Raw genomic sequence first — 109,328 nt, forward strand, 5'->3', positions numbered from 1 at the left:
TGGCCTTCACCGGATCGGGGTGGGTGTCGATGGTGATGGCGTAATGGCCGGCATCGTACAGCCAGTCGGTCGCGTCGCGTCCGCGGTAGCGGCGCGGGCTGCGCGGCGCGGGGCCGACGGCCAGGTGCACATCGCGGCCCGCGCGGGTGAAATCCTCCATCAGCTGCACGCCGGACTGGCCGGTGCCGACGATCAGCACGCCGCCCTCGGGGAACTGGTCCACGTTGCGGTAATCGACCGAATGCATCTGCAGGATCGCCGGGTCGAGGGCCTTGGCATAGCCCGGCTCGATCGGGGTGTCGTAGCCGCCGGTCGCGATCACCACCTGATCGCAGGTCCACTCGCCGATGGAGGTCTCGACCCGGAAGCCGCCCTCGGGACGGGGGGTGACGCGGCGCACCTCGACATGTTCGCGCAGGTCGGGGGCGAAGGTTTCGGCGAAGGCATCAAGATAATTGGTGATCTCGTCCTTCAGCATGAAGCCGTCGGGATCGCTGCCGCCGTATTCCTTGTCGTAGTGGAAGCCCGGCAGGCGGCACTGCCAGTTCGGCGTCACCAGGCAGAAGCTGTCCCAGCGGTTCTTGCGCCAGGAATGAAACTTGCCGTGGCGCTCGAAGATGACCGAGGAAATGCCGGTTTCGGAAAGGCATTTCGCCACCGAGAAGCCGGCCTGTCCGCCGCCGACGATGATCACGGGGCTGTGGGGGGCTGCGTTGTCCTTCATGGCCATATCCTTAGTCAGAGATCCCGAGGAGGGTGACTTCGGCGCCCTCCTGTCCGTTGAAATCGGTGCTTCGCGCCTCGATCCGGTCGAGCTGGTCAAGCGCCGCCGAACAGGCCAGCCCGTACTTGGCCGCCACCCGGTTCGAGGCGCGCTCCAGCCCGATGCGGGCGCGGTGCAGAAAATCGGGCAGCGGGTAGCTGGTGCCGGGCTCGAACAGCTCCTTGATCACGGTGGAGGGGGAATAGAGGCGTTCCTCCTGGCCATCGGGCCAGCGGACAGTCCAGTAGGTCTCAGGCATGGGAACCTCCAAGGCCGAGATAGGGGGTGGTGGCATGGTCCCAGAACAGCGCCTGTTGCGGACCATGGCGGAAGGTGAGGGCACTTCCGGAGGTGACGCGGCCGATGGCGCGGGCCTCCAGGGAACGGGCGGCGAAGCGGGCGCAGACGGCGTTCGCGGCCTCGGGGGCGACCGAAAGCAGGAAGCCGTAGCTGGGGAAGCTGCGCATCCAGCGGGCCAGCGACACGCCCGGGGGCGGTGCGATCGCGGCCAGGTCGATGTCGATCCCGACGCCGGAACATTCCGCCAGCATCAGCGCGGTGCCCGCGATGCCGCCCTGGCTGATGTCCTTGCCGGCGCGCACCAGACCGGCTTCGGCCAGGGTGGGCAGGATCTCAAGGTCGGCGCGCAGGCGTTCGGGCGGGGCCTCCAGCGCAGCGCAGAAATTGTCGAAGTTGCGATAGGCACCGCGGGGATCGATGGCGGCGATCAGCAGCTCGCCCGGGCGGGCGTCGAAGCTGGTGATCAGTTTGCGCGCCTTTCCGAAGACCGAGGCCGCAAGCCCCCGGGCGGGGGCGGCAAAGTTGGTATGCCCGCCGACCAGCGGCACGCCGTAGGCGGCGCTGGCATCGGCCAGCCCCTTCAGCAGGGGCGCCGCGGCTTCCGCATCGGGGGCCCAGACCTGATCGACCAGGGCGCTGGCCCGTCCGCCCATGGCGGCAATGTCGGACAGGTTCACCATCACCGCGCACCAGCCGGCGAACCAGGGGTCGTCCTCGACGAAGGCGGGGATGAAACCCTCGCCCGCGATCAGGTCGTAGCCTTCGGCGGTGGGCAGGGCGGCGGCGTCATCCCCGGGGCGTCCCGCAGAGGCGGCGCTGAGGCCCAGCCCCCGGGTGGCCCCGGCGATCGCCAGCTTGGAGCGGATCGCGGGATGGCCGCGCATCTCGGCTGCAAGCTGTTCCGGAAGGCAGGCAAGGGCATGGGTCATGGCACTCATGACCGCGCCTTGCGCAAGGCCGGGCGATGGTACCAGCCGGTGACCGGATCGACGCAGGGGGGGTAGTGATCAAGGCTGGCCTGCATCTTCATGTGGGCGCTGCCGTGGATCGATACCTCTTTCAGCGGCTGCCAGCGCAGGCGGCGGAACAGCAGCACGTTCTGCATCTGCACATGGGCCAGGAAGCGGGTGCAGCCGCGCGCATTGGCGGTGCGCACGGCCAGGCGGATCAGCTCTCCGCCCAATCGTCCGACATGGCGAAAGTCACGGTCCACCGCCAGGCGGGATCCCCACCAGAGGCCCGGGGATTCCTCGTGGATACGCACGGTGCCCACCACCTGATCGGCCTCGTGCGCGCAGGTCGAGAGCGCGACAAGGTGGGTGGCGATCAGGTCGATCTCGTCGCGGTCATGTTCGGGGAAGATCCGCTGTTCCCCGACGAAGACGCGCTGGCGCAGGGCGGCGGCCCCGGCGGCCTCGAAGGGGCGGGAGGCGGCGCGGATGTAGTAGCCGGGGCAGTGAAAATGGCGGGGTTCAAGCGCGATCATGCCGGAACCCCCGTGCCCGGCAGCTTCAGCGTCTCGTAGGTCGAGAGCGCCGAGCAGGCGCCGCACTTGCCGCAGCCTGCCTTCATGTCGGCGGACCGGATACCGGCGCGGGCGATCATCTGGCCCAGCGGTTGCAGGATTGCGGCCATGAATTCGGCCGAAGGGGCCGGGTGGCTTTCCAGCGGCGTCCCCGAGATCGGCACGAAGGGCACGACGAAGGGATAGACCCCCATGGCGCACAGCTTTTCGCCCATCGCCAGGATCACCTCGGGGGTGTCGCCCAGCCCGGCGAGGATATAGGTCGAGACCTGCCCGCGTCCGAAGACCTTCACCGCCGCCTCGAAGCTGGAGAAGTATTTCTCCAGCGGGACCGAGGCCTTGCCCGGCATGATGCGCTGGCGCACCTCCGGCGTGACGGCCTCAAGGTGCATGCCGAGGGTGTCGATCCCGGCGTCGAACATGCGCTGGTGCCAGGCGTCGTCCTCGGGCGGTTCGCACTGGCCCTGAAGCGGCAGGTCCACGGCGGCCTTGATGGCGGCGGCGCTTTCGGCCAGCACCTTCGCGCCCCGGTCCTTGCCGGCGGGGGTGCCGGTGGTCAGGATCATGTGGGTCACGCCGTCCAGCTCCACGGCGGCCTTCGCCACCTCGGCAAGCTGCGCGGGGCTCTTGTGGGCGATGGTCCGCCCGGCGGCAAGGCTTTGCCCGATCGAGCAGAACTGGCAGGTTTTCTTGCGGCTTTCGTAGCGGATGCAGGTCTGAAGGACGGTGGTGGCCAGCACGTCCTTCGAATGCAGCGTGGCGATATGGCTGTAGGGAATGCCGTCGGCCGTCTTCAACTGGTAGAACCTGGCGCGGGTCGGGAAGCGGATCGTGCCGACCTCGGCTCCGTCACGGGTCAGTCGCGCGGCGCCGGTCGCATCGGGGGCCTCGGCCAGGAAGGGGCTGTCGAAGCTGGGTGCGGTGTGAACCGGGACCATGACCGTGGTGCCCTCGATGGTCACCGCCTTGTGGTCCGAGGGGCCGGCGCCGCCCCGGCGGCTTTCCTGTCCGGCGCGGGGATCGACAAGGCGCATGCCGTGGGTCTGGAGCGCGTTTATCAGGTCGGAATGGGACATCTCAGACATCTTGCGGGACCTCCGCCTGGGCAGGTTCGGACAGCGGCGCGGCCTCGAAGACGTGGCGTGTCACCGCCGGGCGCGTGTCATGCACGAGGCTGAGGAACTCGGGACGGGCGTAGTGGCCCACGCTGTCCATCATCCGCTTGCGCTTGGCGATCAGGCGCATGTCCAGATCGGCGATCAGGATGCCTTCGCGATCGGTCAGCGGCTCGGCCAGGTGACGGCCTTCGGGGCTGATGATGCAGGTCATGCAACCGTCGCGCAGTCCCTTTTGCAACTTCGGATCGGGATGGATCGAGGCGATCTGTTCCTCGCTCAGCCAGCCGGTCGCGTTGACCACGAAGCAGCCCGCCTCCAGCGCGTGATGGCGCATCGTGACCTCGATTTGCTCGCCGAAGATCGGGCCGACGAGGGAGCCGGGGAAATGCGCGGCATGGATTTCCTCGTGCTGGGTCATCAGCGCGTAGCGGGCGAGCGGGTTGTAATGTTCCCAGCAGGCCAGCGCGCCGACGCGTCCGACCCTGGTGTTCACCACCTTCAGCCCGGCGCCGTCGCCCTGACCCCAGACCATGCGTTCATGGTAGGTGGGCGTGATCTTGCGCCGCTTCAGCGCCAGCGTGCCGTCGGCATCGAAGATCAGCTGGGTGTTGTAGAGCGATCCGTGATCGCGCTCGTTGACCCCCAGCACCACGACCACGCCGCGCCTGGCCGCGGCATCGGCCACCGCCTGGGTTTCGGGCGAGGGGACGACCACGGCCTCCTTCATCAGCTCCAGGTGCGGCGCGCCCTGCTGCACGGGCGGCAGCACGAAGGAGAAATAGGGGTAGTAGGGCACGAAGGTCTCGGGGAAGACGATGAACTGCGCCCCCTTGTCGGCGGCCTCGGCGATGGCATTCAGCACGCGCTCGATGGTGCCGGCGCGGCCCGAAAGGTCGGGGGCGATCTGCACGGCGGCCGCGCGGATGATGTCCGTTCTCATGGGGATACCTGTGGCTGGGTTGGCGGAAGATGCGGGCCGACCGGGAGCTGGCCGGCCCGCCAGATGCCGGAAGGATCCGGCGGGGGATCACACCGTCCAGGTGTCGAGGATCACCGCATCGGCCTTCTTGTGCAGCAGGATGCAGTCCAGCACGTCCTGTGGCGCGATCGGCACGATGCCGGGCAGCAGCGAGGGTTCGCCATGACCGTAAAGCGCCTGCAACGCGAAGCGGCAGGCATAGACCTTGCCGCCCTCGGCCATGAACTTCTTCAGGTTCACGGCAAAGTTCTGGTGGCCGGGGAAGGCCTCGTCGCCCAGCGTCGGGAAGCCGCGCTGGATGCCCAGCGTCACGCCCGGGCCATAGAGCAGGATCGAGGTCTCGTATCCCTTGCGATTGAGGCGGATTGCATTGAGAATGTTGACCAGACCGATGGAGCCTTCGAAGGCCACCGTATGGAAAGTGACGAGCGCCTTCTCGCCCGCATCGGCCTTCACGTCCTCGAAGACCTTTTCCTCGTAATTGACGAAGAAATCCCCGTCCTTGTGCGCTTCCCGGGTTACCTCAGGCATCTTGGCCCTCCTTGTTCAGGTATGAGAGTCTGCGTGGAACCGGCATGGCACGGCCAAATTGTATGCATCAAATTGCAGTGCAATATGCATACAATAAAATCGGAAAACCTGTGCCGGAAACAGGGTATTTTGCGCAAAATTCGGGCATTCAGGGGTGAAATTCGGGGCTTTCTCGAAGGTCTGGGAACTGCGATGGCCCGACTCTGCCGTTGCGGAGAAATCCATACAATTTCGCTTCAATTTGGTCCGGCATTCCTCTACACCGCCGGGGACCGACCGGAGGATGACGGATGCAGGACTGGACCCCGCAGGAGCTCGACAGCGGCACGCCGCGCTACATTGCCATTGCCGATGCCATCGCCCGGGACATCCGGGCGGGCCGGCTGACCAGCGGCGTGCGGCTGCCGCCGCAACGCAAGCTGGCGGCCCGGCTGGGAATCGACTTTACCACCGTCTCGCGCGCCTATGGCGAGGCGCAGGCGCGCGGCCATGTCGAAAGCCATGTCGGGCGCGGCACGTTCGTGAAGGGCAGCGTGGTCAGCACCGCCCCCGATCCCGCCCGTGCCGGAGAGGGCGACCTGTCGATGAACATGCCCCCCGAGCCCACCGACCCGCAGTTGCTGGCACAGATGCAGGAGGGGCTGGGCTATGTCTCGGCCAATCTGGTGGGGCTGCTGCGCTACCAGTCCCCGATCGGCACGGAGCGCGACCGCATGGCGGCCTCCAGCTGGCTGTCGATGCGCGGCATGGTGCCCGCGCTGGACCGCGTGGCGGTGACCCCCGGCGCCCATGCGACCATGGCGGCGATCCTGTCGATCATCACCCGGCCCGGCGATGTCATGCTGTGCGAGGCGATCACCTATCCCGGGATCCGCAACATTGCCGCGCGGTTCGGCGTGACCCTGGTCGGGCTGGAGATGGATGCCGATGGCATCCTGCCCGGAGCGCTGTTGCGGGCCATTGCGGACCAGGGGCCGAAGGCGCTCTACCTGAACCCGACGCTGCAGAACCCGACGACGCTGACCATGCCGGAGGCCCGCCGACTCGAGGTGGCCGAGATCCTGCGCCGCCACGACCTGACGCTGATCGAGGATGACGCCTACGGGTTCATTCCCGCCCGCGCGCCGGCGCCCATCGCGCTGTCGGCGCCGGAGCAGACCTGGCATATCGGCGGGCTGGCGAAATGCATCGGCGCCGGGCTGCGGCTGGCCTACACGATTGCGCCCACGCCGCGCTGCGCCCATCACCTGGCGCAGGCGCTGCGGGCGCTGACGGTGATGCCCTCGCCGCTGGCCATGGCGCTGACCACCCAGTGGATCGAGGATGGCACCGCCGACAACATCCGCCGCTTCATCCGCGCCGAAAGCGCCGCGCGCCAGGGCATCGCGGCCGAGGTGCTGGGCGGCCATGCCTTCCGTGCGGCGGAGAATGCCTTCAATCTCTGGCTGACCCTGCCGCCGGGGGTGACGCGGGCCGACGTGCTGGCGCGCATGGCCCGCCAGCCCATCGGGGTGGTGCCCTCGGATGCCTTCACGGTGGCCGGCGCGCCGCCCGAAGCGCTGCGCATCGGCCTGGGCGGCGCAGTCAGCCGCGCGCGCCTGCGCGAAGGGTTGCAGCAGCTGGTCCATGCCACGATCCCCGACACCTACATGGGGTGAAACCGGGGCGGAACGAAAGGCGCCGAACCGGTCCCGGTCGGCATGAAAAGACCCCCGGCACGGGCTGTGCCGGGGGTCTTTTGCTGCGGGTCGGGCTCAGGCGGTCAGGGCCAGGGCGCCGCCGCCCAGCAGGGCCTGGATCAGCAGGGTCACGGCCCAGAAGGCGGGATATTCCCAGCCGCCATTCGGGTTGTTGAACCAGAAGCCGTTCTTGCCATGGGCCAGGGTGGCGGCGCCCAGCAGGGTCGGGATCAGCAGCAGCGCGACCAGGCTGGTCTGGAAGCCCAGGATCAGGGCGATGCCGCCCAGGGTCTCGGCGGCGATGGTGAGGTAGGCGAACCAGCCCGGCACGCCGAGCGAGGCAAAGAAGCCAGCCGCGCCCTTCGGCGTGAAGACGAAATATTTCAGGTAGGCATGGGCCAGGAAGAGCCCGCCAAGGCTCAGCCTCAGCAGCAGGGCGGCCAGGGCGATGGCGGTTGCGGAACCGGCGCCGGCGGCGCCGAGGAGGTTGGAAGAAAGGTCGATCATGGTCTTGTCCTCGTCAGGGCCGCGCGGGCGCGGCGTTGCGTTGAGGGCAGGGATAGACCTGTCTTATTGCGCTTCATACGTTGAAGGTATGGAATGACTTACCGCAATTCGTTCCGAATTGGCCGGGAGGGCCGCCGGGCAGGGGCGGGCCTCCGGGCCCCGGGCCGCCTTCAGGCCGGCACCAGCGCTTCGGCGAAGGCGACCAGCCGGGTCAGGGCGGTGGCCAGCTGATCGTCTGGCAGCGTCAGCGCGATGCGCAGGTGCCCCGCCGCGGCGGCGCCGAAGCTTTCGCCGGGCATCACCGCGATGCGCTCCTCCTCGATCAGGCGGCGCGCGAAATCCTCTCCGGACAGGCCGGTGGCACGGATGTCCAGCATCACGTACATCGCCCCCGCCGCCGGCGCGGTCGAGACGCTGCGGCTGCCGGCCACGACCTGCTGCACCAGGGCGCGGCGGCGACGGAACGGGGCGGCGATCTCCTCTTCGAAGGCGGCGCCCAGATCCAGCGCGGCCAGCGCACCCTTCTGGATGTAGGGCACCACGCCGTAGGTGGTGTTGGTGGCCAGGACGGTGGCGGCCTCGACCACCTCCTCCGGGGCCACCAGCCAGCCCAGCCGGGAGCCGGTCATGGCATGGCTTTTCGACATCGAGCCGATGACCACCGTGCGTTCGGCCATGCCGGGCAGGGCGCGGGGGCTCTGGTGATGCCCCTCCCAGACCTGGGTGTCGTAGACCTCGTCCGAGATCAGCCAAAGGTCGGCCTCTCGGCAGGCCCCGGCGATGCCGGCGACGGTTTCGGGGGCATAGACCACGCCGGTCGGGTTGTTGGGAGTGTTGATCAGCAGGCTGCGGGCCCCGGTCCGGGCCTGGGCGCGCAGGATCGCGGCGGCGGTGGGCTGGAAGCCGTCGGCGGCATGGGCGGCGACGGCTTCGGCCTGCGCCCCGGTGGCGAGGATCGTCGTCGGATAGGTCGGGTAGTGCGGGGTCACGTAAAGGCCGGTGTCGCCCTTGGACAGCAGCACCATATGGGCGGCGAACAGGGCGGCCTGGCCGCCGGGGGTGACGATGACGTTCTCGGGACGGGTGGCGACGCCGGTGCGGGCGGTGACGCGGGCGGCGATGGCGCGGCGCAGCTCGGGCAGGCCGGGGCCGAATGTATAGCCGGTCAGCCCGCCGAGGGCGGCCTGGTGCATGGCCTCCAGCACGCGCGGATCGGTGCTGCGGTCGGGTTCCCCGATGGTGAGGTTCAGCACCGTCTCTCCGGCAGCGACCAGGGCGCGGGCGCGATAGACGATCTCCCAGCCGTCAGTGCCGGCGGCGCGGATGCGGGGAATGCGGGAACCAATCTGCATGGGACCTCCGAAAGCAGGGCGGATGCCGGGCAGGCCGGCCTTGGGCCGGGTGTGGCACATTTTTCCGGGCAGGAGAACGGCCTTGGCGGGCATCGCGGGCCAGGGACCCGGCGGATGCCCGATTGCCGCGCGCCGCCGCCCCCGCCATAGTCGCCCGCGATGGCCCCGGAGCGGGCGCAGAACGGCAGGACCCGCCATGACCTCAGTCCCGCAGCCCAGCTTCTGGGATCTCGACGTGCCCGATTACCGGCCCCGCCCGGTGCCCGATCCGCGCCGCTGCGACGTGGCGGTGATCGGTGCGGGGTTCAGCGGGCTGGCAACGGCGCTGTTCCTGGCGCGCCTGGGGCGGCAGGTCACGGTGTTCGAGGCCGGGCGGATCGGCGGCGGCGCCTCCTCTCGCAATGGCGGCATGGTGGGGCCGAGCTTTCACAAGCTGGGGATGGCGGGGCTGACGCGGGCCTATGGCGCCGAGGCGGCGCAGGGGCTGATGGCAGCGGGGATGCAGGCGCTTGACGGGTTCGAGGCGCTGGTGCGCGAGGAAGGGCTGGAGTGCGACCTGCGCCTGACGGGCCGGGTGCGCGGTGCCCGCAGTGCCGGGGATCTGCGGGCGATGCTGGCGGAATGTGCCCGGCTGAAGGCGCAGGTCGGACTGCCGTTCGAGGCGCTGTCGCAGGCCGAGATCCGCGATCATGTCGGTTCGGATGCCTATGTGGGCGGGGTGCTCTATCCGCGTGACGGCGGGGTGCATCCGAAGAAGCTGGTGCGGGCGCTGGCCGAGCGGGCCGAGGCGGCGGGGGCGATGCTGCTGGATGGCTGCCCGGTGACGCGGTTGCGTCCCGCGCCGCAGGGCCACCGGCTCGAGACCCCGCGCGGCCCGGTCCTGGCGCGCGAGGTGGTTATTGCCAGCAATGGCTACAGCGATGCCCGGCTGCCGACGATGAACGCGCGGGTCGTGCCGATCCGGGTCACGGTGGCGGCGACCCGGGCGCTGCCGCCCGCGCAGATCCGGGCCATGTCGCCGGGGCTGCGGATGCACGGAGAGAGCGGACGGGTCTTCCTGTGGTCGCGCCCGACGCCGGACGGGCAGCGGTTCCTGTTCGGCGGACGGATGAGCAGCCCGGCGCGGTCTGCGGACAGGCAGCGCCGGGATGTCGCGGCCCGGGTGGGACGGCTGTTCCCGGCGCTGGGGCCGCAGGATTTCGAACATGTCTGGTACGGACAGATCGCCTATACCCGCGATCACGCGCCGCATCTGAACCGGATCGACGGGATCTGGCATGTCGGGGGCTACTGCGGCTCGGGCGTCACGCGCTCGATCCATTTCGCCGGCAAGCTGGCGCGCAAGATCGCAGGCGTGCCGGGGGGCGATCTGCCCTTCGACCGGCTGCCCTTCCCGAAAGTGCCGTTCCGGCCCCTGGCGCCGACCGTGGCGCGGCTGATGACCGGCTATTACGGCTGGCTGGATGAACGCGACCTGCGCCGCACCGGGCGCTGAGCGCCGGGCTCAGAACCGGTCGGGGCGATAGGGCGCGGGATCGACCAGCGGCGTCGCGCCCGTCACCAGGTCGGCGGCCAGCTGCCCGGCGGCGGGTGCGGTGCCAAAGCCGTGGCCGGAGAAGCCGGTGGCCAGCGTCAGCCCCGGCAGGCCCGGTGCCGCGCCGATCACCGGGTTGGAATCCGGGGTGATGTCCATGGTGCCCGCCCAGGCTTCGACGATGCGGGCCGCGCGGAAGGCGGGCCAGGCGCGCGAGAGGTTCTCAAGCGCCTCTGCGTTCAGCGCGGGCACGGTCGGCGGGTCCATCACCCGCACCGCCTCGAACGGAGAGCGCTTGCCGGGCCCCCAGCGGCGGGGCAGGCGCAGGTCGTTCAGGCTCTGGCGGTTCAGGGTGATGCGCAGCAGGCTGCGCTGGTCCTTCAGCAGATGCATGTAGCGGGTGCCGATCAGCAGGTGATCGAGGACCAGCGGGCAGGACAGCGCCCCCCGCTGGGTGATGATGAAACCGCCATCGACATGCCTGCGGAAGGAGAAATCCGGGCCGCCCACGGCGGTTTCGGTCGGGCCCTCCATCGGCGCGGTACGGAAGACCGAACAGGTCAGCGGCAGCGTCGGCAGAGCGATGCCGTGGTTGCCCAGGAAGCGGCGGGACCACAGGCCGCCGGCCAGCAGCACCTGGGAACAGGCGATCTCTCCGGCTTCGGTGATCACGCCGCTGACCCGCCCGGCGCTGGTTTGAAGGCCGCGCACCGCGCAGCCCTCAAGGATCGTGGCACCGGCGGCCAGCGCGGCCGTGGCGATGGCGCTCGAGGCCAGCGTGGGTTCCGCCCGGCCATCGGTTTCGGTCATCACCGCACCGGCCCACTGGCCCTGCCCGCCGGGGACGCGGGCGTCGATCTCGGCCGCGCTCAGCATCCGGGCACCCAGGTCCAGCCCCTGAACAGAAGTCAGCCAGGCCTCGTGCGCCGCAAGCTCTGCCGTGCTGCGCGACAGGAACATGATCCCGGCCTGCCGGTAGCCGACATCGCGGCCCGTGCGTTCCGGCATCCCCGCCCAGAGCCGGTCTGCCGCCTGCGCCAGCGGCACATCCGCCGCCGCACGCGAGGTCTTGCGCACCCAGCCGAGGTTGCGCGAACTCTGCTCTCCGGCCAGCCGGCCCTTTTCCAGCAGAACGACGGGCACGCCGCGTTCGGCCAGGGTCAGGGCGGCGGTCAGGCCGACGATGCCGCCGCCGATCACCACGATCTCGGTACGGTCGGGCATCCGGTCAGAGGTCTGGACGGGGGCGATGCGGGGGGCGGCCATGGCAGATCCTCCTGGGGTCAGACGGAAACGGTGCGGTAGGTGATGTCGGCCCGGGCCGCGCCACGATAGGCGGTCACCTCGATCTCGACCTTGTAGACGGTCGAGCCGAGCGGCGGGCAGGTGACGGTGGTGGTCGGGTCGATGCCGCGGAATTTCTCTCCGATGGTGGTCATCACCGTCTCGGTGTCGGCGGGATCCTGGATGAAGACCCGGCTGGCGACCACATCGGCAAGGCTGCTGTCGACGGCGGCCAGCGCGCGTTCGATATTGGCGAAGACCTGAAGCGTCTGCTCGGTCACGTCGGCGGGGATCTCCTTGGTTTCGGGGTTCCGCCCGGCGGTGTTGGAGACGAAGATCCAGTTGTCGACCGCGACGATGCGGGAATAGCTGGCGTGGTCCTCGAACTTGGAGCCGGTCTTGATCTTGGTGATGGTCGTCATGAATCTGTCCTGAAGAAAAGGGCCCCCGGCGCACCGGGGGCAGGTGGGGTGAACGGTTCAGCGCAGGACCGGTTCGTCCCAGAGGTTCAGCGCGGTGCCGATGCCCTCCTGAAGCGCGTTGCGGTACAGCACGGTGCCCCAGGCGACGTCCTCGACCGGCATGCCGCCGACGGACATCATGATGATCTCCTCGTCGTTGGTGCGCCCCGGGGTGGCGCCCGCGACGATGGCGCCCAGGTCTTCCAGCTCGGCCTTGTCCATGGTGCCGGCGGCGATCATGTCCATGAACTTCACGCCGATCAGCGGGATGAACTCATGCGCGGGGTGGGGCACTTCCTCGTACCAGGCTTCGTAGAGGCCGGTATTGTCGACGACCTTGCGGATCTCGGGGGCTTCCATGCCGGCGTCGAAATTGGTGGCGGCGGGCATCGCCAGGAAGGTGCCGGGGCTGACCCATTCCCGCTTGATCAGCGGATAGTCGTCGGGGTTGCCGACTTCGCCCGAGGCGCAGTAGGTCACCAGGTCGCTGCCGCGCACCACGGCCTCGATATCCTCAACGATCTTGATCGTGGTGATCTGCGGATAGGTGGCCTTCACCCAGTCGGTGAAGGCATCCAGGCTGCGCTGGCCGCGCCCCTTCACCTTCACGGTGTCGATGCCGGGGCAGGCGGCGATGAAGGCGGCCAGGGTGGTGCGGGCCATGACGCCTGGGCCGAAGATGCCGACCACCTTCGAGTCCTTGCGCGCCAGGTGGCGGGCGCCGACGCCCGGCACCGCGCCGGTGCGGTAGGCCGACAGCAGGTTTGCCGACATGTAGGCCAGCGGCGCGCCGGTATCGGCATCGTTGAGCGTGAACATCAGGATCGAGCGCGGCAGGCCCTTGTCCTTGTTGGCGATGTTGGAGCCGTACCATTTGACCCCGGCGGTGCAGAAGTTGCCGCCCAGGTAGGCGGGCATCGCCATGAAGCGACGGTCCGCCGTGGGTTTCGGCATGGTGGGGAAGGGCGAGTCCTCGGGGAAGGTCACCATGGCGCCGTGGCTGTCGCTGTTGGCACCGGCCATGCGGTAGTCGCCGTGGTGCAGCAGGGCGAACATCTCTTCCATGCAGTCGACGCAGGCGGGCATGTCGGTGACGCCGGCTTTGATCATGTCCTGCTCGGACAGGTAGAGGAAGTCGATCTTGGGCAGGTTGGGCAGGTTCGGGAGGTCTTTCATCGGAAGGTCCTTTCGGTAATGGGGGGAGATGCGGATCAGTCGAGGCTGCGGCCGAGGCCCGCGTAGAGCGCGGGGTTGCGGGCCTTCACGCCCAGGGCGATCAGCGCGCCGACCGCGCCCGTGGCGATGACCAGCACCGGGAAGGCCAGCACGATCAGGCTGTCGCTGCCCGTCAGCATCGAGATGTTGCTGCCGACCAGCAGGAAGGCGGCGGCCAGGCCCAGCGTGGCGAGGGCCGGGGCCACCAGCACCACCAGCGCGGAGCGGTTGTGGCTCTGCCTGCGGAAGAAGCGGATGACCGAGGCGGAGACGAGGATCTGCGTGGCGAGGATCGCCAGCACGGCCAGCCCGGCCATCCAGGAGAAGACCACGGTGTAGGGATCCGCCGCGCCCAGGGCGAAGGCGCCCAGGATCAGCGCCACCAGCACCGCCTGCACCGCGCCTGCCACATGCGGCGAGCCGTGTTCGGCATGCACATGGGCCATCTTGCGCCACAGCAGGCTTTCGCTGGCCAGGGTGTAGAAGTAGCGGTTCAGCGTGTTGTGGAAGGACAGCAGGCAGGCAAAGAGGCTGGTCAGCAGCAGCAGGTTCATCACCGTGACCGACCAGGGGCCCAGCAGGTCCGCCGCCGCGTCGAAGTAGAACCCTTCAAGCGAGGCCGTGGCGGCGTCGCGCACATGGCTCGGCCCGTAGTATTGCGAAATGGCCCAGGTCGAGAGCGCGTAGAAGATCGTGATCAGCAGCACCGCGACATAGGTGGCGCGGGGGATGGTGCGCTCGGGGCGGTGGGCCTCTTCGGCGAAGATCGCGGTGGCCTCGAAGCCGACATAGGCACCCAGCACGAAGACCATGGAGACGCCAAGACCGGGGGCGAAAACCTCGGAGGGGCGGAAGCCCGACAGGGTCAGCCCCTCGGGGCCGCCGCCATGCAGCAGGATCGCGCCGTCCAGCAGCAGCAGGATCACCATCTCGGCCACCATGCAGGCGCCCAGGATCCGGCCCGAAATCGCGATGTTGCGGCGTCCGAAGAAGACCACCACCGCAAGGACCGCGAGCGCCCAGACCCACCAGGGCAGGTCAAGGCCCAGCGGGGCCAGAGTCGAGGCCATGAAGACCGCGAAAAGCGCGTAGATGCCGATCTGGATCGCGAAATAGGCCAGCAGGGCCATCAGCGCGCCGCCGATGCCCGCCGCGCCGCCGAACCCCTTTGAGATGTAGCTGAAGAAGCCGCCGGCGCCCGAGATATAGGGGGTCATCGCCGTGTAGCCGACCGAGAAGAGCAGGTAGAGCACGCCCGCCAGCACGAAGGCGCCGGGCACCCCCGCACCGTTGCCGAAGGCGAAGGCCGGAGGCGTTGCCCCCACCACCGCGGTCATCGGCGCCGCGGCGGCCACCACGAAGAAAACGATATGGGCGAGACCTATGGAATTGCCCTGAAGTCGGCTTTCGCCTGTCAAGTCAGTCATGTTTTGCGTCCCTGTTGCACGTTTGTCGTGAATAGGACGCTGTTGCGCGCAGCCGGACCGGTGTCGCCATTGCAGGTTACGCCAGGAATCCGATAGTCTGCGCCAAATGGCGTTTCAGGAGGGAGATCCGTGCAGAATGTCGACCGGGACCGCACCCCTGCCGAATTTGCTGTCCGTCAGGGCCATAATTCTTAAGCCGATTTTCGACCTGTTTGCCAACGATTTAAGCGCTTTGAGAATTCTCCTGCACCGGCATGGCATTGATTCGCGGGTGCTGGAGGACAATTACGCCCCGGTTTCCCTGCGGGCCTATCTGGGCCTGTTCGAGGATGCCGCCCTGCATCTGGCGGAACCCGCGCTGGGCCTGCGGCTGGGGGCGCGGATGCGTCCGGGCGGCTTCGGCCCGATGGGCCTGCGCGCCACCCAGTGTGCCACCATCCGTCGCGGCCTCGACAGCATGGTGCGCTTTACCTCGGCGCTCCAGAGCGGCACCCAGGTCACGCTGGAGGAGGACGGGCCGCACCTGCTGCTGCGCTACATGATCACGGCGCCGCAGGTCGGACCGTTCCGCCAGGACCAGGAATTCACCCTGTCGGGGATCTGCAGCCTGATCCGCAAGGGCTATAATCCGCGCTGGCGCCCGGTCGAGGTGCATTTCGCCCATCCCGCCCCCGAAGCCCCCGAGGAGGTCGAGCGCTGGTTCGAGGCGCCGGTGCTGTTTTCTCAGCCCGCCAACCTGCTGGTGATCGGGCGTCAGGAGGCGGAGCGCATCCACCGCGAGGAGGATGCCGACATGCTGGAGCTGATCGACCGCCACCTGGCCGGGCTGGTCGAGGAGGCCAACCGCGACCATTCCATGAGCGACCAGGTGCGGGCGCTGATCGCGCTGAACCTCGGGGCACGGGCGATCACGCTGGACACGCTCTCGGCGCTTTTGCAAATGTCGCGACGGTCTTTGCAAAGGCGTCTGGCCCAGGAAGGCACGACGCTGAGCGCGCTGTTGCAGGGCTATCGCCAGGAACGGGCAGAGGCGCTGCTGCGCGAAGGGGGCACATCGATCGAGGGGATTGCGGCGGCGCTGGGCTATGCGGATGGCACCGCGTTCTGGCGGGCCTATCGCGGCTGGACCGGGCAGAGCCCCAGCCAGGGCCGCAGCCCCGAAGGCTCCAATCAGGAGGCGCGATGAAGCATCAGGTCCGCATAGAGCAGTCCGAGCAGCTTGTGCATTTCCGCCTCCGCCAGCTCGGGGGCCTCGGCGTGACGGCGCAGGATGGCGACTGCCAGGCAGTCCAGCAGAACCTCGTCGGCATTGGGCCCAAGCTGACGGCGCAGATAGGCTTTCAGGTCATCGGAGGTGGCGGGGATCGTCATTACGTTCTCCCATGGGTGCGGCATGGCGTGAGGCTGTGCGCTGCGGGCAGCTTGGTCAATGTGCCATGTGCCGGGACGGGCGGACTGGCCGCCGGGCGGTTGCGGTTTTGCACCAGCGCGGGGCCGGGGCGGAGGGGCCAGGCGCGCGGGCGGGTCACCGGCCAGGGCGGCCAGAAGCCGAAGCGCCTCCTGGTTGGCGGTTTCGGGGGCTGCGGCACGGCGGCGCTGGATGGCCTCGGCCAGGCAGTCGGCCAGGATCCTGGCGGCGGGCGGATCCAGGCGGCTGCGAAGATAGGTCCTGAGGTCCCCGGAGGGGCCGGGCAGCGTCATGCGGGCCTCGCGTTCTGGAAATGTCCGACAGAAATTGGGATGCTACGCTCCGGGGTCAAGGATATATCCTGAAACCGGAATGCGGCGAATGTCCTGTGACGATGGCCTGCGACGGAGCTGCGGGAAAGGCGCGCCGAAACGGGGCCAGCCATCGCCCTGCGATGTCATCCGAAATCGAATTTTGAAGGGGGGAAGTGGTGGGCGACCCTGGAATCGAACCAGGCATGGGTCTCCCCGGCGGAGTTACAGTCCGCTGCCGCACCTTGCAGCTCGTCGCCCTGATCTGCATCGTCCCGAGGGGCGCCGCTGACCGTGAGCGGGTATCTACTGGCGCCTCCGCAGAGCGTCAACAGGAAAATCCGGGAAAGCGGAGAGGAAATTTCGCGCCCTGACGTCAGTTGCTTCGGCGCGGCCCTTGCGCTGCGGGCGCGCCCCCGGCATAGCCGCAACTTCGGGGCGGCGCGGGCCCGAAAGCCGCGTTATGATGAGGCAAGATCTGCCGGGACAGGCCCGGGGGCACAGGACGGATGCGATGAAAAAACCGAAGTGGGTGATCGAGAAGGAACAGGCCAAGCGGGCCTCGGCGGCAGAGACGGTCTGGCTGTTCGGCCTGCATGCCGTCCGCGACGCGCTGGAGAACCCCGCGCGCGAGAAGCTGCGCCTGGTGGTGACCAAGAACGCGCTCGACAAGCTGGCCGATGCGGTCGCCGCCTCGGGCATCGAGCCCGAGATCAGCGACCCGCGAAAATTCGCGGCGCCCATCGACCCGCAGTCGGTGCACCAGGGCGCGGCGCTGGAGGTGAAGGCGCTGGACTGGGGCCGCATTCCCGACGTCTGCCTGGGCGATGGCACGCGCCCGCCCCGCGTGGTGCTGCTGGACCGGGTGACCGATCCGCATAACGTGGGGGCCATCCTGCGCTCGGCCGAGGTGTTCGGCGCCTGCGCGGTGATCGCCCCGCGCCACCATTCCGCCCCCGAGACCGGGGCGCTGGCCAAGACCGCCTCGGGCGCGCTGGAGCGTCAGCCCTATCTGCGGGTCAAGAACCTGTCGGATGCGATCCGGGAGCTGCAGGACATGGGTTATATCGTGCTGGGTCTGGCGGGCGAGGCCGAGCAGAGCATCGAGACCGCGCTGGAAGGACGGCGGGATCGTCCGGTGGCGCTGGTCCTGGGCGCCGAGGGGCCGGGGCTGCGCGAGAAGACGCGGGAATTCTGCGATGCGCTGGTGCGGATCGACTTTGCCGGTGCCTTCGGATCGCTGAACGTGTCGAACGCGGCGGCGGTGGCGCTTTACGCGTCGCGGGGCTGAGGGACGGTGAGCTGAAGGGGGCATTGCCCGTTTTCCGGGTAATGATTCGTTCACATTCTTATTACAGCCTCTTCAAGTCCGATACGCGTACCCTAGCTATCGTACAGAGGCACCGGCCTGGAACGCCGATGTTTCCTTTCACTGTCCCTCGTTCCGCACTGGCGCCCAAGGTTTCCTTGGGCGCTTTTTTATGGCTTCGGAGGGTGGTTTGGGGAAAATATCAGGGAGCAAGCCCATGGATGACGCGGGTCTGAGACGGATTTTCGAAGGCGTGAGCGGGATCGCGGTGGTGGGTTGGTCGCCCAAGCCCGAGCGGCCCAGTCACCGGGTGGCCGAGGTGCTGCGGAACTGGGGCTATCTGGTGGTGCCGGTCAATCCCGGCGCGGCGGGGCAGCCCTTTCACGACCAGGCGGTCTGCGGCTCTCTGGCGGAGGTCGGGGCACGCTACGGCGCGCGGGTGCAGATGCTGGATGTCTTCCGCCGTGGCGAGGCGGTGCCCGCGGAGGTCGCGGCGGCGCTGAGCGCGCTGCCGGGGCTGGCGGTGGTCTGGATGCAGCTTGGCGTGGTGAGCCCGCAGGCCGCCGCGCAGGCGGAGGCGGCGGGGCTGGAGGTGGTGATGGACCGCTGCCCGGCCATCGAGCTGCCACGGCTTTATCCGGAAGGGGTGGTGTCTTCGTCTTGAGGCGCGGTTCCTGAGGCGCAGTTCCAGAGGCCGGGGGTTGTGGCGGGCCGGGCAGGGGGCGCTGCCCCCGTCTCCTGCGGAGACTCCCCCGAGGTATTTGGAACAAGAAAATCGGGGATGGGGTCGCCGGGTGGTCGGGGCCGGGGCTTGCGGGCGGCCGGGGACGGGGCGGAAGGCCGGGGCGGGAGCTCTGATGGATTGACCTTCGGGATGCGGGTGATAAACCCGCCCGGAAGCCGTCAGGAAAGCGTCATGAACCTCTTTACCGATATCCGCAGCCTCGTTCTGGACAGCCTCTCCGCCCTTCAGGGGACCGGGGACCTGCCGGGCGACCTCTCCTTCGACAACGTTGCCGTGGAGCCGCCGCGCGATGCCGCCCATGGGGACATGGCGACCAATGCCGCGATGGTGCTGGCCAAGCCCGCGAAGCTGAAGCCGCGCGACATCGCCGACAAGCTGGCCGCGCTGCTGGTCGCCGATCCGCGCATCGCCAGCGCCGAAGTCGCCGGCCCGGGCTTCCTGAACCTGCGGCTGGAAACCGGGCTCTGGGGGTCGGTCGTGCTGGCGGCGCTGAACGAGGGCAGGGCCTACGGACGTTCGCAGCTGGGCGCGGGCATCAAGGTCAACGTGGAATATGTCTCGGCCAACCCGACGGGGCCGCTGCATGTCGGCCATACCCGGGGCGCGGTCTTCGGCGATGCCCTGGCCTCTCTGCTGGATTACGCGGGCTATGACGTCACCCGCGAATACTACATCAACGACGGCGGCGCCCAGGTCGACGTGCTGGCGCGTTCCGTCTACCTGCGCTACCTGGAGCAGTTCGGCCGCGAAGTGGCCTTCGAGAACGGCACCTACCCGGGCGATTACCTGATCGAGGTCGGCGCGGCGCTGAAGGAGAAGGTGGGCGAGGCCTATGTCGACCAGCCCGAGGAAACCTGGCTGGACGAGGTGCGCCTGTTCGCCACCGATGCCATGATGGCGCTGATCCGCGAGGACCTGGCGACGCTGGGTGTCGAGATGGATGTCTTCTTCTCGGAAAAGAGCCTTTACGGCACCGGCAAGATCGAGGCGGCGATCGACAGCCTGCGCGCCAAGGGCCTGATCTACCGCGGCACGCTGGAGCCGCCCAAGGGCAAGCTGCCCGAGGACTGGGAGCCGCGCGAGCAGACGCTGTTCAAGTCCACCGAACATGGCGATGACGTCGACCGCCCGATCATGAAGTCGGATGGGGCCTGGACCTATTTCGCCCCCGACATCGCCTATCACTACGACAAGGTGGAGCGCGGCTTTGACCAGCTGATCGACGTCTTCGGCGCCGATCACGGCGGCTACGTGAAGCGGATGAAGGCGGCGGTGTCGGCGCTGTCGGATGGCCGCGTGCCGGTCGACATCAAGCTGTGCCAGCTGGTGAAGCTGTTCAAGAACGGCGAGCCGTTCAAGATGTCCAAGCGCGCCGGCACCTTCATCACCCTGCGCGACGTGGTCGAGCAGGTCGGCCCCGACGTGACCCGTTTCGTCATGCTGACCCGCAAGAACGACGCGCCGCTCGACTTCGATTTCGACAAGGTGCTGGAGCAGTCCAAGGACAACCCGGTCTTCTACGTGCAATATGCCCATGCCCGTGTCTGCTCGGCGATCCGCCGCGCGACCGAGGCGGGGATTGCCTGCGATGACGCCGTGCTGGCGGCTGCGGACCTTTCGGAGATGACCCACGAGTCCGAGCTGAACGTCGCGCGGAAACTTGCCGAATGGCCGCGCCTGGTGGAAATCGCCGCGCGCACCAACGAACCGCACCGGATCGCCTTCTACCTCTATGAACTGGCCTCGGACCTGCATGCGCTTTACAATCGCGGCAACGAGGAGACCCAGCTGCGCTTCGTCCAGGAAGGCAATCCGGCGCTGAGTCAGGCCAAACTGGCACTGGCGCGCTCCGTGGCCGTTGTCATTTCCGCAGGTCTTGCTATCCTTGGGGTGAACCCGGCGGAAGAAATGCGCTGAAAGCCACGCCGCCGGGGTCGGGCAGTTCAGGTATTGTGACAGCGAGACCGGGCACCCAAGCCCCGGCGGTTGAGGCGTTATGGCAGATTATCACGCGGACGGGCAGTTCATGCCCGGCTATCACGAAGATCCGGAGCCGGCGGCAGCAGGCCCCGCGCGGACCATGCGCCTGGCCGGGACGGCCCTGTCGCTGGCCATCGTCGCCGGGATCGGCTTCTGGGGCTACCGCATGGTGATGCGCGATGTCTCGGGCGTGCCGGTCGTCAGGGCGATGACCGGAGAGACCCGGCGCGTGCCCGAGGATTCCGGCGGCACCGAGACCGAATTCCAGGGCCTGTCCGTCAACCATGTGGCCGAAGGGGGCACCGCCGCCGCGCCGGCCAACAAGGTCACCCTGGCCCCCGGGCCGGTGGATCTGGGCGACGATGCCCTGACGCCGGCACAGCTGGGCGCCGGGCAGACCGCCCAGGGCACCCCCACGCAGCTGCCGAAGGGCGAGACGCTGGAAGACATCGCCTCGCGGATCGCGACGCTGTCGGATGCGGCGGCGGCCCCGGTGCCCGACAACCAGGACGACCAGGATGACGATGGCGCGGCCCAGCTGATCAGCGGCAAGGGCGTCGGAGAGGCCGTGCGGCCCAAGCAGCGCCCGACCGCGCTGGCAACCCGGCCCGCATCGGATCCGGCGACGGCTGCGGCGCCCGCAGGGGGCGCAGCCCCGGCTGCCGGCCCGATCGACGTGGCGCCCGCGGATGTGCCGCCCGGCACCTTCCTGGCCCAGGTCGGCGCCTTCGCAAGCGAAGCCATCGCCAAGAAGGAATGGGACCGCCTGTCGCAGGACTTCTCGATCTACCTGCAGGACCGCAAGCGCGTCATCGAGGTGGCCGAGACCGGGGGGCGCACCTTCTACCGGCTGCGCGTCATGGGCTTCTCGGATCTCTCCGATGCCCGCCGCTTCTGCGCCACGCTGGTCGCCGGCCGTGTCGACTGCATTCCCGTCCTGACGAAGTAAGATCCAGACATGCCTTTCGGTGCCACGATCCTCGACCCCACGGGGCCGGTCCTGACGTCTGAGGAGCGCGCGCTCTTCCGCACGGCCGATCCCTTCGGCTTCATCCTGTTCGCCCGCCATATCGAGACCGCCGATCAGGTCCGCCGCCTTTGCGGCGACCTGCGCGAGGCGGTCGGGCGCGACGTGCCGATCCTGCTGGACCAGGAGGGCGGGCGCGTGCAGCGCCTGCGCCCGCCGCTGGGCCGGCAATGGGACGAGCCGCTCGATTTCGCGGCCCGCGCCGGCGATCACGCCGAGGAGGCGATGCGCCTGCGCTATGCGCTGATCGCGACGGAAATGCGCGCGCTTGGCATCGACGTCGATTGCGCGCCGCTGATCGACGTGGCCGAGGCGGACACCCATCCCTTCCTGAAAAGCCGCTGCTACGGCACCGATCCCGCCACCGTCGCGCGCCTTGGCCGTGCCGTGGCCGAGGGGCTGATGCAGGGCGGCGTGCTGCCGGTGGTCAAGCACATGCCGGGCCATGGCCGCGCCCGCGCCGACAGCCACAAGGAACTGCCGCGCGTCACCGCCGCGCTTGAAGAGCTTGACCGGATCGACTTTGCCCCCTTCAAGGTGCTGAACCACCTGGCCATGGGCATGACCGCCCATATCGTCTTCGAGGCGCTGGACCCGGAGCTGCCGGCCACGCTGTCTCCGGTGGTCATGCAGGCGATCCGCAACCGGATCGGCTTCGACAACCTGATCATGACCGACGACATCTCGATGAAGGCGCTGAGCGGCGGGCTGGAGCGGATCACCACCGATGCGCTGGCCGCCGGCTGCGACGTGATCCTGCTGTGCAACGCCAGCTTCGAGGACCGTGCGACGGTGGTCGAGGCCGCGGGCCTGATGTCTCCGGCCGCGCAGGAGCGTGCGGAACGGGTGATGGACCTGCGCCGCGCCGCCCCCGTGCTTGACATACCCGCCATGGAAGGCAGGCTGAACGCCATCCTGAACGGATAGCGGAGCCGGGATCCCATGTCCGAAGACGACCTGAATGCAGACCTCCCCGCGCCGGACGGTGACGGGGACCGGCCCATGTCCGTGGCCGAACGGCTGGCGGCCGAGGCGCTGATCGTCGACGTGGAAGGCTTCGAGGGGCCGCTCGACCTGCTGCTGACGCTGTCGCGGACCCAGAAGGTGGATCTGCGCAAGATTTCGGTCTTCCGGCTGGCCGAGCAGTACCTGGCCTTCGTCGAACGCGCCAAGACCCTGCGCATCGAGCTGGCGGCGGATTACCTGGTGATGGCGGCCTGGCTGGCCTTCCTGAAATCGCGCCTGCTGCTGCCCCCCGATCCCGAGGAGGAGGGCCCCTCGGGCGAGGAACTGGCGGCCCACCTGGCCTTCCAGCTGGAGCGTCTGCAGGCGATGCGCGATGCGGCTGCCCGGCTGATGGCCCGCGACCAGCGGGGGCGCGATTTCTTCGTGCGCGGCCATCCCGAAACCGTCACGCGGGTCCGACGCGTTGCCTATTCCGCGAACCTGCTGGACCTGATGCAGGCCTATGCGCGGCTGCGCACCCGGGACGAATTCCGCCCCTTCGTGATGGATCGCGACAATGTCTTCACCATGGAGCAGGCGCTGGACCACATGCGCGGCATGATCGGCTTTGCCGGGACCTGGACGGACCTCGCGTCCTACATGCCGCCGGGCTGGGCAGAGGATCCGATGCGCCGCCGCTCGGTCACCGCCGCCACTTTCGCCGCCTCGCTGGAACTGGCCAAGCAGGGCCAGGTCGAGATCCGGCAATCCGACACCTTCGCGCCGATCCAGTTGCGCCGCAGAGAGGGCCGCAAGAATGGCTGAAGAGATCCCCGCCACCGAGGAGACCGCCGCACGCGAGACGCTGTTCGAGGCGCCGCCCCTGGCCGAGCAGGAGCGCATGGCCGAGGCGATCCTGTTCGCCAGCCCCGAGCCCGTCTCCATCGCCGAGCTGAACGCCCGTATGCCCCATGGTTGCGATGGCGCCCAGGCGGTGGCCTCGCTTCAGAAGCGCTACGAGGGGCGCGGCGTGCGTGTCGTGCGCGTCGGAGAGGCCTGGGCGATCCGCACGGCGCCCGACCTGGGCTACCTGATGCAGAAGGAAACGGTGGAACAGCGCAAGCTGTCGCGCGCCGCCATCGAGACCCTGGCGATCATCGCCTATCACCAGCCCGTCACCCGCGCCGAGATCGAGGAGATCCGCGGCGTCACCGTATCGCGCGGCACGATCGACCAGCTGCTCGAGATGGAGTGGATCCGCTTCGGGCGCCGCCGCATGACCCCGGGCCGCCCGGTGACCTTCGTGGTGACGCCCTCGTTCCTGGATCACTTCGGACTGGAAAGCCCGCGTGACCTGCCGGGGCTGAAGGACCTGCGCGCGGCAGGTCTGCTGGACAACCGTCCCGTCCCGGGCCGCTCGGAAGAGCCGGAAGAGGACGAGGATGCGGACGAGACCACGGCGAACATGTTCGAGGACGATTAACGGTCCTTTAACCGCCCTGCGGTCTATCTGGGGCCGGGAGGGCCTTTGATGGAACGTCTGATCCGAATGCTGCTGAACCGGCTGCTGCGCCGGGGCCTCGATCGCGGCATCGACCACCTGGCCGGGGACAGCCCCGAAGGGCGCAGGCGTGCCCGGCAGGGCCGTCAGATGGCGCGCCGCGCCCGGCAGGCGCAGCGCCTCATGAAGAACCTGCGCCGGTTCTGACCTAGCTGCGGAAATGCTTGGCCAGTTTCAGCCCCTGGCCCTGGTAGTTCGATGCGATGCCGGCGCCATAAAGCGTCTCGGGGCGTTCGGCCATGTGTTCGTAGACCAGCCGGCCCACCACCTGCCCGTGCTCGAGCACGAAGGGCGCCTCGTGGCAGCGCACCTCCAGCACCCCGCGCGATCCCTGTCCACCGGCCTCGGCATGGCCGAAGCCCGGATCGAAGAAGCCGGCGTAATGGACGCGGAATTCCCCCACCATGGCCAGGTAGGGGGCCATTTCGGCGGCGTAATCGGGGGGGATGGTCACGGCCTCGCGGCTGACCAGGATGTAGAAAGCGCCGGGATCGAGGATGATGCTGCGGCGCTCGTCGGTGCGCACCGGCTCCCAGAATTCGCGCGCGTCATAGGCGCCGATCCGGTCCAGATCGATGACCCCGGTATGCGGCTTGGCGCGGTAGCCGACCAGCCCGTCCTTGCCGGGGTTCAGGTCCACCGAAAAGCCCAGGCCCTGCTCGATCACCGCCTCGCCGTCGACCAGCGGGCTTTGCGCGTGCAGCGCGCGCAGCGCCTCGTCCGTCAGCCGGGCCTCTCCGGCGCGGAAGCGGATCTGGTTCAGCCGCATGCCCGGACGCACCAGCACCGAGAAGCTGCGCGGGCAGATCTCGGCATAAAGCGGGCCGGTGTAGCCGGCGGGAATGCGGTCGAACTCGCTGCCGCCATCGGTGATCAGCCGGGTCAGCAAATCCAGCCGCCCGGTGGAGCTTTTGGCATTGGCCATCGCCGAGATGTCCTGGGGCAGGGCCAGGCTTTCCATCAGCGGCACGACGTAGACGCAGCCCTTCTCCAGCACCGCGCCATTGCTCAGGTCGACCTGGTGCATCTCGAATTCCTCGAGGCGCTCGGCGACGCTGCGGCCCTGGCCGGCCAGGAAGGAGGCGCGCACACGCCAGGCCCGGGTGCCCAGCCGCAGGTCGAGGCTGGCGGGCTGGATCTGTGCCTCGGTGACGGCGGGCGTGGCGGAAATCTCGCCGCGCGTGATCATCTGCGTCAGGGTCTGGCTCGGCAGGATACCCGTCATGTGGCCTCCGGAATTGCGGTGCGACAGCTTTAAAATACGAAAGGCCGCGGGGGAAGAACCCACGCGGCCTTTTGTGTCTTTCCATCCGATCAAGCCGGAGAGATTTGGTCGGGCTAGCAGGACTCGAACCTGCGACCTTCCGTCCCCCAGACGGACGCGCTACCAGGCTGCGCTATAGCCCGACTTGATGAAGCGGTTTCTACCTTATCTGGCCGCGCGTGCAAGGGCTTTTTTCATCTTTCTCATTCTCTTGCCGTTAGGGAATTTATTCAATGATGAGAAAGCCTTGGAAAACAGTGTTCAGGCGGACTCACTGAGCTTGCGCAGCAGGGTCATGGCCGCGATGGCCTCGTTGCGGGGCAGCGGTGTCTGGCGGGTCAGCAGCATCAGCAACAGACCCGAAGGCGCCGCAACGGCCGTGTTCTCGGGATCTGAGGGGATCGCCAGGAGGGCCTGGGCCAGCGGCATCCCGGCTGCGGCCTGCGGGCTGTCGGGGGCCGGCAGCTCCGAAGGCGCCGTCGTGGCGAGCATGGCAGAGCTCGAAGGCAGGGGGGCGGTGTCGGGCCGCGCCGTGGTTGTTGCGGGTCCGTCTTCCTCGTCGTCCTCCTCCAGCCCGGTGACCGGTCCGAAGGGGCTGCCCTCGTCCGAGGCCAGGCCCGGCAGGGTCGCATCGCCGGCGGTCGCGACCGGAGCGTCGAAAGAGACGGGATCGGGCAGGGGAGCGGCGGGGGCCTCGACCGGGCCCTCCGCCTCAAGCGGTACCGAAAGATCGCCCAGGGCGGGCGACATAGCGGCAACGTGACCAACACCCTTGTCGCGCAGAAGCTTCTGCACGCCCTTGATGGTCAGCCCTTCCTCATGCAGCAGGCGCTTGATCCCGCCCAGCAGTTCCATGTCGGCGGGGCGGTAGTACCGCCGGCCGCCGGCCCGTTTGACGGGGCGAATCTGGTTGAACTTGCTTTCCCAGAATCGCAGGACATGCGCGGGCGTATCGAGCCAGTCTGCAACTTCGCTGATGGTTCGGAAGGCGTCTGCGCTCTTGCTCATGAGGGGGCCTTAGGGCTCTTTGTTACCCGCTGCCACACGCTCTTTCATAAGGTGGGAGGGGCGGAAGGTCAGGACCCTCCGAGGGTTGATCGGCACCTCTTCCCCGGTCTTGGGATTGCGGCCGACACGCGCCGCCTTCTCCCGTACCGAGAAGGTACCGAAGGAAGAAATCTTTACCTGCTCGCCCCGGACCAGAGCGTCGGACATGTGATTCAGGACGGATTCGACCAATTGCGCCGAGTCATTCCTGGACAGTCCGACCTCGCGAAACACCGCTTCGCTGAGGTCCATCCGGGTCAAAGTCTTCTCACTCATGTGAAGTCCCCTTCTGGTTGTGTCCAGCTTAGGCGCGAGGAATTTTACAAGTCAATAACAACACCCTGCTGCATTTACGTAAACCAGCAAGAAGATGAATGACTGCGACAGTTTACCAGCGGATGACCACGGAACCCCAGGCCAGACCGCCCCCGATTGCCTCTGTTACGAGCAAATCGCCGGTCTTGATGCGGCCTTCGGACACACCGACCGACAGCGCGAGGGGAATCGAGGCGGCAGAGGTGTTGCCGTGGTCCTGGACGGTGACGATGACCTTGTCCATCGGCACGCCCATTTTCTTGGCGGTGCCCTGGATGATCCGGATATTGGCCTGGTGCGGCACGATCCAGTCGACGTCCTCGGGCTTCAGCCGGGCCTTCGCCAGAGAGGTCTCGGCGGTTTCGCTCAGCTTGGAGACAGCCTGACGGAACAGCGGGTTGCCCTGCATCCGCAGCTTGCCTGCCTGACCCGAGGTCGAGACGCCGCCGTCGACATAGAGCATGTCGCGGTAATGGCCGTCCGAGTTCAGGTCGCAGGCCAGGATGCCGCGATCCTGGGGATTGCCGGAGCCGGTGCGGGCCTCCAGCACCAGGGCGCCGGCACCGTCACCGAAGAGCACGCAGGTCGAACGGTCATTCCAGTCCATGATGCGCGAGAAGGTCTCGGCGCCGATGACCAGCACGCGGTTGGCCTGGCCGGACAGGATCAGGCCATTGGCATTGGTCAGGGCATAGATGAAGCCCGCGCAGACCGCCTGGACGTCGAAGGCGAAGCCCTTGGTCATCCCCAGCCCCTCCTGCACCATGGTGCCGACGGAGGGGAAGGTCAGGTCCGGGGTGGAGGTCGCCACGACGATCGCGTCGATGTCGTCCGCAGTGATCCCGGCATGGGCCAGGGCGCGCTCGGCGGCGATGACGGCCATCTGCGAGGTTGTCTCGCTCTCGGCGGCGAAGTGGCGCCGCTCGATCCCCGTACGGGTCCGGATCCATTCATCCGATGTGTCGAGCGTCTTCTCGAATTCGCTGTTCGGTACGATTCGTTCAGGCAGGTAATGCCCGATGCCGATGGCTACTGCGCGAAGTGTCATTCAGTTCCCGTCCCTCGTTCCGCGGCATCCTGTGCCAGCGAAACGGCGGTTGCAACCCGTGCGGCGATCTTGTCCTGGAAACCCGACTCTGCAAGCTGGTAGGCCAGCTTGATGGCGGCGGAAACCCCCGTCGCGTCGGCGGATCCATGCGACTTCACCACCGGGCCGTTTAGGCCCAGGAAGACGCCGCCATTGACCCGCCGCGGGTCGATGCGTTTCTTGAGCCGCCGCAGGGAGGTCAGCGCCAGCAGCGCGGCGACCCGCGACAGCGGCGAATACTGGAAGGCTTCCTTCAGCAGGTCGCCGATCAGGGAGGCGGTGCCCTCGCCGGTCTTGAGCGCGATATTGCCGGTGAAGCCGTCGGTGACGACGACATCGCAGACATCGCCGGGGATGTCCCCGCCCTCGACGAAGCCGACGAAATCGAAGCTTGCGGCTTCGGCGGCCTTGCCGATCAGCTCATGCGCCAGCTTCAGCTCGGCGCGGCCCTTGTGCTCCTCGGTGCCGACGTTCAGCAGCCCGACGCGGGGACGCGCCAGGTGCAGGCCGTTGCGGGCATAGGAGGCACCCATCAGGGCATATTGCAGCAGGTCCTTCTCGTCGGCGCGGATATCGGCGCCGACATCGAGCATGACGTTGAAGCCCTGCGGATTGCGCGACGGCCAGAGCACCGCGATGGCGGGGCGGTTGACGCCGGGCAGCTTCCTGAGCCGCAGCATCGACAGTGCCATCAGCGCGCCGGTGTTGCCGCAGGAGACGCAGATCTTCGCCTCGCCGCCCCGCACCGATTCGAGCGCCGACCACATGGAGGTCTGCTTGCCCTGACGGACCACCTGGCTGGGCTTGTCATGCATGGTCACGACATCGCTTGCGTCGCGGATCGTGACCCTTTCGGCCAGGTTCCGCCGACGCGCCACAAGGCGCTCAAGCTCGTCCTGCGGACCATGCAGGATGAAATCGATGTCGGGGTTCTTGCGCGCAGAGCGCGCAAGGCCGGCAACGACGGTTGCCGGCCCGCGGTCGCCGCCCATGGCGTCGACGGAAATCACGATACGGCCGCTGGGCGCGGTGGTCGTGTTCGGTTTCGCGGTCTCGTCAGATTGCGCTGACGGATGTTGCGTCACGCTCATCTCGTCCGACCGTCCTCCTGGCCTTCGGCTTATGCCGCGTCTTCGTCCAGATCGACCTCGTTGGCCACGGCAACGACTTCACGGTCGCCGTAATGGCCGCAGGAGGGGCAGACGTGGTGCGGACGCTTGAGTTCGCCGCAGTTGGAGCACTCGTTCGGGTTTGCAGCCGTCAGAGCGTCGTGTGCGCGGCGGTTGTTGCGGCGCGACTTGGAGACTTTGTTCTGTTGGACAGCCATGTCACAACCTATCATTTCGGGGGCGGGGGTGCTGATCTCTCAGACACCCGGGCCCGGTTTCTCGTGGATGCGAGGCTCTTAGTCGGACAGGCCTATCGCATTCAACCCCAAATTCGGATGAAGGCGCGAAAATACTGCGAAATTGTGGTTCCGCAAGCGATTCTTCGCGCGACGTCACTCCGTGCCGTCTTCCGGCGTATCCTTGCCGCCCTTCAGGGCCATCAGCTTGCCCAGGCCCGCGAAGGGTTTCGCGTCCTCGTCGGTCATCGCCTGCTGCCCGGGTTCGGTGAAATTCGCCTCGTCCAGGGCGGCGTCCTCGGCGCGCGGATAAAGCGGCAGCAGCAGCGCCAGCGCCTCGGCCATGACCGCGCCCGGGTCGATGTGACTGCCCAGCTTCTCCAGCGTCTCGTCCTCGGGCATCTCGACTTCCTCCTCCTCGGAGAGCTCGTCGGGCAGCACCGGGGTGAAACGGCGGGTCACCGGTTCATCGAGTCGGGTCGTCACGGGTTTCAGCGTCACCGAGCAGGGCTGCACCACGGTGGCGCCCAGCGTCGCCTCCAGCAGCCAGTCCTTCTTGCCCACCGCGCGCAGCGTGCCGGTGAACGACAGCTTGCGCAGGTCAAGCAGCTCCAGCTCGCCGGCCAGCGCTTCCAGTTCCGGCTTCGCGGGCCGGATCTCGAAGGGGGTCGGGCGGGTTCGTGCCAATTCCGCAACGGCAAGTCTTAGGTCGGAAAAGCCTGTCATGGCATCCTTTCTTGAACAGCCAGCGTTCCTTTTGTAAGCGAGGTAGAAGCCTGAGGCAGGAAACACAAGAGGGGCAGACATGGGTCGCAATCGGAACCGGGCGGGAACGCTCGTGGTGCTCGCCGCCGTGATGGGCCTTGGCGCCTGCACCCCGCAATACCGCAACCACGGTTTCGTGCCCGAGGAAGCGGCGCTGAGCCAGATCCAGGTGGGCGTGGATACCCGCGACACCGTGGCCAGCAGCATCGGCACGCCGACCACCGCGGGGGTGCTGAACGACAGCGCCTACTACTACGTGCGCTCGCGGGTGCGCACCTTCGGGGCCAGCCGGCCCAAGGTCGTCAGCCGCGAGATCGTCGCGATCAGCTTCGACAAGAACGGCGTGGTCTCCAACATCGAGACCTTCGGCCTGAAGGATGGCGAAGTGGTGACGCTGAACCGTCGCGTGACCAACGTGACCGGCACCGACAACACCTTCCTGCGGCAGCTGATCACCAACCTCGGCAACTTCAACGCCGCCAGCGTTCTAGGATCCGAGTAAGCGGATCCGGGGAAACGGGCGATGCGGGCCTTGCCCGCGTCACCTTCCGGTCACATCTGGGCTGTAGGGAAGGGCCGACCTTCCCGCAGCCCGGAGCCGCGCCATGATCCCGTCCCGCACGCCGCGCTACAACGCCCGCCTGGCTGAAACCGAAGCGGATCTGGCGGCAGCCCAGCGGCTGCGCGCCCGTGCCTTTCTGGGGCAGGCCGAGGGGCGCGATGCCGATGCCTTTGATGCGCTCTGCGCCCATGTCCTGGTCGAGGACCGCCGCGACGGGAGGCTGGTCTGCTGTTTCCGCATGTTGCCCCTTGCCGCCGGTCGGGAGATCGGGCGCAGCTATTCTGCCCAGTATTACGAGCTTTCGGGACTGGAAGCCTTCGAGGGCCCGATGGTCGAGATGGGGCGGTTCTGCATCGACCCGCAGGCCCGCGATCCCGACATCCTGCGGGTGGCCTGGGGGGCGATGACCGATTACGTCGACCGCAACGGGGTGGAATTGCTGTTCGGCTGCTCCTCCTTCAAGGGCACCGACGCCGAGCTTTACCTGGATGCCTTTGCCATGCTGCGGGCCCGCCATCTGGCGCCGCGGCGCTGGCTTCCCCGGGTCAAGGCGCCCAGGGTCTTCCGTTTCGCCCGCCTGCTGAGACGCCCGCCGGATGCGCAGCGTGCCCTGCGCGCCATGCCACCGCTGCTGCGCACCTATCTGGCGATGGGGGGCTGGGTCAGCGATCACGCGGTGGTCGATCCCCAGATGAACACGCTGCATGTCTTCACCGGCGTCGAAATCGCCGCCATCCCGCCGGCCCGCAAGCGGCTGCTGCGCGCCGCCCTGGGCTAGGGGAAGGGGGGCTCTGCCCCCTCTGGGGCCTCCGGCCCCATTCACCCCCGCCATATTTATGGAAAGATGAATTCAAGGGCCGGGCCTCCCTGTCATCTGGCCGAAAATATCCCGGGGGAGGCGCGGCGCAGCCGTGGCGGGGGCAGAGCCCCCAACCCCGCTTGACGCCGCCGCAACGCCTGATTAGCTGCGCGCCATGGCACAGACACCGCTTCTCCAGCTTTCCGACATTTCGCTCACCTATGGCGGGGATCCCGTCTTTGACGGGCTCTCACTGGCCGTGCAGCCCGGCGACCGCGTCGCCCTCGTGGGGCGCAACGGCTCGGGCAAATCGACCCTCATGAAGGTCATGGCCGGCCTCACGGAGGTCGACCGCGGCGATGTCGTCACCGCGCCCGGCACCACCGTGGGCTACATGGAGCAGGAGCCCGACATGACGGGCTTCGCGACGCTGGGCGATTTCGCCATGGCGCGGCTCGACCCGTCCGAGCAGTACAAGGTCGAGATCGCCGGCGAGGGGCTGAAGTTCGATCCCGCCCGTCCCGTCGAGACCGCCTCGGGCGGGGAGCGGCGGCGCGCGGCACTGGCCCGGCTGATGGCCGAGGCGCCCGAGCTCATGCTGCTCGACGAGCCGACCAACCACCTTGATATCGAGGCCATCGCCTGGCTGGAAGGCGAGCTGTCGCAGACCCGCGCCGCCTTCGTGCTGATCTCCCACGACCGCGCCTTCCTGCGCAACCTGACCCGCGCCACGCTCTGGATCGACCGCGGCCAGGTACGCCGTCAGGAGAAGGGCTTCGAGGATTTCGAAGCCTGGCGCGACAAGACCTGGGAAGAGGAGGACATCGCCCGCCACAAGCTGGATCGCAAGATCAAATCCGAGGCCCGCTGGGCCGTGGAAGGCATCAGCGCGCGGCGCAAGCGCAACCAGGGTCGGGTACGCAACCTTGCCGCCCTGCGCGAGGAACGCTCGGGCCAGATTCGCCGCAAGGGCACGGCGGCCATGGCGCTGGAAAGCGGTCCGACCTCGGGCAAGAAGGTGATCGAGATCACCGGGCTTGAGAAATCCTACGGTGGCAAGCGCATCGTGTCGGATTTCAATCTGCTGGTGAACCGGGGCGACCGGATCGCCTTCGTGGGGCCCAACGGCGTCGGCAAGACCACCCTGATCAAGATGATGATGGGCGAGGAACAGCCCGATGCCGGCGAGGTGAAGCTGGGCACCAACCTTCTGCCCGCTGTCTTCGACCAGTCGCGCGCCCAGCTCGACCCCGAGATGACGCTCTGGGAAAGCCTGACCGGCGACAAGGAGATGCGGGTGTCCGGTGCTGCCGACCAGGTGATGGTGCGCGGCACGCCCAAGCACGTCGTGGGCTATCTGAAGGAATTCCTGTTCGACGACGCGCAGGCGCGGGCGCAGGTCAAGTCGCTTTCGGGCGGAGAGAAGGCGCGGCTGCTGCTGGCCAAGATCATGGCACGGGAATCGAACCTGCTGGTCCTCGACGAACCGACCAACGACCTGGATGTCGAGACGCTGGACCTGCTCCAGGAGATCCTGGACGATTACGACGGCACCGTGCTGCTGGTCAGCCACGACCGGGACTTTCTGGACCGCGTCGCCTCGACCACCATCGCGATGGAAGGGGACGGCCGTGCCACGGTCTATGCCGGGGGCTGGTCGGACTACCAGGCGCAGCGGCTGGAAGAGCAACCGAAGGTCGCCCCCAAGGCCGCCCCCAAGGCCGCTGCCGCCCCGCAGGCCGCACCGAAGGCGAAGAAATCGGGCCTGTCCTTCACCGAGAAGCACCGCCTGGAAGAGCTGCCCTCGGTCATGGAACGGCTGGAGGCCGAGATCGCCAAGCTTCAGCAGCTGCTGGCGCAGCCGGACCTTTACCAGAAGGAGCCGGTGAAATTCGCCAAGGGCACCGAGATGCTGGCGCAGCGCCAGCAGGCGCTCTCGGAGGCCGAGGAGGAATGGCTGGAGCTGGAAGAGAAGGCGGGGGGCTGACGGCCCCCCTCAGTCGTGGCGCGGCGGGGCGTTGAACCAGCCGCGCTTGCGCACGAAGACCAGCGAACTGGTCGTCAGGAGGATCCGGTAGAGGTGGTGCAGCGTCACCACCGCCGGGTTGGCGTTCAGCGAGAGCGCGATCAGCGCCATCTCCGTCACGCCGCCCGGCGAGAAGGAGATCAGCAGCACGTCGACATGCTGCCCGTGCATCAGCGGCGCGAGGCCAAGCGCCATGGCGACGCCGATTGCCAGCATCATCACCGTCGAGAGCACCGCCAGCCCCGCCGCGCGCACCAGCATGGCGGGGCGGATGCCGGCGAAGCGGCAGCCAAGGCCCGCGCCCACCACCACCTGGCAAAGGTTGATCAGCCAGCCCGGGGCCTCGATCGTGACGATGCCGGTGAGGTTCAGCAGGCCCGCCAGCAACATAGGCCCGATCAGCTGCGAAGCCGGGATGTGCAGCCGCTGGAACAGTGCGATGCCGGCCAGCGCCACCACGAAGACCAGCGGCACGGCCAGCGGCCCGGGCGCCGAGGCGTTCAGCGTGACACCCGCCGCGGATCCCACCGGGTGGCCGTACCAGATCGACAGGCCCACCGGCAGCAGCGTCACCACCATGATCACCCGCAGGAACTGCTGGATCGCGAGGATCCGGATGTCGCCGCCGGCTTCCTCTCCCTGGATCAGGGAATCGATCATGCCGCCCGGGGCCCCGGCGAAATAGGCGGTGGGACGGTCGTAGCCGCCGACAATCCGGAACAGCTTGTAGTTCAGCAGCTGCACGAGGGGCACGAAGACGGTCAGCGCCAGCAGCGAATAGAGGTACTGTGGCATCTGGCCCAGCACCTCCAGGGTCAGCCGGGCGCCAATGGCGGCCCCGATCATGCCGATGAAGGGGCGGCGCAGTGTCTCGGGGAAGGCATAGGAGGCGGGCAGAAGCTGCGGCCGCAGGATCGTCACGATGGCCACCAGGAACAGCGAGCCCAGCATCCAGGGCAGGGGCGTGTGCAGGCGATGGGCGATGTAGCCGCCGATTCCGCCCAGCAGGCACAGACCGAGGGCGATGGGGAGGGCGCGGAGGAGGGCTTTCAAGTCAATCTCTTCGGTCATCACATGGCGCAGCGCCAGGAAGCAGAGACCGGGAGAAAGAAGAGGATCCTGCAAGCGGCAGCCCGTTGCCGGGCTGCGCCTTGAAATTTCCGGCAAGGTCGGAAAGTGGAGCGGGTAGCGGGAATCGAACCCGCGCGTTCAGCTTGGGAAGCTGACAGGCTACCATTACATCATACCCGCCGCGCTGATACCTCAGCTATTCGACGCCGCGCGGGCCGTCAAGATGAAACCTGTGCCGTCCGTAGGGGAAGGTGCAAGTCTTGCGGTGACCTCGCTTTTCGGGGGTCAGCCGCGGCGGCGCCGGCGTCCGCCTCTGCCACCGCCATCGCCGCCGCCGGTGTTGTAGCTGACCGCCGGAAGGGGCGCCACGGCGCGCAGGTTGGGGAAGGGATCGGTGGCGTGGGGGATCGCGTTGGCATTGACGAAATGCGTCTGGAAGGCGGGCGCAAGGGCGGTCTCGATCTTGGTGATCCGGCGCACGTTCTCCTCGATCTCGTGGCGGGCCTGGATGTTGCAAAGGGCAATCCGCGCGCCCGTGCCGGCGGCATTGCCCGCCGAAGTCACCTTGTCCAGCGGCACATCGGGGATCATCCCCAGCACCATCGCGTGCTTGGCCGAGATATGCGCCCCGAAGGCCCCGGCCAGCACCACGCGGTCGACATGATCGACACCCATTTCATCCATCAGCAGGCGCCCCCCGGCATAAAGCGCGGATTTCGCCAGCTGGATGGCGCGGATGTCGCCCTGGGTGACGCTGATCAGCGGGCCGCCGTCAGCGGTGCCGTCATGCAGCACGTAGGCATGGGTGCGCCCCTCGTCGATGCAGCGCGGCGTGCCCACCTGTTCGGCCGACCCGATCAGGCCCGAGGGATCAAGGATGCCGGCCATGCGCATCTCGGCCACCGCCTCGATGATGCCGGAGCCGCAGATGCCGGTGATGCTGCCCGCGCCGACGGCCTGGGCAAAGCCCGCGTCGCTCGACCACAGGTCGCAGCCGATCACCTTGAAGCTTGGCTCCTTCGTTTCAGGGTCGATCTCGACCCGTTCGATGGCGCCGGGGGCGGCGCGCTGGCCGGAACTGATCTGCGCGCCCTCGAAGGCGGGCCCGGTGGGCGAGGAACAGGCAAGGACGCGGCTGGTGTTGCCCAGCAGAATTTCGGCATTGGTGCCGACGTCGATCACCAGCACCAGGTCCTCGGATTTCTCGGGGGCTTCCGACAGCGCCACGGCGGCGGCATCGGCCCCCACATGGCCTGCGATGCAGGGCAGAATGTAGACCCGGGCGCGCGGGTTGATCCCGGTGAAATCCAGATCCGAGGCGGGCAGGGAGAGCGAGGAGGAGGTCGCCAGGGCGAAGGGGGCCTGGCCCAGTTCCACCGGGTCGATGCCCAGCATCAGGTGGTGCATCACCGGGTTGCAGACCAGCACGGCCTCGACGATCAGCTCGGGCGCGATCCCGGCCTCTTGCGCCAGCGCCTTCGCGAGGTCCGAGAGCGCCTCGCGCACCGCGCGGGTCATCTCCACGTCGCCGCCGGGGTTCATCATCACGTAGGAGACGCGGCTCATCAGGTCTTCGCCAAAGCGGATCTGCGGGTTCATCAGGCCGGAGGAGGCCGTCACCGCGCCGCTGCGCAGGTCCGTCAGGTGGGCGGCGATGGTGGTCGAGCCAAGGTCGATGGCAAGGCCGTAAAGGCCATCCTCGTGAAGGCCGGGCCAGATCTCGATCGCGCGGGGGGCGGCGGTGGTGTGATCCTTGTGGACGGCCAGGGTGACCTTCCATCCGCCCTTGCGCAGCGCGGGCTGCAGCTTTGACAGAAAGCTGAGGCCGGCGGTCAGCCCCTCGACGCCCCATTGCGCAGAAAGCGCCTTGGACAGGCGTTCGAAATCGCCCGAGGGTTCATGCATGTCGGGTTTCTCGACCTCCAGGAACAGCAGGCGCGTGGCCGGGTCCAGGGTGATGGCGCGCGTATCGGCCCGTTTGCGGATCACCTGCTTGTGGACCTGGCTTTCGGGCGGCACGTCGATCACCACGTCGCCCATCACCTGCGCCTGGCAGCCCAGACGGCGCCCCGGTTTCAGCCCGCGCTTGTCATCGTAGCGCTGTTCGACCGCGTTCCAGGCCGACAGCGCGCCCTCGGCCACGTGGACGCCGTGCTTGGGGAAATCGCCGTAGCTGGGCGTGATCTGGCATTTCGAGCAGATGCCGCGCCCGCCGCAGACGGAATCGAGATCGACGCCGAGGCTGCGCGCCGCCTGAAGCACCGGGGTGCCCTTCGCAAAACGACCGCGCTTGCCGGAGGGGGTGAAGATGACCAACGGGTCCTGTTCGCGCATGGCAGTCGTCTTTCCTGGCGGTCCGTGATGGCGGGCAGGGTAATGAACGCTCGGGAGAAGGGAAAGGGCGCAGCGCTTGGGGGCGGGGGCGGGAAAAATGACCCGGCGGTGAAACCTTTGATGCGGTGTTTTCGTGGGTTCGTTCAGGCGGGGACGGATCCCTGCCGCAACAGAGAGGAGACGACCATGAAGACCCTGACACTTGCCCTTGCGGGCCTGGCCCTGGCTGCGGGCGCGGCCCAGGCCGATGGCCACATGACCCCGATGGTGATGGCGATGGACCAGTCCGTGGCGAATGGGGTGGTCTCTGCCTCGGAGGTGATGGCCCCCGAGAACGGCTGGCTGGTCGTCCACCGCACCGATGCCGAGATGAAGCCGGGGCCGGTGGTGGGCTATGCGCCGCTGCGGGCCGGCAAGACCAGCGATGTCGCGGCCCTGCTGAGCGAACCCGTCGCCCCCGGCGACATGCTGATGCTGATGATCCATTCCGAAGCCGGCGGCATGAGCGCCGGTCAGTTCGAATACACGCTTGGCGCCACCGAGGACGGGCCGATCAAGCCCGGCGGCAAGCTGGTGATGGCGGTGGTCACCGCCCGCTAGGGGCAGGCCGCCGCCGGGCGTGCCGGCCGCCGCCTTTCCCGGCACGCCCCCCTTGGTCTTGACGCCTTCCCGATCCCTTGCGAGGGTCCCTTAAAGGGGTGGGGAGACCTTCATGACACTGGCCAGCCAGCGCGATCCGGCCGAGATCGAGGCGCTGATCGCCCGCGTGGCCCTGCGCGACAGGGCTGCCTTCGCGGCGCTTTACGATGCCACCAGCGGCAAGCTGTTTGCCGTTTGCCTGCGGGTGCTGCGCAATCGCGCCGAGGCCGAGGAGGCGTTGCAGGAGGTCTTCCTGCGGGTCTGGCACAAGGCGGATCTTTATGCGCCCACCGGCCATTCGCCGATGACCTGGCTGATCACCGTGGCGCGCAACCTGGCCATCGACCGGCTGCGGGCACGCCAGAGCGCGGGAGAGGTGCGCGACCTGGACGAGATGCCGGAGCTGTCCGACGCCCGCCCCGGACCCGAGGCCCAGGTGATCGCGCGTTCGGAGGCGGTGCGGATCACCGCCTGCATGGACGAGCTGGAGGCTGATCGCGCCCGGGCGGTGCGCGGCGCCTACCTGCAGGGGCTGAGCTACGCGCAGCTTGCGGCGCGCCACGAGGTGCCGCTGAACACGATGCGGACCTGGCTGCGGCGCAGCCTGCTGAAGCTGAAGGAGTGCATGAGCCGATGAGCACGCGCGACGAGATGGCGGACCTGCCGGAGGAGGACATCCTGCTGGCGGGGGAATACGCCCTGCACCTGCTGGCGCCCGAGGCCCGGGCGGGCTTTGAGGGGCGCCTGGCGCAGGAGCCCGCGCTGCGCCGTGCCGTCCATGCCTGGGAGGCGCGGCTGGTGCAGATCGAGGCCGAGGCCCCCGGCGAGCTGCCGCCGCCCGCCCACCTGCGGGCAGAGCTGCTGCGCCGGATCGGCGGGACCCGGGCAAGGCGCGGGCGGATGTGGCGCCTGGCCTGGCCATCGGGGGCGCTGCTGGCCGGGGTCGTGGCGCTGGGGCTGCTCTCTCCGGTGCTGAACCGGCCGGTCTTCGTGCCCGATCTTCATGCCGACCTGCGCGCCGCAGGCACGCTGGTCCTCCAGGCGGGCTACGACGAGGATATCCATCGGCTGCGCATCCTGCACGAGGCGCTGCGCATCCCGCCGGGCCGGGCGCGCGAGCTGTGGCTGCTGCCGGCGGATGGTTCTGCCCCGGTGTCGCTGGGGCTGGTGCCCGCGGCGCGGGACAGTTACGTCACGCTGCCTGCGGCGCTTGGCGCGCGGCTGGCCGGGGGCACGCTGGCGGTGTCCGACGAACCCGAGGGCGGATCGCCGACCGGGCAGCCGACGGGCGCGGTGCTGGCGAGCGGGCCGCTGTTCGGCGTGTAGGGCGCGAGGCGGATCAAGGCAGGGGGCGCTGCCCCCTCGCCGGGCCCGGGCCCGGCTCACCCCCGGGATATTTTCGGCCAGATGACAGGGAACAGGGCGCGCGCGGCAAGATCCCTGCGGCCAAACAGGGTGCTTATCCGACGGATCGGCGGAATGGTCCAGTGCCCGGATCGCACAGGAAGATGTGTGGGCCGGGGCGCCGCTTTTCGACTTCCCCCCTGTCGCGAGACATGCAATAGGGGGGCGCCAAGTGAACTTGCCCATGGAGTGACCAATGGAGATTCGCGAGGCTCTCACCTTCGATGATGTTCTGCTCGTACCCGCCGAGTCGTCGGTTCTGCCGTCGACCGCCGATACGCGCACGAGGGTCACCAAGGCGATTTCCCTGAACATCCCCCTGCTGAGTTCGGCAATGGACACGGTGACCGAGGCCCGCATGGCCATCACCATGGCCCAGGCCGGCGGTATCGGCGTGATCCACAAGAACCTCGACGTGCTGCGCCAGGCCGAGGAAGTCCGCCGCGTGAAGCGCTTTGAAAGCGGCATCGTCTACAACCCGGTGACGCTGACGCCCGACCAGACCCTGGCCGATGCCAAGGCGCTGACCGAGCGCTACGGGTTTTCCGGCTTCCCGGTGGTCGACGAGAGCAAGCGCGTCGTCGGCATCGTGACCAATCGCGACATGCGTTTCGCCCAGAAGGACGAGACGCCGGTGCGGGTCATGATGACCTCCGAGAACCTCGCGGTGCTGGTGGAACCTGCCGACCGCGCCCAGGCCATCGCGATGATGCGCGAACGGCGGATCGAGAAGCTGCTGGTGACCGATGGTGCGGGCAAGCTGACCGGGCTGCTGACCCTGAAGGACACCGAGAAGGCCGTGCTGAACCCCACCGCCTGCAAGGATGACCTGGGCCGCCTGCGGGTGGCCGCGGCGACTTCCGTGGGCGATGCGGGCTTTGAGCGTTCCGAGGCGTTGATCGACGCTGGTGTCGACATCCTGGTGGTCGATACCGCCCACGGCCATTCCCGTGGCGTGCTGGAGGCGGTGAGCCGCATCAAGGGCCTGTCGAACAACGTCCAGATCATTGCCGGCAACGTGGCCACCGCCGAGGCGACCCGGGCGCTGATCGCGGCCGGCGCCGATGCGGTCAAGGTCGGCATCGGCCCGGGCTCCATCTGCACCACGCGGATGGTGGCCGGTGTCGGCGTGCCGCAGCTGACCGCCATCATGGACTGCGCCAAGGCCGCCGGCGACGTGCCGGTGATCGCCGACGGCGGCATCAAGTTCTCGGGCGATTTCGCCAAGGCGATCGCGGCGGGTGCCTCCTGCGCCATGGTGGGCTCCATGATCGCGGGCACCGACGAGGCGCCGGGCGAGGTGATCCTGTACCAGGGCCGCTCCTACAAGTCCTATCGCGGCATGGGCAGCCTGGGCGCCATGGCGCGCGGCTCGGCGGACCGCTACTTCCAGAAGGATGCCGCCAGCGACAAGCTGGTGCCGGAAGGGATCGAGGGGCAGGTGGCCTACAAGGGCGCGGCCGGTGCGGTGATCCACCAGCTGGTCGGCGGTCTGCGTGCCGCCATGGGCTACACGGGCAACGCCACCGTCGAGGACATGCGCAAAAACTGCTCTTTCGTGAAGATCACCAATGCGGGTCTGTCGGAAAGCCATGTCCACGACGTGCAGATCACCCGCGAAAGCCCGAATTATCGTATCGGTTAAACGCCGGTAACGTACTAGACATTCCGGTTTTCAGCCGCAATCTTCGCAGCACTGGTCGGGCGCCCCTCGGGGCGCCCGTGCCATATGGGAGGGGCCTTCGGGCCGGAATGGAAGGGAGGGCCGTCATGGCCAATGCACTCGGGCTGGATCTGGGAACTTCGGGGCTGCGTGCCCTGCTGATGGCTGAAGATGGCAGTGTCATCGCCTCGGCCGCGCAGAGCGCACGGGCGACCAACCCGCACCCCGGCTGGTCGGAGCAGGATCCCGGCGAATGGGTGACGGCGCTGGAGGCCGCCATGGCGGCGCTGGCAGCCAGCCATCCCGAGGCCATGGCGCAGGTCGCGGGGATCGCCGTGTCGGGGCATATGCACGGGGCGACGCTGCTGGATGGTGCCGGAGAGGTGCTGCGCCCCTGCATCCTGTGGAATGACACCCGCAGCCATGCGGAGGCGGCCGAGCTGGATGCGATGCCGGCATTCCGCGCGGTGTCGGGCAATATCGTCTTCCCGGGGTTTACCGCGCCCAAGTTGAAGTGGGTTGCGAAGAACGAACCGGAAATCTTTGAAAGGACGTCGAAGATCCTGCTGCCGGCGGCCTATCTGAATTACTATATGACCGGCGAATTCGTCTCTGACATGTCGGATGCGGCGGGCACGGCCTGGCTGGATTGCGGCGGTCGCGACTGGTCCGACGCGCTGCTGGAGGCAACCGGTCTGAGCCGCGCGCAGATGCCCGCGCTGGTCGAAGGCTGTGCCGTGGCGGGCCGGCTGAAGCCGGAGCTGGCGGATCGCTGGGGCATTCCCCGCAGTGCCGTGGTGGCCGGGGGTGCGGCGGACAATGCCGCCTCCGCCTGCGGCACCGGATCGCTGAGCGAGGGTGAAGGCTTTGTGTCGCTTGGCACCTCCGGCGTGCTTCTGGCGGCGCGGGACGGCTACCATCCGGAGGCCGCAAGCGCCCTGCACACCTTCTGCCACGCGGTGCCGGGGCAATGGTACCAGATGGGGGTGATGCTGTCGGCGACCGACAGCCTGAACTGGCTGTCGCGGATCACCGGGCTGAAGCCCGCTGCCCTGACCGGAGAGTTGGGGGATCTGGCCGCGCCGGGGCGCGAACGTTTCCTGCCCTATCTGGCGGGGGAGCGGACGCCGCATAACGATGCCTTCATCCGGGGCGCCTTCACCGGGCTTGGCAGCGACACCGGGCGCGCCGACATGACCCGCGCGGTCCTGGAGGGGGTGGCCTACGGGCTGCGCGACAGTGCCGAAGCGCTGCGCGGGGCCGGGGCACAGCTGGGCCCGCTGCTGATCATTGGTGGCGGTTCGGCCTCGGCCCATTGGGTCGAGATGATCGCGACCGTGCTGGATCTGCCGATGATGCTTCCGAAAGCGGGGGAGTTCGGCGCGGCTCTTGGGGCGGCGCGGCTTGCGCTGGTGGCGGCGACGGGGGGCGATCCGGTGGCGCTGATGACCCGGCCCGAGATTGGTCGCGTGATCGAGCCGAACGACAGGTTGCGCGATGCTTTCGAGGCGGCCTATCAGAAGCACCGGGCCAGCTACTCAGCTATTCGCAACATCCAGTGAAACATCAACGGGCCCCCGCAGGGGCCCGTTTTCATTTGTGAAAGTGGGGTGCTGTTCAGGCAGGAAGTTCGTGGCGATAGGGCGGGTTCGCCCCGGCGCGGGACACCGTGACGGCGGCCACGCGGGCGCCGAAATCCAGCGCTTCTGCAAGGTCCTCGGCGCGGATGCCGCGCAGGGCCTCGCGGGTCAGCAGGCTCATTTCCTCAAGCCGGAACAGCAGGCCGGCGTTGAACGTGTCGCCGGCGCCGACGGTGTCGACAACCTGGGCCTTGCGGGCGGGCACTTCGATCTCGGTGCCGCCGAAAAGCGCCAGCACGCCATCGGCGCCGCGGGTGACCACGGTGATGGCCTGCGGGGCGATGCGCGCGGCCTTGGCGGCCAGCGGCATCGGATCGGGTTCCAGCCAGTCCAGGTCCTCGTCCGAGATCTTCACGATGTCGGCGCGGCTCAGCATGGTGGCGAGGCGGGCGCGGAAGGCGGCCTCGTCCCGGATGAAACCGGGGCGGATGTTGGGATCGACCATGACCACCCGATCCTCGGGCGTGGCGCGGCACAGCGCGGCATAGGCCTCGGCGCCGGGCTCCACGGCCAGGGAAATGCCACCGAAATACAGTGCCTTGGCGGCATCGGGCACGGTGGGAAGATCGGCGGCGGTGATCATCCGCCCGGCGGAATTCTCATCGTAGAAATCATAGGTGGCCTTGCCGTCCACCAGGGTCACGAAGGCCAGGGTGGTGGGCAGGGGCTTGCGCACCAGCAGGTCGGTCGAAACGCCGGCCTCGGCCAGGGCCGCACTTAGCCGGTCGCCGAAAAGATCGGTGGACAGGCCCGAGATCATCGCGCAGTCGGCCCCCAGGCGGCCAAGCGCGATGGCAGTATTGAAGATGGCGCCACCGACCAGCGGGCGGAAGGCGATGTCGCCTTCGGTGCTGGTTCCGGGGATCATGTCGATCAGGGCTTCGCCGCAGCAGATGATCATGGGTCTGGGGCCTCCTGGGGCGTTGTTAGCGGTATCTGGTGGCAGGGGTAGAAGATTCCGCCGGGGCTGTCGAGATATCATGCCCGGGATGCGCTGATTGCATGAAGTCAGCATGTAATCCGGGGATGCGCTGTGGATAACTCTGTGGAGAGGGGTGAATAACCCCGGGAGAGGCTTGGGGCAAAAGGACTTGTCGCGCCCCGGTCGGCCTGAACCCGCCGAGGGGAAGGCCCGCCTGTATTGGAGACAGAAATCATAATTAAATACTTTATATCAATCGTTTGAGGTACATAGTTAATGTATCGACATAATATGTCCTGTGACGGTTCGGCGGAACACGTTTCAACACATGCATTTCGCGCGACAACCTCAGGTCGCAATGATATTTTCTGCAAAGCTTCCGGCAGACTGGGGATAGGCCGGAGCGCGCCTGGCGCATCCCGGAACCGGAGGCCGGTTCCGGCGCTTGCCTCGCTCTGGGGGGAAGAGTAGGAGTTCCGCGATCCGCGCTGCACAAATCGGCGGCGCAACAATATTACCCGACCCGAAGGAGGCAGGCCATGAACGCGATGGTGAAACCCGATCAGGCGGCGCTTGGCGCGGTACGCGCAGCGTTGCAGGACTTGCTCGGGGAGCGCCTGCAGACCTCGGCCGCGCTGTGCGAACAGCATGCCAACACGGCGACCGGGCGTGGCACGCAGGCCCCCGACATGGTGGTCTTTCCGCTTGATACGGCCGAGGTCTCGGCCATTGCGAAGATCTGCTGGGATCACGCCGTGCCGCTCATTCCCTTCGGGGCGGGCTCTTCGCTGGAAGGTCAGCTGAACGCGCCCGTCGGCGGTGTCTCCATCGACATGAGCCGGATGGATGCGCTGAGGGAAGTGCACCCCGAGGACATGATCGCCGTGGTCCAGCCCGGCCTGACCCGCAAGCGGCTGAACCAGGAACTGCGCCATTCCGGCCTGACCTTCCCGATCGATCCGGGCGCCGATGCCTCGATCGGGGGGATGTGCGCCACCCGGGCTTCGGGCACCAATGCGGTGCGCTACGGCACCATGGCGGAAAACGTCCTGTCGCTGGAGGTGGTGATGGCCGATGGCCGCATCATCCGTACCGGCACCCGCGCCATCAAGAGCGCGGCGGGCTATGACCTGACCCGGCTGATGATCGGCTCGGAAGGGACGCTGGGCATCATCACCGAGGTGACGCTGCGCCTGCGCGGCATCCCCGAGGAAACCCTGGGCGGTGTTGCCGTTTTTCCCAGCCTTCAGGCGGCCTCCGAAGCGGTGATCACCATGGTGCAGATCGGCCTTGACGTGGGGCGGGTCGAACTTCTGGACGTCAACCAGATCCGCGCCTGCAATGCCTATTCCAAGCTGGAGCTGGCCGAGCAGCCGACGCTGTTCTTCGAATGCGCCGGCACCGATGCCAGCGCCCGCGACAATGCCCGCATCTTCGCCGAAATCTCGGAAGAGCATGGTGCGAGCGATATTCACTGGACCGCCGACCGCGATGCCCGCAACAAGCTGTGGCGTGCCCGGCATGATGCCTTCTGGGCGGCGCTTGCTCTGCGTCCGGGCTGCAAGGGTCTGGTCAGCGACGCCTGCGTGCCGATCTCGAAACTGGCGGACAACATTCTTGAGGCCGCGAAGGACCTGGAGGCGCGCGGCCTGATCGGCACCATTCTGGGCCATGTCGGCGACGGCAACTTCCACGTCGTGCTGATGACCGATCCGGCGGATGCCGCCGAGCGCGCCGAGGTCGATGCCTTCCTGAAGGGGATCACCAAGCGGGCGCAGGCCTCGGGCGGGACCTGCACCGGGGAACATGGCATCGGTCAGGGCAAGATGGAGTCCCTTGCCGCCGAGGTCGGTCCGGCGCTTGAGGTGATGCGGGCGCTGAAGGCGGCGCTTGATCCCAAGGGCATCCTCAATCCCGGCAAGCTGTTCGGGGAGCTGGCATGACGCCGGCGGCCCGTTTGGCGGCGGCGGCAGAGATCCTCGATCAGGTGATCGAAGGGACCCCCGCCGAGAAGGCCCTGACCGGCTGGGCGCGACGCTCGCGCTTTGCCGGCTCGAAGGATCGTGCGGCGATCCGGGACCATGTCTTTGATGCGCTGCGCTGTCGGCGCAGCTTTGCAGCACTTGGGCAGGGGGCGGCGCCGGAAAGCGGGCGCGGCCTGATGCTGGGTTTGCTGCGCGCCGCCGGTCAGGCACCCGAAGCGATGTTCACCGGCGAGGGCCACGCGCCCAAACCGCTGAGCGAGGCCGAGCAGGGCCCCTTCGCGCTGCCCGAGGATGCGGCGCGTGATCTGGATCTGCCGGGCTGGGTCTGGCCGCTGATGCAGCAGACCCTCGGGGATCAGGCGAGGGCTGCTGCCGAGGCGCTGCGCCACCGTGCGCCGGTGCATATCCGGGTCAACACCGCCCGCACCTCGGTCGCCGCGCTTCAGGCGCTGCTGGAGGCCGAGGGGCTGAAGGTTGCGCCGGTCCCGCTGGTGGAGACCGCGCTGGAGGTGACCGGGGGCGCCCGGCGCCTGCAACAGCTGCAGGCCTTCGAGGACGGGCTGTTCGAGATGCAGGACGCCGCCAGCCAGGCGATCTGCGCGGCGATCCCGCTGGCGCCCGGTGCGCGGGTGCTGGACTACTGCGCGGGCGGTGGCGGCAAGACCCTGGCGCTTGGCGCCCGGGGCGGGCTGGACCTGACCGCCCATGATGCCGCTCCGGCGCGGATGAAGGACCTGCCGGCGCGTGCCGCGCGGGCCGGGCTGTCGGTGCAGCTGGCCTCCACCTCCGAACTGTCGCGGCTGGGGCCCTTCGATCTGGTGCTTTGCGATGCGCCCTGTTCCGGCAGCGGTGCCTGGCGCCGTGCGCCCGAGGGCAAGTGGCTGCTGACCCCCGAACGCCTGGACGAGGTGCGTGCCATTCAGGCGCAGATCCTGGATCAGGCGCGCGATCTTGTGGCGCCGGGCGGGCAGCTGGCCTATGCGACCTGCTCGCTTTTCGCGGCCGAGAATGGCGATCAGGCCGATGCCTTCCTGGCCCGTCATGGCGCCGACTGGAGCGAAGAGGCGCGGCTGTCGCTGACGCCTGCCGATGGTGGCGACGGCTTCTTCCTGGCCCGGTTCCGGCGCCGCGCGGCCTAGGGCGCCTGTAACGCGGTTCAGCCCTAGGATTTGGTGAACCTCCCAAAGGTCTGTTAACCTCCGTTTAATCAGTTCTCGACACTGATATTAACGAGAGGTTGCAGGCCGGGAGGGGCGCCTATGGTCGACATCGGGGCGGATCGCGACATCGCGGATCTTGCAGTGCGGAGGCTGACCGCCCGGCGGCATGGGCTGATGGCCTGTTCCGCGGCGTTCTTCCTGCTGGCGCTGGTGGTGCCCTCGGTCGAGGTTTCCCTGACTTTCGCGATGAGCGGGCTGGTGCTGGCCGGGGTCCTGCTGGGCCTGCGGCTGCGCGGGCGGGGCGCTGCGCGTCCGCTGCCCGGGGCAGAGGCGGCGCTGCGCAGCCTGGCCGATCACGATACCGCGGCGATTCTGGTGGCCGATGGCGACGGTGCGGTGCGCTTTGCCAATGCCGCCGCCGGGCGCGATCTGGGGGCCGAGCAGCTGCGCAGCGTCGATGCCGCCCTGTCGGAACGCATCCACAGTGTCGGGCCGGTGATCGACCGCCTGCAGGAGGCCGCGCTTCAGGCCGGCTCCGCGCGCGAGGACGTGGTGACGCTGAGCGGCCATGCCCGGCTCAGCGTGCAGTCGCTGGATGATGGGCGCTTCTACTGGCGGCTGGAGGATTTCGGCCCCGGTCGCAGCGAGGCCGAGCTGGATGCCCGCCTGCCGATGGTGACGCTGGGGCGGGGGGGCGCGGTGCTTTACATGAACGCCGCCGCACGGCGGCTGGCGGGGCGGCGTCCGCAGCAGCTTTCGGAACTTTTCCTGGGGCCCGTCCGGCCCGGTCACCCGGTCGAGGTGCGCACGCCCCAGGGCAGCGAACGCCGCCGCCTGGTCGAAATTCCGGGCGAGGGCGGGCGGCGCGACGCGCTGCTGCTGCCCCTGAGCGAGGAGGATACCCTGCCGGAAGGGCTCTCTCAGGCCGACCGCACGATCTGGGACCTGATCGACGGGCTGCCGGTGGCGATCCTGCGCCTGTCGCCGAGCGGCGAGATCGAGCTGGCCAATACCGCCGCCTGCGCGCTGCTGGACATCCCCCGGGGGCCCGAGATGAAGCTGGCCGACCTGATGGAGGGGCTGGGCCGCTCGATCCCCGGCTGGCTGCACGAGGTGGCGACCCACGAGGGTGATGCGCAGTACCGGCCGCGCTCGGAATTCCTGCGGCTGTCGCGTTCGGAGCGCGAGATCTTCGTGCAGGTGGTGATCAAGCCCGTCCGCCATGCCGGACGCCCGGCGCTGATCGCCGTTCTGAGCGACGCGACCGAGCTGAAGACCCTTGAGGCGCAGTTCGTCCAGACCCAGAAGATGCAGGCCATCGGCCAGCTTGCCGGGGGCGTCGCGCATGATTTCAACAACCTGCTGACGGCGATCTCGGGACATTGCGACCTGCTGCTGCTGCGCCATGACGCGGGCGATCCGGATTTCGCCGACCTTATCCAGATCAACCAGAACGCCAACCGCGCGGCGGCGCTGGTGGGCCAGTTGCTGGCCTTCTCGCGCAAGCAGACGCTGCGGCCCGAAACGCTGGATCTGCGCGACACGCTGTCGGATCTGACCCACCTTCTGAACCGTCTGGTGGGCGAGAAGGTGCGGCTGAACTTCACCTACGATCCCGTCCTGCCCGAGATCCGCGCCGACAAGCGGCAGCTGGAACAGGTGCTGATGAACCTGGTGGTCAATGCCCGCGACGCCATGCCCACCGGCGGCGAGATCCGCATCACCACCGAGGTGCTGCACCTGGCCGAGGCCATGACCTGCGATCGCGCCCTGGTGCCGGCGGGGGAATATGTCTCGGTCAATGTGACCGACACCGGGGTCGGCATCCCGCCGGACAAGCTCTCCAAGGTGTTCGAGCCCTTTTTCACCACCAAGCGCGTGGGCGAGGGGACGGGGCTGGGCCTGTCCACCGCCTATGGCATCGTCAAGCAGTCGGGCGGTTTCATCTTCGTCGACAGCACGCCGGGGGTGGGCACCTGCTTCACGCTGCTCTTCCCGGCGCTGCGTGACATCCGCGTGGCGCTGCCCGAAACGCAGCAGGCCGCCCCCCGCACCGAGGCCAACGGCGACGGCGTGGTGCTGCTGGTCGAGGATGAGGCGCCGGTGCGCGCCTTCGCCAGCCGGGCGCTGCGGCTCAAGGGGTTCTCGGTGCTCGAGGCCGCCAATGCCGAGCAGGCGCTGGAGACGCTGCGCGGCAGCCGGTTGCAGATCGACGTCTTCGTCACCGACGTGATCATGCCCGGCATGGACGGGCCCAGCTGGGTGCGCAAGGCGCTGGTCGAGCGGCCCGACGTGCGGGTGATCTTCGTCTCGGGCTACGCCGAGGACAGCTTCAGCGATTCGGCGGCGAAGATCCCCAATTCCGTCTTCCTGCCCAAGCCCTTCTCGCTGTCGGACCTGACCGAGACGGTGCGCGCCCAGGTCGAGGCCGGCAAGGCTCAGCGCAGCGAGGCATAGAGGGCGAAATCGGCGGCATGGCGGCGGGCCAGCCGTGCCGCGGTTTCCGGGCTCAGCGTCAGCGGGGCGGCCGGAGAGACATTGCTGCGCGGCACCTCGATGCGGGTCTCCAGCCGGGCCTCCAGGAAGGCCCGCAGCTGCCCGGGATCCTCGTAGCGGAAGATCCGGTCGACGGCGCAGCCGTTCTTCGCCGGGGCGAGAAAGCGCGCCTGGCTGCCGACTTCGGCATGGGGCGGGCGGTCGCCGCGGGTATAGGCCTGCACGAAATCGTCGAAGCTGAGGCCCCGGGTCGACACCGCCTGGCCGTCCAGGAAGGGGCGCTGGCGATACCGGTACCAGCTGCCCAGCCAGGAGACCGGCTCGCGCATGACCGCGATCACCTCGATCCCGGGGCCCAGGACCTTCTCCAGCATGGGGCGGAAGAAGCGGTTGTAGCGGTAGAGCGGCGCATGTTTCAGCTCCGGCGGATCGCGGACCACCAGCGCGGCCAGCGGTGCCAGCGCGGTTTCATAGGCAGTGGTGCCGGTTTTCGGCACCGAGAGCATGACCAGCCTGGCCTTGGAAAATACCAGCATTTCAGACCTTTCGCGAAATCCGATCCTGCCGGAGCGCGGTAAACCACTCCTTAACTCCTGACATGGGAGGGTGGTTTACCAAGAATTACTTGAAATGTTCTCTCTTTGATCCCATACATCTGTGAACAAGAGGCGAACATCGGCAGTCATTGCCGCCCCCGCAGGGGTGTGAAATAAGGGTGCAAAGAATGGCAACGGCAGATCTACTTTCCATGAGCGACAAACGCGACCCGAACAAGCAGAAGGCGCTGGACAGCGCTCTGGCCCAGATCGAACGCCAGTTCGGCAAGGGCTCGATCATGAAACTCGGGGGCAAGGATGCGATCCAGCAGATCGAATCCACCTCCACCGGCTCCCTCGGGCTCGACATTGCGCTCGGCATCGGCGGCCTGCCCAAGGGCCGCATCATCGAGATCTACGGCCCCGAATCCTCGGGCAAGACGACGCTGACGCTGCACTGCGTCGCGGAAGAGCAGAAGAAGGGCGGCGTCTGCGCCTTCGTCGACGCCGAACATGCGCTCGACCCGCAATATGCGCGCAAGCTGGGCGTCGATCTGGACGAACTGCTGATCTCTCAGCCCGACACCGGCGAACAGGCCCTTGAGATCACCGATACCCTGGTGCGCTCCGGCGCGGTCTCCATGGTCATCGTCGACTCGGTCGCGGCGCTGACGCCGAAATCGGAACTCGAAGGCGACATGGGCGACAGCAACGTCGGCGTCCACGCCCGCCTGATGTCCCAGGCCATGCGCAAGCTCACCGGCTCGATCGCGCGCTCGAACTGCATGGTGATCTTCATCAACCAGATCCGCATGAAGATCGGCGTGATGTTCGGCTCTCCGGAAACCACCACGGGCGGCAACGCGCTGAAGTTCTACAGCTCCGTGCGCCTCGACATCCGCCGCATCGGCGCCATCAAGGACCGCGACGAGGTGGTCGGCAACGCCACCCGCGTCAAGGTGGTGAAGAACAAGGTGGCCCCGCCCTTCAAGCAGGTCGAATTCGACATCATGTACGGCGAGGGGATCTCCAAGACCGGCGAACTCCTCGACCTCGGCGTCAAGGCCAGCGTGGTCGAGAAATCCGGCTCCTGGTATTCCTACGGCGATGAACGCATCGGCCAGGGCCGGGAAAATGCCAAGACCTTCCTGAAGGAAAACCCCGACCTCGCCTACGAGATCGAGGAAAAGATCCGCGCCGCCCACGGCCTCGACTTCGGCGCCGGCTACAAGGATGACGGCAACGACGGCGACGTCATGGAAGGCTGAGCCGGTCTTGAACGACAGCGGGGAAGGGGTGGCCAGCGGCCACCCCTTTTCGCATTCCGGCTCTCTCATCTGGCCGGAAATATCCCGGGGGAATCGGGGCGCAGCCCCGATGGGGGCAGCGCCCCCGCGCGCGCACCGCCAAGGCAGCGCATTGCCCCTGTAGACACTCCCCGTCAGCCCCGCTAAATCACCTCAACGCCGTGCAACCGGAGAAGGCCACAGAATGCAGACGCTGAACGAGATCCGCTCGACATTCCTGAACTATTTCAAGGCTCAGGGACATACGGTCGTGCCGTCCTCCCCGCTGGTGCCGCGCAACGATCCGACGCTGATGTTCGCGAATTCCGGCATGGTGCAGTTCAAGAACTGCTTCACCGGTGTCGAGACCCGCGACTACACCCGCGCCACCTCGGCGCAGAAATGCGTGCGTGCCGGCGGCAAGCACAACGACCTCGACAATGTGGGCTACACCGCCCGCCACCATACCTTCTTCGAGATGCTGGGGAACTTTTCCTTCGGCGACTACTTCAAGACCGAGGCGATCCCCTTCGCCTGGGACGTGGTCACCAAGGAGTTCGGAATCCCGAAGGACAAGCTGACGACCACCGTCTATCACACCGATGACGAAGCCTTCGAGATGTGGAAGAAGCTGGGCGTTCCGGAAAGCCGGATCATCCGCATCGCCACCTCCGACAACTTCTGGCAGATGGGCCCGACCGGTCCCTGCGGCCCCTGCACCGAGATCTTCTACGACCACGGCGAGAAGTTCTGGGGCGGCCCGCCCGGATCCCCCGAGGAAGACGGCGACCGTTTCATCGAGATCTGGAACGTCGTCTTCATGCAGAACGAGCAGTTCGAGGATGGCTCGATGCGCGCCCTCGACATGCAGTCGATCGACACCGGCATGGGCATCGAACGGGTCGCGGCCCTGCTCCAGGGCACCAACGACAACTACGCCACCGACCTGATGCGCGCGCTGATCGAAGCCTCGGCCAATGCCACCAGCTCCGACCCCGATGGCCCCGGCAAGACCCACCACCGGGTCATCGCCGACCACCTGCGTTCGACCTCCTTCCTGATTGCCGACGGCGTGATGCCCTCCAATGACGGTCGCGGCTACGTGCTGCGCCGCATCCTGCGCCGCGCCGCCCGCCACGCCCACCTGCTGGGCGCCCAGGATCCGCTGATGCACCGCCTGGTGCCGGAACTGGTGCGCCAGATGGGTGATGCCTATCCGGAACTGCGCGCCGGCCAGGCGATGATCGAGGAAACCCTGAAGCTTGAGGAAACCCGTTTCCGCCAGACCCTCGATCGGGGCCTCAAGCTGCTGGACGAAGAGCTGACCCATCTCCCCGAAGGGGCAGAGCTGCCCGGCGCCTCGGCCTTCAAGCTCTACGATACCTACGGCTTCCCGCTCGACCTGACGCAGGATGCGCTGCGTGAAAAGGGCCGCACCGTCGATACCGAAGGCTTCGATACCGCGATGGCGGAACAGAAGGCCAAGGCGCGCGCCGCCTGGTCCGGCTCGGGCGAAAGCGCCGACAGCACCATCTGGTTCGAGATCGCGGATACCCATGGCGCGACCGAATTCCTGGGCTACGATACCGAAACCGCCGAAGGTCAGGTCCTGGCCCTGGTGCGCGACGGTGCCACCATCGCCTCTGCCAAAGCCGGCGAAGCGGTCACCCTGGTGCTGAACCAGACGCCCTTCTATGGCGAAAGCGGCGGCCAGGTCGGCGACACCGGCGAGATCCGCGTCGAAGGTGGCAAGGTCACCGTCACCGACACCAAGCGGGTGAACGGCGTCTTCCTGCATATCGGCGAGGTCTCCGAGGGCGAGGTCAAGCCGGGCCAGGCCGCGATCCTCGAGGTCGATCATGCCCGCCGTGGCCAGATCCGCGCCAACCACTCGGCCACCCACCTGCTGAACGAGGCGCTGCGCGATGCGCTCGGCGATCACGTCGCACAGCGCGGCTCGCTGAACGCGCCCGACCGCCTGCGCTTCGACTTCACCCATTCCACGGCCCTGACGCCTGCGGAACTGGCGAAGGTCGAGGCCGATGTGAACGCCTTCATCCGCCAGAACACCCCCGTCGAAACCCGCATCATGACCCCGGATGACGCCCGCGCCCTCGGCGCCCAGGCGCTGTTTGGTGAAAAGTACGGCGACGAGGTCCGCGTGGTCTCCATGGGCCGCGCCGACACCGGCAAGGGCACCGATGGCAAGACCTGGTCTCTGGAACTCTGCGGCGGCACCCATGTTGCGCGCACCGGCGACATCGGCGCCTTCGCCCTGACCGGCGAAAGCGCCTCCTCCGCCGGTGTCCGCCGGATCGAGGCCCTGACCGGCGCCGCGGCGCTGGCCGAACTGCGCGGTCGTGACACGACGCTGGCCAGCATCGAGGGCCTGCTGAAGGCCACCGGCAGCGAGGCCATCGAACGCGTCAAGGCGCTGCTCGAGGAACGCCGCCACCTCTCGAACGAGGTCTCCCAGCTCAAGCGCGAGATCGCCATGGGCGGTACCGGCACCGGCGCGGGCCCCGAGGTCGAGACGGTGAACGGCGTGCCCTTCCTGGGCCAGGCGCTGCAGGGCGTCTCGGGCAAGGATCTGCGCGCGCTGATCGATGCGCACAAGCAGCGTCTGGGCTCCGGCGTCATCCTTCTGGTCGCCGAAGAGGACGGCAAGGTTGCGGTCGCCTGCGGTGTCACCGATGATCTCACCGCCAAGGTCTCGGCCGTGGATGTGCTGAAGGCGGCCGTGCCGGCTGTCGGCGGCAAGGGCGGCGGTGGCCGTCCCGACATGGCCCAGGGCGGCGGCAAGGACTTTGCCGGTGCGGAAGCGGCGCTCGCCGCCGGTCGTGCCGTCCTCGCTTAAGGAGAGAGAGATGCCCAAGGGATACTGGATCGCCCATGTGACGGTCACCGATGAGGAGGCCTATGGCCGCTACGCGAAGCTCGCCGGCCCGGCGATCGCGAAATACGAGGGCAAGTTCCTCGCCCGTGGCGGTCGCTATGTCTGGCTGGAAGGCAATGAACACGTCCGCAACGTGCTCGCCGTCTTCCCGAGCCTGGAACAGGCCGAAACCTGCTACCGCAGCCCGGAATACCAGGAGGCCCTCAGCCATGCCCGCGGCGCCTCCGAGCGGGACCTGATGATCCTTGAGGGCGACGCCGACTGAGGCGCCCACCTTTGAAGCAAACCAAAGCGCCGCCCCCGCAAGGAGGGCGGCGTTTTCATGTCCGCCCCCCCAATCCCGATCCCGGCAAAGGAAAAGGGCCGCCCCGAAGAGCGACCCTGATCATTTTCTTGTTCCAAATACCTCCGCCGGAGGCTTGGCACCGCGCAGCGGTGCCAAATCCCGGGGCCGATGGCTTCGGATCAGCCGCGCGACATGCGCTTGCGCTCATGGGGGTCCAGGTAGCGCTTGCGCAGACGGATCGCGTTCGGCGTCACTTCGACCAGCTCGTCGTCGTTGATATAGGCGATGGCCTCTTCCAGCGACAGGGTGATCGGGGTGGTCAGACGCACGGCGTCATCGGTGCCCGAAGCCCGCACGTTGGTCAGCTTCTTGCCCTTCAGCGGGTTCACTTCCAGGTCGTTCTCCCGCGAATGCTCGCCGATGATCATGCCCTGGTAGACATCCGCCTGGGCGCCCAGGAACATCCGGCCGCGCTCTTCGAGGTTCCACAGCGCATAGGCCACGGTCTGGCCCTGTTCCATGGAGATCAGAACGCCCGCACGACGGCCCGGGATCGCGCCCTTGAACGGCGCCCAGCTGTGGAACACGCGGTTCAGCACGCCGGTGCCGCGGGTGTCGGTCAGGAATTCGCCGTGATAGCCGATCAGACCGCGCGAGGGCACCAGTGCCATGATGCGGGTCTTGCCGACGCCTGCCGGCTTCATCTCGGTCATCTCGCCCTTGCGCGCGCCGGTGATCTTCTCGATCACGGCACCCGAGTACTCGTCATCCACGTCGATGGTGACTTCCTCGATCGGCTCCAGCTTCTGGCCGTTCTCGTCTTCCTTCAGGATCACCTGCGGACGCGAGATCGACAGCTCGAAGCCTTCGCGGCGCATGTTCTCGATCAGAACGCCCATCTGGAGTTCGCCGCGGCCCGACACTTCGAAGGCCTCGCCGCCGGGGGTGTCCTTGATCTTGATCGCGACGTTGGTTTCCGCTTCCTTCATCAGGCGATCACGGATCACGCGCGACTGCACCTTCTTGCCGTCACGACCGGCCAGCGGGCTGTCGTTGATGCCGAAGGTCACGGTGATGGTCGGCGGATCGATCGGCTGGGCTTCCAGCGGCTCTTCCACGGCCAGGGCGCAGATCGTGTCGGCCACGGTGGCCTTGGTCATCCCGGCAAGCGAGACGATGTCGCCGGCCACGGCTTCCTCGATGTCCTGCTGCATCAGGCCGCGGAAGGCCTGGATCTTGGTGCAGCGGAACTGCTCGACCTTCTGGCCAATGCGCGAGATCGCCTGAACGGTCTGACCGACCTTCAGCTTGCCCGATTCCACGCGGCCCGTCAGCATCCGGCCGACGAACGGGTCCGAGCCCAGGGTCACGGCCAGCATGCGGAAATCGTCATCCTGCTTGGCCAGCTGCTTGGGCTTGGGCACGTGGTTGACGATCAGCTGGAACAGGGCGTCCAGGTTCTTGCGCGGCCCGTCCAGTTCCGCATCCGCCCAGCCGGAACGGCCGGAGGCGTAGAGATGCGGGAAGTCCAGCTGGTCTTCGTCTGCACCGAGGTTGGCGAACAGGTCAAAGCATTCGTCCAGCGCCCGGTCGGGCTCGGCGTCGGGCTTGTCGACCTTGTTGAGGACCACGATCGGACGCAGGCCCAGGGCCAGCGCCTTCGAGGTCACGAATTTGGTCTGGGGCATCGGGCCTTCGGCGGCGTCGACCAGCAGGACCACACCGTCGACCATCGACAGGATGCGCTCCACCTCGGCGCCGAAGTCGGCGTGTCCGGGGGTGTCGACGATGTTGATGCGGTGGTGTTTCCATTCGACAGACGTGGCCTTGGCCAGAATGGTGATGCCGCGTTCCCGTTCCAGGTCGTTCGAGTCCATCGCGCGCTCGGCGACGGCCTGGTTCGCGCGGAAGGCCCCGGACTGCTTCAGCAGCTCGTCGACAAGCGTGGTCTTGCCGTGGTCGACGTGGGCGATGATGGCGATATTTCGCAGATCCATTGAAAGGCGTTCCTCTTGGTATCGCGCCGGCGAGTATACTGGGCTGGGCGAAAAGGCCAGAAGAAAGCGTCTTATCGTCGCTTCTGCAAGAGGCCTGCGGCCCCGGATTGCCAGAGCCAGGCGTGACCTGCCCGAAAGATCCGCGCGCCGGTGCCCAGCTTGAAGCGTGCTAGGCCCGCTGTACAGGTGGTTTCCACCGTCCCGAGGTCGATTTGCGCGATCCCCTGGCGCTCCAGCCAGCGCATCGCCCGCCACAGAAGCAGGTTCTGGGCGGCACAGGCGCGCGCCTCGGGGGCGCTCCAGCCGATGTGGTAGCTGGCGGTGGGGGCATGCAGCAGGAACAGCGCGGCGGCGATGGGCGGCCCCGAGGGGCCGGCATGGGCGGTGAAAAGCCGGGTTTCGGGCCAGGCCAGCACCAGTGCGTCGGGCAGGCCGCGGTAGCGGCGCGCGCGGCGCTGCGCGGCTTCGGCGGCCAGCAGCCAGTGGCGGGGATCGGCGGGCAGGGGGGCATGGCGGATCGTCAGCCCGGCGCGCTCGGCCCCGGCCAGCCGGTTGCGCCATTTCGGCCAGAGCGCGCCGCGCTGCGCGGCCTCCGGTTGCAGCGTCAGCAGGGCGTGGTGCTGCGGGCTTAGCAGTGGCAGGGCGCCGCGCGCGCGCAGCTCTGCATCGGCCTGGGCATCGGCGGCATTGATCAGCAGCAGTCCGCCCAGGGGGCGCAGGTCCGGCAGCTGCGGCGGTTCGGGCAGCCAGGCCAGGGGCAGCGGCCCCAGCCGGCGGCGCAGCAGCAGCCCGCCCCCCGGCAACGCTTCGGGGGCAAGGCCCATCCGGCGCAGCGCCCGGGCGTAATGCGGGTGCTGGCGCAGACGGGGCAGATCGGGCGGGGCAATGTCCTTCATGGCTGATGTTAAGGGACAGGAAACCTACTTCGAGGTTAATGCCCGCAGGAGGACCCGACATGAGCCGTTCGCCCCCGCTGCCCGAGATCCCCGCACCGCGCCCGACCTGGCAGGCGGCGCTGCTGCTGGCCCTGGCTGCCGGTCTGCCGACCTTCCTGGCGCTGAGCACGGTCAGCTGGCTGCTGGCACCGCCCGCCCGGGCCCCGGATCCCGATCTGCCGCCGCAATTGCAGCCGCTTCTGCCGCCGCGCTGAAACGGCACCGCCCCCGCAGCGGGGCTGCGGGGGCGGTCATGTTCCGGATCAGGGCGAGGTCAGAACGGGATTTCGTCGTCGAAATCGCGCGACGGGGCCGCGCCGCCGCTGCCACCCTGGCTGCCGCCGCCGTAGCCGCCGCGGTCATCGTAGCCGCCCGAGGAGCGACCGCCGCCGCCACCACCGTAGCTGGAGCCACCGCCGCTGCCGCCGCCGTAGCCGCTGTCGCCACCGCCATAGCCGCCGCCTTCACCGCCGCCGGAACGCCCGTCGAGCATCGTCAGCTCGGAGCGGTAGGGCCGCAGGGCGATCTCGGTCGAATAGCGGTCGGCGCCGTTCTGGTCCTGCCACTTGCGGGTTTCCAGCTGGCCTTCGATATAGACCTTGGAGCCCTTGCGCAGGTACTGTTCGCAGACCCGCACGAGGGGTTCGGAATAGACGGCGATCGTGTGCCACTCGGTCCGTTCCTTGCGCTCGCCGCTGTTGCGGTCCTTCCAGGTTTCGGAGGTGGCAATGCGCAGGTTGCAGACCTTGCCGCCATTCTGGAACGAGCGCACCTCAGGGTCGCGCCCGAGGTTGCCGATCAGGATCACTTTGTTGACGGATCCGGCCATTAGCATCTCCCCATGTCTGTCACGGTCAGGGCGCCCGGTCGATTCCGGGCGCGTCGGTTCCGAGCGTTACACCAAAGCGGAACAGAAAGGTCAAAGCTTTCCGAATCTCCGGGCCGGGTTCCGCAGGTTCCCCCTCCTGACGGGAAGATTTCATCATGCGCGGGGCGTTGCCGACAGGCGCAAGGGGAGGCGTGCAATTTTCCGCCAACTGTGCTTTCAAAGCACCGCGCAACAACAAGGACGCAAGGGACATGACGGGTAAGCGGGTCGCGGCGGCAGCCGTGTTTGGCCTGGCCATCTTCTGTGGCCAGCAGGCTTTGGCAGGTACGGGATCGGAGGCGGGGCGCCTGGCGCAGTTCCGCGCCAAGACCAAGGTCCTCGATGGCCGGCTCAGCGAACAATATGCCGCTTCGGTCGCGCTGACACCGCGCAGTTTCTCGGCCCCCAGCCAGTGGGACGGGCAGGGCTACAGCGGCAATTATGCCGGTCCCTACCTCGACATGGCACGTTCGGCGGCGTCCCGGCACGCGATTCCGGTGGGGCTGTTCCTGCGGCTGGTGCAGCAGGAAAGCGGCTGGAATGCGCAGGCGGTCTCGGCCAAGGGCGCGGTGGGGCTGGCGCAGCTGATGCCGGGCACCGCGCGCCACATGGGCGCCGATGCCCGCGATCCTTACCAGAACCTTGATGCGGGGGCGCGCTATCTGGCGGCGCAGTACCGCGATTTCGGCTCCTGGCCGCTGGCGCTGGCGGCCTACAATGCCGGCCCCGAGGTGGTGCGCCGCTACGGCGGAATCCCGCCCTATGCGGAAACTCAGGCCTATGTGGCGGCGATCTGGGGCAGCTGAGCCCCGCGACAGATCGCCGGGGCCCTCCGGGTTTTCGTGGTCTGGGATCGGCTGGGGCGCTACAACCGTGGCATGTGCGCCCGAAGCCTGCCCCGCCTGACGCTTCTGCTGGCCGTGATCCTGATCACGGCTGCCTCCGTCCTGTCGGCGGCACGCATGGCGCCGCAGCGCGAGGCGCCGCTGCGGCTTGCCGCGCTGCTGGAGGGGGCGAGCTTGTGCGGCAGTACGCCGGACAAGCCCCATGCGCCCTGTGCCTTCTGCCATCTTCTGCCCGCCGGGCCGGGCCTGCGTGCCCCCGCCGATTCGCGCGCTCTGGGGCTTCTGCCTGCGGGGCCGGCGCGGCCTGCGGCCCGGATCCTGCCGGACCCGGGGGCGGGGCCGGGGATGCCCCGGGCGCCTCCGTCCCTCATGTCCCGGCCGCAAGCGGCCCGCCTTGCCTGATGTCCGGCCCCGCGCCGGCCCCTTCCGACACGAGGTTTCCATGCTTTTCCCGTTCTCCACCTGCGCAGACGCAGGATGAACCGGCGCCGCATTGCCCTGCTGGGGCTGGCCGGATGCGCCGCCACCGCGCTTGGCCTCTGGGCCGGGATCGTTGCCGTCTCGCCACCCGATGCCCGCCGCCTTGGCGCGGTCATCGGGCGCGGCGACTACCGGCTGCAGACCACCGAGGGCACGCCCTTCACCGAAGCCACGCTGAAGGGCGCCCCCTCGGCGGTGTTCTTCGGCTTCACCCATTGCCCCGAGGTCTGCCCGACGACGCTCGGCGACATCGCGCTTTGGCAGCAGGAGCTGGAAGGAGAGCCGCTGCGGGTCTTCTTCGTCACCGTCGATCCGGAGCGGGATACCCCTGACACCCTGCGCGACTACGTGTCCTGGGCGCCGGGTGTCACCGGGGTTTCGGGCAGCCGGGCGGAGATCGACAAGGCGATCCGCGCCTTCCGCGTCTATGCCGCGAAGGTCCCGCTGGAGGATGGCGACTACACGATGGACCATTCCGCCAACGTGCTGCTGTTCGACGGCGCCGGGGCGTTCTTCGGCACCATCGGCTATCAGGAGCCGACCGAGCGCGCGGTGGCGACGCTGCGCCGGCTTGAGGCTGCGGGCTAGCGGCGCCCGGCGGGGGGCGGGCGGAAGGTGCCCAGCTCTTCGATCCGGTAGCCGCGCGGATAGCTGGCCCGGCGCCGCGCGGTGATCCGGCGCGGCCTGCGGCGCGGAGGCAGTCGCCGCAGCACCCGGGCCCGCAGCCGCAGGGCGCCCAGCACCAGCGCCTCCAGCGCGCGGGGGGGATCGGGCATGTCCATCGCCCGGCGCAGCCCCGGATCGCACAGCGCATGGATCAGCGGACGGCCCAGTGGCACCAGCCCCTTCGGCAGGTAGAAGGACAGCAGCAGGTCGCGGGTCTGCCGCGCCACCTCGGCATTGGTATCGGCATAGCGCTGATGGGCGGCCTCATGCGCGGCGGCGAAAGCCTCGATTTCGGCATAGGTCCCGGGGATGTCGGTGATCCCCATGCGCCGGCCAAGCGCCTGGTAGTAACGCAGGCAGGCGGTGATTTCCGCCGGGCTGAGCGGGCGGCGCCCGAAACGCGCCATCCAGCGCACCGGTTCGGTGATGAAGGTCGAAAGCACGTAAAGCATGTCGGCATTGTCGATCCGGTAGCGTCCGTGCATGGCGTTGATCCGGCCCAGGGCGGCCTGTCCGCGGTCGCTGTCCTGTCCGTTCTCGGAAATCTCCGACAGCAGCAGTTCGGTATCGTCGTAGCGCTTGCGGGTGTTGCGGCGGAATTCCCCGGTGCGCACCAGCAGCCCCGAGATCGACGGGATCGCATAGGTCCGGAACAGCGCGAATTCCAGCGCCTTCTCGGTGTCCCAGGCACATTCGCAGGTGCTGAGCAGCTGGTAGATGCGTTCGTAATCCGTTTCCGGGTCGAGGGTCTCGATCTCGGCCGACCAGCGCGACATGCGGCCTCCTGGCTGTGCTTCACCTCCAGAATGGCGGGGCAGCACGGGGCAATCAACCTCTTGTTGGATGCTGTATACCGAAGTGCCGGGCCTGACGGCTTGCAACCGGGGGCGCGGGCCGCGTATCAGGCCCCGAACTGATCCAGCCCGAGAGAGCCAGCCCATGTCCCCCCGTTACCTCGTCACCCATTCCGGCGGCTTCCATGCCGATGAAGTGCTGTCCTCGGTCATCCTGACCCGCCTCTTCCCCGAGGCCGAGCTGGTGCGCAGCCGTGCCCCCGAATGGATCACCCCCGGGGCGGACCGGGTGATCTACGACGTGGGCGGCGCCTATGACGCCGAGGCGGGGATCTTCGATCACCACCAGCGCGGCGCGCCGCTGCGCGAGGATGAAAAGCCCTACAGCTCCTTCGGGCTGGTGTGGAAGCATTTCGGCCTGGACTACCTGCGCGCCTCGGGCGTGCCCGAAGAGCATCTGGAAAGCGTCCATGGCTCCTTCGACCGGGGCTTCGTGCTGCCCGTCGATCTGGTCGACAACGGTGCCGTCAGCGTCTCTGAGGCCGGTCCGCTGTCGTCGCTGACCCTGCCGGGCCTGATCGAGACGCTGAAGCCGGTCTTCGACGAGCAGGACCCCGAGGCCGAGACCCGCGCCTTCCACGCCGCCGTCGCCATCGCCCGCCAGTTCGTCGAGGCCCGCGTGGCGCGTTCGGCTGCCAAGCTGCGCGCCGAGGCGCTGGTGCAGGGCGCCATCGAAGCCGCGGGCGAGGGCCGCATCCTGGAACTGCCGATGGGGATGCCGTTCCGCCCCGCGGTGATCAAGGCGGGCGCCGATCACCTGTGGTTCGTGGTCACGCCGCGCCAGGATGACGAATGGACCCTGGGCGGCATTCGCCTGGCGGACGAAGGGTTCACCCTGCGCGCCGATCTGCCCGAGGCCTGGGCCGGCCTGACCGGCGCCGATCTGGATGCGGTCTGCGGCACCACGGGCGCGATCTTCTGCCACAACGGGCGTTTCATCGCCGCCGCGAAAAGCCGCGAGACCATCATGACCATGGCGCAGATCGCCGTGGCGGAGGCCGAAAAGACCTCCGCCGAGGCGTCTCAGGCCTGAGCCGAGAAGCGGCGCAGCACCCCGGCCAGCGCCGCCATTGCCGCGATGAGAAGACCGTAGCAGATCACGGTCTTCTCAAGCCCCAGCATGGGGACCAGCAGGCCCGCGATCACCACCGGCACGCCGAAGGCCAGGTAGCTGACGCAGAAGAGGGCCGCGAACATCTCTCCGCGCACTTCTGCCGGCGTCAGCGGCACGATGGAGCGGATGAAGCCGTAGAAGCAGGTGCCGAAGCCGGTGCCGACGACGGCCAGCGCGACCAGATACAGCCACAGGATCTGAAGGTGCACGCCCAGCAGCGTCACCAGCGTGCCAAGCGCCAGCGCCGTCGTGCCGAACAGCACCACGTTGCGGGCGCTGTGCTTGCGCGCCAGGAAGCAGGCCAGCGCCCCCATGCCCGACAGCAGCGTCACCACCAGCCCCTGCACCACGACGCTGTGGATCTGGAAGACATGGGACACGATGGAGGCCCCGAGCGACAGGTAGAGCCCGCCGGTGGCCCAGCCCGCGAAGAGCGCCGGCGCGCCTTTCCAGAACGGTGCCTTCACCGGGCCGGGCAGGCCGACCTGTGGTTTCAGCGCCTGCCAGAGGCCCTCATGACGGGGCGATGTCTCGGGCAGGGCCCAGGTGGCGACCAGCAGGATCAGGCTGAGGACCGCGATGGCGTGGAAGATGTCGGCCTTGGGGGCCTCCAGCAGGTCCATGGCAAAGCCCGAGGCCAGCGCGCCGATCGCCAGCCCCACCAGCGGGATGACAGAATTGCAGATCGCCGCCAGCCCGGGAAACTCCGGCGGTTCCAGATCGGTGATGGTGGCCGAGAGGGTCGAGAGCAGCAGCCCGCAGGCCACGCCCTGAACCGCCCGCGCCAGGAACAGCTGGCCGACCGTGCCCGACAGGTCGAAGCCGATGGAGGAAAGCGCCAGCAGGGCAAAGCCCAGCGACAGCACCGGGCGGCGGCCCACATGGTCGGAGATGGAGCCGAGCACCAGCAGCTTGATCAGCAGCACGATGGCGTAGATCGCGAAGATCCCCGACATCACGAAGGCGGAAAAGCCCATCTGGCTTTGCAGCATCGGGTAGAACGGCGAGGGCGCGCTGGCCGAGGCCATCATCAGGGCGCTTCCCGCCAGGACGATGGCAAAGCCGGCCCGGTGGCGCGCCGGGGAATGGGTCAGGGTCAGGGGCATCCGGAGGGGTGTCCTTTCGGAGGAGGTCATGCGTTATGGGTTCGAAAAAATTCGAACGGATTCCTAATTCCCTTTCGTCGAAGGTTCAAGTATTATCGAACCATGACACGGAACACCATGACAGCGCCGCCGAACGGGTCCAGCCACGATCTTGCACACCCGCAGGAACAGGACCTGGACCTGACGCAGGTCCTGTTTGCCCTGTCCGATCCCGGGCGGCTGGAAATCGTGCGTCAGCTGCGCGACGGACCCGTCGAGATGGCGCAGTGCAACCTGGCGGACCCGACCGTCGCGAAATCCACGAAATCACACCTTTTCAAGGTACTGCGCGAAGCGGGCGTGATCCTGAACCTGCCGAAAGGGCGCGGGCGGCTGCTGTCCCTGCGTCGCGAGGAACTGGACCGGCGTTTTCCGGGATTGCTGGACGCGGTGCTGGACGCCTCCTGATCCCGGGGCCGGTGTGCGGCAGGGCCAGACGAGAAAAGTTGCATTTTTCTTGCGTCATATGAAACCAAACGCCGGGCGCCTCCGTAACCAATGTGTTGCAGGCGGCGAGACAGCCTCCTGCGGAACAACCTGGAGGAAGTCATGTTCAAGAAACTCGCCCTCGCATCCGGCCTTGTTGCCGCGTCCCTCACCATGGCCCATGCCGCGCAGGAGATGTCGGAGAACCCCATGGTCGGCGGCGCCCCGATGTATGCTGACAAGACCATCGTCGAGAACGCCAGCGCCGCGCCGAATCTCTCGACCCTCGTGGCGGCGGTGAAGGCCGCCGACCTTGTCGACACGCTGTCGGGCGACGGTCCGTTCACCGTCTTCGCGCCCACCGATGCGGCCTTCGCGATGATCGACAAGGACACCCTGAACACCCTGCTGATGCCCGAGCACAAGGCCCAGCTTCAGCAGATCCTGACCTGCCATGTCGTCGCCGCCGAGGCGTTTTCGACCGATGTCGCCAAGATGATCTCGGATGACGGGGGCATGCATGTGATCCCGACGGTCGGCGGCTGCAAGCTTGAGGTCTACATGGAAGGCGGCGAACTGAAGCTGAAGGACGAGAACGGCCGCGTCGCCACCGTGACCACCGCCGATGTCGACCAGTCGAACGGCGTCGTCCACGTGATCGACCGCGTGCTGCTGCCTGCCGGTCAGGCCGGCTGAGCCACCTTTCGATGTGAAAAAGGGGCGCCCGCGGGGCGCCCCTTTGCGTTTTCAGATATGCGTCTTCAGCCCAGGGTGCGGGCGAAGAAGGCGCGGATGGTTTCGAAGATCTCCGCCTCCACCTCGTTTGCCGCATCGGGGTCCGAGGACAGCCGCCGCTCCATCCGGTGCGGGCCGCCATCATCCAGATCGTTGCGGTTCAGGAACCCGTGGCCCAGCCCGTGAATGCCAAGGAATTCGGCCTCCGCGCCCTTCTCGGCCAGGGCCCGGAACAGCAGGCGGCTTTGATGCTGGGGCACATGGGCGTCGCAATCGCCGTGCAGGATCAGGAAGGGGCAGGCCCCGGCCGTCGCGTAGGCGGCGGGGTTGGCCCGGGCCACGACCTCGGGCGCCTCGTTGATCGGGGCGCCGATGAAGCGGCTTTCCATGGACCCGGAATCGGCCGAGGGGCCGGGCGGCGGCAGCCGCGCGGATTCGGGATCATTGCCGGGCAGGGCGTCGGGGTTCTGATGCCCGTCGATCTGCAGGAAATCCGTCGGCCCGTAGCCATCGGCCACCGCCTGCACGTCATCGGGGAACCCGGCCCATTCGTCGGAGCGGAAGGCCGCGCCCGACAGCGCCGCCAGCGCCCCCAGATGCGCCCCCGCAGAAGAGCCCCAGAGGCCGATGGCCCGCGGATTCAGCGCGTAGGTCCCGGCGACCGAGCGGATCCAGCGGATCGCCGTCTTCACGTCGATGACGGCGGCGGGGAACTTGGCCTCATCGCTCAGCCGGTAGTCGATCGAGACCATGGCAAAGCCCTTGTCGGCAAAGAAACGCCCCAGATCGGGGGCCAGCCGCCGGTCACCGAAGCGCCAGCCGCCCCCGTGCAGGAACAGGATCACCGGATGCGGCCCGGCCCCTTCGGGCAGGTAGAGATCGGCCAGCCGATCCTGTCCGCCCGCGCGGGAATAGACCAGATCGTCGTGGCGCATCATGCACCGGCCTCCGGCGGACGGCCCAGCGGCACGATGTCCAGTTCGTCCAGCTTGGCGATGACCCGGTCGAAGCGGAAGGGCGCCGGGGTCTGCGGATAGCGCGTCAGCTCGGTCGGATCGCCCAGGGTGTGGAAGAAGGGTTCGAAGATGCCCGGTTGCAGCCAGCCGATCATGTTCGTGAAGGGGCGCAGGAACTGGTAGGCATGGGGCGTGCCGCGCGGCACGAAGCAGAAATCGCCCGGTGCCAGTTCGATCAGCTCGTCTCCGGCCTTCAGGCGCATCGCCCCGTCGAGGCAGAAGAACAGCTCGTCGTGCAGCAGGTGCTTGTGCGGCGGGATCATGTCGCCCTGGGGGCCCTGGGTCATCACCGAAAGATACTGGTCGCCGGTCTGCCTGTTGCCGGCCACGAAGGTGAACAGCTGATCGGCGACCAGCAGGCGTTCGCCCATGCCCGCTTCCAGCACGTAGGGCACAGAGGTCTCGGGCAGGGTGGTCAGGGCTTCGGCGAAATCCGTGCCCTCGGGCAGGGCGCCCAGAACGGTGGTGCCGGGGAAGTCGCCCTTCAGCAGGTCGGCGGGGCCGGTGGCGTCATCCTCGGCGGGGATGAAGCCGTCATAGGGGGCGCCGGCCAGCAGGCTGTCGAGCGCGGTTGCGGTGGCATAGGCCATCAGCACCGTGCGGGCACGCGTCATGACAAAGCCGTAGGCGGTGCCGGCGGGCACCAGCGCGCTGTCGCCGCGCCCCATCCGGTAGCGCTGGCCGTCCAGCACCAGCTCCAGCGCGCCATCCAGCACATAGAGCGTCACATGGGCCTCGGAATGGCTGAGCAGCGGCAGGCCGCTGCCCTTGGCGCCGGTCAGCATGTGCAGCGTGTAGGCACCTTCGGATTCCGCGCCCGAGACATAGGTCGAGGCGACCATGCCCGCGACGGCGCGGCGCGGGCCTGCGCCATTGCGGATGCCATAGGGCGCGCGGGCGCCGGGAAGAACGTTGAACTCCATGAATGTCCTCTTGCAATCAGGGAAATCCGCCCCGTCGGGGCGTTGGCCCCTGTCTAGGCGAGGCGCGGTCATTTGAAAAATTGATTGATTGGATTTTCATGCATTCATGAAAGTGAAAGGTGATTCGGCTCAGGGGTTTGCGCCAGCTGTTCGACGATCCATTGCAGCCCGTGATCATGATCGCGGCGCCGGTTCCACTGCACAACGATGGTGTTGGCGGCCACGGCGAAGGGCAGCGGATGCAGCCTCAGGGGCAGGTGATCGGCAAAGCGGCGCGCCAGCCGGGCGGGCAGGGTGCCGATGCGGTCGGTGCCGATCAGGTACCAGGGCATCTGCGACTGGCTTGAGACGGTGACGGCACTGTTGAGCGGCCCGTGCGCCTGCTCGATGATCGCGTGGTCGATGGGCATCTTGCGCTCCGGCCCGATCAGCACGGTGACGTGATCGGCGGCCAGGTAATCCTTGGCACTGACGCCCTTGTCCCAGCGGCTGCCCCGGGCGGTGACGATGACGAAGGGCTCCTCGTGCAGGGCGCGGCTGGGATGGCCGGGGGCGGCGAACTGGCGCGGGATCACCAGCAGATCGACCAGCCCGCGCTCCAGGTGGGTCTGCGGCTTGTCGATCGCGGGGCGGATGGTCAGCCGGGTCTGCGGGGCGATCCGGGCCAGGTGGGCGGCGGCGGCGGACAGGAACTCGGTCGCCAGGGCATCGGGGGCCATGATGGTGACATGGGCGGGGCCGCGCGCCGGGCCGTCGCCGGGGGGGCTCAGCAGGCGGTCGTGGATCTGTGCGAGGACCTGGGGCAGGTCCTCCTTCAGGCGGCGGGCGCGGTCGGTCAGCACCAGGGCGCGGCCGTCGCGGCGCAGCAGGTCGTCGCCCAGTGCCTCGCGCAGCCGCGCCAGCGCGTTGGAGGTCGCCGCCTGACTGAGGTTCAGCCGTTCCGCCGCCCGGCTGACCGAGGCAGTGTCCAGAAGCGCATCCAGCGCCACCAGCAGGTTGAGGTCGAGACCGTGAAAACGCATGGCATCCTCCTGCACGGGGGACCTTCGGTCTAGAGGCCGGGGGGCGTGGTCGCAAGGCCCGGTGCCGCGCTGCGGCGGAGGCGGTGGCTTGTCGCGGGGCCCGTGCTCAAGTATCCCGGAAGGGTCTGGTGCCCCCTGAGCGGGGGGATAATCGGGAACGCGGTGCAACCCCGCGACGTGCCCAACGCTGTAAGGTGGACCGGGCGGCAGGATGTCACTGGCCCCGGCCGGGAAGGCGCCGCCCCGGAGCGAAACCGAGTCAGAAGACCGGCCAGGCAAGAGAGGGCGCCCTGCATGGACGGCAGGGGGCCCGATGATCTGTCAGACGGGGGTTACGTCATGATGCAAGCACCCGGGCTTCGGCCCGCCGGTCCGTTTTCCGAAGCCGAGCGCGACGCGGTCTACCGCGCCATCAACGAGCGGCGCGACGTGCGCAGCCAGTTCCAGCCCGATCCGATCCCGGACGAGGTGCTGATGCGGCTGCTGCGGGCGGCCCATGCGGCGCCCTCGGTCGGGTTCATGCAGCCCTGGAACTTCCTGCTGGTGCGCGATCCCGCCGTGCGCGCCCGCATCCGCACCGCCTTTGAGCGCGCCAATGACGAAGCCCGCGAAATGTTCGAAGGCGGTCGGCGCGATCTTTATTCGCAGCTGAAATTGCAGGGGATTTCCGAGGCGCCGGTGAACCTGTGCATCACCTGCGACCGCTCGCGCGGCGGCAAGGTGGTGCTGGGGCGGACCCATTGCCACGACACGGATCTGTATTCCACGGTCTGCGCGGTGCAGAACCTGTGGCTGGCGGCGCGCGCCGAGGGGATCGGCGTCGGTTGGGTCAGCATCTTCCACGACGACGATCTGCGCGAGATCCTGCACCTGCCCGATCACGTTGTACCGGTGGCCTATCTGTGCCTGGGGACGGTGAAGGAGCTTTACGCCACGCCCGAGCTGGAGGCGCGCGGCTGGCGCGACCGGCTGCCTCTGGAGGATCTGATCCTCGAGGACCGCTGGCCCGATCCGGTCGGGGCAGCCCGGGAACCCGCAGAGCCCCAACGCTGATCCGCGGCCCCGGAAGGGTGTGAAGGGCGGTCCCGCCCTCTAAGTGGCCAGTCGGAATTTTGATTTCGGGTCTGCAGGTTACGGTATGGGGCGCGCGCCCATGCTGGCGCCGAAGCCGGCGGGACCCTGCCTGTTTTCTGTTGCCTTGGAGCCCGGTCTGGTGCCTTCTTTCAAGGCCCAAGGCCCAAGGCCCAAGGCCCAAGGCCCAAGGCCCAAGGCCCAAGGCCCAAGGCCCAAGGCCCAAGGCCCAAGGCCCAAGGCCCAAGGCCCAAGGCCCAAGGCCCAAGGCCCAAGGCCCAAGGCCGGGCGATCTCTCTGGGGGATCGCAGTCATCGGACGCCAGGTTTTGAGCTTTTCCGCCCATCGCCGGGCTGGCCCGCTTGAGCGTGCACGACACCTTTGAGCGAGTCCGGTGGCCAATCCCGTAGGGAGATCGCCCTCTGCCTGCTGCCTCCGGATTATCGCGGTTTTCACAGACCGAGAGGCGTTTCGGGCCGCGTTATGCCGCCATGGGAATCTGCCGGAACGACGGGTCTTGGGACGGCCCGGATAGCGAGGCTCAGAGCGCGTGTATGGACTTTGCAACACCCAGAAGCATCCTTTGCAAAGCGCATCGAGGCGAGAAGACCTTTGCAAACGGAGTTGGCGAAATTTGCAAAGGTAACCCTCGGCACCTGAGGCTTTGGAAGACTTGGCAAGGGCCATGTGGCTTGCCGGCAGATCGGGCGAAGCGCTGGGCTCGGGACAAGCCAACGCCGTGAAGGCGGCGAAGACCATCCTGCGGGCCAGCAAACCTGCAGCTAGGAAAGCCACCAGACCGGAAAGCCAGCGGACGGGCAAACCATTGGACCGGCAGACCATTGAATCGGCAGATCATTGATGCGGCAGGCGATTGGACCGGAAGTAAATTGAATGGGCGGGCCATTGGATCTGTAAACCATTGGATGGGAAGGCCATTGGGCCCTTAGTCCATTGGATCGGCAGACCAGCGGACCAGTGGACGGGTAGACCGCCAAACCGTAGAACTGCCAGGCCGCCAGACCGGCGGGACGCAAAAACAGCAGGCCGAAAAACCTGCGCCCGGAACATCAAGCCTGTGTAAGCCCTGCCGGGGCGCTGTCCGGAGCCTCGAAACGGTCGTTCCGGGCCATGCCCCGCCGCATGGTCGACCTGGCCCGGCCTGGCCGGAGGCAGGCGGGACGCGGCAAAGGGCCGAACCAGGGGGCGGGCCGGTTTGTCCGGGCGCAACAGGTCGGATGCGCCCGACAGGGTCTGCCGGATGAGGCCCGTTGGCGTGCCGACCGGACGCAACGGCGGCCCTCGGGGCGGTGCGGTCTTCGGGCTGCGGCAGGGCCGGGTAGCTGAAATTTCGTCTTTGATTGGCATACAGGGGCCGCGACTTCCCTTTTGGGTTGATCTTGGCGCGGGGCTGCGCAGCGCTGGGGGCATCGTCTGGAGAGCTGCGATGAAGACACCTGCCGAAACGCTCAGGCTGCGCCTGCGTGCCCCGATGGCCCTGCCGCCGAATGCCCCCTTCGTGATGTCGCCGCTGCTGCTGGCGACCCTTGCCGCCTGTGCGGGGGGCGGTGGAACGCCGAACGAGAGCGGCACCATTGCCGGGGCCGGGGGGCTGGTCGTGCTGGGACGCGTCAGCGGGCTCAGCTTTGCCAACGAGGACGGCGTGATGCCGACCTTCTTTTCCCCCTATGCCGCCGATCTGAACGGTGACGGCATCACCGATTTCGTCATCGCGGCCGGCAGCTATCCCCCCGATGACCCGGCCAGCTTCGCGCCGCAGATCCTGCTGTCCGGGACCGATGGCTACACGGTCATCGACGATCTGACCACCGGCACCACCCATCCGCGGGAACTGGACACCGGCGATTTCAACGGCGACGGGGTGACCGATTTCATCCTGATCGGCCATGGCTACGATGCCGATCCCTTCCCGGGAGAGACCAACGCCCTTTACCTCGGGACCGGCAGCGGCTTTGAGGACGCGTCCGACTGGTTGCCCGACAGCGCCGATTTCAGCCATTCGGTCACCGTCTCGGACATCAATGGCGATGGTTATGACGACATCTTCATCGGCAATATCTGGGGCGAGGAACAGGTGCTGCCCTACCTGCTGATCAACCAGGGCGGCAGCGGATTTGCGAAGCTGGCGCTGAATGCCGATGTCTTCGACTATACCGCCGGCAGCGCCTCCGGGACCCGGCTTTACACCACCTCGCTGTTTGCCGATCTGGATGGCGACGGCACCGACAGCCTGATCCTGGGGATGGACAAGAACTCCAGCTCGCTGATCCTCGATTTCGATCCCCTGACCGAGGATTTCATCGTCTCGCAGACCTTGCCGGACGGGGTCTTCGGGCGCAGCAGCGTGACCGTCGATATCCAGGTCGGCGACGTCAACGGGGACGGGCTGGCCGATATCGTGATGAGCCAGACGCCCGAGGATTACGACGGGCGCGGCCTGCAGCTTCTGCTGCAGACCGCCGATGGCAGTTTCGAGGATGCCACGGCCAGCGCCTTTGACGGGTTCGACACCTCAGGCGACTGGATCATGTTCATCCTGCTGGACGATTTCGATGGCGACGGCGATCTGGACCTCGCCGGCACCAATGCCTTCGGACTGACGCTGCTGGAGAACGACGGCACGGGCCGGTTCACCGATCTGACCGATGGCGGCGTGCTGGGGGGCTCCGAGGACAGCCTGGTCACTTTCGATTACGCCCTCTCGGAGATCTACGCGCTGAGTTTCACCTCCGGCGACAGCACCATCGTGATCGAGCAATATGCCTGAGGCGGATCAGATCAGCCGGACCTGGGTGCCGATGGGCGCCAGCTCGAACAGCTCTTCGATCTTGCTGTTGTAAAGGCCGATGCAGCCGTCCGAGGATCGCCGGCCGATCTTGCGGGTGTCCTGGGTGCCGTGGATCGCATAGGCGGGCCAGCTGAGATACATCGCCCGGGTGCCCAGCGGATTGGCGGGGCCGGGCGGGATCGGCTTCCAGTCGGGGTGGCGTTCCAGCTGGGACCGGGTCGGTGTCCAGGAGGGGCCGACGCGCTTGCGCACGATCTCGGTATAGCCGCGCTTGGTCAGCTCGTCCGTCAGCGGCACCGAGGTCGGGTAGATCTTGTAGACCGACCCGTCATGGTTCCAGAAATGCAGCGCGCGGGAGGTGGTGTCGGCCACGATGGCGCCCTTGCCGAGATGGTCGAAATGGTCCTGCCAGTCCTGGCGCGCGAAGCTCGAGATATTGTGGCGGGCGATCTCGGCGCTGGCCAGCGCCGGGCTGGCCAGCGTGGTGGCGGCGGCAAGGCCGCCAAGCAGCACATGGCGGCGGCCGGGGGTAAGGGTCATGATAACCTCCTGGGTCGTGAAAGGGCGGGGGCGGACCCCCGGGGCCTTGTTCTGCACCCGGGCCTTAAGCCAGCCTTAAGGCCCCGCAGCGCCCTTGCGGGAAGGTGCCGGGCACGGCAGACAGAGGCCTTAAGACTGGCTTAAGCTGGGCCGGGCACCGCACGCGGGTCCGGGCGCGTGCCCCTGAAGGAGACAGAATGCGAATCCTGATCGTCGAGGACGACGCGGTGCTGGCGGACGGGCTGCTCGTCGGGCTGCGGCTGTGCGGGTTCACCCCCGATCACGTCGGCGATCTGGCCGATGCCCGCGCCGCCCTGGCCACGGCCGAGTTCGAGGCGATGATCCTTGACGTGATGCTGCCCGATGGGCTGGGCCTTGATCTGCTGAGAGAGATGCGTGCGGCCCAGAGCACCCTGCCGGTGCTGCTGCTGACCGCCCGCGACCGGGTGCGCGACCGGGTCGAAGGTCTGGATCTGGGCGCCGACGACTACCTGGGCAAGCCCTTCGACCTGGAGGAGCTGGCGGCCCGGCTGCGCGCCATGCTGCGGCGGCGCGGCGGGCGGGGTACGGCGGGGCTGTCCTGGAACGGGCTTTCGGTCGATCCGGCGACGCTGTCGGGGCAGCAGGACGGGCGCGCGGTCAGTTTCTCGCGCCGGGAATTCGCCGTGCTGCAGGCGCTGCTCGAACATCCCGGCCATATCCTGTCGCGCGGCACGCTGGAGGATCGCCTCTACGGCTGGCAGGATGAAATAGAGAGCAATGCCGTGGAGGTCCATGTCCACAATCTGCGCGCCAAGCTGGGCCGCGGCTTCATCGAAACCGTGCGGGGCCTGGGCTACCGCGTGGCCCAGGGGGAGGGTGCGCCATCTCGATCCGGCTGAGACTGATCCTGATCCTGTGCCTGGCCACCGGCGCGGTCTGGCTGTCGGCGGTGGTCTGGATCGATTATTCGACCCGCGCCAAGGTGGAGGCCGTGCTGGACGCCCGACTGGAAGAGGCTGCGCGCATGGTGTCCTCGCTTCTGTCGGACCACCGGATCGCGGTGGCGGGGCCGGGATCCTTGCCCGCGACGCTCCATGCGCTGCCCGGCGACACGGTGACCCGCCAGCTTTCGTGCCAGATCTGGTCGCTCAGCGGCACGCTGGTCGGCCGTTCCGGCGGCGCGCCCCGTGACAGTCTGGCGGCCACCGCGCAGGAGGGGTTCTCGCGTTCGGTGGTCGATGGCGAGGGCTGGCGCGTCTACGCCCTGACCAACGAGGCACTGGGCCTGCGGGTGATGGTCGGCGACAGCCTGGCGGTGCGCGACCGGCTGGTGCGCGACGTGATCGAGGGGCTGCTGGTCCCCGCGGCTGTGATCCTGCCGCTGCTGGCATTGCTGATCTGGATCAGCGTGGCGCGCGGCCTGGCGCCCCTCGACCGGCTGACCCGGGAGCTGCATGACCGCGCGCCCTCTGATCTCAGCCCGCTGGCCGCCGGCCCCGCCGCCAGAGAGATCCGCCCGGTGCGGGCCGCGCTTGACCGCCTGCTGGCCCGCGTGGCGGCGGCGCGCGAGGCCGAGCGCGATTTCACCACCTACGCCGCGCATGAGTTGAAGACCCCGCTGGCCGGGCTGCGCACCCAGGCCCAGGTGGTGCGTCTGGCGCCCGATGCCGAAACCCGCGCCAGCGCGATCCGCGCCATCGAGACCTCGGTCGATCGCACCGACCGGATGGTGCGCCAGCTTCTGGAACTGGCCGAGGTCGACCGCGCCGTTCCCCATCCCGAACCCTGCGACCTGCGGGCGCTGCTGCATCAGGTGGCCGAGGATCTGGGGCCTCTGGCCCGAAGCCGTGACGTCGCGTTCCGGATCGCGCCGGGGCCGGAGGCGCGCTGCGACACGACCCCCTTCCTGCTGGGCGCGGCGCTGCGCAATGTGGCCGAGAATGCGGTGCTGGCCTCCTCTCCGGGCGGCGCGGTCCTGCTGTCGGTGTGGCAGGCGCGGGGCCTCGAAGTGCGCGACCAAGGGCCCGGTCTGCCCGAGGCGCTGCGCCCCCGGGTGACCGAACGCTTCACCCGCGGTCCCACCAGCGCGCCCCAGGGCAGCGGGCTGGGCCTGTCGATCACCGCCAGCGCCATGGAGCGGCTGGGGGGCAGGGTCAGCTTCGCCGATGCGCCGGGGGGCGGGCTGATCGTCCGGCTGGATCTGGGCCCGCTGGCCTGAAGCAGAGCTGTGGGCCCGTGCGGGGCCATGGCGGCAGGGGTGGTTCCGGGGCAGCGTAAGGTTTGTCCGGAAGGCACTGGTCTGCAATGGAATTGCCGGCTGTGTGCTGAAAGCGGATTGACTTGACCTGCCCGTCAGGCCGTGATTTTCCGCGCCAACCGCGCCAACCGCGCCAACCGCGCCAACCGCGCCAACCGCGCCAACCGCGCCAACCGCGCCAACCGCGCCAACCGCGCCAACCGCGCCAACCGCGCCAACCGCGCCAACCGCGCCAACCGCGCCAACCGCGCCAACCGCGCCAACCGCGCCAACCGCGCCAACCGCGCCAACCGCGCCAACCGCGCCAACCGCGCCAACCGCGCCAACCGCGCCAACCGCGCCAACCGCGCCAACCGGATCAGCCCGTCCGGGCAGCGGCCATTGGAGCGGCGACCATCGGGAAGCGGGCGCGGAAGCAGGCGCCCCGGCCATCGGGCGGCTCCGCGCACCAGATCCGCCCGCCGTGACGCTGGACGATCTTGCGGCAGGTGGCCAGCCCGAGGCCGGTGCCGCTGCTGTCGCGGGCGCCGCGCAGCCGGCGGAACGGCTCAAAGATCATGTCCCGCTTGTCCGCGGGGACCCCGGGGCCGTTGTCACAGACCTCGAATTCCATCCAGCCACCGGCAAGCCTTGCGCGGATGGTGATCTCGGGCGGGCTGGCCTCGGAATAGCGCAGGCTGTTCGCCACCAGGTTCTGCACCAGCAGGCTGACCTGGGGCGGATCGCAGTCGAAGGCGGTGTCGCACAGCTCGGTGCGGATGCGGGCGCCGCGTTTGCCGATCTCGCCCTCCAGCAGGGTCAGCGCCGAGGTGACGATGCTGTTGGGCCGGGTTCGCAGCCGTTGCGGCACCCGGTCGTTGCGGATGTAGCTGGCCAGGCTGTCGATCAGATCCCCCATCAGCCGGGCCGAGCGCTGCACCAGAGCCGCCTCGCGGGTGACCGTCTCCAGGTCGCCCTCGGCGACGCTTTCGGCGATGATCTCGCTCAGGGCGCGGACCGAGTTGACCGGTGCGCGCAGGTCGTGGACCAGCACATGGGCGAAGGTTTCGAGCTCCCGGCGCTGCTCGTCCAGCTGGGCCCGCATCCGCGCGGTCTCCAGCCCGCGGCGCAGGATGCGCGAGACCGAGGCGGCGGTCAGCTGCTTTTTCGACACGTAATCCACTGCGCCCTGCTGGATCGCGCTTTTGGCGGTGTCCTCGCTGCCCTGGCCGGTCATCAGGACGACGGCGGTGCGCGGGTAGAGCCTGCGCAGGTCGGGCAGCAGCGCCAGGCCCGTGGTGCCGGGCAGCAGGTGGTCGAGGAAGATCAGCTCGGGTGTAGTGTCGCGCGGGGTCAGCGCCGCCGAGGCGCTGTCGGCCTCCTCGGCACTGGTCTCGATCTCGATGTCGTTCAGCAGGCGGCGCAGCAGCTTGCGATCCCCGGGGTCGTCGTCGACGATCAGGACACGGGTCGGCGCGGTCACGATGCGGCTCCGGGCGGTGGCATCCGGGGCAGCTCGATGACGCGCCAGTAATGGTCGAGCGTGCCGACCAGATCGAGGAAATCGGCGCCGGCGCGGTTCTTCAGGATGTAGCCGGCAATGTTCTGGGCATAGGCTTCGAACTTGTCGCGTTCGTCCCCCGATGTGGTCATGATGAAGACGATGGCCTGACGCAGGTTGGGATCGCGGCGGATCTCGGCCACCAGCTCCAGCCCGGTCATGCGCGGCATCTTGATATCGGCCAGGATCACGTAGGTTTCCGGCGGGGTGCCGGTTTCGCCGCGCAGGAAGGCCAGCGCCTCCAGCCCGTCGCGGAAGCGCAGGATCGGGTTGGCGATGCGGGCGCGGGCAAAGGCCCGCAGCACGGCCTTGGCATCGCCGTCGTCATCCTCCACCAGAATGATGTTGAGCGCCCGGGACAGGCGCTCGGGCGCGGGGGGCAGCGGCGGGCTCATGCGGCGGTCTCCGTCCGGGGCGGGCACAGGGCCGCGCGGGGCCAGGTGACGCGGAAGGTGGTGCCGCGACCGCTGTCCGATTGCAGCTCGATCGTGCCGCCGACCAGCTGGACGGTCTTCTGCACCAGGGCCAGGCCCATGCCGCTGCCGTCGACCTCGTCCCGGGGGCGCAGGGTCTGGAACATCTCGAAGACCTTGTCGTGGAAGGCGGGCGGGATGCCGGGGCCATCGTCGCGGATGCTGAAGACCACCTGCGCCTCTGTCGGCGCGGCCTCCAGGTGCACGGTGCCGTTCGGGCGGTCGTGATGTTTCACGGCGTTGCCGATCAGGTTCAGCAGCACGCCCTGAAGCGGCATCTGGCGCATCTCCAGCGCCTCGAACACGGGGTCCGCGGTCACCTGAATGCCGGGCGGGCAGGCGATCAGGGCGCGGATCGTCTCCAGCATCTCGGCGCCGGTGACCATGCGTCCGCTGCCTTCGGTGCTGCGCCCGATGCGGGAATATTCCAGCAGGTCGTCCAGCAGCCGCTCCATCCGCTGCACCCGGCTGCGCAGCAGGTGCAGGCTTTCGCGGGTGTCCTCTGTCAGATGCGGCTCCAGGTCTTCTTCCAGCCAGCGCGAGGCATTGTCGATCACCCGCAGCGGCGCCTTCAGGTCATGGGAGGCGACATAGGCGAAGGTGTCGAGCTCGGCGTTGGAGCGTTCCAGTTCCGCCACCAGCTCGCGCGTGCGGTGTTCGGTGGCGCGGGTGCCCGAGACGTCACGGATCACCCCGATGTAGCGCGGCCCGACAGGGGTGGTCATGCGGCTGACCGACACTTCGATCGGCAGGGCGCGGCCATCGCGGTGACGCCCGTCCAGTTCGCGCCCGTCGCCCATCAGGATGGTCTCGTGGTTGAGCGCGCTGCGGGCCAGCCAGCCGGCATGGGTGCGGGCGATCTCCTCGGGCATGAGCCGCTCGATCGGCTGGCCGAGAAGTTCCTGCCGGGAAAAGCCGAACAGCCGCTCCGTGGCGGGGTTCAGCATTTCGATCCGGCCCTGGGCATCGGCGACGACGACGCCGTCAACCATGCTGTCGATGATGGCATGGGCATCCGACATGCCCTGACGCAGCGCGGACTGCTGGGCGCTCAGCCGGTGGGCCAGCTGCTGCAGGCTGTCGGGCAGCGCCTCGGGCAGGGGGGCGCCACCGCCGGGCAGGCTGCGCGCCAGCCGCGCGATGTCGCGGCAGCGCGACAGCAGCAGCCAGCCGGTCAGCCCGGAGGCCAGCAGCGCCGGCAGCAGCTGTGCCGCCCAACCGGGCAACAGCGCGTCGCCCAGCAGGCCGGCGCCAAGGACCAGGGCCAGGCTGGCCAGCGAGGGCACGAGGACTTCCAGGCGCGGCAGCGGCAACATCTACATCTCGTCCATTGGCAACAGGAAGAGCAGGCACAGGGCAGCACCCGGGCGGGCGGCCTGACACGGGGGTAACCGAGGAAGTGTTGTGATCGGGTTAGCAGGCGCGGAAAAACCGCCCTGGTGCCTAGCCGTGCCACTCCAGCGCGAAAGTTTCGCACTGCCGGCGGGCCTTCCGGGTCTGCCAGGCCCAGAACAGCCGCAGCCGGTCGCCGGGACGGGCGCCGCGCAGCTTGATCTCCAGCCGGGTGAAATCGCTGGTGTTGCGGCGCGCGCCGTCCTCGGGCCGGGGCGGGGCGGCGCAGATGCTCTGGTCCAGCAGGATGCGGCCATGGGCCATCGCCTCGCGCAGCTGCAAGGCCACGGCGCGGTTGCTGCAGCGCAGCTCCAGCAGGTCGACGGCCACGGTGCTGGTGTTGCGCACGGCGATGATGCAGGTGACGCCACCGTCGCCGGAATCGAATTGCCAGAAGTCGAAATCGGGATGCGCCAGCGCCCGCATCCGCCGGCGCCGGATCAGCACGATCCCCCCCGCGAGCCCCAGACAGACATAGAGCAGGCAGAGGCCTTCGGTGAACAGCGTGGCGGTCATCTCGGAGCCTTTCGGGGCAGCGGGCGGGCGCGCGAAGGCTGCGGAAGGCCGAAGTCCGGAGCCCGGAACGACGATTTGCAGGCGCGCTGGAAGCAGGCGGGCGGACGAGTCTGGGGCGTGATTAACCGCAAGTTGACCAAGCTGCCAAGTTTTTTGACCGTCCGGACGAGGGAAAACCCGTGTTCACATCGATTGTACACGCGAACGTGCGCATTTCCCGGCCGATCGCTCAGCGGAAGTCCGTGCGGGCCGCACGCAGCAGGTCGAAAAGCGCATCGGTGCCGCTGCGGTCAAGCTTGAGGCAGCAGGGGCCGCCGGGCGACATCACCTCGATCTCGCAGCCGGTCAGGCGACCGTCGCCATCGCTGCGCAGGCGACCGCCCAGAATGCGTCGGATCTCGATCGGGGGAAGGGTTGCTGGCACCGGGACACCTTTCGGGCTGAGCGGGAGGTGTCCTGAGCTAAGGCCGCCGCGGTTAATGGGCGGTTAACGCTGCTGTGCAGCATTAGGGCAGTCGCAGGGTTTCCGGCGCGGGCCGGTGGACGGCCCGGCGGAGGTGGTCAATGGACGGGACCCAGGGCCTCTTCCAGGACGTCGCGCAGGGCGTCGAGGGACAGCGGCTTGCGCAGGATCCGGGCGTCGGCGAAATCGGCCGGTCGGCTGGCGGCCTGGCCCAGACCGGAGACAAAGCGCAGGGTCAGGGCGGGCCGGCGCTGGCGCAGCCGCGCGGCCAGGGCAAAGCCGGTGTCGCCGGGGCCCGGGCGGATGTCGATCAGCGCCAGGGCGATGCCGGGTTCGACCGCCAGCGCCGCCAGGGCGGCCTCGGCACCGCTGGCGGTCAGGGCCGGGTAGCCCAGCCTGCAGCAGGCTTTGGCCGTGATGTCGGAAAGCTCGGCGTCGTCGTCGATGATCAGCAGGCTGCAGGCGGTCATTGGCACTCCGGTCCGGATGGCTGGGATCAGCCTAGACGCCGGTGGGGCCGTCCAGCAACCGTCGCGCGGCCTTTCCGAGGCTGCGGGCCCCGCGACGAATTGCCGTAAGGTCATGGCCGGAGAATCCAAGGATCAGAGCTTCCTCTCCCGGCGGGCCGAAGCGACAGTCCGAAAGCAGTCGCAGCACCGGGCCGTCGCTGCGGCGCAGCTTCGCCAGTGCCCTAGGCGAAAGCCCGGGACCGGCGCGCACCACCATGTGCAGCCCCTGGTCGGGAACCTCGGGGACCAGCGCGCCGCCGGAACTTTCGCGCAGCTCGGCGGCCAGCAGGTCGCGGGCGGTGCGGTAGCTGCGCCCGACCCGCCGCAGGTGGCGCGCCAGGTGGCCCTCGCGCATCAGCTCGGCCAGGGCCTCCTGCAGGAAGGGGGCCGAGAACCGGTCGAGGGCGGCGCGCGCGGCCAGCACCGGGCGCAGCGCGCGCGGCGGCAGCACCAGATAGCCGATCCGCAGACCGGGAAAGACCATCTTGGCGAAGGTTCCGATGTAGATCACGTGGTCCGGCGCCAGACCCGCCAGCGCCGAGAGCGGCGGCCCGGCATAGCGGAATTCGCTGTCGTAATCATCCTCAAGGATCCAGGCGCCGGTGCTGCGTGCCCAGTCGATCAGCTGGACACGGCGCGTCATCTCAAGCGTGCGGCCCAGCGGAAACTGGTGCGAGGGGGTGACATAGGCGGCAACCGCCTGCGGGGAGAGCGCGCGCCCCGCCGCCACGTCGATCCCGGCGGCATCGACGGGCACCGGCACGGGGGACATCCCCGCCGCGATCAGCGTATCGCGCGAGGTGGTGTAGCCGGGATCCTCCATCCAGACCGGGGCGCCGTCGGGCAGCAGCGCATCAAGGCAAAGCCGCAGCCCGTGCTGGGTGCCGCTGACCACGACGATGCAGTCGGGATCGCAGGCCAGGCCGCGATGGGCGGCCAGGAAGGCGGCGATTTCCCGGCGCAGGGCGGGCGACCCGCGCGGATCGCCGTAGCTCAGCAGGTCGGGGCCGGCCTGGGCGATGGCCCGGCGGGTGGCGGCGCCGAGGCGCGCCAGAAGATCCGGCGTCGCCTCGGTCTGGCCCAGGGCGAAGGCCTCCTGCCGGCGGTCCCACAGATCGGGCTGCGGCGGTTGCGCGGGGGCCTCGTGCGGCGGCGGGGGCAGGCTGGCGGCCACGAAGGTCCCGGCGCCGGGGCGCGCCTCGGTCAACCCGTCGGCGGCCAGCTGTTCATAGGCCTCGACCACCATGTTGCGCCCGAGGCCCAGCTGGCCCGCCAGCGCCCGCGACGAGGGCAGCGCGCGCCCCGGCGCCAGCCGTCCCGACAGGATCGCCGCGCGCAGCCCCATGTGCAGGCGCCGCGCCTGTCCGTGGATCGCCGGATCAAGGTCGAGCGGGGGAAGGGGTAGCGAAGTGGTTGGCAAATTCGCCTCGGAACTGGACCTGTTTGCAACCAGTTTGCCGCCGTACTGCTGGGTCAGCAAGAGAAAGGATGCCTTCCCATGTCCGAGATGACCCAGACCGCCAGCTATCCCGTCGATGCCACCAACCGCGTCAAGCGCGCCCATGAGCGGGGCGCCTATGACCACGAGACGGTGCACCTGCTGCTTGATTCCGCGATGCTGGCCCATGTGGCCTATGTGATCGACGGCCAGCCCTTCTGCACGCCGACGCTGTTCTGGCGCGAGGGGACGCGGCTCTACTGGCACGGCAGCTCGGCCAGCCGGATGCTGCGCAACCTCTCGAAGGGGGAACCGGCCTGCCTGACGGTGACGCATTTCGACAGCGTGGTGCTGGGGCGCTCTGCGATGCACCATTCCGCCGATTACCGCGCGGTGATGGCCTTTGGTCAGGCCAGGCTGGTCAGCGATCCGCAGGAGAAGGCGCAGGCGCTGACCATGATGGTGGACCGCTTCTTCCCCGAGCGCACGGCGCTGCTGCGCCCGATGACGGTGCAGGAAAGCAAGGCGACCTCGGTCGTGGTGATGGAGATCGAGAAGGCCTCGGCCAAGATCCGCGACAAGGGGATCGCCGATGACGAGGAGGACTACGCCCTGCCGATCCATGCCGAGCGCATCCCGCTGCACACGGTGATCGGCACGCCCGAACCCTGCGTGCGGATGCCTGCCGGTGTTGCGCGCCCGGACACCCTGGCGGAGTGGGCCGACGGGCGGCTGCTGGAAAAGACCCTGCGGCGGGCCTATGCCAGCGCCTATGCGGTACCGGCGTAGGCGCGGCGCCAGTCCTGCACGCCGGCAGAGATGACCGCCAGCACGGCACGGCCGATGGCCTCGCCCAGGGGGGTGTGCAGCCCGGCATGAAGGGCGCTGCCCTCCGGCGCGGCGATGGCGATGCAATCGGTGCCGGTCCCGGTGGCGGGGCCGGTCTCCAGCGGCAGCTGCGCTTCCAGCAGGGCGGTGGTGCGGGCCTGCGTGGCGATCGAGAGCGCCTCGATCAGCGCGGCGGGGGCCAGCGGCAGGGCGCATTTCACGGCCAGGTTGATGGTGCCCCAGCTGCGCGGGATCACCGGACGCCGGGTGCCGATACGTTCGGCATTCGACAGGCCCAGGGTGGCCACGGCGGTGACATGGACACCCTCCACCTGCGCCTCGGCGCGGTGGTGGGCGGAAACGTCGCGCGCGGTCAGGAAACAGACCGCATCGGAGGCGTCGCGGGCGACCAGCTGGCGTTCCAGCCAGTCGGTGGCGTCCAGATGCGGCGGCAGGTCGGCATTGCGGACCTCGCGCCACAGGATGCGGGAGGCGGGAACGAGGCCGGGGCGCCAGGGCGCCCAGCTCAGGACCTGGCAGGAATCCTCAAGGTCGAAATCCAGCCAGGGGCGGTGCAGGGTCAGGGTCATAGCGTTGTCAGGGGTTGGAAAACGGGACCATTGGGCGTGTCGGCCCGGTAGGCGGTGATGCGGAAGGCGCGGGCGACCAGGCCCGGGCTCAGGACCTCTTCGGGCGGGCCGTCGGCCAGCAATTGCCCCTCGGCCAGCAGGATCAGCCGGGTGCAGTGGCGCGCGGCAAGGCCCAGATCGTGCAGCGACAGGATCACGCCGCGCCCCTCGTCGGCGAGCATCCGAAGGGCGGTCATGGTGGCGATCTGGTGCTCGGGATCAAGCCCGGCGATGGGTTCGTCCGCCAGCAGCACCGGGGCCTCCTGCGCCAGGGCGCGGGCCAGCAGCACCCGCGCCTGTTCCCCGCCCGAAAGCCGCGTCGCGCGGCGGTGGCGCAGCCGTTGCAGGCCCATCCGGTCCAGCGCCGCCTCGATGGCGGCATGGTCCTGGGCCGGGCGGGCGCGGTGCGGCAGGCGCCCCAGGGCCACCAGATCCTCGACCCGCACCGGCCAGGCAATGTCGCGTGCCTGGGGCATCCAGGCGGCCTTCAGCGCCCGCGCCCCGGGGGACAGGGCCGCCAGAGAGCTGCTGCCGCCATGGGGCAGCAGCCCCAGGATCGCCCGCATCAGCGTGGTCTTGCCGGCGCCGTTGGGCCCGATCAGCCCGACCAGCTCTCCGGGGGCCAGATCAAGGGAGACCTCTTCGAAGATCACCCGGTCGCGCAGGGTGACGGCCAGGTTGCGGCAGGACAGCAGGCTCATGCGCGTTCCCTCCGGGTGGCCCAGACCAGATGCAGGAAGAAGGGCGCGCCGATCAGCGCGGTCAGCACCCCCAGCTTCAGGTCGCGGTCGGGCAGGATCAGGCGCACCGCCACATCGGCGGCCAGCACCATGACCGCTCCGCCCAGCATCGAGGCCCAGAGCAGCCGCCCGGGCCGTGCCCCCACCAGCGGGCGCAGCAGATGCGGAACCACCAGCCCGACGAAACCGATGGAGCCCGCAACGGCGGTGCCCGCGCCCACCATGCAGGCGGTGCCCAGCACGATGCGCAGCCGCAGCGCCGGCAGGGCGATGCCAAGGGAGGCTGCTGCATCCTCTCCCAGCGTCAGCGCCTCAAGGCCGCGGCCCACGGGCAGGAACAGGATCAGGCCGAGCGCCATGAAGGGCGCGGCCAGCCAGACATGGCTCATGGAGCGGTCGGCGAGCGAACCCATCATCCAGAACACGATCTCGGAGGTGGCGAAGGGATTGGGAGAGAGGTTCAGCACCAGAGAGGTCGCGGCCCCGGTCAGCGCGCTGATGGCGATGCCCGAGAGGATCAGCGTCAGCGATCCGGCGCGCCGTCCGCTCATCCCCAGCAGCACCAGCACGGCAATCAGCGCGCCCCCCAGCGCGGCGAGCGGCAGCGCCAGGGCGAACAGCGCCGCCAGCCCGGTCTGGATCGCCAGCACCGCCCCAAGGGCCGCCGCGCCCGAAATGCCGATGACCCCGGGTTCTGCCAGCGGGTTCCTGAGGTAGCCCTGAAGCGCCGCCCCCGACAGGCCGAGCGATCCGCCGATCATCACCGCCAGCAGGGTGCGGGGCAGGCGGATTGCCCGCAGGATCACCGGCAGCGGGCCGTCGCCGCCCAGCAGCAATGCCTTCAGCCCCTGGAGCGGGGACAGCGCCACCGGCCCGGTCGACAGCGACAGCAGCGCCAGCAGCAGGGTCGCCAGCAGCAGGAGGGGGATCAGCCCGCGCGTCATTCCAGGGCCTTTCGGGTTTCGGCCAGTGCCGCGATGGCCTCCAGCACATGGGGGGTGCCGCAGATCCAGTCATGGTCCAGCACGGTGGTGGTGTGGCTGCGGGCGCGGATGTCCCGCACCACCGGGTGATGCAGGATCTCCTCCGCGCGCGAGGCCCCGGGATAGGGGACGGAGGTGATCAGCACCTCGGGGTCGGCCATCACCAGCTTTTCCAGCGGCAGGAAGGTGCCGCCGCCGGGACCGGCGACATTGTCGAACCCGGCGGCCTCAAGGATCTCTCCGGCCAGCGTGGCATCGCCCGAGGAATAGCCGTTGGCCTGATAGATCGCGGCGCGCGGGCGGCGGCGGACCTCGGCGCGCAGGGCGGCAAGGCGGGTGTCGAAATCGGCGATCAGGGTGTCGGCCTGCGCCGTGCGGCCAAGCGCATCGCCGACCTGGCGCAGCAGCTTGTCGACATCGGACAGCGACCGCGCGGGCTGGACCTGAAGTACCGGCACGCCCAGCCGCTTCAGCAGCGTCACCGTCGCGCGCGCGGTATAGCTGCCGGCGATCACCAGATCGGGGCGCATCTGCCAGATCTCCTCGGCCTGGCCGTGGTTTTGCGGATAGCTGCGGGCCTGCTGCGCCATGGCCGAGCTGCGCGGATCGGCAGCCAGCCTTGAGACCGACACCAGCTGCCCCGGCGCAGCCAGCAGCATCGCCAGCTGGTCGGTGCACAGGTTCATCGAGACGACGCGGCGGGGGGCGGGATCGGCGGCCAGCACGGGCGTCGCCAGCAGGAGCGCAAGCAGCGACAGGCGGACCCGGGACAGGACCGGCCGCCGGGATAGCCTGGCCGTCGCTGCTGAGACCGGCATGACGCTGCATCCTCTCGGTGCCTCTCCCTGTTCCCGCAATAGGATGCATCGCCCGCCTTGTCGATGCATGACGATGCACGAGTGCGTGCGCGCGGGGGGCACCGGGCCGCAAACGGCGCTGCGGCGCCGCTGGTGCCCCGCCACGCCGCGCGGTATCGAGGCCGCAGCGGGCGCGGTGCCTGGAGGGGTCACATGACGGGGGTTCACGGATGAGCACGCAGGACGGTGTCAGCCTGGCGCGCAACAGGGATTTTCTTTTCTTCATCGCCAGCCGGGGCGGCTCCATGGCGGGGTTCCAGGTGCTGGCGGTGGCGGCGGGCTGGCATGTCTACGCGCGCAGCCAGGACGTGCTGAACCTCGGGCTGATCGGGCTGTTCATGTTCCTGCCTTTCCTGCTGCTGTTCCTGGTGGCGGGGCTGGTGGCCGACATGGTGGACCGGCGCTGGATCCTGGGGATCGGCAACCTGGTCCATGCGGTGAACATGCTGGCGCTGGGCGCCTGGTTCCTGTCGGGGCAAAGCGCGCTCTGGCCGGTCTTCGCGCTGCTGGTGGTCAGCGGCAGTGCCCAGGCCTTCCTGCATCCGGCGCAGCAGGCGATCCTGCCCGGCATCGTCAGTCGCGCGGAGTTTCCCCGGGCCGTCGCGGTCTCCTCCTCCGTGACCACGGTGGCGCAGCTGGGCGGGCCGGCGCTGGCGGGGCTGCTGCTGGCGGTGCTGGATGAACATATCTACTGGGTGGCCTCGGGCCTTTACCTGGTGGCGGGGATCGGCGGCGCGCTGATCCGGGCTCGGCTGCACATCCATGGCCGCGAACCCTTCGGCCCGGAACTGCTGTTCGGCGGCTTTCGTCACATCGCCCGCACGCCGGAGGTGCTGGGGGCGATCTCCATCGATCTGGTGGCGGTGCTGTTCGGCGGCGTGATGGGAATCCTTCCGGTCTATGCCCAGGACATCCTGCATGTCGGCCCGCTGGGGCTGGGGGTGATGCGCGCGACACCGGCTCTGGGGGCGCTTCTGGTGGCGCTGTGGCTGACCCGTTTCGGCATGCCGTTCCGTGCCGGCCCGGGGTTCCTGTGGTCGATCGCGGTGTTCGGCCTGTCGATCCTGGTCTTCGCCCTGTCGCATGTCTTCTGGCTGTCGGTGCTGGCGCTGGCGGTCTATGGCGGGTCGGACATGATCAGCATGAACATCCGCCAGACCCTGGTGCAGATGCGCACCCCCGACGCGCTGCGCGGCCGGGTCGCGGCGGTCAACGGCGTCTGCATCAATGCCTCCAACCAGCTGGGCGATTTCCGCGCCGGGCTGATGGCGGCCTTCACCGGCACCCCGGCCACGGTTGCCATCGGCGGTGCGGTGACGCTGGGGGTGGTGGCACTCTGGGCGCGGCTGTTCCCGCAGCTGCGCCAGATGGAGCGGGCCGACATCTAGGCCTTCGGGCCGCTTCGGATTTTAGGCAATCCCCCTGTCCGGGGCCCCGCCCGCATTAAGGGCGGGGAAAGCCTTTTGCGCCAAGGTCCGCGCCCGAGACCATCGCGAACCGAGGATATGTAGATGAGAAAACGCACCGCCGGGCTGCTTCTGGCCACCGTCACCGCACTGCCCCTGCACGCCAATGATTTCGAGGCGTCGATGCGCGACTACCTTGAAAGCGAGGTGCTGCTCTGGGCCTTCGATCCGCAGATCCTGGCGGCGGTGCGGGCGCAGAACAGCGCGCATGAGGGGCTGAGCCAGGATCAGATCCTGACCCTGGATGGCCAGTGGCGGGCAGAGGTCGGCACGCCCAACGAACCGATGGTGGATGCGGTCACCAAGACCCCCCTGGCGGATTTCCTGCGTGACCGGATGGCCGGCTCCGGCGGGATCGTGACCGAGATTTTCGTGATGGACGACAAGGGGCTGAACGTCGCGGCCACCGGCGCCACCTCGGATTACTGGCAGGGGGACGAGGGCAAGTTCACGGAGACCTACGGCAAGGGCGTCGGCGCCGTGCATGTCGGCGAGGTGGAGTTTGACGACAGTGCCCAGACCTACCAGGGCCAGATCTCGGTCAGCGTCGCCGATCCCGCCACGCGGGAGCTTCTGGGCGCGCTCACCGTCGGCCTGAACGCCGAGATGCTGTACTGACACGGCCCCGGCCGGACACGAAGGCTCCGCGCGATGCCCGCGCGGAGGGCAGGAAGGTCACATGAGGGGTGAGAAGATGGCCAGCAGCGCAGAGGCAAAGCAGAGCCCGGGTCCGGCGCCGGACAGCGGCAGCGGGACGTTGAAGGTGCCGTTCCTGCGATCGGCCTTCTTCCGGGCGACCCTGATCGTGGCCGCCTGCGTGCTGATGGTTGTCGCCACCACCGAGGTGATCGCGCTGAACAGCGTGAAACGCTCGGTCCGGGACTGGACGGATGTGCGGGCCGGGGAGGCGATGCGCGGCCTGTCGGCACAGTTTGCCGGGGCGCTGCGCTTCGGCACGGCCGGTCCCTTGCAGGAGGGCCTGGAAAGCTTCGCCGAGGCCGTGCCGGACGATCTGCGCGGCGTGCTGGCGCTGCGGGCCGATGGCAGCGAACTGGCCCGGGTGGGCCGGCCCGGCTTTGCCGCCGACCCGGCGCGGGCCCTGGCGCAGGAGGCGCTGACCTCCGGGCGGCCGGTGCGCGATCCCCTGACGCTTCTGTGGGCGGCGCCGGCACTTTTCGGGCCCGACAGGACGGTCGTCGGGGCGCTGGTCAGCCAGTGGACGCTGGATCACCGCACCGCCGAGGCCATTCGCGGACGCGGCAATGCCCCGCTGGTGGCCCTGGGCGTGTTCCTGGCCGCGCTCTGCCTGGCGGCGGGACTGTTCTATCAGGTCTTCTCGAAACCGCTGCGCCGGGTCGCCCGGGAAATGAGCGCGGTGGCCGAGGGCGAGTACGATGTCGCCATCCATGGCGCCGCCCGCCGGGACGAGATCGGCGGGATCGCGCGGCGGCTGGCCGAATTCCGCGACGGGCTGAAGGCCGCCCGCGGCACCGAGCGCGAGAACGCCTTTCGCAGTGCCGCCATCGACAGTTCCGGCGCCGCACAGCTGCTTCTGGATGGCGCGTTGAAGATCGTCTTCGCCAACCCTGCCTGCCTGGAACTGCTGTCGAATTTCAGTCAGGCCATCGGAGACACCTGGTCCGGCTTCCGTCCCGAGGCGGTGACGGGCCATGCGGCGCAGGATCTGCCCGGGCTGGGGGCGGTGCTGGCCGATATCGGCTCGGGCGCGCTGGCCCTGCCGCACCAGGCCGAGCTGAAATGGGGCGGCGCCCGGATTGCCGCCCGCATCGACCGGGTGACGAATGCCGAAGGCACGACCATTGGGTATGTCTCTGAACTGAAGGATGTGTCGCTGGAACGGCTGAACGCGGCGGTGCTGGCCGCCATCGAGGCCCACCAGGTGCGGTTGGATTTCGATGCCGATCAGCGGCTTCTGTCCAGCAACGCGGGGTTCCGCGGGGCCGTCGGCGCCGAGGACAAGACGCTGGCGCGGCGCCCCCTGGCCGAGGTGATCCGCGCCCTGGAAGCCTCCGAGGGCGAGCGGCAGGAGCAGATGCGCCGGCTGGCCGCCGGCAAGGCGGTGACCGGCACCTTCGTCCATCCCGGTGCCCGGGAGGCGATCTTCGAAGGCAGCATCAGCCCGATCCTGGGCCGCGACGGCAAGATGCAGCGGCTGGTTTTCATCGGCTCCGATGTCACCGCCAGCCACCAGGCCATGCGCGCCGCCGAGGACAGCCGCCGCGAGGTCGAGCAGCAGCAGCAGCAGGTGGTCGACACGCTGAAGGTCGGCCTGCAGAACCTTGCCGAGGGCGACCTGACGTCGATGATCGCGCAGCCCTTCCGGGCGGAATACGAACAGCTGCGCAGCAATTTCAACCAGGCGGTCGAGGCGTTGCACGATGCCATGTCGGCGGTGGTGCAGAATGCGGAATCAATCCGCGGCGAGACCGGAGAGATCAGCAATGCCGCCGACGACCTGGCCCGGCGGACCGAGAAACAGGCGGCCACGCTTGAGGAAACCGCCGCCGCGCTGGATCAGCTGACGGCCTCGGTCAAATCCGCGGCCAGCGGCGCCGATGAGGCCAGCCAGATCGCCACCAATGCCCAGGCCAAGGCCGAACAGGGGGGCGCCGTGGCCCGCCAGGCGGTGGCGGCGATGGATGCGATCAAGGCCTCCTCGCGGGAGATTTCGAAGATTACCGGCGTGATCGACGACATCGCCTTCCAGACCAACCTGCTGGCGCTGAACGCCGGGGTCGAGGCCGCGCGCGCGGGTGAGGCCGGGCGCGGTTTCGCCGTGGTGGCAACCGAGGTGCGGGCGCTGGCGCAGCGCTCCTCCGAGGCCGCGCGCGAGATCAACCAGCTGATCTCGGCCAGCGGTGGCCATGTGAAATCCGGAGTGGAACTGGTCGACCGCACCGGAGCGGCCCTGGCCGAGATCGTGACGGCGGTGGTCGACATTTCCGCCCGGGTGACTTCGATCGCCACCTCTGCGCGGGAGCAGTCCACCGGCCTCAACGAGGTCAACAGCGCGATGAACGACCTGGATCAGGTGACCCAGCAGAATGCCGCCATGTTCGAGGAAACCACCGCTGCCAGCCACGCCCTGACCAGCGAGGCCAATGCCCTGGTCGAGGCGGCGGGCAAGTTCCGCATCAAGGGCGAGCGCGGGCCCCGCAGGTCCGCCCGCCGCGACACCCCTTCAGCCAGGTCCCCCCGCCGCAAGGCCGTCGTCGGCGCTGTGCCGCCGGAGGAGACGCCGCCCAGCTGGGAAGAGTTCTGATGACCGCCGCCCCCGGGGCAAGGGGGGCAAGAGAAAGGGCCGCGCGATCACCGCGCGGCCCTGAAGCCTTCCGTTGTCCCTGGCGGGGCCGGTTCAGTCGCGCTTGCCGCTGAACCGCGCCTGCCAGTCCTCGCGCTCTTCGTCCAGGACCTTGCGGAACAGGTTCTCGGGCACGCTGAAGGCGGCGCCGGGGGCCAGCGCTTCCAGCGCTGCCGCCAGATCCTCGGGCCAGTCCAGCGTCTCAAGCTTCATGGCTTCCTTCAGCACCGCAGAAGTGTCGGGGATGAAGGGCGCCGAAAGCACGGCGTAAAGCCGGATCAGGTTCAGCGACAGGCGCACGATGGCGGCGGCGCGCTCGGGGTCTTCCTTGTAGGCGGCCCAGGGCGCGGCGGTCTGCAGGTATTCGTTGCCGGCGGCCCAGATGGCGCGCAGCTCACCGGCGGCCTTGCGGACCTCGATGGCATCCATCGCCGCCTGGTAGCGGGTCAGACGTGCGCTCAGGTCGGCGATCAGCGCCGCTTCCTGTTCGCCGTAAGCGCCGCCCTCGGGCACCACCTCGCCGAACTTGGAACGGCAGAACTTGGTCACCCGGCTGACGAAGTTGCCCAGCACGTCGGCCAGGTCCTTGTTGACCGAGGCCTGGAAGTTTTCCCAGGTGAATTCGCTGTCCGAGCTTTCGGGCGCATGGCTCAGCAGCCACCAGCGCCAGTAATCCGACGGCAGCACCGCCAGCGCCTGGTCCATGAACACCCCGCGCCCGCGCGAGGTCGAGAACTGGCCGCCCTCGTAATTCAGATAGTTGAAGGACTTGATGTAGTCGACCAGCTTCCAGGGCTCGCCGCTCCCGAGGATCGTCGCCGGGAATCCGAGGGTGTGGAAGGGCACGTTGTCCTTGCCCATGAACTGGGTATAGGTCACGTCCGAGGCGCCCTTGTCGGTCAGCCACCAGCGTTCCCAGTCGCTGCCCTTGCCGGCCTCGACCCATTCCTGCGCGCAGGCGATGTATTCGATCGGCGCGTCGAACCAGACGTAGAAGACCTTGCCCTCCATGCCCGGCCAGTCCTCGGTGCCCTTTTTCACCGGCACACCCCAGTCGAGGTCACGGGTGATGCCGCGGTCCTGCAGCCCGTCGCCGTCATTCAGCCATTTCTTGGCGATCGAGGTGGTCAGCACCGGCCAGTCGGTCTTGCTGTCGATCCAGGCCTCCAGCTCGTCCTTCATGGCCGATTGGCGCAGGTAGAGGTGCTTGGTCTCGCGCATCTCCAGGTCGGTCGCGCCCGAGATCGTCGAATGCGGGTTGATCAGGTCGACCGGGTCCAGCTGCTTGGTGCAGTTGTCGCACTGGTCGCCGCGGGCGCTCTCGAAGCCGCAGTTCGGGCAGGTGCCCTCGATGTAGCGGTCCGGCAGGTAGCGCCCGTCGGTGGGCGAATACATCTGCTTTTCAGAGACTTCCCGGATCAGCCCGCGTTCGGCCAGGACGCCGGCGAAATGCTGGGTCAGCACGCGGTTCTGCGGGCTGGAGGAACGGCCGAAGTGATCAAAGCTCAGCCGGAAGCCGCGGGCGATCTCGGCCTGGACCTCGTGCATCTCGGCGCAGTACTCGGCCACCGGCTTGCCGGCCTTGGCGGCGGCCAGCTCGGCGGGGGTGCCGTGCTCGTCGGTGGCGCAGAGGAACAGCACCTCGTTGCCGCGTCCCCGCTGGTAGCGGGCGAAAAGGTCGGCCGGCAGCTGCGACCCGACAAGATTGCCCAGGTGCTTGATCCCGTTGATGTAAGGGATGGCCGAGGTGATGAGATGCCGCGCCATGGACGCCTCCTGCAAGCTGTTACGTTTCGCGCTCTACCGCTTTTGCTGCCTCTTATCCCGCCAGGCGCCGAAGCAAAAGGGCCGCCTTGCACCGGGCCGCCCTTTCATCTTTCCGAAAATATGTCGGGGGAGGCCGCAGGCCGGGGGCAGAGCCCCCCGCGACGCCGCCCCGTTACCTGTCGTTACCGCGCTCGCGCTGGCCGCGCAGCAGCCGCCCGATGATGAAGGTGGTTCGCGGTGCATAGGTGAAGCGGGTGCGGGCCTCGCGCGCGGGGGTGGGGCGCACCCGCATCCGGCCCAGCCCGTAGAGCAGCAGCGCGACGTGGCCCGCGCCCACCATCAGGTAGATGGAGCGCGGTCCGAACCAGCCGATCAGCTGCGCGGACAGCCAGGGCGCCACCATCGCGCCGACCGCGTAGTAGAACAGCAGGGCCGCCGAAAGCTCCGTGCGTTCATGGCTTTCGGCAAAATCGTGGGCATGGGCCGAGGCGATGGAATAGACCGGGTAGGTGGCGACGCCGAAGAAGAAGACATTGATCAGCACCATGGGGATCGAGGCCGGTGCCAGCGCCGAGGCGGCGCAGCTGGCAAGCGTTGCCAGCGACACCCCCACCAGCACTTTTCGGCGGTCGAAGCGGTCCGCCAGCCAGCCCGCCGGCACCTGCGCCACCGCGCCCCCCAGCAGGAACAGCGCCAGGAAATACGAGATCTGGTGGGTATCCAGCCCCATCTCCTGACCGTAAACCGGGCCCATCATCCGGAAGGTGGCCGCCGAGAGCGCCGAGACGATGACCGCCACCACCGCCAGCGGAGAGCGTTTCAGCGCCAGCCCCGGTTGCAGGCGGGGCGTGGCGCCCAGGGCCGGGGCCGGGGCCCGGGTCAGCACCAGCGGCAGCAGCGCCGCACAGCACAGGATCGCGATGATGTTGTAGGCCACGTAGCTGGCCGGGCTCAGCACGCCGATCAGCAGCTGCGCCACCAGAGAGCCCCCCATGTCGCCCAGCCGGTAGACGCCGGTCACCTTGCCGCGCTCGGCATTCGACAGCTTGGCCATCAGCCAGCCCTCGATCACCGTGTAGCAGCCGGCGATGCAGATCCCCGAGGCGACCCGCATCAGCGCCCAGGCCAGCGGATCGACCACCAGCATGTGCAGGAGCGCGGCAATCGCCCCAAGCGCGGTCAGCGCGGCGAAGGCGCGGGCATGGCCGACCCGGCCCATCAGCCGCGGCGTGCCCCAGCAGCCGATGAAGAAGCCCAGGAAATGCGCCGATCCCAGCAGGCCGATCTCTCCGCGGGTAAAGCCCAGCTTCAGTCCCGAGAGCGCGTCCAGCGGAGAGACCGCGCCCGAGGAAAGTTGCAGCAGGATCACCGAAAGGATGAGGGCGGAGAAGGAGATGACGGTACGCATAGGGTCCTGTCCGACGCATGTTCCGGCCCCGCATGCCTGTTTTCGACATGGGGTGACGTTTCCGACGCTTTCCGGGCGGCGGCGCAGCATTTTTTCCCGGAACGTGGGGTCAGTCGCGTTTCGGACGGGGGATCCAGTCGACCGTCATGTCGGGGGGCGGCCCGGGGGGCAGCGGCGGGCCCAGGCTGAAGCCGCCGGTGGCATCGCGCAGGGCCAGGTCGTGGCTGAAATGGTGGTGCAGCGCCCAGGCGCGCGGCGGGGCCATGCGGGCCCGGCGCCGCTCCAGCCGCCACAGCCGGTGTTCCAGCGCCATCAGCCGGCGCTCGGCCCTCAGGTGGTCGGGGGTGACGTGCCAGCGGCTCTCGACCCCCTGGGCGCCGCCATCGCCAGGGGTCAGGATCAGCCCCAGGGGCGCACAGATGCCGTTGTCCCGGCCCTGTTCGGCGGCCAGGTGCAGGCGGCGCACCTGGGTCAGGGTCGGCAGACGGTCCAGCTCGGCCACGGCGAGGGGAACAAGACCGGAACGCAGCACTTCTTCCAGCACCCAGAGCAGGTCCTCGCCCCGCCGGGGAGAGGCAAAGATCACCCGCCCGGGATCCAGGAAGGCGGCCATGCCGGGGGCATGCAGCGGCGCCCGGTTCCAGGCCGGAGAGATCCAGTAGATCGGCGCTTCGGCATCATCGCGGGCGCGGGCCTCCGCGAGGGCGCGGGCGCCGATAAAATGGGCAAAGGCATGGCGCCCGGCGCCGCAGGCTTCGTGCAGCCGGGCCAGGCGCAGCCCGGCCTCGGCCCCCAGCGCCAGTTCGGGCGCGCCTTGCCAGGAACCGCGTTGCAGGAGGGATCGATCGAGACTCATGCGCCCAAGAATAGAATGTTCGCAAAATGTTCTCAAGCCTGCAGGTGCGGCACCGCACAGCCCCGTCGCGGCAACGGGGGGAATTCTGCCTTGCATCGCGCAGGGAAATCGTAACGTTCCCCGCCTAACGATGTTTCCTGGGACGAGGGGAAGGTAAGAATGCGCAAACATCAGCTTGGTCGCAGCGGGATCGAAGTGACGGATTACTGCCTGGGGTCGATGACCTGGGGCAACCAGACCCGGAGCGAGGCCGCCCATGACCAGATCGACGCGGCTCTGGATGCGGGGATCAACCTGCTCGACACCGCAGAGATGTATCCGGTCAACCCCGTGCGGGCCGAGACCATCGGACGGACCGAACGCATCATCGGCCTGTGGCTGGAAAAGACGCCGCATCGCCGCCACGAGCTGGTGATTGCCAGCAAGGCCAGTGGCGAGGGGCTGGAACATGTGCGCGAAGGCGCGCCGATCACGCCCGAGACGCTGGAAGAGTCGATCACCGGCTCCCTGCGGCGGATGAAGACCGATTATATCGACGTCTACCAGTTCCACTGGCCGAACCGCGGCTCCTACCATTTCCGCAAGAACTGGAGCTACCACCCCGCCAAGACCGACACGGCGGCCGTGCTCGACAATATGCGCGCCTGCCTGGAGAAGCTGAAGCAGGAGAAGAAGAAGGGACGGATCCGCGCCTTCGGCCTCTCCAATGAAAGCGCCTGGGGGATGGCCCAGTGGATTCGCCTCTCCGAAGAGCTGGATGCACCGCGCCCCGTTTCGATCCAGAACGAATATTCGCTGCTGGCCCGTCAGTTCGACACCGACCTGGCCGAGCTCTGCGTTTACGAGGATGTCGGGCTGCTGGCCTATTCGCCGCTGGCCACCGGTCTGCTGACGGGCAAGTATCAGGGACGCGCCGTGCCCAAGGACTCGCGCATGGCGATCAACGGCGATCTTGGCGGACGCAAGACCGATCGCGTCTTCCCCGCTGTGGACGATTACCTCGATGTCGCGCTCAAGCATGACCTCGATCCGGTACACATGGCGCTGTCCTTCGTCGCCAGCCGCAACTTCAACGGTTCGGTGATCTTCGGCGCCACCAACATGACGCAGCTCAAGCGCATCATCGAAGGTCTGGATGTCACGCTGTCCGAAGAGGTGCTGAAGGATCTCGACGCGGTGCACCGCAAGCACCCGATGCCGTTCTGAACCGGGCCCGCGCTGGGGGAGCGGCTGACACCGGCCTTCCCCCGGCGCTTCCGACATGAGGGGGCCATGACACATGCCTGGATCCCCGTCACCCTTGCGGCCGTTCTGTTCCGGAACGGCCGTTTCATGTTGCAAAAGCAGCTTGCCGCCACCGGGCTCAGCGCCACGGGGGCGACCTTTGCCCGGTTTCTCTGGGCCGCGCCGCTGGTCTGGATTGCGCCGGGGTTAAGCGGTATTGCCTGGCCGCATCTGCCGCCCGCCTTCTGGCCCGTGGCGCTGATCGGCGGCATCACCCAGATCCTGGCCACGATCTGCGTCGTCGCCCTGTTCAAGAGCCGCAATTTCGCCGTCGGCATCCCCCTGAAGAAGACCGAAGTGCTGCTGACCGCGCTGATCGGGCTGATCCTGCTGGGCGATGCCATGAGCCTGCCGGCGCTGGGGGCGATCTGCCTGGGCCCTCTGGGGAACTGGTGCTGAGCGACAGGCCGGCGGGGCGGCTCTGCGCCGCCTTGCCAACCGGGCCGCGGCGCTGGGGGTGGCCCCGGGGCTGTTCTTCGCGCTCTCCGCGGCGCCTCTCTGATGGTGCCGGGCGCGGTCTGGCAGCGCGCGCTGGTGACGCTGGGGGTGGTCGTGACCGCGCAGCTGGTGCTGATGGCGGCCTGGCTGGCCTGGCGCGAGAAGGGAGAGATCGGTCGTGTCCTGCGCAGCTGGCGGCTGACCGGGCAGACCTTAGGGCTGGGCAGCTCCTGCTGGTTCGCCGCCTTTACCCTGCAGGGCGCCTCCTGTGTCTACGCCGTCGGCCAGTCCGAGGGGGTGCTGAGCCTGCTGGCCTCGGTCGTCCTCTTCCACGAGCGGATCACCCGGGGCGAGGGGCGGGCATCCTGCTGGTTCTGGCCAGCGTCCTCGGGCTCGTCCTGCCGGGCTGAGCGGCTGGTCGTCTCAGGCCACCAGGCCGCGGAACACCGGCCCGGAAGGTTGCTGGTCGTAGAACGGGATCGCATCGGGGGCGCGGCCCCGGCGCAGCAGGGCGGCCAGTTCGGCCAGGGCGACGGCGGTGACGAAGGGCAGGTCCAGTTGGCGTGCCGCATCAAGCGGGACCCAGGCCAGGTCCGCCAGCTCTCCGGAGGCGGACGAGAAATCCTCGGGGTCGCCGGCGATGGCGCTGTCCTCGACCAGGAAGAAGCGAGCGTCGAAGCGGCGGGATTTGCCGGGCGGCGTCACTGCGCGGTAGATGCAGTCAAGCGCCCCGGCATCGGGCAGGAGCCCCGCGGCGGCAAAGCCCGCCCAGGTCGGATCGGTGGGCGGCGTGCCTGTCCAGATCCCGGGGCGGGCGATGCGCAGCCCGGTTTCCTCGGCGAATTCGCGCAGGGCGGCGGCGGCCAGCTGGGGCGCCAGCACCGGGTCGGCATCGACCTCCAGCAGGGCGCGGGTGCGCGGCGTCAGGGGGCGGGCAAAGGGCACATCCGCGTCGCAGGCATCCAGCGCGCCGCCGGGAAAGACCATCTTGTTCGGCATGAAGACGGCCCCGGCCAGCCGCCGGCCCATCAGGATCCGCGGCCCGTCCCCGGCGCGTTGCAGCGCGATGATCGTGGCGGCGTTTCTGGGCTGGGCAGTGGCGTTCATCGTCTGATCCTTGTCGGGTTCGGCATTTCAGGGGCGGGCGGCCACGGGGCCGGTTCACTCGGTGTCCGGTCCCTCGGGGCCGGGGCGGTCCGTGTCGGGTTCGGGCGCAGCGGCAAAGCCGTGCAGGCGGCGGGCCCACTGGAAGGCGATCAGCCCGCCCTTGACCCGGGGCAGCATATACAGCGACAGCGCGACGGCGAAAATCGCGAAGCCGGTGAACAGCATCATCGGGTCGGGTTGCCAGGTCATCCAGACCAGCCCCAGAAGCGGCGCCGACAGATGGCCGACCACGAGGATCGTCAGGTAGGCCGGCCCGTCATCGGCCCGGTGGTGGTGCAGTTCCTGCCGGCAGACCGGGCAGCTTTCCCGGACGCTCAGGTATCCTTTCATCAGCGGCCCCGATCCGCAGTTCGGGCATCGCAGCCGCCAGCCCCGGCGCAGCGCGGGCCACAGGTCCCGGTCGCCGGACCCGTCCCGGGATCCCGCGCCGGCCCCGTGGGCCCCGGTCGGATGATCCTCTGGCTTCTGGGTCACGCGGGCTCCTGACAGGTCTCGGCCTGATGCCTGTCCTACCTTGGTCGCAGCCCCGCAGCTTGAGAAGACGGCGCGTGGTCGTGCGGCGCCATGTCGCAAACTTCCCGCAGGTCCGTGAATGCGCTCCGGCAAAAAAATGCGACGGCGGCGACGGAAGCACCGGGCTGCCCCGTATCTATTAGCAGATGACCGGGGGCGAGGCCCTCGCATCCTTCTGAAGAGTTTAGAGGAGTAGTCCTATGAAACGAGCAGTTCTTCTCGGCAGCATCGCAGCCCTTTCGCTGACGGCGTTCGCCTCCGGAGTGTCCGCTCAGGAGGCCGACACCGCTGCTGCCCCCAAGGCCCCGGTTTCGGCCCCCGCCAAGCCGCTGCCGCCGCGCATGAAGGCGCTCGACACCGACGGTGACGGGCAGCTCTCCCAGGAAGAGCGGGATGCGGCTCAGGCCAAGCGTTTCGCCGAGGCGGATGCCAATGGCGACGGTGAAGTCACCCAGGACGAGCTGGCAAGCTTCTTCGAGGCTCAGGCCCAGCAGCGTCGCGAAGCGCGCGAGGCCAAGATGGCCGAACGGATGATCCAGGAGATGGACACCAACGGCGACGGCAAGCTTTCGGCGGAAGAGATGAAGCCGAAATCCCCCGAGGAGCGCATGTTCGCCAAGCTTGACACCAACCATGACGGCCAGATCTCCATGGAAGAGTTCAAGGCCGGTCACGATAAGATGGCCGAACAGCGTGGCCCGGGCCGTGAAGGTCCGATGGGCCATGGCCGGATGGGCCCGCAGATGGGCATGATGGGCCAGGGCGGCATGGGTCCGCAGATGGGCATGATGGGCCAGGGCGGCATGGGTCCGCAGGGCCACATGGGCCCGCAGGGCGGCTTTGGTCCCCAGATGGGCATGATGGGCCCGCAGGGCGGTCACGGCTGGGGCCACGGCCCGCAGGGCGGCCAGGGCTGGGGTGGTGATCGCCACGCCGACCGTGGTGATCACGGCGGGCGTCACGGCCAGGGCATGCCGATGCAGCGCATGATGCCGGCCCCCGACGGGGCCCAGCCCCAGGCCGCACCGGCGCCGGCCCCCGAAAGCGACCAGGGCTGAGGTCGCTTCGGCCCGGTGTCGCGGGATCCGTCCCCTTCGGGGGGCGGATCTGCCGGGGGATCTTGCCTCCGGGGGTGCGAAACGGGCGGAAAGTGGTTGAATTGGCGGGGCGATCCGGTGTCGGATTGCCCCGGGTAACGGAAACGGATACGCCGCTGAGGCATGAGAAACATGGCCTTCGACGATCCCGACGCCATTCCCGATGACGCGCTCCTGGTGCTTTATGCCAATGGAGACGCCGAGGCGGCGCGGCAACTGACCACGCGGCTTGCGCCGCGGGTGCTGGCGCAGGCTGCGCGGATCCTGGGTGACCGGGCCGAGGCAGAGGATGTGACCCAGGAAGCGATGCTCCGGCTCTGGCGCATTGCCCCCGACTGGCGCCAGGGCGAGGCGCGGGTCACCACCTGGCTCTACCGGGTGACGGCGAACCTCTGCACCGACCGGTTGCGCCGTCGGCGTGGCGGGACGCGCGACGTGAACGACATGCCGGAGATCGCGGATGACGCGCCTTCGGCGGATCAGCGCATGCAGCAGGATGCCCGGATGGACGCCCTGCAGGGCGCGCTGAACGAGCTGCCGGACCGGCAGCGGCAGGCGGTGGTCCTGCGTCACATCGAGGGCCTGGGCAATCCCGAGATTGCCGAGATCCTCGAGATCAGCACGGAGGCCGTCGAAAGTCTGACGGCCCGGGGCAAACGGGCGCTGACCCGCATCCTGTCGGGGCGGCGCGATGAACTGGGGTACGACGATGACTGAGCGGAAAGCAGGGGACGTGCTGTCGGACGGCGCACTGGATGCGCTGTTCGCCGAAGCACGATTTGCGGAACCGGATCTGCCGGACGGCTTGACGGCCCGGATCCTGGAAGACGCGCAGATGGTGCAGGCCGAACGGCTGGCCGCAGAGGCGCGCCCGCCCGAGCCGGTGCGCCGGGCCTCGCTCTGGCAGCGCTTCGTGCGCGGCATCGGCGGCGCTCCGGCGCTGGCGGGGCTCGGCGTGGCGACCATGGCGGGCCTGTGGCTGGGGGTGATGCCGCCGGCCTTCGTGACCTCGGGCGTCAGCGCCATCACCGGCACCACGACCAGCTACAGCCCCTACATGGTGGACAGCACCAGCGCCTTCGACTTCATCGTCGATGAAACAAGCAGCACCGGAGGCTGAAGATGACCGAACCGACCTCCGGACAGCGGCCCGCGCGCCGCAGCAGTCCCGCCCTGCGCATCCTGCTCTTCGCCTCGCTGGCGGTGAACCTGGCCGTTGCCGGGGTTGTGGTGGGATCGCTGGTGCACAGCCGTCATGACCGACCCGGCGGCGGACCGCCGCGGATCGACCAGATCGGTGGCGTGCTGACCTTTGCGCTCAGCGATGACGACCGGCGGGCGATCGGGCGGGCCATCTGGAAGGACATGCGCGCCAATCGCCCCGACAAGGGCGCCGTGCAGGCCGAATTCAGCCAGATCGTCTCTGCGCTGCGCGCCGAGCCCTATGATCCCACCGTGGTCGAGAACAGCCTGAAGCGCCAGCTGGACGAGGCGATGCGGCGCCAGGAGGTCGGTCAGACCATCCTGCTTCAGCGCATCTCAGAGATGGACCGCAGCGCCCGGCTGGCCTTTGCCGACCGGCTGGAAGAGGCGGCGACCAAGCTGCGTACCGAGGGGCCGAACGCGCTGCGTCCGGACCGCGCGGAAAAGGGCCATGACGGCAAGGCGGGTGGCAAATCCGGCGAGCGCCCGGCCGACAAGGCGCCGCCGCCGCCGCCCCCGGTCGAGTGAGCTAGTTCGAAAACGGGATCACCTTGCCCGGCCCGCTCTCCGGACCGGGATGCAGGGCAACCTGGTCGCGACCGGCATGTTTGGCCCGGTAGAGCGCGGCATCGGCATCGGCCAGCAGCTGCGCCGGATCGCGGCGCCCGGCCAGGCCGAAGGTCAGCCCGACCGAGATCGTCACCGCCTGGTCCGGCGCCGGCAGGCCCTGCGCGCGCATCCGGTCGCGCACGCTGGCGCAGAGCCGGTCGGCGACATGGCGGGCGGCCTCGGGTCCGGTGTCGGGCAGCAGGATCAGGAATTCCTCTCCGCCGATGCGGGCCACCACGTCTTCCGCGCGCAGGCTGTCCTTGAGGATGCGCGCCACCGATTGCAGCGTGCGGTCGCCGGCGGCATGGCCGTGGCGGTCGTTCACCGCTTTGAAATGGTCGATGTCGGGCAGCAGCACGGCGAAGGGGCGGGCCTCCTGCGCGGCCTCGCGGGCGGCGCGCGCCAGCCGGGGCAGGGCGAAACGGCGGTTGCTGAGCCCGGTCAGCGGATCGGTGACCGAGGCCCGCATCCCCTCGCTCAGCTCGGCGTGCAACTGCCGGCGCTGCATCAGCCGGCCGTGCAGGCGGCGCAGCCGGGCGGCGATTTCCTCGGCATCGAAGGGGCCATCCATGACCGCGCTGGCGCCCAGGTCGTAGGCCCGCGCCCGCAGACGTACCGAACAGCCCGGCGCCAGCAGCAGCACCTCGCTGTCGAGCCGGTCGCGCCAGCTTTCCAGCGCCGCCAGGCGCCGCAGGCTGGCCTGCTCGGCATCGGCGCGCGCGCTCAGAAGGAACAGGCCGCACCGGGGCGGTGCCTCTGCGGGGCTGTCCTGACCCGGGCAAAGGCCGGGGGGCAACTGCCAGGCCAGCTCAAGTTTCAGCCCCGGCATCCGCCCCAGCCGGTTCTGCCAGCTGCGCCCGGTCTCGGCGTCGGGGGGCAGGGCGACGATCCGTCCCAGCCCGGTGAATTGCAGTGCAGGTTCTGCCAGCCCCGGGGGATCCTGCGGTCCGCCCCGGAATTTCAGCGTCTCCAGCGTGTCGCGGGCCCGGTCATGGGCACGCAGCCTGGCCCGGAAGACCTCTTCGGGTTCGGCGCGCGACAGGATCTCGTCGGCGCCGGCCGCCAGCAGGCCGGTCCGCCCGACCTGGGCGCCGGGGGCGGTGATCACGAAAATCGTCACTTCGCTCAGCAGAGGATCGGCCCGCAGCGACTGGATGAAGCGGCCCGATGGCATCAGCCGCAGATCCTCTGCCAGCATCACCACCTGGGGATGCCAGTGCCGCGCGAGGGCCAGCGCCTCTCCGGGCGAGGCCGCAACCTGGATGTCGTAGAAATCCCCCGACAGCCGCGCAGCCAGGGTGATCCTGCGGGTGACATGTTCATCCAGGATCAGGATCCGTGCCGGCATCTTCCCCTCCATCGTCGCGCCGTTCCTGTGGTGTTCCGGTCCCGGGCGGCTTATGAAGGATGCTGGGTGTTTGGTTAACAAACCCTTGCCATGGTCCGACAGAATATATCCTTCGAAAGGATTTTCCCGATGACGCCGAAACGCGCCGAAGAGATCGCCCTGGACGCCCTGACCTGGCTGGCTGGCAACGAGGAGCTGCTGCCGGTCTTCATGGGCTCGACCGGGCTGTCGCCCGATGATCTGCGCCGCGCCGCCGGCACGCCGGAATTCCTTGGCGCGGTGCTGGATTTCCTGACCATGGACGATGCCTGGGTGATGGCCTTCTGTCAGAGCCGCGCGCTGGCCTATGACCAGCCGCTGCGCGCGCGCATGGCGCTGCCCGGCGGCGAGCAGGTGCACTGGACCTGAGGCCTCCCGGTCCGCAAGCGGGCCTCAGAAGGTCCGAAGGCCGCCCTTGTCACCTTCCGAGACCTTGGCAAGCAGCCGCAGCAGCTGCTCCTTTTCACCGGGGGCAAGGCGGTCGGTCATGACGGCGGTGTTCTGCAGCGCGAAGGGGATGGCCTGGGCCAGCGCCATGTGGCCTTCGGGCGTCAGGCCGATCCGGCGGGTGCGACGGTCATCGGTGCCGGGGTCGCGCGACAGCAGGCCGGCCTCTTCCATCTGCCGCAACGCGCGCGAGGTGGCGGTGCGGTCGATGCCGACGAAATCGGCCAGTTCCGAAGGCTGGCTCAGCCCTTCGTTGGCCAGGCCCAGCAGGATGCACCAGGTGATCCGGGTCAGCCCGATCTCGCGCAGGCGGTCATCAAGGCGACGTTCCTGGAGGCGGGCGGCCAGCGACAGCCAGTATCCAAGGGAGTCGTGAAGGCGATAGGGCGTGTTCTGCTCATCCATGGGTTCAGAAGACCGAGCAACCGGTGAAAGTCAAGCGGCTGCCGTGGCGGGGTAGTTTGCAAAAGGCGTTGAAACCATTTGCAAACGCCTTGCGGGCTTGTGTCGCTGCGGGCTTTTGGGCAGGGTCCCGCAAACGATACGAGACAGGACCAATGGTGGCAGGCATTCCCGTGCGCGGCATCCTTTTCGACAAGGACGGCACGCTTTTCGATTTCGGCGCAACCTGGAACGGCTGGGCCAAGGGCATTCTGACCGAGCTGGGGCAGGATCACCCCGATCGGACCGCGGCCATGGCCGAGGCGCTGCATTTCGACCTGGCCGCCGGGGCCTTCCGGCCCACCAGCCCGGTGATCGCCGGCACCAATGCCGAGGTGGCGGCGCTGCTGCTGCCCTCGCTGCCGGACTGGCAGGGCGCGCGGCTTGAAGGGTTCCTCTCGGAGCGGGCGGCCCGTGCCGCGCTGGTGCCCGCCGCGCCGCTGGTGCCGCTGCTGGAGGGGCTGCGCGGGCAGGGGCTGCGCCTGGGGGTGATGACCAACGATACGGAATTCAGCGCCCGCGCGCAGCTGTCCGGTGCCGGGGTGCTGGAGCTGTTCGATTTCATCGCCGGGCATGATTCCGGCCATGGCGCGAAACCGGCGCCCGATCCGCTGCTGGCCTTTGCCCGCGCCATGTCATTGCCGCCCGAAACCGTGGTCATGGTCGGCGACAGCACCCATGACCTGGAAGCGGGGCGCGCGGCGGGGATGCGGACGCTTGGGGTGCTGACCGGCATGGCCGGCCCCGCCGATCTGGCGCCGCTGGCCGATGCGGTGCTGGACGACATCGGCCATCTGCCGGGCTGGCTGGCGGCCTGAGAGGCCCAGGATCCCGAAACAATTGGATATATTGAGCCGTTGTTAAGGCCCTTTGGCGATGCTTGCGAAAAGCAACAGGCTCCGAGGACCATGCACGGCTTGATCAACCGCTCTATCGAGTGCTTCTTGCGCGATACCTACGGCGTGGGTCTCTGGGCCGATGTCGCCCTGCGGGCGGATCTGCCGGGCACTTCCTTCGAAGCGATGCTGAGCTATGAGGATGCGCTGACCTGGCGGGTGCTGGAAGCGGCAGAGGCGCTGCTGAAGAAGCCGCGCGCCGTTCTGCTTGAGGATGTCGGCACCTATCTGGTTTCCCATGCCAACAATGAGGGGTTGCGCCGGCTGCTGCGTTTCGCCGGCGTCGGCTACGAGGATTTCCTGCATTCGCTGGACGACCTGCCGGACCGGGCGCGGCTGGCGGTGGGGGATCTGATGATCCCGCCGCTGGAGCTGAGCCAGCAGGGCGACGGGCGGTTCGTGCTGCGCTGCGGCCCCGGGATGCCGGGTTTCGGCCATGCGCTGATCGGGGTTCTGCGGGCCATGGCGGATGATTACGGCGCTCTGGTGATGCTGGACCACCTGGGCAGCCGCCGCGGCATCGAGACGATCGAGATCCGCCTGGTCGAACGCGCCTTCACCGAGGGGCGCGAGTTCGAGCTTGGGGCGCGCACCGGATGACGGGCCGGGAGGGCGGGGCAAAGGGCCCCCTGGCCGGGGGGCTGGTGCCGGCGCTGCCGCAGGGCTCTCTCGACGTGCTCTGCCCGATGCATCTGGTGCTGGATGCGGCGGGGCAGGTCGTCCACGCGGGGCCGACCCTGCGCCGCCTGCGCCCCGGACAGGTGCTGACGGGCCGCCCGTTCGAGGATCTGTTCGAAGTGCAGCGCCCGCAGCTGCCCGCCGGCATGGCCGCTCTGCTGGATCAGGCCGGAACCCGGCTGCACCTGCGGCTGCGCGATCACCCGCGCACCGGGCTGAAGGCCGTCCTGGTGCCGCTGGCCCCGGATGACGCCGGGCGCCGCGGCGCCGTGGTGAACCTGTCCTTCGGCATTTCCATCGATGAGGCGCTGCGGGATTATTCCCTGCATTCCAACGATTTCGCCCCGACCGACCTGGCGATCGAGATGCTGTACCTGACAGAGGCGAAGCTGGCGGTGCTGGACAGCTGGAAGGATCTGAACCAGCGCCTGCAGGGCGCCAAGATCGCGGCCGAGGAGCAGGCCTATACCGACACGCTGACCGGGCTGAAGAACCGCCGGGCGATGGATCACGTGCTGGCGCGGCTGATCCGGGCCGGAGAACCCTTCGCACTGATGCATCTGGACCTGGACTGGTTCAAGGCGGTGAATGATTCCCACGGCCATGCGGCGGGCGATCACGTGCTGCAGCACGTGGCCCGCGCCCTGGTCGATGAAACCCGGGGCGAGGATACCGTGGCGCGGATCGGCGGTGACGAATTCGTGCTTCTGTTCCCGCATCTGCTGCGCCGCGCCCGGATCGAGGAGATCGCGCAGCGCCTGATCGCCCGGCTGGAAAAACCCATCCTGTTCGGCACCGCCGTCTGCCGGGTGTCGTGCTCCATGGGCACGACGCTGTCGTCCTTCTATGCTGCCCCGCGCGCCGACGTGATGCTGGCGGATGCGGACGCGGCGCTTTATGCTTCGAAAAAGATGGGGCGGGCGCAACATTGCTTCTTCCGTCCCCGCGCCGAGGCCGGTTAGTCTCGACGTCGAGAGGCGTGGCAAATGCGCAGCATATCTAGCTGTTGCGATTAGCGACTACCCAATCAGATGTGGACCCCCTATACTGATTGTGGATAAGATGAAGGGGCCCCATAGCTGCTGCGAACCGGGGCTGAAAGAATTTGGGGGCCCGTCCGGAATATGCGCTGTCCGTTTTGCGGAAATATCGACACCCAGGTGAAGGATTCCCGTCCGGCGGAGGATCATGTCGCGATCCGGAGGCGTCGCCTCTGCCCGTCCTGCGGCGGTCGTTTCACCACCTATGAACGCGTCCAGCTGCGCGACCTCGTGGTCATCAAGTCGAATGGCCGGCGCGAGGATTTCGACCGCGAGAAGCTGGAGCGCTCGATCCGGATCTCGATGCAGAAGCGTCCGGTGGAGCAGGAACGCATCGACCAGATGATCTCGGGCATCGTGCGGCGCCTTGAAAGCATGGGCGAAACCGACATCCGCTCCAAGGTGATCGGTGAGATCGTGATGGAAGCCCTGGCCCGGATCGACACGGTTGCCTATGTGCGCTTCGCCTCGGTCTACAAGAATTTCCAGGCTGCCGACGACTTCGACAAGTTCGTCAGCGAGCTGCGACCGAACATCCCGCAAGACAAGTGAGCCGCGACGAGGATCTGCGCTATCTGGCGCTGGCATTGTCGCTGGGGCGGCGCGGGCAGGGCAACACCTGGCCCAATCCGGCGGTGGGCTGCGTGCTGGTGCGCGAGGGTCGGATCGTCGGGCGCGGCTGGACCCAGCCGGGGGGGCGACCCCATGCGGAACCCATGGCGCTGCGCCAGGCGGGGCCGCTGGCCAGGGGGGCCACCGCCTATGTCTCGCTCGAACCCTGTTCGCATTACGGTCAGACGCCGCCCTGTGCCAAGGCGCTGATCGAGGCCGGTGTTGCCCGTGTCGTGGCGCCCTTCGCCGATCTTGACCCCCGGGTCGAGGGGCGCGGCTTTGCCATGCTGCGCGAGGCGGGGATCGAGGTCGCCACCGGGCTGATGACCGGCGAGGCGGCCCGCGACCTGGAAGGATTCTTCCTGAACCGCGCCCAGGGACGGCCGCGCATCACGCTGAAGCTGGCGCTGTCGCTGGACGGCAAGATCGCCACGGCCACCGGTGAAAGCCAGTGGATCACCGGGCCCGAGGCGCGGCGCGAGGTTCATGCGATGCGGATGCGCCACGATGCGGTGATGGTGGGCGCGGGCACGGCGCGGATCGACGATCCGAGCCTGACGGTGCGCGGCCTCGGCGCAAAGCGCCAACCGGTGCGCGTGGTGGTCTCGCGCCGGATCGACCTGCCGCTGCTGGGCACGCTGGCGCGCAGTGCGCGCGAGGTGCCGGTCTGGATCTGCCATGGCCGCGATGCCGACGGCAAGCTGGTCAGCGCCTGGAAGGAACTGGGGGCGACGCTGATCCCCTGTGCGCTCCAGGGACGACAGCTGGATATTCTTTCGGTAATGCAGGGGCTTGGCAGCCACGGGCTGACGCGGGTCTTTTGCGAGGGGGGCGGCGCGCTGGCCGCGACCCTGCTGGGCGCGGATCTGGTGGACGAGCTGATCGTGATGAGCGCGGGCGTGCTGCTGGGGGCCGAAGGGCGCCCGGGCCTGGGCGCCATGGGCATCGACAAGCTGTCCGAGGCGCCGCGCCTGACCCTTGCGGAAGAGCGCCGCATCGGCCCGGACATGATGACCCGCTGGACCCGTCCGACGGCCTGAGCCGCCTCAGGGCAGCACGTTGCTGGCGGTGTTGAAATCGCTGAGCGATCCCAGCATGGCGGACACCGCCTTGTCCCACTGGGTGAAGGGCGCCTCGGTGACATAGAGCAGATCGCCGTCGCGGATCAGGAAATCCCCGGCCAGGAACAGCCCGTTGGGCTTGGTCAGGTCCAGCACGTAGACCATGCGCTGCGCGCCGCTCAGGTCGGTGCGGCCCAGCACCGGGCCGGCGATCTCGGGCGCCTCGTTGCGCAGCACGAAGACCCCGGTCGGATCGGCGGCATTGCTGCGCAGCCCGCCCGCCAGGGCAATCGCCTCAACCCCCGAAAGGGTGGGTCGTTCCAGCGGCACGATCTTCTGGGCGCCGGCGGCGCCGAGCACGGTGAAGGAGCGCACGGTTTCCTGCACCAGGATACGGTCGCCATTGCGCAGCGCGATGTCGTCGCGGGGATTGTCGAAAATATCCTCGAACCGGGCGGTGGAGCGTTGCCGCCCCCGGATCACCGTGATTTCCGCCGCTTCGGGGTCGATCGACAGGCCGCCGGCAGCGGCCAGCATCCCCGACAGGCGCGTGGTCGGCCGTTCGATCAGGTGCACGCCCTGACCGGCGATCTTGCCCACCAGCGTCACCGTGGCGCCGTTTCCGGCGGTGCGCTGCAGCTCGACCTGGGGGTCGGGCGTCTGCTGCGCCAGCTTGTCCGAGATGATCTGGCGGATCGACTCGGGCGTGTTGCCGGCGGCCTTGATGCGCCCGGCATAGGGCACGAAGATGAAGCCGCCGTCATCGACCTGGATGCCGCCCAGCTGGGTGGCCCGCGCGCCGCCTGTGGCAAAGAGCCCGTCATCAACGTTCTCCCAGATCGTCAGCGCCAGCGTGTCGCCGGGCCGGATCGCGTCCGAGCTGAGGGCGCCGGCGCCGCGGAAGGCCGCCGAGAAGCCCAGTTTCGGCAGTACCGCCGTGGTCCGGGTGACCCGGTCGTCGACCGAGACGACGAAGGCGTCGCCCTGGCGCTGGACCGAACCCTCGTAGATGTCGGACTTGTTTGGGCCGGTGCGGGGCAGGGACTGGCAACCGGCCAGGGCCAGCACGGCCAGCAGGCACAGGCCCTGGGCGGCGGTACGGCGGGGTCTTGCGAAGGAAGTGCGGTTCACTGTCGATCTCCCGGTCCTTGGCGGACCTGTTCCGGATGTCCCGGCGTTCAGCCTATGGGGTAAAGACGTAAGGAAACGTTTCCGGCCCCCCGCATCAGGGGACCGCGTGAAGTTTCTGGCGCGGAGCGGCGGTGCCGCTGCGCAGGGCGTCGTAGGGGTCGTCCTCTGCCAGCATCATGTCGACGACCTGCCGCAGCAGCTGGCGCCGCCCGCGTGCGGAATAGAAGCCCCCGGCGACCTGGCTGGTTTCCAGCAGAAAGCGCCGGTAATCCCTGTAGGCGCGCCCGTCGGGCCGCGCGGCTCCGGCGAAGAAGGCCGGCAGCGGCTGGGCCGAGACGAACTCGGGCTTGTCATAGACCGCAGTGCCGAAGGTCTTCAGCGGAATGCCGCGATAAAGCACCTGCTGGGCGGCGGTGGAATTCACGGTCACCGCGCTGCGGCAATCATCCAGCAACGCCCCCAGCTTGCCGCCGCGCACGTAATGGACCCGGCCCCGAAGCCCGTGCAGCCGGGTCAGGCGCGCGATCTCGCGGCGCAGGGGCACGCGGCCGTCCTCAAGCGGATGCGCCTTCAGCACCAGATGGTGATGCCCCGGCGCGCCCTCGGCAAAGCCCTGCATCACCCGGTCGATGAACTCGGGCAGGGTGGCGAAGGGCGAATGGGCGCGGAACGAGGCATCATGCTCCAGTTGCAGAAGCGCGACATGGTAGGGAAAACCGCCGCGCCGGATCCGGGCCGAGGCGCGGCGGCGCTCCAGCGCGCTCAGCGGCATCCGCAGCAGGCGGCGCAGGTAAAGGCGGAATTCGGCGCCCGCGGGGATCGCGCGGTGCGGGCGGAACGCCCGGTAGCGATGATTCGCGGCGATCAGCAGGGCGTGGTAGAGCGCGCCGTAGAAGACGTGCTGGCGCAGGTCCCCCCAGCGGGCCGGTGGGAGGGGGGCGTCGAGATCACTCAGCGCCAGCATCTTGCGCATTTCCGGCAGCCCCAGCTCCATCAGCCGGGAATGGCCGTTGCTGCCGCCGCGTTCGTAGGTGACCCAGTAGGGCCGCAGGTATCCCTCTTCGAAGACATGGATGCGCAGCCCGGCGCGGCGGGCCCGGGCGATGGCGCGGGCATGGATCGGGCGGGTGTCGCCATAGAGCACCAGATCGGTGGCGTGGTGGGCGGCGGCCAGCCCGGCAAAGGTCTGTTCCCAGTCCTGGGCCGGGCCGCGGTAGGGGATGTAGCTGTTGCGGTCGGGCCAGAAGGCACTGTCTCCGGCGTTGAAGCCGACGCGCCAGACCTGCGCCCCGGTCCGCTGCAACATGCGTCCGAGCTGGTGGAAGAACGGGCCATGCGGCCCCTGAAGGAACAGGAACACCCTGTGGGCGGAGCATTGTGCGATCATCCCCCGAATATCGCGGATCCCTCTCAACAACCTATTGGGGAATCCTGAGGGATTTTAGTCGCTTTCGTCAAAGCTTTTGTGCGGTCGGCATGGCGAAAGGGCCAGTGGCCAGGACGCTTGCGGTGCCCGGTCCGGGGCGCTACCCGTTGGGGATCATTATCCGGAGGACCAGGATGTTCACTGGCATCATCACCGACATCGGCACCGTCACCGCGCTTGAGACGCGGGGCGTGCTGCGGGCGCAGATCGCCTGCGGCTACGACACTGCCGGGATCGCCCTGGGCACCTCGATCGCCTGCGCCGGCGTGCGCCTGACGGTGACCGGGCTGAGCGCGGCGGGCTTTGCCGTCGAGGTCAGCGCCGAGACGCTGAAGCGCAGCACGCTGGGGGCCTGGACGGTCGGCTGCCGGGTCAACCTGGAGCGCGCGCTGCGGGTCGGAGACGAGCTGGGCGGGCATATCGTGTCGGGCCATGTCGATGGCATGGCCGAGGTGCTGGCGCTGACCCCCGAGGGCGAGAGCACGCGGATCCGCCTGCGCGCCCCGCAGGGGCTGGCGCGCTTCATCGCCTCCAAGGGGTCGGTCGCGCTGGATGGTGTCTCGGTGACGGTGGCGGCGGTCGAGGGCGATCAATTCGACGTCAACTTCATTCCCCGCACCAAGGCCGTGACCACCTGGGGCCAGGTGCATCCGGGCGACCGGGTGAACCTGGAGGTCGACACCATGGCGCGCTACCTGGCCCGCCTGCAGGACATGGCCGGATGAGCAACGCCAGCCTGCCCGGAATCGGCCACAACCAGGGGCCCAGCATGGACCCGGGGCTGCGCTGGCGCATCCACAGCTGGACGCGGGCGAAGGCGCAGCATCCGGAGGCCCGGCTGCCGGTGGCGGTGGTGCGGATGCGCATCGCGCGGGCGAAGGAACTGGGCCTCAGCTATGCCGATTACGCCGCGCTGCGCCGCAGCGCAGGGCGCGACGTGGCGGGCTACCTGCTGTCCTCGAACGCGCTTGGGGTGCTGAAGCCGGGGCAGGCGGCGTCCAATGCGGTGCGCGAGCGGCTGGAAGGGCTGCGCCATGTGCGCCGGATCGGCCTGGCTCATGCGCCGCTCAGCCCCGAGGCCCTGCTGGAGCAGGTCGGCGCCCTGGACGAGGTCTGGCCGGCCCCGCCGCTGCTGGCGACGTTCGCCCGCCAGCGGGCTGTTCTGGCCCGCGCGCAGGGGCGGCTGCCGGCGGCGGGGCTGATCGCGGTGACCGCGCTGGCGCTGGAAAGCGACTGGCTGGCGGCGGGACGGCTGGGGGGCATCCTGCCGGCGGCAGCGCTGTTTGGCTGAACGCCCGACAGACAGGCGCACAGCCACTTTGCATTCCTGAGGGGGCGCTATCGCTGGCAAATGGGGGCCGAGTGTACTATGCCCCGGTCATCAAGTCCGAAAGTGATGGCCCCATGCCCGAAGCAGCCCCTGAATCCGCCTACGAAGCCCCCGGCCCGGTCGAGCAGAACTGGTCCGATGCGATTTCCTCGGTCGAGGAGATCCTCGAAGAGGCCCGCAATGGCCGGATGTTCATCCTCGTCGATC

109 protein-coding genes, 3 tRNA genes and 1 riboswitch (2 of these 113 running past the window's edge) are annotated in these 109,328 nt (G+C 68.5%); of the genes, 55 read left to right on the top strand and 57 right to left on the bottom strand.

Annotated features, from left to right (window positions below):
• From KM176_RS05730 to KM176_RS05760, 7 genes are all read right to left on the bottom strand, one after another.
• Positions 1–724 carry the 5' portion of an MSMEG_0569 family flavin-dependent oxidoreductase gene (locus KM176_RS05730; RefSeq protein WP_160890869.1) on the bottom strand. 551 nt of this gene lie to the left of the window's left edge, so only the first 724 of its 1,275 coding nucleotides appear in the window; it begins with the start codon at positions 722–724; the stop codon falls past the left edge of the window.
• A 10-nt stretch (positions 725–734) separates the two neighbouring features.
• Positions 735–1,022, bottom strand: a complete 288-nt coding sequence (locus tag KM176_RS05735) for an MSMEG_0570 family nitrogen starvation response protein (RefSeq protein WP_160890868.1) — start codon at positions 1,020–1,022, stop codon at positions 735–737.
• The gene (locus KM176_RS05740; RefSeq protein WP_236045177.1) at positions 1,015–2,001 is read right to left on the bottom strand and encodes a sll0787 family AIR synthase-like protein; all 987 of its coding nucleotides are present in this window, start codon (positions 1,999–2,001) and stop codon (positions 1,015–1,017) included. The genes KM176_RS05735 and KM176_RS05740 overlap by 8 nt, the downstream gene beginning before the upstream one ends.
• Entirely contained in the window at positions 1,998–2,549 is a 552-nt protein-coding gene (locus KM176_RS05745; RefSeq protein WP_160890867.1) for an MSMEG_0567/Sll0786 family nitrogen starvation N-acetyltransferase, read from the bottom strand. Before KM176_RS05745 ends, KM176_RS05740 begins: the two co-directional genes overlap by 4 nt.
• The gene (locus tag KM176_RS05750) at positions 2,546–3,673 is read right to left on the bottom strand and encodes an MSMEG_0568 family radical SAM protein (protein WP_236045178.1); all 1,128 of its coding nucleotides are present in this window, start codon (positions 3,671–3,673) and stop codon (positions 2,546–2,548) included. The genes KM176_RS05745 and KM176_RS05750 overlap by 4 nt, the downstream gene beginning before the upstream one ends.
• Positions 3,666–4,646, bottom strand: coding sequence for a Nit6803 family nitrilase (locus KM176_RS05755; protein WP_160890866.1), 981 nt, complete (start codon positions 4,644–4,646; stop codon positions 3,666–3,668). The genes KM176_RS05750 and KM176_RS05755 overlap by 8 nt, the downstream gene beginning before the upstream one ends.
• 87 nt (positions 4,647–4,733) lie before the next feature.
• A complete protein-coding gene (locus tag KM176_RS05760) occupies positions 4,734–5,216 on the bottom strand; it encodes an MSMEG_0572/Sll0783 family nitrogen starvation response protein (RefSeq protein ID WP_160890865.1) in 483 nt (160 codons plus the stop codon).
• Positions 5,217–5,506: 290 nt separating this feature from the next.
• Between KM176_RS05760 and KM176_RS05765 the strand changes: the two genes are divergently transcribed.
• Positions 5,507–6,874 (top strand): aminotransferase-like domain-containing protein, encoded by a 1,368-nt coding sequence (locus tag KM176_RS05765; protein WP_160890864.1) that lies wholly within the window; start codon positions 5,507–5,509, stop codon positions 6,872–6,874.
• A gap of 96 nt (positions 6,875–6,970) precedes the next feature.
• Here KM176_RS05765 and KM176_RS05770 read toward each other — a convergent pair whose 3' ends face one another.
• On the bottom strand, positions 6,971–7,402 hold the full coding sequence (locus KM176_RS05770; protein WP_160890863.1) for a DoxX family protein: 432 nt from the start codon (positions 7,400–7,402) through the stop codon (positions 6,971–6,973).
• Positions 7,403–7,572: 170 nt separating this feature from the next.
• Positions 7,573–8,754, bottom strand: coding sequence for a pyridoxal phosphate-dependent aminotransferase (locus KM176_RS05775; RefSeq protein ID WP_160890862.1), 1,182 nt, complete (start codon positions 8,752–8,754; stop codon positions 7,573–7,575).
• 196 nt (positions 8,755–8,950) lie between these two features.
• On the opposite strand from KM176_RS05775, the gene KM176_RS05780 reads away from it, so the two are divergent.
• On the top strand, positions 8,951–10,249 hold the full coding sequence (locus tag KM176_RS05780) for an NAD(P)/FAD-dependent oxidoreductase (protein WP_160890861.1): 1,299 nt from the start codon (positions 8,951–8,953) through the stop codon (positions 10,247–10,249).
• 9 nt (positions 10,250–10,258) lie between these two features.
• On the opposite strand, the gene KM176_RS05785 is transcribed toward KM176_RS05780, so the two are convergent.
• Genes KM176_RS05785 through KM176_RS05800 form a run of 4 tightly spaced genes read right to left on the bottom strand, consistent with a single transcriptional unit; the run spans position 10,259 to position 14,675 of the window.
• A complete protein-coding gene (locus tag KM176_RS05785) occupies positions 10,259–11,554 on the bottom strand; it encodes an NAD(P)/FAD-dependent oxidoreductase (protein ID WP_160890860.1) in 1,296 nt (431 codons plus the stop codon).
• A 17-nt stretch (positions 11,555–11,571) separates the two neighbouring features.
• Positions 11,572–11,994, bottom strand: a complete 423-nt coding sequence (locus KM176_RS05790; RefSeq protein ID WP_160890859.1) for a RidA family protein — start codon at positions 11,992–11,994, stop codon at positions 11,572–11,574.
• A gap of 57 nt (positions 11,995–12,051) precedes the next feature.
• Positions 12,052–13,209, bottom strand: a complete 1,158-nt coding sequence (locus KM176_RS05795; protein ID WP_202397663.1) for a tyramine oxidase subunit B — start codon at positions 13,207–13,209, stop codon at positions 12,052–12,054.
• Positions 13,210–13,244: 35 nt separating this feature from the next.
• Positions 13,245–14,675, bottom strand: a complete 1,431-nt coding sequence (locus KM176_RS05800) for an APC family permease (protein WP_160890858.1) — start codon at positions 14,673–14,675, stop codon at positions 13,245–13,247.
• Positions 14,676–14,907: 232 nt separating this feature from the next.
• Between KM176_RS05800 and KM176_RS05805 the strand changes: the two genes are divergently transcribed.
• The gene (locus tag KM176_RS05805) at positions 14,908–15,861 is read left to right on the top strand and encodes an AraC family transcriptional regulator (protein WP_160890857.1); all 954 of its coding nucleotides are present in this window, start codon (positions 14,908–14,910) and stop codon (positions 15,859–15,861) included.
• Here KM176_RS05805 and KM176_RS05810 read toward each other — a convergent pair.
• Positions 15,846–16,046 (bottom strand): hypothetical protein, encoded by a 201-nt coding sequence (locus KM176_RS05810; protein ID WP_160890856.1) that lies wholly within the window; start codon positions 16,044–16,046, stop codon positions 15,846–15,848. The genes KM176_RS05805 and KM176_RS05810 overlap by 16 nt on opposite strands.
• A 525-nt stretch (positions 16,047–16,571) precedes the next feature.
• Positions 16,572–16,655: transfer RNA gene (locus tag KM176_RS05815), tRNA-Tyr, on the bottom strand.
• 253 nt (positions 16,656–16,908) lie between these two features.
• On the opposite strand from KM176_RS05815, the gene rlmB reads away from it, so the two are divergent.
• The 8 genes from rlmB to KM176_RS05855 all read left to right on the top strand — a co-directional run bounded on the left by rlmB (position 16,909) and on the right by KM176_RS05855 (position 24,108).
• Positions 16,909–17,685 carry a 23S rRNA (guanosine(2251)-2'-O)-methyltransferase RlmB gene (gene rlmB / locus KM176_RS05820; protein ID WP_160890855.1) on the top strand — a complete coding sequence of 259 codons (777 nt, stop codon included), beginning with the start codon at positions 16,909–16,911 and terminating at the stop codon, positions 17,683–17,685.
• 235 nt (positions 17,686–17,920) lie between these two features.
• The gene (locus tag KM176_RS05825) at positions 17,921–18,367 is read left to right on the top strand and encodes a CoA-binding protein (protein WP_160890854.1); all 447 of its coding nucleotides are present in this window, start codon (positions 17,921–17,923) and stop codon (positions 18,365–18,367) included.
• 252 nt (positions 18,368–18,619) lie between these two features.
• Positions 18,620–20,365 carry an arginine--tRNA ligase gene (gene argS, locus KM176_RS05830; protein ID WP_160890853.1) on the top strand — a complete coding sequence of 582 codons (1,746 nt, stop codon included), beginning with the start codon at positions 18,620–18,622 and terminating at the stop codon, positions 20,363–20,365.
• Between the two features lie 79 nt (positions 20,366–20,444).
• Positions 20,445–21,377: an SPOR domain-containing protein gene (locus KM176_RS05835; RefSeq protein WP_160890852.1), complete on the top strand. Its 933-nt coding sequence runs from the start codon at positions 20,445–20,447 to the stop codon at positions 21,375–21,377.
• Between the two features lie 9 nt (positions 21,378–21,386).
• Entirely contained in the window at positions 21,387–22,382 is a 996-nt protein-coding gene (gene nagZ, locus KM176_RS05840) for a beta-N-acetylhexosaminidase (RefSeq protein ID WP_160890851.1), read from the top strand.
• 15 nt (positions 22,383–22,397) lie between these two features.
• On the top strand, positions 22,398–23,225 hold the full coding sequence (locus KM176_RS05845; RefSeq protein ID WP_202397662.1) for a segregation and condensation protein A: 828 nt from the start codon (positions 22,398–22,400) through the stop codon (positions 23,223–23,225).
• Positions 23,218–23,883: an SMC-Scp complex subunit ScpB gene (scpB, locus tag KM176_RS05850; protein ID WP_160890850.1), complete on the top strand. Its 666-nt coding sequence runs from the start codon at positions 23,218–23,220 to the stop codon at positions 23,881–23,883. The genes KM176_RS05845 and scpB overlap by 8 nt, the downstream gene beginning before the upstream one ends.
• A 48-nt stretch (positions 23,884–23,931) precedes the next feature.
• Complete coding sequence (locus KM176_RS05855; protein WP_202397661.1) at positions 23,932–24,108, top strand: hypothetical protein; 177 nt, start codon at positions 23,932–23,934, stop codon at positions 24,106–24,108.
• A gap of 1 nt (position 24,109) precedes the next feature.
• Here KM176_RS05855 and KM176_RS05860 read toward each other — a convergent pair whose 3' ends face one another.
• From KM176_RS05860 to KM176_RS05895, 8 genes are all read right to left on the bottom strand, one after another.
• Positions 24,110–25,186, bottom strand: a complete 1,077-nt coding sequence (locus KM176_RS05860) for a 2'-deoxycytidine 5'-triphosphate deaminase (protein WP_160890849.1) — start codon at positions 25,184–25,186, stop codon at positions 24,110–24,112.
• Between the two features lie 105 nt (positions 25,187–25,291).
• Positions 25,292–25,368: transfer RNA gene (locus KM176_RS05865), tRNA-Pro, on the bottom strand.
• 118 nt (positions 25,369–25,486) lie between these two features.
• Complete coding sequence (locus tag KM176_RS05870; RefSeq protein ID WP_160890848.1) at positions 25,487–26,233, bottom strand: MerR family transcriptional regulator; 747 nt, start codon at positions 26,231–26,233, stop codon at positions 25,487–25,489.
• A gap of 9 nt (positions 26,234–26,242) precedes the next feature.
• The gene (ihfA, locus tag KM176_RS05875) at positions 26,243–26,548 is read right to left on the bottom strand and encodes an integration host factor subunit alpha (protein ID WP_160890847.1); all 306 of its coding nucleotides are present in this window, start codon (positions 26,546–26,548) and stop codon (positions 26,243–26,245) included.
• Positions 26,549–26,660: 112 nt separating this feature from the next.
• Positions 26,661–27,635: a beta-ketoacyl-ACP synthase III gene (locus KM176_RS05880; protein ID WP_160890846.1), complete on the bottom strand. Its 975-nt coding sequence runs from the start codon at positions 27,633–27,635 to the stop codon at positions 26,661–26,663.
• Complete coding sequence (plsX, locus tag KM176_RS05885; protein ID WP_160890845.1) at positions 27,632–28,765, bottom strand: phosphate acyltransferase PlsX; 1,134 nt, start codon at positions 28,763–28,765, stop codon at positions 27,632–27,634. The genes KM176_RS05880 and plsX overlap by 4 nt, the downstream gene beginning before the upstream one ends.
• 29 nt (positions 28,766–28,794) lie before the next feature.
• The gene (rpmF, locus tag KM176_RS05890; protein ID WP_160890844.1) at positions 28,795–29,001 is read right to left on the bottom strand and encodes a 50S ribosomal protein L32; all 207 of its coding nucleotides are present in this window, start codon (positions 28,999–29,001) and stop codon (positions 28,795–28,797) included.
• A 174-nt stretch (positions 29,002–29,175) separates the two neighbouring features.
• Positions 29,176–29,745 carry a YceD family protein gene (locus tag KM176_RS05895; RefSeq protein WP_160890843.1) on the bottom strand — a complete coding sequence of 190 codons (570 nt, stop codon included), beginning with the start codon at positions 29,743–29,745 and terminating at the stop codon, positions 29,176–29,178.
• Positions 29,746–29,824: 79 nt separating this feature from the next.
• On the opposite strand from KM176_RS05895, the gene KM176_RS05900 reads away from it, so the two are divergent.
• The 3 genes from KM176_RS05900 (at position 29,825) to KM176_RS05910 (ending at position 33,132) form a co-directional block, all read left to right on the top strand.
• The gene (locus tag KM176_RS05900) at positions 29,825–30,286 is read left to right on the top strand and encodes an outer membrane protein assembly factor BamE (protein WP_160890842.1); all 462 of its coding nucleotides are present in this window, start codon (positions 29,825–29,827) and stop codon (positions 30,284–30,286) included.
• 103 nt (positions 30,287–30,389) lie between these two features.
• Positions 30,390–31,124: a GNAT family N-acetyltransferase gene (locus KM176_RS05905; RefSeq protein WP_160890841.1), complete on the top strand. Its 735-nt coding sequence runs from the start codon at positions 30,390–30,392 to the stop codon at positions 31,122–31,124.
• A gap of 196 nt (positions 31,125–31,320) precedes the next feature.
• Positions 31,321–33,132 carry an ABC-F family ATP-binding cassette domain-containing protein gene (locus tag KM176_RS05910; protein ID WP_160890840.1) on the top strand — a complete coding sequence of 604 codons (1,812 nt, stop codon included), beginning with the start codon at positions 31,321–31,323 and terminating at the stop codon, positions 33,130–33,132.
• Positions 33,133–33,141: 9 nt separating this feature from the next.
• On the opposite strand, the gene KM176_RS05915 is transcribed toward KM176_RS05910, so the two are convergent.
• The 3 genes from KM176_RS05915 to KM176_RS05925 form a co-directional block, all read right to left on the bottom strand.
• Positions 33,142–34,224 (bottom strand): AbrB family transcriptional regulator, encoded by a 1,083-nt coding sequence (locus KM176_RS05915; protein ID WP_236045179.1) that lies wholly within the window; start codon positions 34,222–34,224, stop codon positions 33,142–33,144.
• 124 nt (positions 34,225–34,348) lie between these two features.
• Positions 34,349–34,422, bottom strand: a tRNA-Gly gene (locus KM176_RS05920).
• Positions 34,423–34,527: 105 nt separating this feature from the next.
• A complete protein-coding gene (locus tag KM176_RS05925; RefSeq protein ID WP_160890838.1) occupies positions 34,528–36,576 on the bottom strand; it encodes an ASKHA domain-containing protein in 2,049 nt (682 codons plus the stop codon).
• Positions 36,577–36,762: 186 nt separating this feature from the next.
• On the opposite strand from KM176_RS05925, the gene KM176_RS05930 reads away from it, so the two are divergent.
• From KM176_RS05930 to xylB, 5 genes are all read left to right on the top strand, one after another.
• The gene (locus KM176_RS05930; RefSeq protein WP_160890837.1) at positions 36,763–37,176 is read left to right on the top strand and encodes a DUF7282 domain-containing protein; all 414 of its coding nucleotides are present in this window, start codon (positions 36,763–36,765) and stop codon (positions 37,174–37,176) included.
• Positions 37,177–37,288: 112 nt separating this feature from the next.
• The gene (locus KM176_RS05935; protein WP_160890836.1) at positions 37,289–37,852 is read left to right on the top strand and encodes a sigma-70 family RNA polymerase sigma factor; all 564 of its coding nucleotides are present in this window, start codon (positions 37,289–37,291) and stop codon (positions 37,850–37,852) included.
• On the top strand, positions 37,849–38,541 hold the full coding sequence (locus tag KM176_RS05940; protein WP_160890835.1) for an anti-sigma factor: 693 nt from the start codon (positions 37,849–37,851) through the stop codon (positions 38,539–38,541). Before KM176_RS05935 ends, KM176_RS05940 begins: the two co-directional genes overlap by 4 nt.
• Before the next feature lie 274 nt (positions 38,542–38,815).
• The gene (guaB, locus tag KM176_RS05945) at positions 38,816–40,264 is read left to right on the top strand and encodes an IMP dehydrogenase (protein WP_160890834.1); all 1,449 of its coding nucleotides are present in this window, start codon (positions 38,816–38,818) and stop codon (positions 40,262–40,264) included.
• A gap of 125 nt (positions 40,265–40,389) precedes the next feature.
• Entirely contained in the window at positions 40,390–41,844 is a 1,455-nt protein-coding gene (gene xylB, locus KM176_RS05950) for a xylulokinase (protein WP_160890833.1), read from the top strand.
• Between the two features lie 55 nt (positions 41,845–41,899).
• On the opposite strand, the gene KM176_RS05955 is transcribed toward xylB, so the two are convergent.
• On the bottom strand, positions 41,900–42,823 hold the full coding sequence (locus KM176_RS05955) for a carbohydrate kinase family protein (RefSeq protein ID WP_160890832.1): 924 nt from the start codon (positions 42,821–42,823) through the stop codon (positions 41,900–41,902).
• A gap of 560 nt (positions 42,824–43,383) precedes the next feature.
• Between KM176_RS05955 and KM176_RS05960 the strand changes: the two genes are divergently transcribed.
• The 3 genes from KM176_RS05960 (at position 43,384) to KM176_RS05970 (ending at position 48,446) form a co-directional block, all read left to right on the top strand.
• Entirely contained in the window at positions 43,384–44,787 is a 1,404-nt protein-coding gene (locus KM176_RS05960; RefSeq protein ID WP_160890831.1) for an FAD-binding oxidoreductase, read from the top strand.
• Entirely contained in the window at positions 44,784–45,968 is a 1,185-nt protein-coding gene (locus tag KM176_RS05965; protein WP_160890830.1) for an RsmB/NOP family class I SAM-dependent RNA methyltransferase, read from the top strand. Before KM176_RS05960 ends, KM176_RS05965 begins: the two co-directional genes overlap by 4 nt.
• A gap of 120 nt (positions 45,969–46,088) precedes the next feature.
• Positions 46,089–48,446 (top strand): hybrid sensor histidine kinase/response regulator, encoded by a 2,358-nt coding sequence (locus tag KM176_RS05970; protein ID WP_236045180.1) that lies wholly within the window; start codon positions 46,089–46,091, stop codon positions 48,444–48,446.
• Here KM176_RS05970 and KM176_RS05975 read toward each other — a convergent pair.
• Positions 48,428–49,021 carry a sulfotransferase family protein gene (locus tag KM176_RS05975; protein ID WP_160890829.1) on the bottom strand — a complete coding sequence of 198 codons (594 nt, stop codon included), beginning with the start codon at positions 49,019–49,021 and terminating at the stop codon, positions 48,428–48,430. The two genes, KM176_RS05970 and KM176_RS05975, sit on opposite strands and share 19 nt — an antisense overlap.
• A gap of 188 nt (positions 49,022–49,209) precedes the next feature.
• Here KM176_RS05975 and recA point away from each other — a divergent pair, with 188 nt between their 5' ends.
• From recA to KM176_RS05990, 3 genes are all read left to right on the top strand, one after another.
• On the top strand, positions 49,210–50,289 hold the full coding sequence (recA, locus tag KM176_RS05980; protein ID WP_160890828.1) for a recombinase RecA: 1,080 nt from the start codon (positions 49,210–49,212) through the stop codon (positions 50,287–50,289).
• A 223-nt stretch (positions 50,290–50,512) separates the two neighbouring features.
• The gene (gene alaS / locus KM176_RS05985; protein WP_160890827.1) at positions 50,513–53,164 is read left to right on the top strand and encodes an alanine--tRNA ligase; all 2,652 of its coding nucleotides are present in this window, start codon (positions 50,513–50,515) and stop codon (positions 53,162–53,164) included.
• Positions 53,165–53,174: 10 nt separating this feature from the next.
• Positions 53,175–53,468 carry a DUF1330 domain-containing protein gene (locus KM176_RS05990; RefSeq protein ID WP_160890826.1) on the top strand — a complete coding sequence of 98 codons (294 nt, stop codon included), beginning with the start codon at positions 53,175–53,177 and terminating at the stop codon, positions 53,466–53,468.
• Between the two features lie 200 nt (positions 53,469–53,668).
• On the opposite strand, the gene typA is transcribed toward KM176_RS05990, so the two are convergent.
• Together typA and KM176_RS06000 are read right to left on the bottom strand one after the other, a co-directional pair.
• Positions 53,669–55,486, bottom strand: a complete 1,818-nt coding sequence (typA, locus tag KM176_RS05995; protein WP_160890825.1) for a translational GTPase TypA — start codon at positions 55,484–55,486, stop codon at positions 53,669–53,671.
• Between the two features lie 71 nt (positions 55,487–55,557).
• A complete protein-coding gene (locus tag KM176_RS06000) occupies positions 55,558–56,382 on the bottom strand; it encodes a GNAT family N-acetyltransferase (RefSeq protein WP_160890824.1) in 825 nt (274 codons plus the stop codon).
• A gap of 59 nt (positions 56,383–56,441) precedes the next feature.
• Here KM176_RS06000 and KM176_RS06005 point away from each other — a divergent pair, with 59 nt between their 5' ends.
• Positions 56,442–56,636, top strand: a complete 195-nt coding sequence (locus KM176_RS06005; RefSeq protein WP_160890823.1) for a hypothetical protein — start codon at positions 56,442–56,444, stop codon at positions 56,634–56,636.
• Between the two features lie 59 nt (positions 56,637–56,695).
• Here the strand turns inward: KM176_RS06005 and ssb are convergent, their stop codons facing one another.
• Positions 56,696–57,250, bottom strand: coding sequence for a single-stranded DNA-binding protein (gene ssb, locus KM176_RS06010; RefSeq protein WP_160890822.1), 555 nt, complete (start codon positions 57,248–57,250; stop codon positions 56,696–56,698).
• A 251-nt stretch (positions 57,251–57,501) separates the two neighbouring features.
• Here ssb and KM176_RS06015 point away from each other — a divergent pair, with 251 nt between their 5' ends.
• The 3 genes from KM176_RS06015 to KM176_RS06025 all read left to right on the top strand — a co-directional run bounded on the left by KM176_RS06015 (position 57,502) and on the right by KM176_RS06025 (position 59,202).
• Entirely contained in the window at positions 57,502–58,095 is a 594-nt protein-coding gene (locus KM176_RS06015; protein ID WP_160890821.1) for a lytic transglycosylase domain-containing protein, read from the top strand.
• 36 nt (positions 58,096–58,131) lie between these two features.
• A complete protein-coding gene (locus tag KM176_RS06020) occupies positions 58,132–58,536 on the top strand; it encodes a hypothetical protein (RefSeq protein ID WP_160890820.1) in 405 nt (134 codons plus the stop codon).
• Positions 58,537–58,611: 75 nt separating this feature from the next.
• Entirely contained in the window at positions 58,612–59,202 is a 591-nt protein-coding gene (locus tag KM176_RS06025) for an SCO family protein (protein WP_160890819.1), read from the top strand.
• Here the strand turns inward: KM176_RS06025 and KM176_RS06030 are convergent.
• A complete protein-coding gene (locus KM176_RS06030; protein WP_160890818.1) occupies positions 59,199–60,056 on the bottom strand; it encodes an oxygenase MpaB family protein in 858 nt (285 codons plus the stop codon). The genes KM176_RS06025 and KM176_RS06030 overlap by 4 nt on opposite strands.
• Positions 60,057–60,219: 163 nt before the next feature.
• Here KM176_RS06030 and KM176_RS06035 point away from each other — a divergent pair, with 163 nt between their 5' ends.
• On the top strand, positions 60,220–61,167 hold the full coding sequence (locus KM176_RS06035) for an MYG1 family protein (RefSeq protein ID WP_160890817.1): 948 nt from the start codon (positions 60,220–60,222) through the stop codon (positions 61,165–61,167).
• On the opposite strand, the gene KM176_RS06040 is transcribed toward KM176_RS06035, so the two are convergent.
• Positions 61,158–62,354, bottom strand: a complete 1,197-nt coding sequence (locus KM176_RS06040) for an MFS transporter (protein WP_160890816.1) — start codon at positions 62,352–62,354, stop codon at positions 61,158–61,160. The two genes, KM176_RS06035 and KM176_RS06040, sit on opposite strands and share 10 nt — an antisense overlap.
• A gap of 117 nt (positions 62,355–62,471) precedes the next feature.
• On the opposite strand from KM176_RS06040, the gene KM176_RS06045 reads away from it, so the two are divergent.
• Positions 62,472–62,801 (top strand): ArsR/SmtB family transcription factor, encoded by a 330-nt coding sequence (locus KM176_RS06045; RefSeq protein WP_160890815.1) that lies wholly within the window; start codon positions 62,472–62,474, stop codon positions 62,799–62,801.
• Between the two features lie 141 nt (positions 62,802–62,942).
• Positions 62,943–63,515: a fasciclin domain-containing protein gene (locus KM176_RS06050; protein WP_160890814.1), complete on the top strand. Its 573-nt coding sequence runs from the start codon at positions 62,943–62,945 to the stop codon at positions 63,513–63,515.
• A gap of 65 nt (positions 63,516–63,580) precedes the next feature.
• On the opposite strand, the gene KM176_RS06055 is transcribed toward KM176_RS06050, so the two are convergent.
• The 3 genes from KM176_RS06055 to KM176_RS06065 all read right to left on the bottom strand — a co-directional run bounded on the left by KM176_RS06055 (position 63,581) and on the right by KM176_RS06065 (position 66,515).
• On the bottom strand, positions 63,581–64,492 hold the full coding sequence (locus tag KM176_RS06055) for an alpha/beta hydrolase (RefSeq protein WP_160890813.1): 912 nt from the start codon (positions 64,490–64,492) through the stop codon (positions 63,581–63,583).
• Positions 64,489–65,493: a cupin domain-containing protein gene (locus KM176_RS06060; RefSeq protein ID WP_160890812.1), complete on the bottom strand. Its 1,005-nt coding sequence runs from the start codon at positions 65,491–65,493 to the stop codon at positions 64,489–64,491. Before KM176_RS06060 ends, KM176_RS06055 begins: the two co-directional genes overlap by 4 nt.
• 104 nt (positions 65,494–65,597) lie before the next feature.
• Positions 65,598–66,515 (bottom strand): LysR family transcriptional regulator, encoded by a 918-nt coding sequence (locus KM176_RS06065; RefSeq protein WP_160890811.1) that lies wholly within the window; start codon positions 66,513–66,515, stop codon positions 65,598–65,600.
• A gap of 109 nt (positions 66,516–66,624) precedes the next feature.
• A riboswitch (cobalamin riboswitch) is annotated at positions 66,625–66,805 on the top strand.
• A 49-nt stretch (positions 66,806–66,854) separates the two neighbouring features.
• On the opposite strand from KM176_RS06065, the gene bluB reads away from it, so the two are divergent.
• Together bluB and KM176_RS06075 are read left to right on the top strand one after the other, a co-directional pair.
• The gene (gene bluB, locus KM176_RS06070) at positions 66,855–67,568 is read left to right on the top strand and encodes a 5,6-dimethylbenzimidazole synthase (protein WP_160890810.1); all 714 of its coding nucleotides are present in this window, start codon (positions 66,855–66,857) and stop codon (positions 67,566–67,568) included.
• A gap of 1,465 nt (positions 67,569–69,033) precedes the next feature.
• Positions 69,034–70,374: an FG-GAP repeat domain-containing protein gene (locus KM176_RS06075; protein ID WP_160890809.1), complete on the top strand. Its 1,341-nt coding sequence runs from the start codon at positions 69,034–69,036 to the stop codon at positions 70,372–70,374.
• A 6-nt stretch (positions 70,375–70,380) separates the two neighbouring features.
• On the opposite strand, the gene KM176_RS06080 is transcribed toward KM176_RS06075, so the two are convergent.
• The gene (locus tag KM176_RS06080) at positions 70,381–70,935 is read right to left on the bottom strand and encodes a L,D-transpeptidase (RefSeq protein ID WP_160890808.1); all 555 of its coding nucleotides are present in this window, start codon (positions 70,933–70,935) and stop codon (positions 70,381–70,383) included.
• A 197-nt stretch (positions 70,936–71,132) separates the two neighbouring features.
• Between KM176_RS06080 and KM176_RS06085 the strand changes: the two genes are divergently transcribed.
• Complete coding sequence (locus KM176_RS06085) at positions 71,133–71,816, top strand: response regulator (RefSeq protein WP_160890807.1); 684 nt, start codon at positions 71,133–71,135, stop codon at positions 71,814–71,816.
• 20 nt (positions 71,817–71,836) lie between these two features.
• Positions 71,837–73,135 carry an ATP-binding protein gene (locus KM176_RS06090; protein WP_268946112.1) on the top strand — a complete coding sequence of 433 codons (1,299 nt, stop codon included), beginning with the start codon at positions 71,837–71,839 and terminating at the stop codon, positions 73,133–73,135.
• 397 nt (positions 73,136–73,532) lie between these two features.
• Here KM176_RS06090 and KM176_RS06095 read toward each other — a convergent pair whose 3' ends face one another.
• The 7 genes from KM176_RS06095 to pdxR all read right to left on the bottom strand — a co-directional run bounded on the left by KM176_RS06095 (position 73,533) and on the right by pdxR (position 79,487).
• Complete coding sequence (locus KM176_RS06095; RefSeq protein WP_160890806.1) at positions 73,533–74,636, bottom strand: sensor histidine kinase; 1,104 nt, start codon at positions 74,634–74,636, stop codon at positions 73,533–73,535.
• A complete protein-coding gene (locus KM176_RS06100) occupies positions 74,633–75,109 on the bottom strand; it encodes a response regulator (RefSeq protein WP_160890805.1) in 477 nt (158 codons plus the stop codon). Before KM176_RS06100 ends, KM176_RS06095 begins: the two co-directional genes overlap by 4 nt.
• A complete protein-coding gene (locus KM176_RS06105) occupies positions 75,106–76,503 on the bottom strand; it encodes a sensor histidine kinase (RefSeq protein WP_160890804.1) in 1,398 nt (465 codons plus the stop codon). Before KM176_RS06105 ends, KM176_RS06100 begins: the two co-directional genes overlap by 4 nt.
• A gap of 127 nt (positions 76,504–76,630) precedes the next feature.
• Positions 76,631–77,095 carry a hypothetical protein gene (locus tag KM176_RS06110; RefSeq protein WP_160890803.1) on the bottom strand — a complete coding sequence of 155 codons (465 nt, stop codon included), beginning with the start codon at positions 77,093–77,095 and terminating at the stop codon, positions 76,631–76,633.
• Positions 77,096–77,324: 229 nt separating this feature from the next.
• Positions 77,325–77,519, bottom strand: coding sequence for a hypothetical protein (locus KM176_RS06115; RefSeq protein WP_160890802.1), 195 nt, complete (start codon positions 77,517–77,519; stop codon positions 77,325–77,327).
• Positions 77,520–77,656: 137 nt separating this feature from the next.
• A complete protein-coding gene (locus KM176_RS06120; protein WP_160890801.1) occupies positions 77,657–78,028 on the bottom strand; it encodes a DNA-binding transcriptional response regulator in 372 nt (123 codons plus the stop codon).
• A 31-nt stretch (positions 78,029–78,059) separates the two neighbouring features.
• Positions 78,060–79,487: a MocR-like pyridoxine biosynthesis transcription factor PdxR gene (pdxR, locus tag KM176_RS06125; protein WP_202397660.1), complete on the bottom strand. Its 1,428-nt coding sequence runs from the start codon at positions 79,485–79,487 to the stop codon at positions 78,060–78,062.
• 78 nt (positions 79,488–79,565) lie between these two features.
• Between pdxR and KM176_RS06130 the strand changes: the two genes are divergently transcribed.
• A complete protein-coding gene (locus tag KM176_RS06130) occupies positions 79,566–80,294 on the top strand; it encodes a pyridoxamine 5'-phosphate oxidase family protein (RefSeq protein WP_236045182.1) in 729 nt (242 codons plus the stop codon).
• Here the strand turns inward: KM176_RS06130 and KM176_RS06135 are convergent.
• From KM176_RS06135 to KM176_RS06150, 4 genes are read right to left on the bottom strand one after another with little or no spacing between them, the layout of a single operon-like run.
• Positions 80,276–80,923 carry an adenosylcobinamide amidohydrolase gene (locus KM176_RS06135; protein ID WP_160890800.1) on the bottom strand — a complete coding sequence of 216 codons (648 nt, stop codon included), beginning with the start codon at positions 80,921–80,923 and terminating at the stop codon, positions 80,276–80,278. The two genes, KM176_RS06130 and KM176_RS06135, sit on opposite strands and share 19 nt — an antisense overlap.
• A complete protein-coding gene (locus KM176_RS06140) occupies positions 80,920–81,663 on the bottom strand; it encodes an ABC transporter ATP-binding protein (RefSeq protein WP_160890799.1) in 744 nt (247 codons plus the stop codon). Before KM176_RS06140 ends, KM176_RS06135 begins: the two co-directional genes overlap by 4 nt.
• Positions 81,660–82,646 carry a FecCD family ABC transporter permease gene (locus KM176_RS06145; protein WP_160890798.1) on the bottom strand — a complete coding sequence of 329 codons (987 nt, stop codon included), beginning with the start codon at positions 82,644–82,646 and terminating at the stop codon, positions 81,660–81,662. Before KM176_RS06145 ends, KM176_RS06140 begins: the two co-directional genes overlap by 4 nt.
• The gene (locus KM176_RS06150) at positions 82,643–83,503 is read right to left on the bottom strand and encodes an ABC transporter substrate-binding protein (RefSeq protein WP_160890797.1); all 861 of its coding nucleotides are present in this window, start codon (positions 83,501–83,503) and stop codon (positions 82,643–82,645) included. Before KM176_RS06150 ends, KM176_RS06145 begins: the two co-directional genes overlap by 4 nt.
• A 209-nt stretch (positions 83,504–83,712) precedes the next feature.
• Between KM176_RS06150 and KM176_RS06155 the strand changes: the two genes are divergently transcribed.
• The 3 genes from KM176_RS06155 (at position 83,713) to KM176_RS06165 (ending at position 88,291) form a co-directional block, all read left to right on the top strand.
• Complete coding sequence (locus tag KM176_RS06155) at positions 83,713–84,930, top strand: MFS transporter (RefSeq protein WP_160890796.1); 1,218 nt, start codon at positions 83,713–83,715, stop codon at positions 84,928–84,930.
• A 123-nt stretch (positions 84,931–85,053) separates the two neighbouring features.
• Positions 85,054–85,626 (top strand): hypothetical protein, encoded by a 573-nt coding sequence (locus KM176_RS06160; RefSeq protein ID WP_160890795.1) that lies wholly within the window; start codon positions 85,054–85,056, stop codon positions 85,624–85,626.
• Positions 85,627–85,687: 61 nt separating this feature from the next.
• Complete coding sequence (locus KM176_RS06165; protein WP_160890794.1) at positions 85,688–88,291, top strand: methyl-accepting chemotaxis protein; 2,604 nt, start codon at positions 85,688–85,690, stop codon at positions 88,289–88,291.
• Positions 88,292–88,384: 93 nt separating this feature from the next.
• Here the strand turns inward: KM176_RS06165 and metG are convergent, their stop codons facing one another.
• The 3 genes from metG to KM176_RS06180 all read right to left on the bottom strand — a co-directional run bounded on the left by metG (position 88,385) and on the right by KM176_RS06180 (position 92,361).
• Complete coding sequence (gene metG, locus KM176_RS06170) at positions 88,385–90,097, bottom strand: methionine--tRNA ligase (protein ID WP_160890793.1); 1,713 nt, start codon at positions 90,095–90,097, stop codon at positions 88,385–88,387.
• A gap of 172 nt (positions 90,098–90,269) precedes the next feature.
• Positions 90,270–91,505 (bottom strand): MFS transporter, encoded by a 1,236-nt coding sequence (locus KM176_RS06175; RefSeq protein ID WP_160890792.1) that lies wholly within the window; start codon positions 91,503–91,505, stop codon positions 90,270–90,272.
• A gap of 109 nt (positions 91,506–91,614) precedes the next feature.
• Complete coding sequence (locus KM176_RS06180) at positions 91,615–92,361, bottom strand: ImuA family protein (RefSeq protein WP_160890791.1); 747 nt, start codon at positions 92,359–92,361, stop codon at positions 91,615–91,617.
• A 159-nt stretch (positions 92,362–92,520) separates the two neighbouring features.
• Here KM176_RS06180 and KM176_RS06185 point away from each other — a divergent pair, with 159 nt between their 5' ends.
• On the top strand, positions 92,521–93,567 hold the full coding sequence (locus KM176_RS06185; protein WP_160890790.1) for an aldo/keto reductase: 1,047 nt from the start codon (positions 92,521–92,523) through the stop codon (positions 93,565–93,567).
• Between the two features lie 66 nt (positions 93,568–93,633).
• Positions 93,634–94,044, top strand: coding sequence for a hypothetical protein (locus tag KM176_RS25265; protein WP_311136117.1), 411 nt, complete (start codon positions 93,634–93,636; stop codon positions 94,042–94,044).
• 462 nt (positions 94,045–94,506) lie between these two features.
• On the opposite strand, the gene KM176_RS06195 is transcribed toward KM176_RS25265, so the two are convergent.
• Positions 94,507–95,190, bottom strand: coding sequence for an NUDIX hydrolase (locus tag KM176_RS06195; RefSeq protein WP_160890789.1), 684 nt, complete (start codon positions 95,188–95,190; stop codon positions 94,507–94,509).
• Positions 95,191–95,244: 54 nt separating this feature from the next.
• Entirely contained in the window at positions 95,245–95,643 is a 399-nt protein-coding gene (locus KM176_RS06200; protein WP_236045200.1) for a DUF983 domain-containing protein, read from the bottom strand.
• 320 nt (positions 95,644–95,963) lie between these two features.
• Here KM176_RS06200 and KM176_RS06205 point away from each other — a divergent pair, with 320 nt between their 5' ends.
• The 4 genes from KM176_RS06205 to KM176_RS06220 all read left to right on the top strand — a co-directional run bounded on the left by KM176_RS06205 (position 95,964) and on the right by KM176_RS06220 (position 98,591).
• Positions 95,964–96,821: an EF-hand domain-containing protein gene (locus KM176_RS06205; protein ID WP_160890788.1), complete on the top strand. Its 858-nt coding sequence runs from the start codon at positions 95,964–95,966 to the stop codon at positions 96,819–96,821.
• 162 nt (positions 96,822–96,983) lie between these two features.
• Positions 96,984–97,577: an RNA polymerase sigma factor gene (locus KM176_RS06210; RefSeq protein ID WP_160890787.1), complete on the top strand. Its 594-nt coding sequence runs from the start codon at positions 96,984–96,986 to the stop codon at positions 97,575–97,577.
• Complete coding sequence (locus KM176_RS06215; RefSeq protein ID WP_160890786.1) at positions 97,570–97,980, top strand: hypothetical protein; 411 nt, start codon at positions 97,570–97,572, stop codon at positions 97,978–97,980. Before KM176_RS06210 ends, KM176_RS06215 begins: the two co-directional genes overlap by 8 nt.
• Before the next feature lie 2 nt (positions 97,981–97,982).
• On the top strand, positions 97,983–98,591 hold the full coding sequence (locus KM176_RS06220; RefSeq protein ID WP_160890785.1) for a periplasmic heavy metal sensor: 609 nt from the start codon (positions 97,983–97,985) through the stop codon (positions 98,589–98,591).
• A gap of 1 nt (position 98,592) precedes the next feature.
• Here the strand turns inward: KM176_RS06220 and KM176_RS06225 are convergent, their stop codons facing one another.
• Positions 98,593–100,020, bottom strand: a complete 1,428-nt coding sequence (locus tag KM176_RS06225; RefSeq protein WP_160890784.1) for a diguanylate cyclase — start codon at positions 100,018–100,020, stop codon at positions 98,593–98,595.
• A gap of 129 nt (positions 100,021–100,149) precedes the next feature.
• Between KM176_RS06225 and KM176_RS06230 the strand changes: the two genes are divergently transcribed.
• Complete coding sequence (locus KM176_RS06230; protein WP_160890783.1) at positions 100,150–100,428, top strand: DUF3572 domain-containing protein; 279 nt, start codon at positions 100,150–100,152, stop codon at positions 100,426–100,428.
• Positions 100,429–100,452: 24 nt separating this feature from the next.
• Here KM176_RS06230 and KM176_RS06235 read toward each other — a convergent pair whose 3' ends face one another.
• Positions 100,453–100,911 (bottom strand): MarR family winged helix-turn-helix transcriptional regulator, encoded by a 459-nt coding sequence (locus KM176_RS06235; protein WP_160890782.1) that lies wholly within the window; start codon positions 100,909–100,911, stop codon positions 100,453–100,455.
• A gap of 152 nt (positions 100,912–101,063) precedes the next feature.
• Here KM176_RS06235 and KM176_RS06240 point away from each other — a divergent pair, with 152 nt between their 5' ends.
• The 5 genes from KM176_RS06240 to ribD all read left to right on the top strand — a co-directional run bounded on the left by KM176_RS06240 (position 101,064) and on the right by ribD (position 105,213).
• Positions 101,064–101,765 carry an HAD family hydrolase gene (locus KM176_RS06240; RefSeq protein WP_160890781.1) on the top strand — a complete coding sequence of 234 codons (702 nt, stop codon included), beginning with the start codon at positions 101,064–101,066 and terminating at the stop codon, positions 101,763–101,765.
• Positions 101,766–101,855: 90 nt separating this feature from the next.
• Entirely contained in the window at positions 101,856–102,443 is a 588-nt protein-coding gene (locus KM176_RS06245) for a heme NO-binding domain-containing protein (protein ID WP_160890780.1), read from the top strand.
• A complete protein-coding gene (locus tag KM176_RS06250) occupies positions 102,440–103,483 on the top strand; it encodes a GGDEF domain-containing protein (protein ID WP_160890779.1) in 1,044 nt (347 codons plus the stop codon). The genes KM176_RS06245 and KM176_RS06250 overlap by 4 nt, the downstream gene beginning before the upstream one ends.
• Positions 103,484–103,645: 162 nt before the next feature.
• Entirely contained in the window at positions 103,646–104,113 is a 468-nt protein-coding gene (gene nrdR / locus KM176_RS06255) for a transcriptional regulator NrdR (RefSeq protein ID WP_160890778.1), read from the top strand.
• Entirely contained in the window at positions 104,110–105,213 is a 1,104-nt protein-coding gene (ribD, locus tag KM176_RS06260; RefSeq protein ID WP_311136116.1) for a bifunctional diaminohydroxyphosphoribosylaminopyrimidine deaminase/5-amino-6-(5-phosphoribosylamino)uracil reductase RibD, read from the top strand. Before nrdR ends, ribD begins: the two co-directional genes overlap by 4 nt.
• A gap of 6 nt (positions 105,214–105,219) precedes the next feature.
• Here ribD and KM176_RS06265 read toward each other — a convergent pair whose 3' ends face one another.
• Together KM176_RS06265 and KM176_RS06270 are read right to left on the bottom strand one after the other, a co-directional pair.
• Positions 105,220–106,365 (bottom strand): polysaccharide biosynthesis/export family protein, encoded by a 1,146-nt coding sequence (locus KM176_RS06265; protein ID WP_311136115.1) that lies wholly within the window; start codon positions 106,363–106,365, stop codon positions 105,220–105,222.
• Positions 106,366–106,459: 94 nt separating this feature from the next.
• A complete protein-coding gene (locus KM176_RS06270; protein ID WP_160890777.1) occupies positions 106,460–107,752 on the bottom strand; it encodes a capsule biosynthesis protein in 1,293 nt (430 codons plus the stop codon).
• Between the two features lie 173 nt (positions 107,753–107,925).
• Here KM176_RS06270 and KM176_RS06275 point away from each other — a divergent pair, with 173 nt between their 5' ends.
• The 3 genes from KM176_RS06275 to ribB all read left to right on the top strand — a co-directional run.
• Positions 107,926–108,516 carry a riboflavin synthase gene (locus KM176_RS06275; protein WP_160890776.1) on the top strand — a complete coding sequence of 197 codons (591 nt, stop codon included), beginning with the start codon at positions 107,926–107,928 and terminating at the stop codon, positions 108,514–108,516.
• The gene (locus KM176_RS06280) at positions 108,513–109,082 is read left to right on the top strand and encodes a hypothetical protein (protein WP_160890775.1); all 570 of its coding nucleotides are present in this window, start codon (positions 108,513–108,515) and stop codon (positions 109,080–109,082) included. The genes KM176_RS06275 and KM176_RS06280 overlap by 4 nt, the downstream gene beginning before the upstream one ends.
• A 113-nt stretch (positions 109,083–109,195) precedes the next feature.
• Positions 109,196–109,328 carry the 5' end (the start) of a 3,4-dihydroxy-2-butanone-4-phosphate synthase gene (gene ribB, locus KM176_RS06285; protein ID WP_160890774.1) on the top strand. It continues 1,004 nt past the right edge of the window, so 133 of the gene's 1,137 nt are visible here — the first part of the coding sequence; it begins with the start codon at positions 109,196–109,198; the stop codon falls past the right edge of the window.

Origin of the sequence: Pseudooceanicola endophyticus (assembly GCF_018760365.1) — a bacterium.
GTDB classification, from domain to species: domain Bacteria; phylum Pseudomonadota; class Alphaproteobacteria; order Rhodobacterales; family Rhodobacteraceae; genus Pseudooceanicola; species Pseudooceanicola endophyticus.

Excerpts from the sequence above, each read along its gene's own strand:
- KM176_RS05735 (WP_160890868.1), bottom strand. The coding sequence starts at position 1,022 with ATGCCTGAGACCTACTGGACTGTCCGCTGGCCCGATGGCCAGGAGGAA.
- KM176_RS06225 (WP_160890784.1), bottom strand. The coding sequence starts at position 100,020 with ATGCCGGCACGGATCCTGATCCTGGATGAACATGTCACCCGCAGGATC.
- KM176_RS06150 (WP_160890797.1), bottom strand. The coding sequence starts at position 83,503 with ATGCCGGTCTCAGCAGCGACGGCCAGGCTATCCCGGCGGCCGGTCCTG.
- KM176_RS06180 (WP_160890791.1), bottom strand. The coding sequence starts at position 92,361 with ATGAGTCTCGATCGATCCCTCCTGCAACGCGGTTCCTGGCAAGGCGCG.
- KM176_RS05795 (WP_202397663.1), bottom strand. The coding sequence starts at position 13,209 with ATGAAAGACCTCCCGAACCTGCCCAACCTGCCCAAGATCGACTTCCTC.
- ihfA (WP_160890847.1), bottom strand. The coding sequence starts at position 26,548 with ATGAGTGAGAAGACTTTGACCCGGATGGACCTCAGCGAAGCGGTGTTT.
- KM176_RS06175 (WP_160890792.1), bottom strand. The coding sequence starts at position 91,505 with ATGCGTACCGTCATCTCCTTCTCCGCCCTCATCCTTTCGGTGATCCTG.
- metG (WP_160890793.1), bottom strand. The coding sequence starts at position 90,097 with ATGGCGCGGCATCTCATCACCTCGGCCATCCCTTACATCAACGGGATC.
- KM176_RS05940 (WP_160890835.1), top strand. The coding sequence starts at position 37,849 with ATGAGCACGCGCGACGAGATGGCGGACCTGCCGGAGGAGGACATCCTG.
- KM176_RS05930 (WP_160890837.1), top strand. The coding sequence starts at position 36,763 with ATGAAGACCCTGACACTTGCCCTTGCGGGCCTGGCCCTGGCTGCGGGC.
- alaS (WP_160890827.1), top strand. The coding sequence starts at position 50,513 with ATGCAGACGCTGAACGAGATCCGCTCGACATTCCTGAACTATTTCAAG.
- KM176_RS06005 (WP_160890823.1), top strand. The coding sequence starts at position 56,442 with ATGAGCCGTTCGCCCCCGCTGCCCGAGATCCCCGCACCGCGCCCGACC.
- bluB (WP_160890810.1), top strand. The coding sequence starts at position 66,855 with ATGATGCAAGCACCCGGGCTTCGGCCCGCCGGTCCGTTTTCCGAAGCC.
- KM176_RS06110 (WP_160890803.1), bottom strand. The coding sequence starts at position 77,095 with ATGACCGCCACGCTGTTCACCGAAGGCCTCTGCCTGCTCTATGTCTGT.
- KM176_RS06045 (WP_160890815.1), top strand. The coding sequence starts at position 62,472 with ATGACAGCGCCGCCGAACGGGTCCAGCCACGATCTTGCACACCCGCAG.
- KM176_RS06130 (WP_236045182.1), top strand. The coding sequence starts at position 79,566 with ATGTCCGAGATGACCCAGACCGCCAGCTATCCCGTCGATGCCACCAAC.
- KM176_RS05835 (WP_160890852.1), top strand. The coding sequence starts at position 20,445 with ATGGCAGATTATCACGCGGACGGGCAGTTCATGCCCGGCTATCACGAA.
- KM176_RS05895 (WP_160890843.1), bottom strand. The coding sequence starts at position 29,745 with ATGACAGGCTTTTCCGACCTAAGACTTGCCGTTGCGGAATTGGCACGA.
- KM176_RS05855 (WP_202397661.1), top strand. The coding sequence starts at position 23,932 with ATGGAACGTCTGATCCGAATGCTGCTGAACCGGCTGCTGCGCCGGGGC.
- KM176_RS06245 (WP_160890780.1), top strand. The coding sequence starts at position 101,856 with ATGCACGGCTTGATCAACCGCTCTATCGAGTGCTTCTTGCGCGATACC.
- KM176_RS05810 (WP_160890856.1), bottom strand. The coding sequence starts at position 16,046 with ATGACGATCCCCGCCACCTCCGATGACCTGAAAGCCTATCTGCGCCGT.
- KM176_RS06215 (WP_160890786.1), top strand. The coding sequence starts at position 97,570 with ATGACTGAGCGGAAAGCAGGGGACGTGCTGTCGGACGGCGCACTGGAT.
- KM176_RS06185 (WP_160890790.1), top strand. The coding sequence starts at position 92,521 with ATGCGCAAACATCAGCTTGGTCGCAGCGGGATCGAAGTGACGGATTAC.
- KM176_RS05845 (WP_202397662.1), top strand. The coding sequence starts at position 22,398 with ATGTCCGAAGACGACCTGAATGCAGACCTCCCCGCGCCGGACGGTGAC.
- scpB (WP_160890850.1), top strand. The coding sequence starts at position 23,218 with ATGGCTGAAGAGATCCCCGCCACCGAGGAGACCGCCGCACGCGAGACG.
- KM176_RS05960 (WP_160890831.1), top strand. The coding sequence starts at position 43,384 with ATGAACGCGATGGTGAAACCCGATCAGGCGGCGCTTGGCGCGGTACGC.
- KM176_RS05760 (WP_160890865.1), bottom strand. The coding sequence starts at position 5,216 with ATGCCTGAGGTAACCCGGGAAGCGCACAAGGACGGGGATTTCTTCGTC.
- KM176_RS06050 (WP_160890814.1), top strand. The coding sequence starts at position 62,943 with ATGTTCAAGAAACTCGCCCTCGCATCCGGCCTTGTTGCCGCGTCCCTC.
- KM176_RS06210 (WP_160890787.1), top strand. The coding sequence starts at position 96,984 with ATGAGAAACATGGCCTTCGACGATCCCGACGCCATTCCCGATGACGCG.
- KM176_RS05740 (WP_236045177.1), bottom strand. The coding sequence starts at position 2,001 with ATGAGTGCCATGACCCATGCCCTTGCCTGCCTTCCGGAACAGCTTGCA.
- KM176_RS05765 (WP_160890864.1), top strand. The coding sequence starts at position 5,507 with ATGCAGGACTGGACCCCGCAGGAGCTCGACAGCGGCACGCCGCGCTAC.
- nrdR (WP_160890778.1), top strand. The coding sequence starts at position 103,646 with ATGCGCTGTCCGTTTTGCGGAAATATCGACACCCAGGTGAAGGATTCC.
- KM176_RS05955 (WP_160890832.1), bottom strand. The coding sequence starts at position 42,823 with ATGATCATCTGCTGCGGCGAAGCCCTGATCGACATGATCCCCGGAACC.
- KM176_RS06155 (WP_160890796.1), top strand. The coding sequence starts at position 83,713 with ATGAGCACGCAGGACGGTGTCAGCCTGGCGCGCAACAGGGATTTTCTT.
- KM176_RS06275 (WP_160890776.1), top strand. The coding sequence starts at position 107,926 with ATGTTCACTGGCATCATCACCGACATCGGCACCGTCACCGCGCTTGAG.
- KM176_RS05870 (WP_160890848.1), bottom strand. The coding sequence starts at position 26,233 with ATGAGCAAGAGCGCAGACGCCTTCCGAACCATCAGCGAAGTTGCAGAC.
- KM176_RS05935 (WP_160890836.1), top strand. The coding sequence starts at position 37,289 with ATGACACTGGCCAGCCAGCGCGATCCGGCCGAGATCGAGGCGCTGATC.
- KM176_RS06160 (WP_160890795.1), top strand. The coding sequence starts at position 85,054 with ATGAGAAAACGCACCGCCGGGCTGCTTCTGGCCACCGTCACCGCACTG.
- KM176_RS05970 (WP_236045180.1), top strand. The coding sequence starts at position 46,089 with ATGGTCGACATCGGGGCGGATCGCGACATCGCGGATCTTGCAGTGCGG.
- plsX (WP_160890845.1), bottom strand. The coding sequence starts at position 28,765 with ATGAGCGTGACGCAACATCCGTCAGCGCAATCTGACGAGACCGCGAAA.
- KM176_RS06235 (WP_160890782.1), bottom strand. The coding sequence starts at position 100,911 with ATGGATGAGCAGAACACGCCCTATCGCCTTCACGACTCCCTTGGATAC.
- KM176_RS05905 (WP_160890841.1), top strand. The coding sequence starts at position 30,390 with ATGATCCCGTCCCGCACGCCGCGCTACAACGCCCGCCTGGCTGAAACC.
- KM176_RS05775 (WP_160890862.1), bottom strand. The coding sequence starts at position 8,754 with ATGCAGATTGGTTCCCGCATTCCCCGCATCCGCGCCGCCGGCACTGAC.
- recA (WP_160890828.1), top strand. The coding sequence starts at position 49,210 with ATGGCAACGGCAGATCTACTTTCCATGAGCGACAAACGCGACCCGAAC.
- KM176_RS25265 (WP_311136117.1), top strand. The coding sequence starts at position 93,634 with ATGACACATGCCTGGATCCCCGTCACCCTTGCGGCCGTTCTGTTCCGG.
- KM176_RS05900 (WP_160890842.1), top strand. The coding sequence starts at position 29,825 with ATGGGTCGCAATCGGAACCGGGCGGGAACGCTCGTGGTGCTCGCCGCC.
- KM176_RS06065 (WP_160890811.1), bottom strand. The coding sequence starts at position 66,515 with ATGCGTTTTCACGGTCTCGACCTCAACCTGCTGGTGGCGCTGGATGCG.
- KM176_RS05910 (WP_160890840.1), top strand. The coding sequence starts at position 31,321 with ATGGCACAGACACCGCTTCTCCAGCTTTCCGACATTTCGCTCACCTAT.
- KM176_RS06195 (WP_160890789.1), bottom strand. The coding sequence starts at position 95,190 with ATGAACGCCACTGCCCAGCCCAGAAACGCCGCCACGATCATCGCGCTG.
- KM176_RS06000 (WP_160890824.1), bottom strand. The coding sequence starts at position 56,382 with ATGAAGGACATTGCCCCGCCCGATCTGCCCCGTCTGCGCCAGCACCCG.
- KM176_RS06035 (WP_160890817.1), top strand. The coding sequence starts at position 60,220 with ATGTCCCCCCGTTACCTCGTCACCCATTCCGGCGGCTTCCATGCCGAT.
- argS (WP_160890853.1), top strand. The coding sequence starts at position 18,620 with ATGAACCTCTTTACCGATATCCGCAGCCTCGTTCTGGACAGCCTCTCC.
- KM176_RS06040 (WP_160890816.1), bottom strand. The coding sequence starts at position 62,354 with ATGCCCCTGACCCTGACCCATTCCCCGGCGCGCCACCGGGCCGGCTTT.
- KM176_RS06080 (WP_160890808.1), bottom strand. The coding sequence starts at position 70,935 with ATGACCCTTACCCCCGGCCGCCGCCATGTGCTGCTTGGCGGCCTTGCC.
- rlmB (WP_160890855.1), top strand. The coding sequence starts at position 16,909 with ATGAAAAAACCGAAGTGGGTGATCGAGAAGGAACAGGCCAAGCGGGCC.
- KM176_RS05745 (WP_160890867.1), bottom strand. The coding sequence starts at position 2,549 with ATGATCGCGCTTGAACCCCGCCATTTTCACTGCCCCGGCTACTACATC.
- KM176_RS05780 (WP_160890861.1), top strand. The coding sequence starts at position 8,951 with ATGACCTCAGTCCCGCAGCCCAGCTTCTGGGATCTCGACGTGCCCGAT.
- KM176_RS05790 (WP_160890859.1), bottom strand. The coding sequence starts at position 11,994 with ATGACGACCATCACCAAGATCAAGACCGGCTCCAAGTTCGAGGACCAC.
- nagZ (WP_160890851.1), top strand. The coding sequence starts at position 21,387 with ATGCCTTTCGGTGCCACGATCCTCGACCCCACGGGGCCGGTCCTGACG.
- KM176_RS06135 (WP_160890800.1), bottom strand. The coding sequence starts at position 80,923 with ATGACCCTGACCCTGCACCGCCCCTGGCTGGATTTCGACCTTGAGGAT.
- KM176_RS06030 (WP_160890818.1), bottom strand. The coding sequence starts at position 60,056 with ATGTCGCGCTGGTCGGCCGAGATCGAGACCCTCGACCCGGAAACGGAT.
- xylB (WP_160890833.1), top strand. The coding sequence starts at position 40,390 with ATGGCCAATGCACTCGGGCTGGATCTGGGAACTTCGGGGCTGCGTGCC.
- KM176_RS06240 (WP_160890781.1), top strand. The coding sequence starts at position 101,064 with ATGGTGGCAGGCATTCCCGTGCGCGGCATCCTTTTCGACAAGGACGGC.
- KM176_RS06205 (WP_160890788.1), top strand. The coding sequence starts at position 95,964 with ATGAAACGAGCAGTTCTTCTCGGCAGCATCGCAGCCCTTTCGCTGACG.
- KM176_RS06055 (WP_160890813.1), bottom strand. The coding sequence starts at position 64,492 with ATGATGCGCCACGACGATCTGGTCTATTCCCGCGCGGGCGGACAGGAT.
- KM176_RS06105 (WP_160890804.1), bottom strand. The coding sequence starts at position 76,503 with ATGTTGCCGCTGCCGCGCCTGGAAGTCCTCGTGCCCTCGCTGGCCAGC.
- KM176_RS06270 (WP_160890777.1), bottom strand. The coding sequence starts at position 107,752 with ATGATCGCACAATGCTCCGCCCACAGGGTGTTCCTGTTCCTTCAGGGG.
- KM176_RS05860 (WP_160890849.1), bottom strand. The coding sequence starts at position 25,186 with ATGACGGGTATCCTGCCGAGCCAGACCCTGACGCAGATGATCACGCGC.
- KM176_RS06145 (WP_160890798.1), bottom strand. The coding sequence starts at position 82,646 with ATGACGCGCGGGCTGATCCCCCTCCTGCTGCTGGCGACCCTGCTGCTG.
- KM176_RS05750 (WP_236045178.1), bottom strand. The coding sequence starts at position 3,673 with ATGTCTGAGATGTCCCATTCCGACCTGATAAACGCGCTCCAGACCCAC.
- KM176_RS05770 (WP_160890863.1), bottom strand. The coding sequence starts at position 7,402 with ATGATCGACCTTTCTTCCAACCTCCTCGGCGCCGCCGGCGCCGGTTCC.
- KM176_RS06100 (WP_160890805.1), bottom strand. The coding sequence starts at position 75,109 with ATGAGCCCGCCGCTGCCCCCCGCGCCCGAGCGCCTGTCCCGGGCGCTC.
- KM176_RS05825 (WP_160890854.1), top strand. The coding sequence starts at position 17,921 with ATGGATGACGCGGGTCTGAGACGGATTTTCGAAGGCGTGAGCGGGATC.
- KM176_RS05755 (WP_160890866.1), bottom strand. The coding sequence starts at position 4,646 with ATGAGAACGGACATCATCCGCGCGGCCGCCGTGCAGATCGCCCCCGAC.
- KM176_RS05785 (WP_160890860.1), bottom strand. The coding sequence starts at position 11,554 with ATGGCCGCCCCCCGCATCGCCCCCGTCCAGACCTCTGACCGGATGCCC.
- rpmF (WP_160890844.1), bottom strand. The coding sequence starts at position 29,001 with ATGGCTGTCCAACAGAACAAAGTCTCCAAGTCGCGCCGCAACAACCGC.
- KM176_RS05965 (WP_160890830.1), top strand. The coding sequence starts at position 44,784 with ATGACGCCGGCGGCCCGTTTGGCGGCGGCGGCAGAGATCCTCGATCAG.
- KM176_RS06220 (WP_160890785.1), top strand. The coding sequence starts at position 97,983 with ATGACCGAACCGACCTCCGGACAGCGGCCCGCGCGCCGCAGCAGTCCC.
- KM176_RS06075 (WP_160890809.1), top strand. The coding sequence starts at position 69,034 with ATGAAGACACCTGCCGAAACGCTCAGGCTGCGCCTGCGTGCCCCGATG.
- KM176_RS06280 (WP_160890775.1), top strand. The coding sequence starts at position 108,513 with ATGAGCAACGCCAGCCTGCCCGGAATCGGCCACAACCAGGGGCCCAGC.
- KM176_RS05925 (WP_160890838.1), bottom strand. The coding sequence starts at position 36,576 with ATGCGCGAACAGGACCCGTTGGTCATCTTCACCCCCTCCGGCAAGCGC.
- typA (WP_160890825.1), bottom strand. The coding sequence starts at position 55,486 with ATGGATCTGCGAAATATCGCCATCATCGCCCACGTCGACCACGGCAAG.
- KM176_RS06230 (WP_160890783.1), top strand. The coding sequence starts at position 100,150 with ATGACGCCGAAACGCGCCGAAGAGATCGCCCTGGACGCCCTGACCTGG.
- KM176_RS05800 (WP_160890858.1), bottom strand. The coding sequence starts at position 14,675 with ATGACTGACTTGACAGGCGAAAGCCGACTTCAGGGCAATTCCATAGGT.
- KM176_RS06085 (WP_160890807.1), top strand. The coding sequence starts at position 71,133 with ATGCGAATCCTGATCGTCGAGGACGACGCGGTGCTGGCGGACGGGCTG.
- KM176_RS06165 (WP_160890794.1), top strand. The coding sequence starts at position 85,688 with ATGAGGGGTGAGAAGATGGCCAGCAGCGCAGAGGCAAAGCAGAGCCCG.
- KM176_RS05990 (WP_160890826.1), top strand. The coding sequence starts at position 53,175 with ATGCCCAAGGGATACTGGATCGCCCATGTGACGGTCACCGATGAGGAG.
- KM176_RS05880 (WP_160890846.1), bottom strand. The coding sequence starts at position 27,635 with ATGACACTTCGCGCAGTAGCCATCGGCATCGGGCATTACCTGCCTGAA.
- KM176_RS06120 (WP_160890801.1), bottom strand. The coding sequence starts at position 78,028 with ATGACCGCCTGCAGCCTGCTGATCATCGACGACGACGCCGAGCTTTCC.
- guaB (WP_160890834.1), top strand. The coding sequence starts at position 38,816 with ATGGAGATTCGCGAGGCTCTCACCTTCGATGATGTTCTGCTCGTACCC.
- KM176_RS06140 (WP_160890799.1), bottom strand. The coding sequence starts at position 81,663 with ATGAGCCTGCTGTCCTGCCGCAACCTGGCCGTCACCCTGCGCGACCGG.
- KM176_RS06250 (WP_160890779.1), top strand. The coding sequence starts at position 102,440 with ATGACGGGCCGGGAGGGCGGGGCAAAGGGCCCCCTGGCCGGGGGGCTG.
- KM176_RS05975 (WP_160890829.1), bottom strand. The coding sequence starts at position 49,021 with ATGCTGGTATTTTCCAAGGCCAGGCTGGTCATGCTCTCGGTGCCGAAA.
- ssb (WP_160890822.1), bottom strand. The coding sequence starts at position 57,250 with ATGGCCGGATCCGTCAACAAAGTGATCCTGATCGGCAACCTCGGGCGC.
- KM176_RS06015 (WP_160890821.1), top strand. The coding sequence starts at position 57,502 with ATGACGGGTAAGCGGGTCGCGGCGGCAGCCGTGTTTGGCCTGGCCATC.
- KM176_RS06060 (WP_160890812.1), bottom strand. The coding sequence starts at position 65,493 with ATGGAGTTCAACGTTCTTCCCGGCGCCCGCGCGCCCTATGGCATCCGC.
- KM176_RS06025 (WP_160890819.1), top strand. The coding sequence starts at position 58,612 with ATGAACCGGCGCCGCATTGCCCTGCTGGGGCTGGCCGGATGCGCCGCC.